This is a genomic window from Bacillus sp. NPDC057893, from assembly GCF_042796455.1.
In the GTDB taxonomy this organism is placed as follows: Bacteria; Bacillota; Bacilli; order Bacillales; family Bacillaceae_G; genus Bacillus_A.
Genome location: NZ_JBHVNG010000003.1, coordinates 146,951 through 262,293 on the forward strand (window position 1 = coordinate 146,951; position 115,343 = coordinate 262,293).

The window sequence follows — 115,343 nt, forward strand, 5'->3', positions numbered from 1 at the left end:
TGCCGCCGGAGCTGGATACATTTAAAGCGGAAGCGGCTCGTTCAGAATCGCAGGGCGCCTAAGCCCCTGATTCCGAGGCGCTTTTTGCCTCGAATGAAGGGGTGAAACGACCGGAGATTCTAGCCGCTAGAGCTAGATATACTTAAAAGCGGAAGCGCCCTGTCAACAGGGCGCTTTTTTTATTATGTACAAGGGCAGCGCATACCCCACTTAGTATCCAATCAAATATATCGGCGATTTTTTAAATTTATCGCGTTTCAACAAGCGTGAACCAGCTACATACTCCACCTATCATTCGTTACCCCACACCAACCATGCTGCCCACAAACAGAAAAACAAAAAAACTATCGCACATTCGCGATAGCCTTTTATTGTACATATGCAGCTAATGCTTCCAAAGCCTCTTCTGCATCTGAACCTTCTGTTGTGATTGTAATCATGCTACCAGTTCCGATTGCTAAGCTCATAATCCCCATTATGCTCTTTGCATTAACTGTCTTTCCATCTTTCTCAATGAAAATATCAGAATGAAAGCGATTTGCCTCTTGTACAAACAACGCAGCCGGACGTGCTTGTAAGCCGTTTTTTAATGCAACTTTAACCACTTTTTGAACCACAGCTCCATTTCCCCTTTAACCTCTTATTTTTTTGCTACTGTTTCCCCCGCGCGTAATTTCTCTGCAATTTCATCGATTTTACGCAAACGATGATTAATACCCGATTTACTAATTTTCCCCCCGGATACCATCTCACCTAACTCTTTCAATGTTACATCTTGATAATCTCTTCGTAACTGTGCAATTTCTCTTAATTTATCTGGCAAAATATCAAGCCCAACCGTCTCATCAATATAGCGGATGTTCTCAATTTGCCTTAGCGCTGCACCAATTGTTTTATTTAAATTAGCTGTTTCGCAGTTAACTAAACGATTTACTGAATTACGCATATCGCGAACAATTCGAATATCTTCAAATCTTAAAAGTGCATTATGAGCACCTATAATATTTAAAAACTCTGTAATTTTCTCAGCTTCTTTCAAATACGTAATGTACCCTTTTCTTCTTTCCAACGTCTTACTATTTAAATCAAATCCGTTCATCAGTTCACATATAGAATCATTATGTTCCTTATATAACGAAAAGATTTCTAAATGATAAGATGATGTTTCTGGGTTATTTACCGAACCACCTGCTAAAAATGCACCGCGTAAATACGATCGTTTACAACATTTCTTCTCGATTAATTCCTGCGATATATTTCGAATCAATGAGAAATCATCTCGAATAATATGAAGATCTGCTAATATATCGCGAGACTTCTCAACAAGCCGCACTATATATACATTATTTTTCTTCAATCGCATTTTTTTACGAACAAGTAATTCTACCGTCACATCATATCCTTTTTTCAAAAGCGTATAAATCCTTCTTGCAATTGCTGCATTTTCCGTTTGAATATCGATAGATAGGCGACGGTTTGAAAAAGAAAGCGATCCGTTCATTCGAAGCAACGCCGATAATTCTGATTTCTCACAGCATTCCTTCATTTCAAGGTTGGTCAACTCTTTCTTTGTTTCTGATGCAAATGACACAGTCAACACCTCCTTATACTATTACTTTGGAACAAAAATCTTGTCCTATATGAATGAGGAGCGTTACCTCAAACGAGGCAACGCACATTTATAACAATGAATATAAAATAGAAGCTAACTTTAATGTATCATGTCTTACAACACGATCATCATATTTCGCTAATCGATCTTGAATGATTTCGATATTATGTTCAGCAAAACGATCTGTATCCAGTGCAACTGGTTCCGACATTTCTTCCTCATATAACTTACGTAATTCACGAGGAATATCACGATTATTTACAATCGCAGTGTCGATAAACGGTTTACCTAAATGATCATGTAACGCCTGCACATGGTCAAACGCAGTATAGCCCATCGTTTCACCCGCTTGTGTCATAACATTACATACATATACCTTCTTCGCTTTTGCAGCAAGAACAGCGTCCCCAATTTTGTTAACAACTAAATTCGGTAATATACTCGTGTACAGACTTCCTGGACCGAAAACAAGCAAATCAGCTCGTTTAATTTCCATCAACGTTTCATATAACGGCTCTACATCTTCTGGAGTTAAAAAGACACGATTAATCTTCTTCCCGAAATAAGGGATCTTTGATTCACCTGTTACAATTTCTCCATCTTCTAGTTCTGCATGAAGTACCGCACTTTGATTCGCTGCTGGCAATACACGTCCTCTAACATTTAATACTTTACTCGTTTCCGTAATCGCGTGGTAAAAGTCGCCTGTAATCGAGGTCATACCTGCCAATAGTAAATTTCCTAACGCATGACCTTTCAGTCCGTCTCCTGTTGTGAAACGATGTTGAAATAAAGCTTCCACCAGTGGTTCTACATCCGATAACGCAACAAGTACGTTACGAATGTCACCTGGGGGTGGAATTTCTAGTTCATCACGTAATCTACCTGAACTGCCACCATCATCAGCGATTGTAACAACTGCTGTAATATCAACAGGATATTGCTTTAATCCTCGTAATAAAACAGAGAGTCCAGTACCGCCTCCCATGATGACAATTTTTGGTTTTCTCTCTTTTTTCATCCCTTAATGGCCCTTTCTCTTCTCCACATCACGATGAGATACATGAACGCTATACTCTGGTTTCAAATGTTTCCCAAGGTATTCTGTAAGCGTAACAGAACGATGTTGTCCACCTGTACATCCAATTGCAATTACAAGTTGACTCTTGCCTTCTCTTTTATAATGAGGCAGCATGAAAGTGATAAGGTCCGTCAATTTCTCTAAAAACTTATGTGTTTCATTAAATTTCAACACATAAGACGAAACTTCTTCATCTAGTCCTGTTAACGGCTTCATATGTGGAATATAATATGGATTTGGTAAAAAACGAACATCAAATACTAAATCAGCATCAATTGGAATTCCGTACTTAAATCCAAACGACATAACATTTACACGGAATGCTTGCTCAGTTTCTGTTGAGAATAAGTGAACAATTTTCTCTCGTAATTCTTTCGGTTTCAAATCAGATGTATCAAGCACAATATTCGCTCGCGCCTTCATATCAGTTAATAGACCACGCTCAGCTTCAATTCCCTTTAACGGCAAGCCAGTTGGCGCAAGTGGATGCGAACGTCTCGTTTCTTTATAACGAGTTACAAGTGTGCTATCTTTCGCATCTAAAAATAAAATATGAGGAATAATCCATGTACGTTCTGATAAATCATCAAGTGCTCCCCATAAATATTCAAAAAACTCTCGGCCACGTAAATCAATACCGAGCGCTACTTTATTCATTTTACCTTTTGAATCTGCCATAAGTTCAATAAATTTCGGCAATAACATCGGTGGTAAATTATCTACACAAAAATATCCTAAATCTTCAAAACTTTGTAACGCTACCGTTTTTCCAGCTCCAGACATCCCTGTAATAATTACCATTTTTATATCATTATTCTCTGTCATCGTATCCTCTCCTTGAAGGTTTAACTCGGATCTAATCGATATGAAAGCAACTCAAAATCTGGGGTATATACAAATGTACCGTAGATTATACCATTCCCTTTAATTAAATAATCAATAATGTGATAATCTCCTGGTGCCATTGCTAAATCATCAATTTTATCAAATGTATGCCAACCAATGATGCCTTCTTCGCTCTCTAATTTGTTTTCTCCTGCAAAATCTGTTGCTAAGAAGGAGAACATCATCCATTCAGAAACAACTTTATCACCTTCTTGGATGACAAAGGTGAAGACCCCTTTTAACGCTGGGTTCTTTAAATAAATACCTGTTTCTTCACGATACTCGCGAACAACGGAATCTCTTACCGTCTCACCACGTTCCATTTTCCCGCCCGGTGCAACCCACCAATTCCGGCGAGGTTTTTGGAGTAAGAGTACTTCATTATCTCTAATTAACACACAGTTTGTCACTCTTTGCATGTTTCTTCACCTCAGCTACTTGCAGCAAAATTTCTCACTGCATACTCATTTCATTATACTATCAAAAACAGTTTGCTACAACGAAGGTGCCAGTCCCCTTTCGCTAAGCAATTGTAAAAAATCTTTCTATAACAAGCAATCCAAATACCTTACTTCCCATGAACAGTACATAAAAATCCCCTTAACGATAAAAATCGTTAAGGGGATTAAAACACTTATTTCTTACCGAAATAAGTAACAACCGCAAATCCTAAAATAAAAGTAATAATTGAACTTACAATTGAAATGCCACCGGTCGGAATGCCAGGGAACACAATGACAATCGACCCGATAACGAGCCCAATAATTGCCGCAAATGTCATACTTTTATAACGATCTAACAAATAACTAATTCCTTTACTACTTACAACAAATCCGGCCATCACGCCGGCACCGATAACCAGGATTAACGGTAAATTGAGTGTAGTTAAAGCGTTAATTGCTGTTGGATACACACCAATAATTAATAAAATAAACGATCCACTAATTCCAGGAAGAAGCATAGCCATACTAGCCATCCATCCTGCGAAAAATAAACCAATTGCATTTAAAATTGTTAACGTCGTAATCGGATCAGCTGCCTTATCTGGTTTAAAGAATGCTGTTATTGCAACAAGAATTGCTGCAATTATTAACAGGACGATATGGCTGCCTTTAAACGTTGCCTTTGCATCAGCTTCTCTCATTAACATCGGTAATATACTAATAATTAAACCGAGGAAGAAGAATTGAGTCGGTTCGTAATGATTTGCTAATAAATATTTAATAACGTGACTTAACGTTAGAAAAGCTGCCGCTACACCAGCTGCAAGTGGGATTAAAAACGCTAAATGTTTTTTCCATTCGCGACTAAAGAATCCGCTAATTGCTGCGAGCAATTGTTCATAAATCCCTAACACAACAGCGATTGTTCCGCCGCTCACACCAGGAATTAAATCACTAACGCCCATACAAAATCCACGATATATATTACGCCATTCCATACTGAATAAATTCCTCATTTCTTATAGTGATTTTTTCCGTAAAGTCCAGTATATCAATAAGAAATCTTATAATCCTAATTGTTTTTTACAAAACTTTGACATTTTCACAAAAAAAGAAAGCTCCTATCGGTAGCTTTCTTCTCAAAAGGTATATTACCCCTTATTTTTCTGTTACAGTTTTTAATTCTTCTAATAACTCTTCTACGTAGTGCTGTGCACTCTGCGCTGCAATACTACCATCGCCTGTTGCAGTTACAATTTGACGAAGCATTTTTTCACGAACATCACCAGCTGCGAAAATACCAGGAACTTTCGTTTCCATACGCTCGTTCGTTTCAACATAACCATTTTCATTTGTAATACCTAGCTCAACAAACGGTTTTGATAGTGGTAGCATACCGATGTATATGAAAACGCCGTCAGTTTTAACTTCTTGTTCTTCTCCGCTGTTTACATCTACAAGTGTTACGCTTCCTACTTTACCATTTGCATCGTTAATTTCTTTTATAGTGTGATTCCAAATGAAATCTACTTTCTCATTTTGGAAAGCACGATCTTGTAAAATTTTCTGCGCACGAAGAGTGTCACGACGGTGAACGATTGTTACTTTTGATGCGAAGCGTGTTAAGAACACACCCTCTTCAACAGCAGAATCTCCGCCGCCAATAACAACAAGTTCTTTCCCTTTAAAGAATGCACCATCACATACTGCACAATACGATACACCGCGGCCGCCAAGTTCTGTTTCACCTGGCACACCAATTTTTTTATACTCTGCACCGCTTGCAACGATAATTGCACGTGCTTTATATTCTTTTTTACCAGCAATAATTGTTTTGTACTCTTTACCATCGATGATTGCTTTCACATCACCGTATGCATATTCAGCACCAAATTTCTTCGCATGCTCAAACATTTTATTTGATAAGTCTGGTCCTAAAATAGACTCATAACCTGGATAGTTCTCTACATCTTCTGTATTTGCCATTTGTCCACCTGGAATACCACGCTCAAGCATCAGTGTGCTTAAATTCGCACGAGATGTATATACCGCAGCTGTCATACCAGCTGGTCCTGCACCAATAATAATGACATCATAAATTTTTTCTTCTGACACACTATTCACTCCCATTCATTCATACACATTAAGTTACCCTCATTATACTGTTAGCATCATTTTTTTCCCAATGATTTGCCTATCCTAAGTGTGCGTGCGCTTAACAGCCTGCACATACTTTCGTACAGTCGCTACAGATACATTATATACATCACCAAGCTCTGCCTGTGTCATCTTATTTCTTTGTTCGCCGCGCACAATATATTCAATTGCCGCTGACCAACCGTACACATTTGTAAAAGTCGCTCCAGATGTATATAAACGTATGAACGTACAAAACCAAAAATTTAAACTCTCTTCGATTAATTCATCGTCTTTTTTCGTATAATTGTATAATGCATCCGCGATTCGTACGCACTGTTCAAATTGCTGTAAATCAGCTGGGATGCTTTTATGACTATTAAGTAAAAAGAAATATTTTGCAAGTTGCGATACGATTGGAACACCATTTTTCGCTTGCGTTACATCAAAGAAGAATCCAACCTTCTCTGGTGTTGACAATTCATTCATTAAATATAAAGCTAGCATTTTCTCTTCTAGCGTCGTACTTTTCTGAAATGATTTTCGTAACTCTTCAAATAAAAGATTTTGTCCTTCATCTGCTAAATTCAGTGCATTCCACGGTTCTTTTCCTTTTTTATCAGGATGCAATTCTACAACATGTTGCCACATTTTTTCAGCTACTTGCTGTTCCTTCACCATATACGCAGAGTATGCAAACCAGTAATAAAAACTAACGTCTCCTTCGTACCCTTGACGCTTTAATACTTTGAACCATTTATATGCAGGTTCAAAATGACCAATTGTTGCAAGCGTTGTTCCAAGTTTCAAACGATGCTCAAATGAAATTGGATATACCGAAACTAACTGCCCTGCTAATGACTCTACTTGCTTATGCTCTCCAATTGAATATAGAAAAATAAGCGTATTACAAAGCGCATGCATATTACCAGGACTTTTCTCTAAAATCATTTCTGTTAACTTAAGCGCTTGATCTACATTACCTGATTGAAAATGTGCAATCGCTAAATTATTATGGCCCGACCAAAATTCTGGATATTCTTTCGTAACAACTTCTAGTGTAGCAATCGCCTCTTCTAATTGTCCGTTACGAATGTATCGGTTCGCTTCTTCTTGCATAACAATTAGCTCATCTTCATCCTCAATCTCTTCCGCACCCATTGCTTCTTCTTCCATAATCTCAAGCAATTCTAATGTATCTTCTACGAATTCTTTCTCTTCCGCAACTTCTAAATATCGCTCTGCATACTTCTTCGCCTGTTGAAACAAGCCCATATATGCATAATTATTTGAAATAAAATAATAGCATTGCTCAAGTTCCGGATTGGATCTAACAAGCTTTAGAAATATCTGATTCGACTCTTGATATTCACCAGATTCAGATAATGCTATTGCTAGTTGGCATAAAATAAACGGCTCCTTCTCGCTTTGTGACGCTCTTCGAAAATATTTAATTGCATCTTGCAATTTTTGCCCTTTATAAGCCCTCATCCCTTTTTTATAAAAGAAGTCCGCTAACTGATTAAAAGAGATAACTTGTCCGTTCTCCTTATATATTCTTTGATTTTTCCCCATATATCCTCCAGTTTTTTGTTTTCTTCGTTCACACATTCTTCTATCTATAAGTATAAACGATTCCGTAAAAAACAAAACAGTATATTATAATCAATTATTTCCTTTTTATTCATAAAAAGAGAAGAGAAATGTTACATTTTTAACATCAACCTTCTCTAGTGGCCATTTCCTCTTTCGTATAAATAATACGCATCGGATTTCCGCCTACGAAAGCGCCGCCTGGTACATCTTTATGGACAAGTGTGCCTGCAGAAACGATAGCACCATCTCCAATTGTCACACCAGGTAAAATTGTCGTATTCGCTCCAATCATAACTTCATTCCCTATGACGATTTCTCCGAGTCGATACTCACGAATTAAATATTCATGCGCTAAAAGCGTTGTATTATAGCCGATAATTGAATTGTCTCCCACAGTAATCTTTTCTGGAAACATAATATCTGGCATTACCATAAGTGCAAACGACGTTTTCTTTCCTACTTCCATCCGTAAAAACGTGCGATATAACCAATTCTTCACGGATAAAAATGGCGTGTAACGTGCGATTTGGATGATAATAAAGTTTTTCATTACCTTCCAAAAAGAAACTGTTTTATACACATTCCACAATGAATTTTCTCCTGAAACAGGATAGCGCGTTGTCCGTCGCACTGAACTCTCTCCTCTACTTATATAAAGTGACACTTTAACCGATAGGAACCCTTTTCCCCTCTGATTACTAACTCTCATCAATCAAGCATTTACAGGCAGGAATCTTACTACCCGTTAATACGGGACAAAATCGGTAGTAAATCACTCATTTTATCTAGCACATAATCTGGTTTATACGCTTCTAAATATGCTCTACCTTTCAATGTCCATGAAACCGCTACTGTTTTCGTACCTGCATTTTGTCCACCGACGATATCATGATGATTATCACCAACCATCAATGTTTCTTCTGGCTTTGCATCTAATAATTCGAGTGCTTTTTGAAGTGGTTCTGGATGTGGTTTCACATGTTCCACATCATCAATCGTCACGACAACATCAAAAAACTGATCAAGTTTTGAAAGCTTTAATCCCATTTCAACCGTCTGTCTCGCTTTCGTTGTAACGATGCCGATTTTATAACCTTGCTTCTTCAATTCTTGAACCGTTTCATATACAGTTTCATATTCTTCCACTAATTCATCATGATGCTCATGATTAAATTGGCGATAACATGTAATCATCTCTTCAACCTTGCTTGCATCAATCTTACTAAAAGTGTCATGCAAAGATGGACCGATAAATGGCAATACATCTTCACGCTTATACTGATTAGAATAATAGTGATTTAACGTATGTAAAAAAGAAGAGATAATAAGTTCATTTGTATTAATTAACGTTCCATCTAAATCAAATAACACTGTATTTATTTTCATCGTCCTTAATCCTTTCATTACCTGAATATGAAAGAAGCAGCATCTTATATAAGATGCTACTTTTCTCTAATTTTCTAAATATCTTTTATCAGCTTGCCCCATTTTTCGTCTCACAATAATGAAAATGATAGAAATAACAACAATTCCAATAGACATTACTTGTGCAATACGAAGTGGTCCTAACATTAAACTATCTGTACGCAAACCTTCTACGAAGAAGCGTCCCACTGAATACCAAATTAAATATGTGAAGAATAATTCACCACGGCGTAAATTCACTTTTCGTAACGCGAGTAGTAAAATAACACCTGCAAAGTTCCATAATGATTCATATAAAAACGTTGGGTGATAATACACACCATCAATGTACATTTGATTAATAATGAAATCTGGTAAATGAAGACCTTCTAAAAACTGTCTCGTTACTTCATCACCATGCGCCTCTTGGTTCATAAAGTTTCCCCATCGGCCAATTGCTTGTCCTAATAAAATACTCGGCGCAGCAATATCCGCTAACTTCCAGAATGAAAGCCCGCGTCGTTTCGCAAAAAGGATTCCTGTAATAACAGCCCCGATTAAACCACCATGAATCGCCAAACCACCTTGACGAATATTAATAATTTGACTCGGATTTTGCGAATAATATTCCCATTCAAAAATGACATAATACATTCTCGCAAAAAGAATCGCAATTGGTACTGCAATTAATACAAGATCAATAAATGTATCTTTGTGAATACCAAGCCTTTCTCCCTCGCGAGTTGCTAGCCAAAGACCTAATAGCACACCTGTACCGATAATAACCCCATACCAATAAACAGGGAACGGTCCAAGTTGGACTGCTACACGGTCAAGCTGTGGTACAGAACCTAACAGCATATATATGACCTCCCTCTCCAGAGTCTACTCTTGATTTCCTAACTCAATCGCACTCATTAATCGTTCAGAGAACTGCTGTGCCGCATTGACTCCCATACGTTTTAATCTGAAGTTCATCGCTGCTACTTCAATAATAACAGCCAAGTTTCGACCAGGACGAACTGGAAGTGTAATCTTCGTAAGTTCTGTATCAATAATCTTCATCTTCTCTTCATCAAGACCTAAGCGATCATAATTTTTCTTTTGATCCCAAATTTCAAGATTAATAACAAGCGTAATACGTTTATAATTTCGTACTGCCCCTGCACCGAATAACGTCATTACGTTAATGATACCTAGACCACGAATTTCTAATAAATGCTCAATTAAATCAGGTGAGCTTCCTACTAATGTGTCTTCATCTTCTTGACGAATTTCTACGCTATCATCCGCAACAAGGCGGTGACCACGCTTTACAAGTTCAAGTGCTGTCTCACTTTTCCCGACACCACTTTGACCTGTAATTAAAACACCAACGCCATAAATATCTACTAACACACCATGAACAGCTGTTGTTGGCGCTAACTTACCTTCTAAGTAGTTTGTTAAACGACTTGATAATCTCGTCGTCGTTTGAGCAGAACGTAATAAAGGCACGCCTGATTTACGTGATGCTTGTAATAACTCATCCGGTACATCTTGATTACGAGTTACAATAATACAAGGCGTCTCTTCAGTACAAAGCGCTTTCATTCTCTCTTGCTTTTGCTCTGTCGTTAACGTATCAAAGAACGTAAGCTCCGTTTTTCCAAGAAGCTGCACACGATCAGCTGGATAATATGTAAAAAATCCTGCCATTTCAATTCCAGGTCGTGATAAATCACTCGTATCAATCGGACGATGGATCCCTTCTTCACCACTTACTAACTCCAATTGAAATTGTTCAATTAAATCTTTTGTCCTTACTTTCGGCATATGTATAAACCTCCACTCCGCTGCGGGTTCAGTCTCATTTGATGTAAAATTCCATTCTATCGGATATTGTACCATTTTTTTCTGGGAACAAGAAACATGGTTTCTAATAAATAGAAAAAAACATTTCATATGAATCATGAAATGTTTTTCTTTTTGTCATTTTCTCTTTTTTTCATGTAATGGTTCAACAATTACTTTTTCAATTATCATATTAAAAATCGAAATACAAATTGCCGCAACAATCGCTACACCAAATCCAGATATATTAAAGGCGTCCCCTAATAATGAATCCGTCATCTTTAACGTAATCGCATTAATAACAATTAAGAAGAAACCGAAAGTTACAAGAGTAATTGGTAGCGTAATTAAAATTAAAAGCGGCTTTACAAATACGTTTAAAATCGCCAATATAATACTCGCAATAATTGCAGTTTGTATATTTGCTATGTAAAATGCGTCTGGTGCAACCCCTTTTAAAAGTCCGGACACAGCAATTAACACAACGCTATTTACAAGAAGTGATACAATCCATCTCATTTCGTTACACATCCTTTTAACATATATATTTCATCATACGCTAATAGATAATAAACGCAAGTATCATACAAATACTTATACCAACTTATTCTATTCTTTACGCTTGTATACCTACTAACATTTCCTAGTAAAATAAGGACCGCACCATCTATGTTCGTGCGTTTTCACAAAGGTCCAAGTAAAGTCTTTGTCTACAATATAGATATCACCTTTATACGCATCGTCTGTCTCTCGTAATATATCCTCCATATGTAATAAACTTGCATCCTTTATTAGCAGTACATCATCACAATGTTGATAAAGTGAAACTTTAATCAGCGGGGTTTTGTTCATCCCCCGCTGATTACTAGTTGAACCAATCGGGCTTTTACGGACAGTTGATCTCCCACCTTACTTCTTTGCATCAGCCAAGTTTTGAGGTGGGAATCTTACTGTCCGTTAATGCGGGTTAGAATATGTAACAATCCTTTTTCACTTCATTATGAAACGCTCTCTCTGCTGCTTCACCTTCTAAACATTTCTTCTTTTCATAACTAAATATGTGCCACAAATAACCACAGCTATATTTATCCCCGTACAAATGAATCTCTTCTTTCTCTTCATAACTCAAATGATTCGCAAAGTTATCCTCCCAGCGTTTTCTAAAGTATATTCCCCACTTTTGAAACTCTCTCACCTTCATATTTTTCTTTCTCAAAACATCTAAAAACTCCATTTTATCCCCCTATGAAATAAAAACCGAGTGTACTTCCCACTCGGTTTTCATAAATAAACTTATTGCGATAACTCTACTTCTTTTATTTTCTCTTTCATTCTTGCTTTATCACGATCTAAAATCTCTTTTAAATACTTACCTGTATACGAGCGTTCTTCTTTCACTACTTGTTCTGGCGTTCCGGAAGCAACGATTTGTCCGCCTTTGTCTCCGCCTTCTGGTCCAAGGTCAATAATATAATCAGCTGTTTTAATAACATCTAAATTATGCTCAATTACAAGTACCGTCTCACCACTCTCAACAAGACGTTGCAACACTTCTAGAAGACGTGCAATATCATGTGCATGTAAGCCAGTCGTTGGCTCATCTAAAATGTATAACGTACGCCCTGTAGAACGACGATGTAATTCAGAAGCTAATTTCACACGCTGCGCCTCACCACCTGATAACGTCGTAGCTGGTTGTCCTAATTTCATATAACCAAGCCCTACATCTACAAGCGTTTGAAGTTTACGCTTAATTTTCGGGATATTAGCAAAGAACTCTACCCCATCTTCAATTGTCATCCCTAACACTTCAGAAATATTCTTATCTTTATATTTCACTTCTAACGTTTCACGATTATAACGTTTACCGTGACAAACTTCACACGGAACATACACGTCTGGTAAGAAATGCATTTCAATTTTAATAATTCCATCACCGCGGCACGCTTCACAACGGCCACCCTTTACGTTAAAGCTGAAACGTCCTTTTTGATATCCACGTACTTTCGCTTCATTCGTTTGCGCAAATACATCACGAATATCATCAAATACACCCGTATATGTTGCTGGATTGGAACGCGGTGTACGCCCGATTGGTGATTGATCAATATCAATAACTTTATCTAACTGCTCAAGACCTTTAATTTCTTTATGAGCCCCTGGCTTCGCTTTCGCCTTATATAGCTTTTGAGCTAACGATTTGTATAGCACTTCATTAATTATCGTACTTTTTCCAGAGCCAGATACGCCTGTTACTGCTACAAATGTTCCTAGAGGGAATGACATCTTCGCATTCTTTAAGTTATTTTCTTTCGCACCGATAATCTCCACTTTACGTCCGTCACCTTTACGTCTCTCAAGTGGTACCGGAATAAACTCTTTACCGCTTAAATATTTCCCTGTTAATGAATTCTCGTCTTGCATAACTTCAGCTGGTGTACCCGCTGATACAACTTGACCACCATGAATACCTGCACCAGGTCCGATATCAAGTAAATAATCAGCAGCCATCATCGTATCTTCATCATGCTCAACAACGATTAACGTATTTCCTAAGTCACGCATTTCCTGCAATGTACGAATAAGACGATCATTATCACGCTGATGCAAACCGATAGAAGGCTCATCAAGAATGTAAAGTACACCAGTAAGGCGCGAACCAATTTGTGTCGCTAAACGAATACGCTGCGCCTCACCACCTGATAAAGTTCCTGCGGCACGACTTAACGTTAAATAATCTAAACCGACGTTCACTAAGAACCCAACGCGCTCCTGAATTTCTCTTAAAATTAAATGAGCAATTTTCTGTTGTTTCTCAGTTAGCTCAACAGTTGAGAAGAATTCCTGTACTTCTTGAACAGAATATTTCGTTACATCGGCAATCGTTTTATCACCAACGAAAACAGCTAAACTCTCAGGCTTTAAGCGTCCGCCTTTACACTTCGGACAAGCTTGCTCTGCCATATATTTCTCCATTTGCTCACGAACATAATCCGAGCTCGTCTCACGATAACGACGCTCGATATTCGGAATAACACCTTCAAATAAAATCTCATTTTCTTTCACTTGACCAAATTCATTCACATAGCGGAAATAAACCTTCTCTTCCCCGCTTCCGTACAACACTTTATCGAATAAATCTTTCGGTATATCTTTCACCGGCATATCCATATCAACGCCATAGTGATTACATACGGATTGTAAAAGTTGTGGGTAATATTGTGAACTTGTCGGTTCCCACGGAGCAATCGCATGTTCATTTAATGATAAATCCCAGTTCGGAATAACAAGCTCTAAATCTACCTCTAACTTTGAGCCAAGTCCATCACAAGAAGGACATGCGCCGAACGGACTATTAAACGAGAACATACGCGGCTCTAATTCCCCGATTGAAAAACCACAATGCGGACAAGCATGATGTTCACTAAATAGAAGCTCTTCTTCTCCCATTACATCGATTAACACTCGGCCACCGCCAAGCTTTAAAGCACTTTCGAGTGAATCAGCTAGACGGCTTGCAATTCCTTCTTTCACAACAATACGGTCAATAACAACTTCAATTGAATGCTTCTTATTTTTTTCTAAAGTAATCTCTTCAGATACATCCAGCATCTCTCCATTAACGCGCACACGAACATAACCTTGCTTCTTAATATCTTCTAATACTTTCACATGCGTACCTTTACGCCCTGACACGATAGGCGCTAGCACTTGCAACTTCGTACGTTCAGGATATTCAAGAACACGGTCTACCATCTGTTCCACTGTTTGTGATGTAATTTCAATTCCATGATTCGGACAAATCGGCGTACCAATTCGCGCGAATAATAAACGTAAATAATCATAAATCTCTGTTACCGTTCCAACCGTTGAACGAGGATTACGACTCGTCGTTTTTTGATCAATTGAAATCGCTGGAGATAAACCTTCAATCGTATCAACATCCGGCTTATCCATTTGCCCTAAAAACTGGCGTGCATACGCGGATAAAGATTCCACGTATCTACGCTGCCCTTCTGCATAAATCGTATCGAATGCTAACGATGATTTCCCTGAACCAGACAATCCCGTCACAACAACAAGTTGATTTCTCGGAATGGTTACGTCAATATTTTTTAAATTATGCGCTCTAGCACCTTTTACAACAATAAAATCTTTACTCACTCTTTTCACCCTTCCGCTTTTAATTCTAGTAGTAAATCTCTTAATTCAGCTGCACGCTCGAAATCTAACGCTTTTGCTGCTTCCTTCATCTCTGCTTCCATCTTCGCAATTGTATTTTCACGTTCTTTTTTCGTCATCTTCTTAGCTGGTGATGCTTCATATGTTTCCGTATCCTCAGCTGCTGTTGTCGCACGAATAGCGTCACGTACTCCTTTTTGAATCGTCTTCGGCGTAATACCATGCTCTTTATTGTAAGCTTCTTGCAACTGGCGACGACGCTGCGTTTCTTCAATCGCAATTCCCATTGATCTCGTTATGCGATCTGCGTACATAATAACGCGTCCGTTTTCATTACGTGCCGCACGACCAATTGTTTGAATTAATGAACGCTCTGAACGTAGGAATCCTTCCTTATCAGCATCTAAAATAGCTACAAGTGATACTTCCGGAATATCTAATCCTTCTCGTAATAAGTTAATACCGACAAGTACATCAAACTTACCAAGGCGAAGGTCACGAATAATTTCAATACGTTCTAACGTTTTAATTTCAGAGTGAAGATAGTTCACTTTAATTCCTACATCTTTTAAGTAATCTGTTAAATCCTCTGACATTTTTTTCGTTAAAGTTGTAATTAATACACGTTCATTTTTCGCAATCCGGTCATGGATTTCCCCTAATAAATCATCTATTTGTCCTTCAATTGGTCGTATATCAATTGGTGGATCTAAAAGCCCTGTTGGACGAATAATTTGTTCTACTACTTCCGGTGACTGCTCTAACTCGTACGGTCCTGGCGTTGCCGAAACGTAAATAACTTGATTCGTTTTCTCTTCAAACTCATCAAACGTGAGCGGTCTATTATCTAAAGCTGATGGCAGACGGAATCCATGCTCCACAAGCACTTGCTTACGTGCTTGGTCCCCGTTATACATCGCTCTTACTTGCGGAACCGATACGTGCGACTCATCCATAACAATTAAGAAATCCTCTGGAAAATAGTCCAAAAGTGTATATGGTGTTGAACCTGCTGGACGAAGTGTTAAATGACGGGAATAGTTTTCAATCCCTGAACAAAAACCCATCTCACGCATCATTTCTAAATCATAACGTGTTCGCTGTTCTATACGCTGCGCTTCTAACAATTTACCATTATCATTTAATTCTTTTAAACGCGCTTCTAATTCTTTTTCTATATTTTCAACAGCGACCTTCAGCTTTTCTTCACGTGTAACGAAGTGAGATGCCGGGAAGATTGCTACATGATCACGTTCTGCTAATACTTCACCCGTTAATGCATTTACTTCTCGAATACGATCTATTTCATCCCCGAAAAATTCAATTCGAATACAATGCTCATCAAGTGATGCGGGGAAGATTTCAACTACATCTCCGCGCACACGGAATGTACCACGCTTGAAATCAATATCATTACGTCCATACTGTACATCAACAAGTTCACGAAGCAATTGATTGCGGTCCTTTTCCATACCAACTCGAAGTGAAACAACTAACTCGCGGTATTCTTCCGGAGAACCTAAACCGTATATGCACGACACACTCGCAACGATAATAACATCATCTCGTTCAAATAAGGAAGACGTTGCCGAGTGGCGTAATTTATCAATTTCATCGTTAATTTGCGCATCTTTTTCAATAAACGTATCCGTATGTGGTACGTACGCTTCCGGCTGATAATAATCGTAATAACTAACAAAATACTCAACAGAATTGTTAGGAAAGAAATCTTTCAGCTCACTATATAACTGTCCTGCTAACGTTTTATTATGAGCCATTACAAGTGTTGGCTTCTGCACCTCTTTAATGACATTTGAAATCGTAAATGTCTTACCCGTTCCTGTCGCTCCAAGCAACACTTGCTTTTTCTTTCCACTATTAATTCCCTCTACAAGCTTCTCTATCGCTCCCGGCTGATCACCTTGCGGGGAATACTCTGAGATAATTTCAAATTGATGTTCCAAGTGAAATCCGACCTCCTCATAAAAAATCTGTATTATTATTTTACCACGAATGCTCATAAAAAACCTAAAAAAAACGAACAGATATTCGGTAAAATTTTCGACAATATATACATAGAAAAAGGAAGGAGTACATACTTCCTTCCTCTACTAACCCTATTTTTTAGGTACATATAATAAGTCATGTCCATTGCGCCCATTTTCATTCGTAAAATCTATTAATCTGTAAGTAGTTTCTAATTCACGCTGCTCTTTAACAATCCTTTTACAACTATCTTCATGTAACCCTTTATAGTCACCAGCAAATTGATCTTTCCTATTATCTAACACATGAAGTATATCTGTCCCACTATGCTCTAACGTTTGAAAAATCGGGTCACCTTCATGTGTAAACTGTACAATTCTTATTTTATCAACTTTCCCTTGTTCCACATTCCAAACGAACTTCTCGAATTTATCTAGATTAGAAATTTCTGCCCCCTTTGCAACGACATCATTCTTCTTATCAATTGCACTGTTAGGTTGTGCACATGCTACTAAACTAAAGAGAAATAGACATATAAAACCTGTTCTTTTTCCTATTGTTATCCTCTCCTATACAAACTATTGGTATACCAAAAAAAGCTACTTTCCTCTATGAAAGTAGCTTCTTATTTCCTTTCTCCTTCTTCGGAAAAATAACATATGAAAATGAAATTGCAGTATCCGCTAAAAGAATAATAGCCCACACTTGGCTCACGCGACTTGCAGCTTTATTTAAAACGATTCCTGACTCTAACCAATTGCCCCATTGTTCAAATGGAATAAATCCATACGCGAAGAAAAAGAATATATGAACACCAACGAATAAAACAAGATGTAATACCCAATTTTTCATTTCCTGCTTTGCATAGGCCATACCTGTTAATTCTACCTGTTCTTCAATAATAGGCGCTGGTTCATTCCTCCATTTCGCAACTAATTTTTGTACAAATATATCAAGCTTCTTCAAATCCTTTTTCCCGTAGAAGACCGCATATAATAAAATAATGACAGTAATGATCTGAAAATTAGAGAACTTCCCTGTTTGGTAATAATCCACTACTCCTAAAGTTAAAATAAACACTTCATTTACGAGTAGCACAATCCCCATAATAAAACTCGCCTTTTTCAAGCGAAATCCATACCTTAGTAAAAAGAATCCGATAGCTGATAACCAAAATACAATCTCTGCCCCAATTAAAAAATACCAACGATATTCTGCGAGTATACTCATTTATCCCTCTCCCTTTCGTCATATATACGAAAAGCCTCATCCATATATACTAGAAGCTCTTCCTCAATTGGATACATACTCATTTTCTGTGAATCTTCTTTTGACTTTCTTACTTCCCACAATTTATCTAAAAATGCTTCATCACCATTAGCCATCTCTAAACACTTCTGCATTAATTTCTTTGTTGCGCCTTGTACCTCATCACATGATGCTTCCTTACCGTCTTTCATAAAGTTACGTAATTGCTTTAATAAATCTACCCAATCTAATACATTCGGATCTTCTTCACTCATATTTGGTAAATTACGAAGTAAATCTTGCTCTTCCTTTGAAAACAATTCATTTTGGAATATTTCACGTATACGAGGAGACTGTTTCGAAAGCTGAATGAGTTCAAACATAACTTTCCAATCCAGTTCTCCCTCCACATCTACCGAATACACAACGGCTTGTAAAACACGTTCCATTCGATTGAATTTCTTTTGTTCTTCCTGTACAAACCTAAGTTGTTTTTCAAGCGAGTCTTTTGAATTAAGTTCACCTTTTACTAACATATTCGTAATCTCTTTTAATGAAAAACCCATTTCTTTTAAAAATAAAATTTGCTGCAAACGAACAACATCTCTCTCACTATATAACCGATGTCCTCCATCAGTTTTCCCACTCGGCTTTAATAGATCGATTTGATCATAATAACGTAACGTCCTTACTGTAACCCCTGTTTCCCTCGTTAGTTCTTGAATTGAAATCAACTCCATCACCTCTTCTCCTTCATTATAAAAGGTGACGTAACGTAACTTTCAAGTAGTTTGTAAAAAAAATACAAAAAGCTGTTTATACCTTTTGTATAAACAGCCTTTATGGAAGAAGACCCTTTTGTATAGCACGTCCACAAGATAAAATAATTGCCCCAACAACAACACTTGTTACTGTTTTATGGTAATGCGCTGATAGTAATAAATAATATGATAAACCTACAGTACCAATCATAATACAAATACTCGGCACTGGATTACGAGAAAAGTTTTGCATTCCCCAAAGAAGCGCAAATATAGCTGTAGCGACACATAACACTGGTAATCCCATCCCAGTTCCCCTTTTTCTATCTATTATTTCTTGTTGCTAACACACTCGTCGATGCCATACTCATACACGATCAGCTTCTTTACTATTTCTATATTTCCACTTCGGCCAATAGTTCACAAGAAAATACACCCACTGCCCTATTACAAATAAAACAAACGGCATACCAGTATTTCCGTCAACAATTAAATTATATAAACTCCATATCGCTAAACCAATTACTAAAAATACTCCTACATATTTAAACGCTTTATCTGACTGAAATCTCTCAAATTCATCTTGCATTTTTCATTCCTCCTATCGCTATGCTCGTTTCCCCGCCATAACTCCTATGACGAGACTACCAGCAAATAAGAAACTACATACAGTGAATATTTCTGGCGTAGGTATGACATCTCTGCCTACGACTTTGCTCGCACCAATGTAAACAATGAGAAGGACAAATGCGAATATAAGCGAGACATTCACATGCCTTTTTATATTTTCATTTACTCGCTCATCTATATCTGGAACTTCCTCTTTTTTGTACTTACGCTTTTTATAATACGTATACACTGTTAAAAGTAGAATTGCTAAAATGTTACTAACTATTAACGATAACATCGGTATGGATGGATCCATAATACGAACTAAAACGTCCCCTCCACATAATCCTAAGACAGTAGCGATATACAACTTTTTAGTATCGTTCATTTTCTCTCCCCTTACTCCAGCGTAAATATTTCTTCTACCTTCATTCCAAAATATTTGGCGATTTTTAGGGATAACTCTAGACTTGGGTTATAGTGGTGGTTCTCAATCGCCACGATTGTCTGCCGCGTCACTTGCATTGCCTTTGCCATTTCAATTTGCGTTATATGATGTTGTTTTCGTAATTCCTTAATTTTATTTTTCACACCCATAGGCTCCACCTTCGAAAGTAAAGATATCTTTACTTTAATTATAAATATTTTCCAGTTACAAGTAAAGATATCTTTACAAAAAAAGGTAAAAAAAGAGACATCTATAAGATGCCTCTTTGCTACTACATAAATCCTAATGCCCATACAAGAATATATCCAAGAACCGATAGACAAACCGAGCCAATCAGCCCTGCGACGAATGCCCTACTTCCTAATTTGCGGAACGTTTTAAACTCTACATTTAAACCTAGCCCTGCCATCGCCATTGCAATAAGCATGTACGCAATGACTACAATATATCCAGCAACAACTTCTGGTATAACCCCAAGCGAATGTACCGCACTCATTGCTAAAAATCCAAAGATAAACCAAGGAATCGGAAGGTCTCGCCAAGATCGTTTTTCTTCACTTCCCTCACTCTTGCCAAACCATAATCCGATTAAAATCGCTACTGGTACGAGCATCGCAACGCGCGTTAATTTTACGATAACCGCGATGTCTACAGCCGTGCTACCTCCTGGCGCCGCAGCAGCGATAACATGCGCGATTTCGTGCAGCGTCGCGCCTGAGAACACTCCGTATCCATATGGAGATAAGCCAAGCACTGGGTATAATAGCGTATAAATAAGTGTAAATATTGTACCTAAAATTGCAATAATCGCTGCCCCAACTGCCGTTTCTTCATCCTTTGCTTTCACTTGCGGTGCAATTGCGACGACCGCAGCGGCACCACAAATCGCCGTTCCGCATGCCGTTAAAATTCCTAGTTTCTTTTCTACTTTAAATACTTTCGTTAGTCCATATACAACGAAAATTGTAAATGTAATAACAACCGCTGCGATGACCAATACTTTCGGCCCCGCCTTCGCAATATCAACAAGATTTAACCGCATTCCAAGTAAGATAATCCCAAAGCGAAGCAATTTCTTACTCGCAAAGTTCGTTCCCGCTATCGCTTCTTGAGGAATCCCGATTGCCGCGCGCCAAACCATCCCGATTAGAATAGCGATTACTAATTGTCCCATAATATTTAAAAATGGAAGCTCTGCTAAATATTTCGCGGCAATTGCGATTAATAACGTAATCCCAATACCTTGTGAAAATCCAAAGCCCTTCTTCTTTTGTATAACAAGTGTTTGTTCCACTTTGTACCACCCCAATAATCGTATTGGAACATGCATGTTCTTTCTAGTTACATTATAAGAGAGTTTTAATAATAAGTTTAATATCAATATTTAATCCCTATCATCAGAAATACTTATGATAAAATGAAAACAAAAATAAAGGGGCCTAACAAATGAACGTCGACATTTTAAAAATCTTTGTTACTGTCGTTGAACAAAAACATTTTTCGCGTGCTGCGGAACTATTAAACCTTTCACAACCCGGCGTTAGTATGCACATTCGCAACTTGGAAAATGAATTTGGGACTACACTTATTCAGAGATCCCCCAAGCACGTCCAAGTTACAGAAGCTGGAAACATATTATACATACATGCAAAGCAAATGCTTTCACTTTATGAAGATGCAAAACAAGAAATTAACGAGCTGCATAACGTCGTAACAGGAACGCTTCGCATCGGTGCTAGTTTTACAATTGGTGAATATTTGCTTCCAAAAATACTCGCTAACTATGCGAATGAAAATCCACACGTCGAAGTTCATACATTTATCTCAAATACAGAAGAAGTTTTGCAAAGCCTTCGCTCTAATCAAATTGATATCGGCTTAGTGGAAGGCCAAGTCGTATACGCTGACGTAGATGTTGAAACTTTTATGCAAGATGAAATGAAGCTCGTCGTCCCGCCAAACCATCCATTGCTCCATATCAAGGGGATTAACGAAAATACATTGCAAGACCAAGTCTGGGTATTAAGGGAGAGCGGCTCTGGCACACGTGCCTATAGCGATCGCTTTATACACCAACATCATTTAAAAATGAAACGCTTCTTTACATTTAGCAGTATTCAAAGCGTGAAGGAAGCCGTTGCAGCCGGTCTTGGCATCGCTATCCTGTCAGATTGGACTGTTCGAAAAGAACTGTTGGCACAAGAAATATTCCACATCCCTGTTCCCAACGAAGAGCTAATCCGTCCATTCTCCATCGTGCGCGGCAAATATTTTATCCCGTCTAAAGCTATTCAAGTCTTTTTAAAACACGTAGATTCTTTTGCGAAAAAACAAAGTTGACCTTCACATTAGTGTGAAGGTTTACAATACATGTAAAAGGAGTGAAACGCATTGCGAATTGGAGAGTTATCAAAAGAAACTGGGGTTAGCGAAAGGGCACTAAGACATTATGAAGAAAAGGGATTACTCCCTTCAAATCGCCTCACAAACGGCTATCGTGATTTCGATAAAAGTGCCATTGAAAAAGTAGAGCTTATCCAAATGTATTTACAGCTCGGCTTAAATTTAGAAGAGACCGCAAGAATGCTACGCTGCCTCGAAATCGAGCCACATCTATACGAAAATCCATGCAGCAGTATCCTTGCGCTTTACGAGGATAAACTCAATGAAGTAACAAAGCAAATCACATTACTTTCCAACATTCAAACGAATTTACAAAAACACGTTTCACTCCTAAAACAAGCAAAAGAAAAGGGATGATTACATGTTTGTTATACATGGCAGTTCAAGACAAAACGGAAATACGGAAGCTTTAACACATATGGTGATTGATGGGATTGAAACAGAACAAATTTACTTGCGTGATCATATTGTCCATCCAATCATAGATCAGCGACATGATGTAGAAGGATTTCAACCTGTAAATGATGACTATCAACAATTAATTGAGCGCATGCTAGAGCACGACACGATTATCTTCGCTACACCGCTATACTGGTACGGAATGAGCGGCCACATGAAGAACTTCGTTGATCGCTGGTCACAAAGCTTGCGTGATAAATCTCTTCATTTCAAAGAAAAAATGAAAGGCAAAAAAATGTACGTTGTCATCGTTGGCGGAGACAGTCCAAAACTGAAAGCATTGCCGCTTATCGCCCAGTTTCAATATATCTTTGATTTTGTTGGTTCATCATTTGGAGGGTATATTATTGGGGATGCGAATGGACTAGATGAAATCAAGAACGATGCTGAGGCGCTGGCAAAAGCACAATTGTATAATAATAAATTCAAAAATAGCACACAGAAATAAGTTTGACAAATCCATTTGTATGCGCATACAATAAAAATAATATTATGAAAGGAAGGTACTTTGACCAATGAAGTTCTAATTCTCTTATTTATTTCATCCATCACAAATAGTGAACAAAAATGATGAAAACTAGCAGAGGATTAGTCTGTCCATTTGTCGATACTTTCTTTCGAGACGATCATGTAAAAAATCGTTTATTTATGTACGATTTTTACATTGAAGGGCGACGTTTATCCTCTCTAGTGAAACTAGGGAGGTTTTTTTATGACTATTTTAATCGCACGTAATATCGAAAAGAGCTTTGGTGATCGCACCATATTTACGTTACCATCACTAGAAATTCAAGCAAACGATCGTATAGGAATTGTCGGAGCCAACGGAGCTGGAAAATCTACGTTATTACAAATATTAAGTAAAGAAATAGAAGCTGACAAAGGCACAGTAACTCATCATAGTTCTATCGCCATCATCCCACAGCTTAGCGAGGGGATACCGGAAACCGCTTCTTCCCTCGCTAAAGGCAAATGGAATATTTCAAACGTCGCAAATTCAATGAGCGGCGGTGAACGAATGCGCCTAAAGATCGCCCATGCCCTCGAACAAGATGCAGGCATTCTATTTGCTGATGAGCCAACAAGTCACTTAGATATGTTTGGTACAGAGCAATTAGAAAAGGCACTTTTATCTTATAACGGTGCACTTGTTTTAATATCGCATGATCGTGATTTTTTAGATGCCATATGTACAAAAATCATTGAAGTTAAAGACGGTACTATTCAAGAATATAAAGGTAATTATTCAAACTATCGAAAGCAAAAAGAACGTGAGCGAATACAAAAGCAAGCAGAATATGATCAATATATACAAGAAAAAAATCGGTTAGAACAGTCAATTTCACAAAGAAAGCAACGTGCTTCTAGCATGACAAAAATCCCAACACGGTTCAGTTCATCTGAATCTAAACTTTATAAGTGCAGCGGGGCTCATGGGCAAGAAAATGTTAGCAAAGTAGCGAAAGCACTAGAAACACGCCTTGAAAAGTTGGAACAGAAAGAAAAACCGAAGGACTTTTCTCAAGCTCAGTTTGACGTACAATACCACACACCAATTCATAGTAAAGCAGTTGTTCAGTTTAATAAAACAACGAAGAAAATAGGGGATCGCACACTATTTAAAAATATGAATGGAACAATTGTCCCTGGGGCAAAGCTTGCTATTTTAGGGGCAAACGGAAGCGGGAAAACAACTTTGTTCAAAATGCTTCTCGCGAACGAGCGTGGCATTCAGCTTTCGAAAAGTTGTAAAATTGGATACTTTGAACAAACATTATCTATTTTAAAAACAGATAAAACAATTTTAGAAAACGTTCTAGAAGAAACAAACTATACAGAATCGTTCGTTCGAACAATACTTGCAAGGCTCCTATTCCGCCGTGAAGATGTTCATAAACCTGTGCACGTCTTAAGTGGTGGAGAACGCATGAAGGTTGCACTCGCAAAAGTATTTTTAGGAAACTATAATATGCTTCTGCTCGACGAACCGACAAACTATTTAGACTTGGCAACGCAAGAAGAATTAGAAAGCATGTTACAAGAGTATCCTGGCACTATACTTTTCATTAGCCATGACCGTGCCTTTATTCGTTCTGTTGCAGACCATATTCTACAAGTAGATGAGAGCGAACCACGAATATTCCATGGCAATTACGAGCAATACATCAAAAGAACCACCCAAGCTTCCATAAACGTTACTGAACAAGAATTATTGCGATTACAAACAAAATTAACAGAAGTCATCAGCCGGATTTCTATACCCAATCATCACGATGACATCACATTTCTTGAACAAGAATATGAAAAATTATTAGTTCAAATTCAGCGGTGTAAAGAAGCGCTCTAATGTCTTCCCTATATATCGACGGGACCTTCCACATTTCCCAAGAAATATCGCGGCTTCGACATAAAGATAATATTAGACACCACAATAACAAAAAGCCGTGCACCAGCACGGCTTTTCACTTTATCTTGCTATTTGTGGGCAGTAAATGCTCGATTGGTGAAGGCTAATAATCAGTGGGTATGCCCCCCACTGATTAAAGTTTCACTTTATATACGGACAGCAGTCCCGCTCACCGCAACCATTAGCATCCCTTCGCGAACGACTTCGTAATCCACGTCGATACCAACGATGGCATTCGCATTTTTTTGTCTTGCGAGAGTTTTCATCTCTTCCATTGCAATGTCGCGCGCTTCTTTTAATTTGCTTTCATAAGCACCTGCACGACCGCCGACAACGTCACGGACAGAGGCAAAAAGGTCACGAACGATATTCGCACCCATAATCGCTTCTCCATTCACGATATCGATATACTCAATAATTTCTCTTCCTTGAATTGTAGACGTTGTTGTTACAATCATACTTTAGAGCCTCCCATATGAGATTTCTACCCACTTATGGTGCACTAATTCAGCAGAAATTATATTTAGGAACTAAACTGCGCTTCATATAACCTGCTATATCCTCCGCCTTGCTCAATTAGTTCCTCATGTGAACCTTGTTCTGCAATACCTTCTTTATTTACAACGACGATACGATCTGCATTTTTAATAGTTGCAAGCCTGTGAGCGATAACTAATGTTGTACGGCCGACAGATAGTTCAGCAAGTGATTTTTGGATAGCAAGTTCTGTCTCTGTGTCTAGCGCAGAAGTTGCTTCATCTAAAATTAAAATTGGCGGGTTCTTCAAGAACATACGGGCAATTGCTAAACGCTGCTTTTGTCCTCCTGAAAGTTTCACACCACGCTCACCAATAACTGTCTCTAAACCGTCTGGTTGCGAGTAAATTAAGTCCTCCAACTGGGCACGTTTTACCGCCTGCCAAATTTCAGCTTCTGAAGCTTTTAAGTTTCCGTAAGCGATATTTTCACGAATTGTTCCTGAGAATAAGAAAACATCTTGCTGCACAATTCCGATTTGCTTACGAAGTGACGATAACGTCATCTCTTTCGTGTCAATGCCATCAATTTGAATCGATCCGGATGAGTGTTCATAAAAACGCGGTAATAAACTACATAGTGTTGTTTTCCCTGCCCCTGATGGCCCAACGAAAGCAACTGTTTCACCTGCATGTATTTTCAAATTAATATCTTTTAAAATCGGCTCTTTATTTTCATATCCGAACGTGATGTTATTGTATTGAATATCGCCGTGTACATGTTTAACTTCGATTGCATCTTTAGAATCTACAATATCCGGCTCTGTTTCCAAAAGTTCTACATATCTTTTAAAACCAGCGATTCCTTTCGGATAACTTTCAATAACTGCATTAATTTTTTCAATTGGGCGGAAGAAAATATTCGTTAATAAAACGAATCCAATAAATCCACCGTACGTTAATTCACCTTGCAGTACGAACCATGTACCACATATTAATACAAAGAGTGTTACAAGGCGCATGAGCATATAACTAATCGATGAATTTAACGCCATAATTTTATACGCCATTAATTTTGTTGTACGGAAACGAGCATTGTTTACAGCAAATTGCTCTTTCTCAAACTTTTCATTTCCGAATGCTTGTACAACGCGGATACCACCAACATTGTTCTCGATACATGCATTGAAATCAGCAACGTCTGAGAATAAACGTCTAAACGTACCTGTCATTTTTTTATTGAAGTAAAGTGCCAACCATAATAAGAATGGAATTACGAAGAATGTTAGAAGTGCTAACTTCCAGTTAATCATCATCATAAATGAAAATGCTCCGACTAAAGTCATAATGGCAATGAATAAATCTTCTGGTCCATGGTGAGCAATTTCCCCAATTTCCATTAAATCGTTTGTAAGACGTGAAATTAAATGACCTGTTTTATTATTATCAAAAAATCTGAATGATAGCTTTTGAATGTGATCAAATAATTTCTGTCTCATATCAGTTTCAATGTTAATACCAAGCATATGTCCCCAATATGTAACAACGTATTGCAAACCTGCATTTAACACATAAACTACGAACAAACCGAAACAAGCCCATAAAATAAGCGTCCAGTTTTGCCCTGGCAATAACTTATCAATAAATTGATTTACGATAAGCGGGAAGCCAAGTTCCAGTAATCCTGCGATAACCGCGCAAGAAAAGTCGAGTATAAATAAACCTTTGTACGGTTTATAGTAAGAAAAAAATTTACGTAGCATATTTTTCCTCCCTTTTCCAAATTAAAAGACTCCCTAAATGATAACCATTATCAAATAATTATTCAAGTTATCCGTCTATGAAACTAAAAAAACCTTCATCTGTGTTTGATGAAGGTTTCCATTTTATTTTACATCGCTTCCGAATCCCACTCATGCTCTTGCTGGACAAACACAACGCCTAATTCATGATGTCCTCCGGCGTATAATGCTGTTTGAGCAAGACGAAGCTCACCATTTGTATCTACTACTTCTAATTTACAAAATGCTCCTGTCGTCTTCGTTTGAAGCGCGTCATAAAACTCTTCGGTACTTCTTGGAATGATTCCATTTACTTTCGTAATAACTTCTCCAGGCTTTAAATTCATTTCCGCCCCAATTGTATTCGGAATTGTATCTAACACAACAAGTCCATCATTACGTGCGGCAAAGTATGCTGGTCTTTTCTCGTCTGCAATTTTCTCTTGCATCGAGATTGTAAAGCGCCCAAGCATTGCGACTCCCATCGCGATAATTGCGAGTACGTGCCACCAGTAACTTGCGACACCTAAAACGAGTACGAGTCCTGCTAATCCATAAACACGTCTTCCTGTAAATAATAAAGCTTCCGTCGGCTCATAACTTCTAATCTTTCTCATAAATCCAATTAAAAATGGAACAAGGAATAAAGAATATGTAGTCGAACCTATTGAAACGACAGGCCACCAAGAAATAAATCCTGTCACCGCGTCTCCTGGTATAAGAATAAATACTGGCACAAGCCATAAACGATTTGATTCATGTAGTCCAATTCTCAAACCACGCTTACCCTTTTTAATTTTCGGCGTAGAATATCGCACTGCATTTTTAGAGATTAATAACCCCTCTACAACGAGCATAACGCCTAGTAAAATAGCAAGGGATACAATCGTATCCTCTTCACCTTCTCCAAGCTGTAAGAAGGAAACTGGCATCTTAGACGATAACAACACGAGTGCAATAGCGATTCCGAAAGTATAAGCTACAGATAAATATCGATACATAGCAGTTAATCCAAATAATAACGTCCAAAGTAAAATTGCCCATAAACTCGCTTTTGAAACAACAAGCCCGAGTCCAATCGTAATAATAGATACGATTAATCCGTACCCAATACCTGCAAATAGAGTTGTTCGTAGTTCAAACCAAATATCATATACTTTAAAAGAAAAATCTTTTCGTTCTCGTAATATACGTAAGTATCCAACGAAGATACTACTAATTAAAAATACATAGACAGCAGGGTGTAAGAAAAAACGTCCAACTGCTCGTAGTATTTCAAAAAGCCATGCCTCCACGAATTCATTCACCACCATTTATATCATTTTTTCTTTTTATCTTATCATAACTAAAGAAATGTTTGTTTAACACATAAAAAATACAGGCATCAAAGTGCCTGTATTCTTTCTTATTTCGCTATTAATTTCAATGCCGTCTGTAATTGTAAATCATTTTCTCCAGAACGGATTTTTTCAATAATTTTAGTTTGAAGCGCTTCAGCTGTCTTTTTATCGAGTTGTCCTGTTGCTTCCATCTCATTCGCATTTTGGAATGCTTTTAGTGCTGATTCTGTCTCTTTGCTAAAGTATCCATCTTCACGTCCTGGTACATATCCTAAGCTCTTAAGCATTTCTTGCGCATGTTTTACTTGTACATCATTTGAATTGTATGAAAGTGTCTTTTCAATTTGAATTGGTGTCGCATGATAATAAGCTGGTTGCTTCACTTCTACAGTTGGCGCGATTCCTTTTTTATGAATCCAATTGCCATCTGGTGTTAACCATTTAAACATTGTTAATTTAATATTGCTACCATCTTTAAATGGAACAGCTTGTTGGACAGTACCTTTACCAAACGTTTTTTCACCAATTAAATCGTATCCTTCTCCCTCTTTTAGCGCACCCGCTAAAATCTCTGAAGCAGAAGCACTTCCATTATCAATTAATACTGAAATTGGATATGACTTTCTTTCTTTCAGTTCCGTAGAGAATTTCTTCTTCTCACCATTTCGCTGTTCTACTTGTAGCATTGGCTTTTTATCTGTCATGATGTCTCCTAGTATGTCTTCTACACTATTTAAATAGCCACCAGGATTGCCACGTACGTCAATAACTAAGCCTGCTATATGTTTCTTCTCTAACTCTTTTAACTGATCCTTAAATTCTTTCGCAGTATTTTCAGCGAAAGAAGTAATTTGCATATAACCGATGTCTTTTCCGCTCTCTTGCTTTACTGAACTAAATACAGTGAAAATCGGAATCTTTTCACGCTTAATTTTAAATTCTATCGGATCAGCCACTCCTGCGCGCTTAATTTCAATTGCAACAGTCGTTCCTTTTTTACCACGAATTTTTAATACTGCTTCTTCACGTGATAAATCTTTCACACTATTTCCATCTACAGATAAAATTTGGTCATTCGGTTTAATTCCTATTTTTTCTGCTGGTGAACCTTTAATTGGCGATACGATAATAAGCTTACCGTCCGTCTTGTTTACTTCAGCTCCAATCCCTTCAAGTTCAGGATCTAGTGACTGACTAAACTGTTTTGCCGTTTCTTTATCCATATACGTGGAATAAGGGTCCTTCAGCGTAGACAACATTCCTTGTATCGCACCTTCGACTAACTTGTCGTCTTTCACGTCTTCCACATAACGTGAATCAATTAGTGCATACGCCTCATTAATCTTTGCCAAATTCCCTTGCGCTATGCCAGCATTACCATTCGATACTGTTTGCGTTACATACGCTGGGTTTATCCCAAACCAGTACATACCACCAAACATCCCGCCAGCACCAATTAAAAATGCAACAGCCATTCCAATAATTGCAACTCTACGTTTCAATGCGGAATTCCCCTTTCCAGAACACACAGGTGGTGTAGCAAAAGGCATCACACGATGTGTGATGCCTTTACCTATTTCTACTATATGATAAGCTTGTACGAATTATGTTTGCAACTTTTTATACTTTTAAGAAGCGACGAATTGACATTACACTTCCCCACATACCGATTAATGCACCGATTAACACTAATAAACCAGCTAATTGGAATACGAATGGGTTGTATGGTAGAAGCTCGAAAATTGTTCCGCCAAGTTTTTCATTAAACACACCTTGCAATGAATTATATATAACTAAAATTAGGCCAATTGGAATAATTGATCCTAATACTCCTAGGAATAATCCCTCTAACAAGAACGGCCAACGAATAAACCAGTTTGTTGCACCAACAAGTTTCATAATTTCAATCTCAGTACTACGAGCATAAATTGTAATTTTAATTGTGTTAGAGATTAAGAACATCGCTGTGAATAGAAGACCAGCAATTAACGCAATCCCGATGTTACGACCAGTTTTTACAGTATCAAATAATTTTTCAACTTGACCTTTACCGTATTGAACATTACTTACAAACTGCATTTTCTCAATCTTTTTCGCAATCGCCGCTGTATCTGTTGGTTCTTTCGCCTTTACAACAAATACATCTTTCAGTGGATTATCTTGCTCAAATAACTCGAACGTTTTTCCACTATCGCCTAAGCTTTTAATTAAACGTTTCAACTCTTCTTCTTTAGAAGAATATTTAATAGAATCTACTTTCGCAATTTTACTCATATCTTCTTCTAATTTCTTTTGATCAGCTTCTTTTGCTGCCGGATCAATATGCACACGAATTTCTACATCTTGCTCTACTTTCGTCGCAAAATGGTTCATATTCATAATCGCTGCCAAAAAGACACCTACAAGTAATAACGTAACTGTTACTGCACTTACAGAAGCAAATGTCATCCATCCGTTACGGGATAGATTTTTCACACCTTCTCGCAAATGTCGACTAAGGGTTTTAGCCTTCATATCCGTATCCTCCCTCAATCTCGTCTCGAACAATTCTTCCGCCTTCAATTGCAATTACACGATGACGAATTGTATTTACGATATCTGCGTTATGTGTCGCCATAACAATCGTTGTACCACGCTCATTAATACGTTTAAAAATGCTCATAATATCAAGCGCTGTTTCAATATCTAAGTTACCTGTTGGCTCATCAGCAATTACAACCTTTGGTCTATTTACAATCGCTCTTGCAATCGCCACACGTTGTTGCTCTCCGCCTGAAAGTTCGCTTGGAAGTGCATCTGCACGATCATCTAGACCTACAAGACCTAACACTTCTGTAACACGTTCACGAATCGCATCTGGTTCTTCTTCAATTACTTCTAAAGCAAACGCTACATTCTCATATACCGTTAATTTAGGTAGCAATTTAAAATCTTGGAAAATTACGCCTAATTGACGACGGAAATATGGAACATCTCTTTCTGCTAATGTTTCAATTACAAGTCCATTTACATTAATTGATCCTGTAGATGGCTTCTCTTCACGATACATCATTTTAATAAATGTAGATTTTCCGGCTCCACTCGGTCCAACTACGTATACGAATTCACCTTGTTTAATGTTAACTGTGAGACCAGCAATGGCTTTCATACCATTTGGGTACTCCTTATAAACATTCGTCATTTTTATCATTATTTATCACCCAATACTTAATGATTTTTTTCGAAATACTTTTCTGTACATTTGAAAATAAAAGAAAAACCTCTATTTTCGCTCGACCATTCTTGTTGAAGGTAGCTTCCATACATGCTTTTTATTAGCAACGCTACTCTATGTAATATATTTCATCAAAATTCTACAAACCCCATTGTAACATCAATCGGTTTCCAATTCGGATACAGTTTTGTTACAGTTATGTTACATCCTAAAAAAAGATAAACGAGCTCATGTAATTACTTAACTCGAAGCACTTTTCGGTCAAGTTATACAATCAGCTCGTTTATTAATTACGTTTCTTATTTATGCTCCGCTAACCATTCAGCTACTTTTTTTGCGTCTTCACCTTGAATAAGTCCAGGTGACATTGAGCCGCGACCTTTTTTAATAATTTCTTCGATATCTGCAGCGTCATACTTACTGCCTACTTTTCTTAAATCAGGTCCAGTTGCTCCTGCTAAATCTTTCGCGTGACAACCAGCACAACTTCTTTGGAAAATTTGTTCTGCACTATCTGTACTTGCAGACTGATTCGAAGACTTACTCTCTTCTTTATTTCCACATGCTCCTAAAGCAAAAATGACTGATGTCCCCAGCGCAATAGCCAACAATTTCTTTTTCACTTCTATCGCTCCCCATTGTTGATATTCTTTTCATTCATAACTAGACAATAATCTTCACAACACATTCAATATTCATTATAAGCATTATCTTTATATAGAAAAACCAAGGTATATTTCATAACTTTCACAAATATAGTGAAAAGCCTAATGAAATAAAGCTTTCACAAATTGTTTCAATTCTGTGAACACCTTAGAAAGTTCTATAAAGAACCTCTTTTTCCAAACAAAATCAGAAAAATCCCATATAAAGTTCTGCTCCATTACCGCTCTGTTTTACTATTTTCTACTTTTTACAAAACAATATACGGCATTATATGCTACATATAATCTCATCAAAAAGAGAAGTTGTCGCCTCCAACTTCTCTTCCTCTTTATTTCATCAATATAAATAAGATAAGCCTCTTTATATCCTCTTGGACCTCAACATGTGCCAACAATTCTGTTGGCTTTTTCTCTTATTAAATACGAGAACGTAAATATGCATCAATAAACGGATTAATTTCTCCATCCATAACTGCTTGTACGTTACCAACTTCTGTATTTGTACGATGGTCTTTCACAAGAGAATACGGGTGGAATACGTAAGAACGGATTTGGCTTCCCCACCCAATTTCTTTTTGCTCTCCGCGAATCTCATCTAATTGTGCTTGTTGTTCTTCTAATTTCTTTTGATATAATTTCGCTTTTAGCATTTTCATCGCATGCTCACGGTTTTTAATTTGAGAACGCTCTGACTGACATGTTACAACCGTGTTTGTTGGTAGATGAGTTATACGAACTGCTGAATCTGTCGTATTAACGTGCTGTCCGCCTGCACCACTTGCACGATACGTATCTATTTTCAAATCTTCTGTACGCACTTCAATTTCAACTTCATCATTGAATTCAGGTACAACTTCACAAGATACGAACGATGTATGACGACGACCTGAAGAATCGAACGGTGAAATACGTACAAGACGATGTACACCTTTCTCCGCTTTCAAGTAACCATAAGCGTTATGACCTTTAATTAATAATGTAACACTCTTAATACCAGCTTCATCGCCCGGTAAGTAGTCAACCGTTTCTACTTTAAACCTACGTTTTTCAGCCCAGCGCGTGTACATACGTAATAACATAGAACCCCAGTCTTGTGACTCTGTTCCACCTGCACCTGGGTGTAATTCTAAAATAGCGTTATTTTTATCATAAGGATCGCTTAATAGTAACTGCAACTCGTACTCATTCATTTCTTGAATTAAAGTTTTCACTTCAGATTCTAGTTCCTCATGTAAATCTTCATCATACTCTTCTTTAAGTAAGTCATGCGTCATTTCTAAGTTTTCGAACGTCTCATCTAACTGACGGAACCTTCCAACCATATCTTTCAGCGCATTCGCTTCATTAATTACAGTTTGTGCGCCTTGTTGGTCATCCCAAAATCCTGCGCCCATCATCGTTTCTTCTAATTCTGCAATTTGTTTTTCCTTAGTAGGAAGGTCAAAGAGACCCCCTAAAAGCCGCTAATCTCTTAGCCATTTTTTCTAATTCTTGCCTAATTTCTACTAATTCCATTTCCTTCACCTCTATGTAATTGCTGTTACTTTCATATGAAAACAAGGGAAACTCTCTCCGCTTATTACGGAGAGAGTTTAAACCTTTTCATTATACATTTTTGATGTAAAAGTTTGCAAAGCAGCCTGAACTACAGTTCCCTATTACTGCCCAATGCCACAACAGTTTTTATATTTCTTGCCACTACCGCATTTACATAAATCGTTGCGTCCCATTTGGTCACCTTTTACAACCGGTTTTTTCTTCGCGTCCTCGCCATCGCTTGATGGATGAACAGCTTCACCTTGAACAACTTCTTGACGCTCTAAGTTTTGCTCAATTTCAGCTTTCATAATGTAACGAGAGATTTCCTCTTCAATAGAAGCGATCATCGACTCGAACATTGCGAATCCTTCCATTTGGTATTCACGAAGTGGATCGATTTGTCCGTAAGCACGTAAATGAATACCTTCACGAAGATGATCCATTGCATCGATATGATCTGTCCATTTCGTATCTACAACACGGAATACAACAACCTTTTCGAATTCACGCGTCTGCTCTTCAGGTAGAAGTTTCTCTCTTTCGTTATAACGCTCTACTAATTTCGCGATAATTGATTCGCTCATTTCTTCTGGAGCAAGGCGACGTAACTCTTCTTCTTTTACATCTCCTTCTTCAAGAAGGTTTGTATTTAAGTAATCGACAAGACCTTTAATGTTCCAATCTTCTTCGATTTCTTCTTGCGTATGAAGTGCAACAGCACGTTCTATCGTAGATTTCATCATACCTTCAATAATACTGCGTAAGTTCTCTGAATCCATTACTTCTTGACGCTGTTTATAAATTACTTCACGTTGTTGACGAAGTACATCGTCGTATTGCAATAGCTGCTTACGTGCATCATAGTTATTTCCTTCCACACGTTTTTGTGCAGATTCTACCGCACGAGAAACCATTTTACTTTCGATTGGTTGTGAATCATCCATACCAAGGCGATCCATCATCGCTTTCATATTGTCAGAACCGAAGCGGCGCATTAGTTCATCTTCCATTGATAAGTAGAACTGTGTTACACCAGGGTCCCCTTGACGACCAGAACGACCACGTAACTGATTATCAATACGACGACTTTCGTGACGCTCTGTACCGATAACTGCTAGGCCAACGTTTCTAATATCGTCGCCTAACTTAATATCCGTACCACGACCAGCCATATTCGTCGCAATTGTTACAGCGCCTTTCATACCAGCTTCTGCAATGATATCTGCTTCACGCGCATGGTTTTTTGCGTTTAAGATATTATGACGTACACCTTTACGTGTTAACATTTTTGAAATAAGCTCTGATGTTTCAATTGCAACTGTACCAACAAGAATAGGTTGCCCTTGTTTATGACGAGTTACAATATCCTCAACAACTGCATTGAATTTACCTTCCATTGATTTGAAGATTAAATCAGCACGGTCATCACGAATAATATCTTTATTCGTTGGAATTACGATAACATTCATATTGTAAATACTACGGAATTCTTCTTCTTCCGTTTTCGCTGTACCAGTCATACCAGATAATTTTTCGTACATACGGAAGTAGTTCTGGAACGTAATTGTTGCAAGCGTCATACTTTCATTTTGAATTTCTACGCCTTCTTTTGCTTCAATAGCTTGGTGTAAACCTTCGCTATAACGACGACCTTTCATAAGACGACCAGTGAATTGGTCTACGATTACGATTTCGCCTTCTTGTACGACATAATCTGTATCAAGGTGCATAACAACGTGTGCACGAAGCCCCTGATTAATATGGTGAAGAAGTGCTACATGTTTTAAATCAAATAAGTTTTCAATATGGAAAGCTTTCTCTGCTTTCGTGATACCATCTTCAGTTAACATTACATTTTTCGTTTTCACATCAAATGAATATTCTTTTTCATTTTCTAATGTACGAACGAATGCATTTGCAAACATGTATAGCTCTGTTGATTTTTGAGCTTGTCCAGAAATAATAAGCGGCGTACGTGCTTCATCGACTAAAATGGAATCGACTTCATCGATGATAGCAAAATTAAGTGGACGCTGAACGCACTGCTCTCTATATAACACCATGTTGTCACGTAAGTAATCGAATCCAAGCTCGTTATTTGTGCTATACGTAATATCAGCAGCATAAGCAGCTTGTTTCTCTTCACGTGACATACTATTTAAGTTAATCCCTACAGTTAGGCCAAGGAACTCATGAAGTTGTCCCATTTCACTTGCATCACGTTGTGCTAAGTATTCATTGACTGTAACAACGTGAACACCTTTTCCTGTTAATGCGTTTAAATATACAGGTAAAGTAGATGTTAACGTTTTACCTTCACCTGTTTTCATCTCAGAGATATTTCCTTCATGTAAGGCGATACCACCCATTAGCTGTACGCCATATGGACGCATTCCAAGAACACGATTTGCTGCTTCACGAACAACAGCAAAAGCTTCAGGAAGTAGATCATCTACTGTCTCACCTTTTGTCAGACGTTCTTTAAATTCAATCGTCTTTCCTTTTAATTGTTCATCAGTTAGCGGCTTAATAGATGATTCTAATGCATCAATTTGCTCCACTGTCTTCTGCATACGTTTAATTTGGCGTTGGTTGACATCAAATACCTTTTTTAAAATACCGATCATAGGAAATACGCTCCTCTTTTATTAAAATAAAACTTCCGATTGCTTTCTTTTTCTCTTTACAATCAGTCGTTATAAAAATCAAATTTATGTTATGCCAATTTTTCTCCTAATTAAAAAAACTAAAATGTATAAACCTAATGATAATTGTAACACTTGTCTTATAACTATGACAACAATCGTCCAAATCTCGAGCCGTAGATTCAGAAAAATTTTTCATTTAATTTGTTCCAACAAACTAATATTTCAAATTCACATTACAAATTTTGTATTAAATCTAAGTAGTGTTCTTTCAAGTTCTCTTTTAAAGAAGATGGCTCAATTATTTTTATAGTTTTACCAAAACTAGCTAAATACGAGATGATAAAGTTGATTTCAGCAGGCTCATAAGTTCCTATTAAGTATGTATCTTCGTGTTCTTCCCATAATTTCATCGAAGGATATTGTTGTTGCTTGAATATCTCTATCCCCCTCGCAGTAATTGAGCATTTAAATTGAATAGCTTGTTCAGTTGCCTTCCAAAGACTATGTGCGTTATGTATATTTATGTTTTCCAAATCCAGACTATCCTGAGCACCTACCATTTCTAACGACCTAATACGATCACAGCGAAACACTCGATAAGCCGATTTATCTAAATCGTAAGCCTGGCAATACCAATAACCTTTCATTGCATAAATCGAAATCGGCTGAATACGGCGCATTGTCGTTTGTTTCGGCGTTACATAGTTTATAGTTAAAGCCCTATTTTGAACAGCAGCTAACAAAATCTCTTCTAGATAACCACATTCATGTGCTTGTTCCAAATGAAAAAAGGACACTCTTTTTTGCAAGTTTTCAATTTGCTCACGTTGTTTTGACGAAACACTATCTAAAAATTTCTTATTAATGGAACGAAACGAGATTTGAAAGGGAATACTTACAAAACTACTTAGTGCTTGCATTGCAAAATAAAGTGCAAAAACTTCATGATTTGTAAATGAAATCGGTGGTAATGTCATCGTTTTGATTAAACGATAACCTCCATACCGACCATACTCTGCAAAAAGAGGGACACCCATTTCCTCTAATGATGTAATATCACGTAAAGCTGTCCTTTTTGAAATTTGAAATTCATCCATTAAATCTTTCAATGTGAATATTTGTTTTTGATTAATAAAACGTAGCATCTGATTTAAACGTTCAACTTTTTTCATAAATTCTCCCTATAGGTGCCATATGCTGGCACCTTATATTTGTATAATAATAAGTGTAAACATATATGAAGGAGGCAATACAATGAACTTTGAAGTAATCCCTTTTTTATCATTAAATGGGCAAGGTGCTAAAGCAATTGCATTTTACGAACAGTATTTAGGCGCAAAAGTTTTATTTAAAAAGAATTATAAAGAAATGAAAGAAATAGATCCGAATTTCACGTATAAAGAAAGCCAAGAACATTATATTACCCATTCTGTTTTACAAATTGGCGCTAATAAAATTATGATTGCAGAACAGGCAGTGGATTCCACACGTCCTTGGCAATTAAGTAATAGCTCATCATTATGCATTCAATCTAAAGATTTCCAAACCATTGAAGCACTCTATCACAATCTAATTCAACATGATGAGGTTTATATTTTAACACCTTTTGAAAAAAACTCCTTCAGCCCGGGTTATGCCATTGTGCGAGATCCTTTTGGAATAGTAATACAATTGACCGTTACAAAACATGACTTCTAAATTCCATTGCGAATAAGCCATTTAAATTTATATCAATATTACAAGATAGGAAGGCAAAAATATATAAAGTGAAACTTTAATCAGTGGGGGTTTTGTTCATCCCCCACTGATTATTAGCCCTCACCAATCGGGCGTTTACGGGCAGTAGGGGCCCCACCTAACTTCTTTGCTCCGGCCGAATTTTGAGGTGGGAGTTTTACTGCCCACAAATAGCGGGATAAAAAAAGCGCAGCCTCTTCCGGCTGCGCTTTCGAATTATTATTTTGTTTCGATTAAACCATATTTCCCGTCTTTACGGCCATATACAACATTAGTTTCATTTGTATCAGCATTTGTGAAGACGAAGAAACTATGTCCTAGCATATCCATTTGTAAGATCGCTTCTTCAACGTCCATCGGTTTTAAATCGAATCGTTTTGTACGTACAAGTTCTAATTCATCCTCTTCTACCGCATCCAGAACAGCTACTGCTTCTGGAAGGATAAAGTTAGTTTTCACAGAACCCTTTTCACGTAATTTACGGTTTACTTTTGTTTTATGTTTACGAATTTGTCGCTCAATTTTATCAACTACTAAATCAATCGCAGCGTACATATCGCTATTTGTTTCTTCTGCACGAAGTAATAAATCTGTAAATGGAATTGTCACCTCGATACGTTGCTTGTCAGAGTATACCTTTAAATTAACTTTAATCTCTGGGAATGTATCAAAATAACGCTCTAATTTACTTAGTTTTTTCTCTACATATTCCTTTAATGCTGGAGTTACTTCAATATTTTCACCACGAATGTTGAATTTCATAGATGAATTCCTCCTTTCAAGCCTATGTACTATAATTTCGACATTGGCTTAAAAACTCCTTCTAACTTTTTTAAAAAAATTAGTGGAATTGCGATTTTTTTATCGTTTTTTGTTGAAATGAAAAGATGCATCGTTTCTATCTTTATTTTATCCTATTAACATCGTGAATAACGAATGTAACTGTGGACAATTGGTTACAGAAAAGAAACAACTTTTTGACAACTTCTCCGCAACAAAAAAGCCCTTGGTACGAGCAAGAGCTTTCACCATCTATATAATGCTGCTAAAAATACAGCTCTATCTTTTCCAAAAACTTAATTTTTACAGTTTCACAACATTAGCCGCTTGTGATCCACGTGCTCCATCAACAATATCAAACTCCACTTGTTGACCTTCTTCTAACGACTTATACCCATCTTGTTGAATAGCAGAAAAATGAACAAACACATCATCACCATCTTCACGCTCAATAAACCCAAATCCCTTTTCTGCATTGAACCATTTTACTCGTCCTTGCATGTTCATTCCATTCCCTTCACTCTTAAAATCAGGGCATTCGCCCCATATTTTGACTATAACGAATGACAAGACTGTTAGTCAAAGGAGATCTGTCGTCTTTTTATTATTCCTTTCGACATTCACATATTAACCTCTACAAAGCGTCAAACAAGAAACCTCTCTCGCTCCTCGATCATACAAAAGGCTTCCGATTTGCCTAACAGTAATTCCTGTCGTATACACATCATCCACGATTAAAACATGTTGCTCATGAAACATCTCTTCTCCCTGAAAATAAAAAGGATTAACCCCCGATATCCTTTCTTTACGTTTCTTCTTACTTTGTTTTTCTGTTTCTATTCTTCTTAATGATGTACAAAACATTTTGATAGGCAAACAAGAAGCTAGTAACTCCGCTTGATTAAAACCACGCTCGTATTCTCGCTCTTCACTAAGAGGGACCGGAATGGCAACTGAAACATTCGCAAAATATTTTTGAAAAAGACTTCGAAAAGGCTGATGAAAAATATGCACTAATTCAGCATCTCCTCGAAATTTAAACTGTGCTAATATTTCTTTCATCCCTTCATCATACACATACAGCGAACGATTTATGAGAGACGGAAACCTCTGCTCGTTCGTCCACCTTATGCAGTCCATGCAAATATCCCCAGTTTTATATTCAGCTGGTACAAGTTCTAAAGGCCGACCACACTCCTTGCAAATATCGCCTATAATATAGGAAAGTTTTTGTTCACATCTATCACATATATACTTTTTATGAAGCTTAACAAAAAAAGTGTACCAACTAATCGCATATGAAATATACTCATCACAAAGTAGACAATGCATCAATCTATCAATCCTTGTTCTTTAGCATTCTTATTCATACTTTGAATATGTTTTTTCGCACGCACCATCGCCTCTGTCTTTCCATAATGAAAATAGATGACATCTCCATGCGGTTCATCAGAGCTTCTGCCAGCACGCCCTGCAATTTGGACGAGAGCACTTTCTGAAAATATTTCTTCTTCAGCTCCTAAAACTGCTACTTGTAAATTTTTCACAGTTACTCCTCGTTCCAAAATCGTCGTTGTAACTAATAAAGGGATTTCTCCTTTTCTGAAAGCTGCTACCTTCTCTTTTCTCGCCATATCTTCTGCATGCACACCGTCAATTTGATTGTTTAATGATTTTAATAACTGGCTAATTTCTTCTACATATCGCACATGAGGAACAAATAGAAAAATGGGGTATCGTTTCGATAAGTACAGATTTAACCATTGTAATAAAGCACGAGGAATTTTTTTACGTATAAGACCCTTTTTCCAATTTCCGCACCACCGAAATATCGGAACTGGCAATGGATGACGATGGTATCGCCCTGAAATAATAACCCCTTTTTGCTTACCACTTCGCAACTTACGCTTCCACTTTTCATCTGGAGTTGCAGTTAAATAAATACGTGCTGCCTTCTCTTTCATCGCTTCGTTTACTGCATACTGCAACATCTTATCTGCATGATACGGAAAAGCATCTATCTCATCTACAATCATGACATGGAACGCCCTATAATAACGTAACAATTGATGTGTAGTTGCAACGATTAACGCCGCATCTTTTTCTCGGTCTAAACTCCCTCCGTATAAAGCAGCTACATTTATATTTGGAAACACTTCTTGTAATCTTGGTGCTAATTCAAGTACAACGTCCGTTCTCGGCGTTGCAATACAAACTCTCTCTCCCTTTTGTAGTGCCTCTGCAATTCCGCGAAACAACATTTCTGTTTTTCCAGCCCCGCACACCGCCCAAATAAAAAATGATTCTTTCTGCTTAACAGCATCAACGACACTTTGCGCAGCTAACTCCTGACCAGCAGACAAAACGCCTTCCCACTGTAACGGATTCCAATAATTTTCTCCGCTTATTTCAGCAATCCCGCGAACAAGTACAGCACATTCACTTACCCTGCCCATCGTTATACATTTCCGGCAATACGTACATACTTTATTGCACCTTTTGCATAGAAATGATGCAAATAGTCGCTGCTCTATATTTCCGCAGCGCTGGCACATATATTTTGAAGCTTTCTTACTTATCCCTTGTACACAAATGACGTCTCGATTCTTTTTCAAATGATCCAAATTATCCTGCAAATCTGAAGAAAGTTCTTCTAACAGTAACTGTCTACCAGCTAACATCATCAATAGCCACCTCCAGCACTACTATAAATCCTTCTCTTTATCTCGTAAAAACTCAAAAAAGCCGATAACCTACTTATAAAATAGTAAGCTATCGACTTTATACACATTTTTTATTCAATTATAAATCCTAGAATCTACCGTATCCTAAGAAATGTTTTTGGTTGTACGAACTGTTAATATCACCGTACGCAATCCCTTTATCACTCGCATGAATCATTTGTCCATTCCCAACATAAATACCGATGTGAGACGGACCTGCTTTATAAGTACCTTGGAAGAATACTAAATCTCCAGGCTGTGGGCTACTTACTTTAGAAACTGAATTCCAATATCCATTAACATCTTGACGTCCTACACCAAAGATGTAAGAAATGAATCCACTACAGTCAAAACCACCGTTTGATGGAGATGCACTTGCCCAAACATAAGGCATACCTAAGTATTGTTTTGCTTTACCAATTACGCCAATATCCGGAGTTGGAGCTGGTGCTGGTACTGGCTTTTCTTTTTTAGGTTCTTCTTTTTTAGGCTCTTCTTTTTGAGCTTGTCCAGCATTGTTTGCTGGAGCAGCTTGCTCTGCAGGCGCTTGCGCTGGTGCAGCTTGTTGTGCCTGTACTTCTTTAGCAGCTTGTTCTGCTTGTTTTTGAGCAGCAGCTTCTTGTGCTGCTTTTGCTTGCGCCTCTTCTTCCGCAATACGTTGTAATTGCAGTGCTTGTTTCTCAAGATCCTTCAATTGACCTTCCGTACTTGTCATTGTAGTTACAACTGTATCCATTTTACCGCTTAAATCGTTTACTGCTGTTGCTTTTTTCTCTTTTTCAACGTCAAGTTCTTTCTTAGCAGTTTCAATTTGAGATTGTGCTTCTTTTAATTCTTTTTGTTTTTCTTTTACTGTCTCAACATCTTTTTTCACGTTCGTTTGATCTTCTTGTTGAGTTTTCATGATATCTTCGTCAGATTCCATAATTTTAGACACAGAAGCTAAACGATCAACTAAATCTGCAACGTTTTTAGAGTTTACAAGAACTTCTGTTACAATGTTCGTGTTCGGTTGTTCTTGTAGTGCAACTAAACGTTTTCTTAATAACTCTTCACGTTTTGCAATCTTTGTTTGTAGTTCTGCAATATCTTTATTTTTATTTTCGATTAATTGCTCAGTATCAGAAACCTTTTTTGTTGTTTCATCAAGTTTTGAAGCGTTCTCTTGCACAGACTTATCCAAACCTTGGATTGTTTTGTTTAAGTCATTCATTTGTTTTTGTAATTCATCACGTTCTTGTTGTTGTTTATGTAAAGTATCATTTTGTGTGTTAATTTGTGATTTCACGTCAGAAATTTTATCTTCTGCAAATACATTTGGTGTTAGCCCTGAAAACATTAACCCTGCAACTAATGCGCAAGATGCCATTTTTAGCTTTTTCATTTTATTTTTTACACCGCTTTCTTTTTTCATTTTCCGTATATAACCTATTAAAATTTATACCATAATTCGGGAGTTTTTTTGCTAATGTTACGGTTTTGTAAAATAAATGTAATATTACATTTATCTCTATAGCAAAGTATATCTAAATTTGTATATATATGTAGAATTTCAAGAGCCTTATGCCGTTTTTTATAGAATTGAAAAAAACGTAAGGGAATCCCTTACGTTTTGAAAATACTCTAATATGAATGAGATAGAAACGTTACTTCATCCATTTCTCAGCCCAATTTTGGACCTCATCCATAACACTTTCCAACGCTTTCCCTTTATCAGTTACACCGTACTCGATTCTAACTGGTACTTCTGGGTAAACATTACGAACTACAATACCTTCACCTTCTAATTCCTTTAAACGTTCTGACAACATACGATCGCTCATATTCGGTATAATATCTGCGATTTCTCTGAAACGTTTCGGCTCTTCGAGCAAAGATTTAATAATTAAGCCAGTCCATTTCTTACTAAGCATTGTAAAAGCTGACTCAAACTTTGGACATAAACAAGAATTATGCTCCATATGTTTCACCTCTCTTCTATTATAAAATAGTTTCTTATAAAAAGTAAGTAATAAAACTTTCCTCATTATTTAATTTTACGTACATTTTACCATTTCCAAATATTAACTTGTCAAATCCACGTAAAATATCCGTGAAAAAACCCTCTTCAAGTAAGAGAGCTTTTATATCTTTATCACTTCGTATACCAGCCTAAACCAAGCGCACCTTCACCTAAATGCGTCCCAATTACAGCTCCGAAATAACTCGTGCGAATTGTAACATGAGGGTATATCTCTTCTAATTCTTGTTTCCATTCATTAGCTTCCTCTTCACGATTCGCATGAATAATAACAGCTTCCATAGGCACACCTTTATTTGCCTGCTCATCAAAGATTTCAACGATACGCTTTAACGCTTTTTTACGCGTACGAATTTTTTCGAATGGAATAATTACCTTATCTCTAAAGTATAATACTGGTTTGACTTGTAACAAACTACCGATGAAAGCTTGCGCGCTATTTAATCTTCCACCACGTTGTAAATGATGTAAATCATCCACTACAAAATAAGCATCCATCGTTTGCTTCATTTCATCAAAGCGAGCGATAATCTCTTCTGGGGCTTTCCCTTCACTTACTAATTTCGCCCCTTCACGCACGTAAAATCCTTGTACTTCACAACTAATTTCAGAGTCGTACGTATATACATCAATACCATCTACCATCTGTCCAGCTGTCGTCGCTGTTTGGTATGTACCACTAATTCCACTGGAAAGGTGAATGCTAATAACTGCATCATATTCTTTAGATAACTCTTCATATAGCTCTAAAAACTTTCCAATTGCTGGTTGTGAAGTTTTCGGAAGATCTTCTTGTTCACGTACTTTTACATAAAAATCATTTGCTGAAACTTCAGCCTCTTCTTGATAAGATTCCGTTCCAAACACAACGTTTAATGGAATCATATATATATTGAGTTCATCACGAATATGCTTCGGTATATATGCTGTACTATCGGTAACAATAGCTGTTTTCATTTTCGTACCTGCCTTATAAAAAATTTTTATCCCCTAATTTTACACGAAAACTAGAAAAGGTGCATCCATACATAAAAATGCCGGTTAGAAACTACAATCACCCGCTCGACAAATTACAACAAAAAGATCAAATACTCACCAAAAATTTCAACATATTTGTAAAAAATGTTTGAATATAAAAACGCTCGCTTTTAAAATGTAAAGTACTAGTCATTTTGAAAGATAGGGGCGTATACCATTGTTATTACAATATTTAACAATTAAAGGCTACGGCGAGCACGAAATTGTCATTCAAAAATCAAGATTCATTTGCTATGTGAGTCGCGCCACAACGGAAGAGGAAGCTCAAGCATTTATACAAAAAATAAAAAAACAGCATTGGAATGCAACACATAATTGTTCCGCATATTTAATCGGCGAACAAGATCAAATTCAAAAAGCAAACGATGACGGTGAACCAAGCGGCACAGCTGGTGTACCTATGTTAGAGGTATTAAAAAAACGAGGTCTAAAAGATACTGTCGTTGTCGTTACGCGCTATTTTGGCGGCATTAAACTTGGTGCTGGCGGATTAATTCGTGCATATGGAAAATGTACAAGTGAAGGTCTTAACCATGTAGGCGTTGTTGAACGAAAACTAATGCGCGTTATGCAAACAGAAATTGATTACACTTTACTTGGCAAAGTTGAAAATGAATTACGTAATTCAGAATATGTCATTAAAGATATACATTATTTAGAAAATGTCACATTTGATACGTATGTAGAAGAGGACAAAAAACAACCATTCATAAATTGGATGATTGAATTAACAAACGGGAAATGTACAATTAAAGAAGGGGATATGTTGTACTTAGAACAAGACGTTATCTAAGAATAGCTAACTTATCGCCTTTAAAGATTAATGTAGTGAATTAATTCCCTACAAATGAATAAGGAGATTATATATGGAAGAACGTTATTATCATCTCCAAAATAGCAGAATTAAAAAGAAACGTAGAAGAAAGTTTTTCTTCTTTCTTATTTTCGCATTTTTATTTGGTAGCGTAGGACTTTATATGTTAAATTCCTACACTTCTCTCATGGGGATGTACAGTGGATTTAGCCGTGAAAAATCTAAATTACGAGCAGAAGATGTGGAAATCACAAAAAAACCTTTCACAATACTCATTATGGGTATTGAAGATTATGCAACTGACGGTCAAAACGGTCGAACAGATTCACTTATGTTCGCGACAGTTAATCCAAACTCAAAAAAGGTTTCACTTATGAGTATCCCGCGCGATTCTCGTGTTAAGATTGTTGGCAAAAATAAAGAAGACAAAATTAACGCTGCTCATGCTTACGGTGGAGAAAAAATGACAATCGACACCGTCGAAGAGTTTTTAAAAGTTCCTGTTGATCATTATATTAAAATTGATTTCCAAGGCTTTAAAGGTATCGTTGATGCTGTTGACGGTATTACCGTTGATGTCCCCTTCGATTTCTGGGAACGCTCTGACGTGGATTACTATAAAAAAATCCAATTTAAACAAGGTCAACAGAAATTAAATGGTGAAGAAGCACTCGCATACGTCCGTATGCGAAAGCAAGATCCTAACGGTGATTATGGTAGAGCTGCTAGACAAAGACAAGTACTGGCTGCTGTTGCCCAAAAGCTAAACTCTGCTTCTACCGTATTTAAAATTAAAGATTTAACAAAGGTAGTTGGAAAATATATAAAAACCGATATTCCTATTTCAGACGGACTTGCTCTTTACAATAAAATCTCTGGATTCGATCCTTCTACAATACAAACGTTAAAACTTGAAGGAGAAGACAGAAAAATTGGTGGTATTTATTACTTCCTTCCAGATCCAATCAGTGTAGAGACTGTACGTAACGAAATTGAAAAGGAAATAGGAGAAAAAGCAAAAGTTCCAACAGAGACTACGAAAAATGAGAATACAAATTCCGATTCAAATTCTAACTCCAGCGCAAAAGCAAAGAAGGAACCGAGTGAGAACAAAACACCACCGCCTCCTCCCCCTTCTACAAATGCTCATGCAGAGTGGATTATGAGGAATCATGAATAAAAAAAGAGCCAAATCGTATACGATTTGGCTCTTTTTATTTCCCGCAATTGTTGTGGACCAATAATAAACAGAAGATGAAAACCCCATTTATTAAAGTTTCACTCTACTTGTTGAAGTGTTGTAAAATCGCTTCTACAATACGCTCTGATGCACGACCATCGCCGTAAGGGTTAGATGCTTTCGTCATCTTATCATGAGCTTCTTTATCAGATAACAACTCATCAGCAAGACCAAAGATTGTCTCTTCATCTGTTCCTGCTAATTTCAACGTACCTGCTTCGATACCTTCTGGGCGTTCTGTCGTATCACGAAGGACAAGAACTGGCACACCTAGTGATGGTGCTTCCTCTTGTACACCACCAGAATCAGTTAACATTAAGTATGAACGAGCTGCAACGTTATGGAAATCGATTACATCTAGCGGCTCAATTAAATGAATGCGGCTATGCTCGCCTAAAATATCATTCGCTATTTCGCGAACAACAGGATTCATATGAACAGGGTATACAACTTGTACATCTTCGTGTTTATCAACAAGACGCTTAATTGCACGGAACATATTGCGCATTGGTTCTCCTAAATTTTCACGACGGTGTGCTGTCATAAGTACAAGACGATCATTTCCAAGTTTCTCTAACACCGAATGGCTATAAGTTTCTTTCACAGTTGTCTTCAGTGCATCGATCGCTGTATTTCCTGTTACGAAAATGCGTGACTCATCTTTATTTTCTTTTTGTAAGTTCGTTGCTGATTTTGTTGTAGGTGAGAAATGAAGATCCGCCATTACACCTGTTAGTTGGCGATTCATCTCTTCTGGATATGGAGAATACTTATCCCATGTACGAAGTCCTGCTTCCACATGTCCTACTGGAATTTGATTATAGAAAGCAGCTAAGCTTGCAATAAATGTCGTCGTTGTATCACCATGCACAAGTACGATATCAGGCTTAGCTTCTTTCATTACTTTATCTAAACCTTCTAAACCACGTGTTGTAATATCAATTAAAGTTTGACGATCTTTCATGATATTCAAATCGAAATCTGGCGTAATTCCAAAGATATTTAATACTTGATCTAACATTTGACGGTGTTGTGCTGTTACAGTCACTATTGATTCAATCTTTTCTGGGTGCTTTTGCAACTCTAATACAAGAGGTGCCATTTTAATTGCTTCTGGTCGTGTCCCGAAAATTGTCATTACTTTTAAACGTTCAGTCATTTCATTGCCTCTTTTCTTTCACTAGTTAAAACTTCTATTATCGCATATAAAAATATGCATGCAGACATACACTTTTTTAACGCACCTGAGAAACATTACTATTACAGACGCCTTTTCGCCCAACTGAGTAATAATTTAATCCATGCTTCTCGGCATCCTCATTAGTATAACAATTTCTCCCATCAAATAGAATAGGTTCCCTCATAAGCTGTGCATACTTTTCTAGCGGATAATTTCGAATTGATTCCCATTCTGTTACGATAAAAACTGCATGCGCCTCTCTAATCGATTCATCTATACACTCAGCGTATCGTATCGTATTCCCAAATAAACTTCTTACATTTTGAATAGCTTGCGGGTCATATAAAACCACATCCGCACCTACATTAATTAATTCTTCTATTATAATAAGAGATGGTGCTTCCCTAATATCGTCAGTATTCGGTTTGAATGCTGCACCAAGAACCGCAATTCGCTTCTTCTTCATATCTATAATTTTCTTCGCTTTTTCAACTAACAACAACTGTTGTTTATTATTCACTTCAATGACTGCTTTCAACAAGCGAAAATCATGAGAAACATTCCCTGCAATTTGCACAAGTGCTTTCGTATCTTTTGGAAAACAAGATCCTCCATATCCGATGCCTGCATTTAAAAAAGATGCACCAATTCTCTTATCCATCCCCATCCCTGTAGCTACATCTACTATATCTGCACCCACTTGCTCACATATATTAGAAATTTCATTAATAAAACTAATCTTCGTGGCTAAAAAAGCATTAGATGCATATTTAATCATCTCAGCACTTCGAATATCTGTAATATACGTTTCTAAGCTTAATTTGCTGTACAAATTCTCTACTTTCCTTGCCGCTTCTTCACTACATGATCCAATTACGATACGATCACCCTGAAAAAAATCATAAATACCAGAACCTTCCCTTAAAAATTCTGGATTCGATACAATATATAATTCATGTCTACCTTGTAGTTTCTCCTCAATCCATTTTCTCATTACATCATTTGTCCCTACAGGAACCGTACTTTTCGTAACAATAATAATATCGTTATTCACATATGTTCCAATATCATCACAAGCACTACGAATATACGTTAAATCTGCCGTTCCATCTAATAAAGATGGCGTTCCAACTGCAATAAATATAAACTCTACATCATTAAATGCCGCTAATTTACTTGCTGTAAAAGTTAAATGATTATTTTCGTATGCTTCATTTATTAATTCATTTAATCCACATTCATAAATAGGTAACTCGCCTTGTTTAATCCGTTCAATTTTGCCACTATTTATATCGAAACATGTAACTGAATGTCCCAATCTCGCCAATCCTACTCCTGTAATCAATCCAACATATCCGGTACCTATTATCGTAATTTTCATTTCCCTTTCGCACAGGAATGTACATAAGAAAATATACGAATACATAGAATTCTCCCTGTGCTTCCCCCTCTCACACTAAGAATGAGAAAACTCTTTCACTTCTTTATTATATGAATTGTTTTTTTATTATTTTTTAAGATTTTGTAAAGTTAAATGATGCAATATATACAAAACGTAAATTCCCACAATTTAACACGGAACTTACTCATTTTACGTGCAACACTTATAATACTGAAACAAAAGTCATCGCTATATGAGAGGGAAGTACAATGTCATATTACAAGCCACAATATGAGAGCAACCTTCTCAAAGGACACAACATTCCATATCCAATTGTCATATATTCTATTCACTCCCCTTTACAGCCAAAAGAAAAAAAGATTGAATTCTAATCTTTTTGTGATACCATATGTTATGAGCCTGTAAATAAACATCATAATTTTCAGATAAATACAATTGAAAAAATTACGTTAAACTATAAAGGGTGGGGTATTAATGGACTCACAAGTGATTTATGCCATCTTGGCATCTTTCATCACTGTACTCGTCGTTACTCCTTTAGTTATTAAATTAGCTTTCAAAATAGGAGCAACAGATAAGCCAAACGCGCGTAAAGTACACCAAAAAATTATGCCTCGTCTTGGCGGGTTAGCAATTTTCATTGGTGTAGCTGTAGGATTTGTTGTCGGTGGATTATACGAACAAAGAATGCTATCGATAACTTTAGGTGCTATCATCATTGTTATCATCGGGATTTTAGATGATATGTACGAACTATCTGCGAGGGTAAAATTCGGTGGACAACTATTAGTTGCCATCATGATTGTCAAAAGTGGATTATTAGTGCAAGTATTATATATTCCAATCCTTGGAGATACTGAACTCGGGTGGCTTGCTTATCCAATTACAGTATTTTGGATTGTCGGTATTACAAATGCCATCAACTTAATTGATGGATTAGATGGATTATCCGCAGGGATTTCATCTATCGTACTTGCAACGCTAGCATATATGGCCTTCACTAGCCCATGGGGTACTGGAGCAGCTATTATATTACCTCTAGCACTGATTACATTAGCAAGTACAATTGGATTTTTATTCTACAACTTCCATCCAGCAAAAATTTTCATGGGAGATACAGGAGCACTATTTTTAGGATACTGTATTTCTGTTATATCGTTACTTGGATTATACAAAAGCGTAACGCTATTCAGTTTTATCGTTCCAGTTATCATTTTAGGTGTACCTGTATTTGATACGACATTTGCAATCATCCGCCGTATCGTCAATAAAAAACCTATTTCAGCACCAGATAAATCGCATTTACATCACCGCTTACTTGCAATGGGATTCTCTCATCGTAAAACGGTACTAATTATTTACGCATTGGGTATTTTCTTTAGTGTAAATGCAATTATTTTCAGTAGTGCAACATTATGGTTATCCATTATTCTTCTTTTCGTTTTAATCTTCTTTACAGAAATCATTGCTGAAGTAATCGGACTTGTACACGAACGTTACAAACCAATTATTTCCTTCTATAAAAAAGTGAAAAAACGCGAAGACTAATTGTAGTATAGCCTTTACTATTATGAAATATTCAAATAGCATCCTCTTTTCATAAGAGGATGCTATTTTTTTTGTTTTTTATTCCTTATTTCCTATTTCCAAAATATAGATTGTTTGAGAGTGCCTCTATTGGAGAAAGATATACGTATATCGAAGGTAACGAAAAAAGTATCAAATTTTCATTTTTACATCTTGATTGTCAAACTGAGGGTGAATGTTATGATCAAGCGATTACTTCAATGTATAATTTTATTTTTAACTATTACTATGTACGCATCATCTAATACAAAAGCAACTACAGACATTCAAGCAGAAGATTACCAAAGCACTCAAACTACCTCTTCTACAACAAAAATTGCGTACTTAACATTTGATGACGGACCAAATAAATACACACCACAAATTTTAAATATTTTAAAAGAGAAGAATGGAAAAGCAACTTTCTTCGTTATTGGTGGAAAAGTGCCACATTATAAAAAAACGATGGAGCGATTGATTAAAGATGGACATTATATCGGTCTCCATAGTATGTCACATGATGTAAAACGTCTTTATACTGGCGATCCATCTGTTTTAATCGCAGAAATGGAGCAAACCCAAAACATCGTCCAGCAAGTTACACATTTAAATACACATCTCGTTCGTGTCCCATACGGTAGCATGCCTTACTTAAAAAAGAATTACCGTGACGCACTCGTATCCGCCCAGTATAAAATGTGGGATTGGACAATTGATACATATGACTGGAAAAGCTATGATAATCCTTCCGCAATACTAGAAAGAGTACGAAATCAAAGCGATGAACAAGTAGAGGTTATTTTAATGCATGATTCTAGTGTCACAGTGCAAATACTACCAAAAGTAATTGATTATTTGCACTCACAAGGATATAAACTACTTCCCTACAATCCATCTTCCCATCTCGAAGTGAATTTTTGGAAAGACACAAGATTGTAACAGCTTTAGTACCTATGTACTAAAGCTGTTTTATTTTTCTCTTCCCACACTTCTCATTTTTGTGTAAAATTTTAAATAGTGATGAAGTTTCGAGGTGAATAGAAATGAAACGAATAGATCTCATTTTTAACGCAATACAAAAAGGGAATTATACAGAAGGTGTAACAGCATCAGAACTCGCTACACTTCTACAGTTAGACCGTGCGAATGTTAGTAGCGATTTAAACAAGCTTGTGAAAGATAATCGTTTATTAAAAACGAGTACACGCCCTGTCCGTTTTTATATAGAAACGAACACTTCATTGGAAACGCATTCAACAAAGGGCACTTCATTAGATACATTTGCTATTGAAAATACAAGCCTAAAAATTGCAATTGAAAAAGCCAAAGCTTCTATTCTCTATCCTCCAAACGGTATGCATACTTTACTACTTGGAGAAACAGGTGTCGGAAAATCGATGTTCGCTTCTTTAATGCACGAATACGCAATTGAAGTGGAACAACTTCCAAAAGATGCACCTTTTATCGTCTTTAACTGTGCTGATTATGCAAACAATCCACAACTACTACTTGGACAGTTATTTGGGATAAAAAAAGGAGCTTACACAGGTGCCAGTGATCAAAAAGGGTTAATTGAAAAAGCACATGAAGGAATCCTTTTCTTAGATGAAGTACATCGCCTTCCTCCAGAAGGACAAGAGATGCTCTTCACATTTATTGATCGCGGAGTATACCGCCGCCTTGGAGAAACAGAAAATGAACGTAAGGCACGAGTGTTGATTATTACTGCAACAACCGAAGAACCAAATTCATTTTTATTAAAAACATTTACAAGACGTATTCCGATGACCGTTACGCTTCCACCACTTCGTGAGCGAACACATAAAGAACGGTTTGCCTTACTACAGCTATTTTTCACAAATGAAGCAATTCGTCTAAGGAAAGAGATTCATGTTAGTCCAAATGCAATGCGTGCTTTCGTCTTTTACAATTGTCCAAATAACATCGGCCAATTGAAAACGGACGTACAAATTGCCTGTGCGAAAGCTTATTCTGATCTCGTAACAAAAAAACGTGATTCTGTCTGTGTTTCAAGTACAGATTTACCTTGGTATATGAAAGAGGGATTATTTATTGAAAGAAAGAGCCGTCATCTATATCAAATACCAAATGAAACATTTGTATTTACAGGTGATGAAGGTTGGAGTAAACATACAATAAAACCCGAAGGAAGTCGCTCTTCTATTTACGATTATATTGATTATAAATATGAAGAACTTCAAGCACGCGGCATTGAAGAGGAAGAATTAGAATTACTAATAGAAAATGATGTTCAAAGCTTTTTCGTCCAATACTTTAACCAAATATCTAAAAAAACAAGTCATGAAAATGTTTTTAAAATTGTGGATCGTAATATCGTTTCCGTATGTGAAAAAATTGCGGAACTAGCTGAAAAATATTTATCTAAAACTTTCGATGAAAAAGTGTTTCTCGCTTTAAGTTTACATGTACAGACAACTCTACAACGTTTACAGGGCGGGAAACAAATTCACCACCCACAATTAAATCAAATTCGTACGAAATATAAAGAAGCTTTTTCCGTAGCTATGCAATGTATTCAGCTATTAGAAGAAGAATTGCAACTAACAATGCCTATTGATGAAGCTGGCTTTTTAACAATGTTCTTCGTTGTTGATCCAATTCCTGCCTCACAAACAGAAGTAAAGGTATTAATATTAGCACACGGTAATGGCATCGCAACAGAAATGGCAAACGTTGCAAACGAACTTCTCGGTATTGATGAAGTAACTGGTATCGATATGCCCTTGCATGAATCACCGAAAGACTTCTTAGAGCGTGTTAAAGTGTATATGAAAACACTTCAAAATGTAAACGGGCTTCTCTTACTTGTTGATATGGGATCTCTCGCTTATATTGGTGATATATTAGAAACTGAATTCAAAATCCCTGTCCGTGTTCTTTCAATGACGAGTACACCACACGCACTAGAAGCAGCTCGAAAAGCTCAGCTTGGCTACTCATTAGATGCACTATACGAAACAGTGAAGAACTTAACGCCGTTCTATTTAAATGTACAGGAAGAAAAGAAAAAGCCGCTATCGCCAATGAAATCCGTGATTTTAACAGCTTGTTTAACTGGCGAAGGAAGTGCTTTAGCAATTCAAAAAATGTTAGAGAATTATTTACGCTTTGATAAAGACTTAATTGAAATTATTCCGATTAGCATCGTTCATGAAAAAGATTTAACGAAAATGATCGAGAACATAAAAAAAGAGCGTAATATCATTTGTATCGTCACGAATTTCGATATGCAAATACCTTGCTTAACATATCATTTCCAAGACATTGTGAACTACACAGCTATTCAACCAATTCAAGAATTGATTACGTATGAAGAAACATATGCGAAAATGGCTGATATTCTCGAACAACAAATGCAGCGTAACGATGGGGCATTACTTATTAAAACAATTCGCTATGCATTAAATACAATTCAGGAATTGATTTCTTTACAGCTAACTCCCGACAGTTTAATGGGTGTGATTTTGCATATGAGCTGCATGGTTGACCGTCTTCAAAAAGGCGAAAGTCTCCTCCCTCATCCTGATAAAGAGAAACGAAGACAAGATGAGTACTGGATGTATATGAAAGTGAAAAAAGCACTGCAACCTATCGAAAATACATTTGAAATACAAATACCAGATGACGAAGTATTTTATGTAATGGACTTCTTCATCAAAAATCAACCTGTAAAAAGTTAAACTAGGCAATATTTTAGAGTAGTACCTAATACGTAGTAAGTGAAATTATATCGGCGATTCGACATAGGATATCCACTTACCGACAATAATTGATAAACATGGCACCCATTATAATTAGAAAAGGCTGTTCCAAAATGTTTTTTTGGACAGCCTTTTCGCTTACTTCTTTACTTCCCTTATTCTCCCTCTTATTTCTCCCTTTTTATTAGATTTCGTATTAACATTTACATATACATTTGCTTGCATTATCTCTTGAAACAAGCTGTCAAATGCTCTCCCCTGTAAAGGCCCTTCAAAATCCTCCACTTTAGCTACACCAGTAACGACTCCTTCATTCACACTAATTCCTTGCTCTAACGGACCAAACAAACTTAAAATAACTGGACCAATTTGATTCGCTTTTCCTAAATGAATTTGGCATGACGTGATTTTTTTTATGTTTTTTAATATGACCCGATATTGCAACTTTTTTAAATCTTCACTAAAAATGAGCTCTGTTACACCGTAAGCTTCTGTATTTACAGGAGGTACTTCCCTCTTCCCTGTTAACCTAGCAAAGAAATGTGTTGTCATACGGGCATTCTCCTCATATAAATTTCCCAGCACTACTTCTACTACTTTATGGTTTAGACATAATCATTTATGACTTTTTCAAATTTTAATTACAACTAAAAGATTCACAAAATCTTTACATAGAAATCATTTCATTCACTTTACTGCCTCTTGTATAATGCACTTAGAAAAACATTCTGGGGGGTATCTTGAAAAATCCTAACTATTCTATTCAATCATTAATGGAGATTTTTCTCGTCTCATTTAAATTAGGACTTACTTCATTTGGTGGTCCTGTCGCCCATCTCGGCTATTTCCACCATGAATACGTGCAAAAAAGAAAATGGATGGATGAACGAAGTTACGGAGACTTAGTAGCACTATGTCAATTCCTTCCTGGCCCTGCTAGCAGCCAAGTCGGGATGGGAGTTGGATTATTACGAGGTGGACTATTAGGAGCAATTATTTCATGGATTGGATTCACTCTCCCGTCTGTTCTCGTTTTAGTTTTCTTCGCTTCATTCCTTAACCAATTCGAGCTTGGAAGTACAGGCTGGATTCATGGACTGAAACTTGTAGCGGTCGCAATTGTCGCTCATGCAATATGGGGAATGGCTCAAAAATTAACACCGGACCGAAACCGTGCAACAATCGCAATTGCAACTGCCGCAATCGCCCTATTATGGCCAAGTAGCTGGACACAAGTAATTCTCATTATAGTATCTGGCTTTATCGGCTGGTTTTTATATCGCGACCAACCCGTTAGCCAAGCAAATAAAATAAACGTACCTATTTCAAAAATGGTAGCCATGTCTTGTCTCATTTTATTCTTCGGACTATTAATACTGCTACCAATGTTACGACCGTACTCTTATTTCATCTCTTTATTTGACAGCTTCTATCGCTCTGGTGCACTTGTATTCGGAGGAGGGCACGTCGTACTTCCTCTTCTTGAAAGTGAGTTTGTACAAAACGGAATGATGACAAAAGAACAATTTCTTGCTGGATACGGATTAACACAAGCAGTGCCAGGGCCACTATTTACATTCGCTTCTTATATAGGAGCAGTGCTAAATGGAACCGCCGGAGCAGTTGTTGCAACGATCGCTATCTTTCTTCCTGCCTTCCTGCTCGTTGTTGGCGTTTTACCATTTTGGGACAGTGTAAGGAGAGTATCTTACATACAAGGTGCACTACTTGGAGTAAACGCAGCCGTTGTCGGTATTTTACTTGCAGCTTTTTATGATCCAATTTGGACGAGTACAATTATGAATTCTGTAGATTTCGTTTTTGCTTCTCTTCTATTTTGCTTACTCGCCTTTTGGAAAACACCCCCTTGGGTTATCGTTATACTCGGAGCCTTTGGCGGATATGTTCTATCCATTCTGTAAGCACAAAAAACGACGGCCCCATTTAGCCGTCGTTTTCCTATCAAAACTTCACAAGCTCCATTCCCTCAGGCAGCTCACTCTCCGTTAAAATGCGCAACTCTTTCACGCGATCCATTACGTAAGAAGAACGTTTCACAAGCTCTGGGTCAATATAAGCTGGATGCACCATAATTTCTACCGTTTGCTCGTCCTGCACTCTTTCCTTTAACTTCACAAAATAATCTTCCGTTACACCCTCAGCGTAAAAATCACTGTAAAACACATCTGAAAATGGGCGCACCGCTCGCTCTTCCTCACAACGACGAATTGGAACATTATATTTACTTGCTAATCTCTCAAGAACGTCGTGTAAAAGCGGTAACCCATGCACGTGATGATGACTATCTAAATGAGTTAGTATTAAACCGTAAGATAAAAACTTCTCAATTTGAGCCGTCCACTCTCTTTCTACCTCTTCTGGATTTATATTTCCTTCCCATACAACTACTTGTTTATGAAACAAGCCATCGCTACTTACAAGTGATGGAACGTCTTTAAGAAGCGGTTCTCCTGCCGTTAATACGAGATGCACTCCTACCCCTAACGTTTTATACTCTTTCGCTAAGCTTACAGCATGCTCTGTCCCTGGCATATTCATCATCATCGTCGTTGAATTTACAAGCCCATTTATATGTCCATCAATAATGCCATAATTTGTACCTTCTGTAAGACCGAAATCATCTGCATTTACAATTAACTTAATCATCGTAATACCTCCTAATAGAATAAAAAAAGCGGGCTAAATAGCGCCGCTTTTTATTTCTCTATCTTCTTAAAGAATTGTGGAAGATGTTCTTTATGTGCTTCCAACATTTCATCTAAAATTTGTTTTGCAATTTTATCTGATGGTACAAGTGGGTTAATTGTCATAGCAAGCAGCGCCTTATGATAATCCCCTGTAATAGCAGCTTCAATTGTTGTGCGCTCAAATGATTTAATTTGCTGCACTAAACCGCGAACTGGTACCGGTAAGTCTCCAATCGCAATTGGTTTTGGACCTTCTTTCGTAATAATACAGTTCACTTCAACAGCCGAATCATTTGGCAAGCTTGCAATTGTTCCGTTGTTTCGTGTATTAACAGGCTGGATATCACCTTTATTATTGTAAATAGACGTAATTAAGCTACATGCTGCGTCACTATAATAAGCTCCGCCGCGCTTTTCTAATTGTGGTGGCTTAATATCTAAACTCGGGTCTTTATATAACTCGAATAAATCATCTTCTAATTGTTTTACTACTTCTGCACGTGTACCTTTTTCAATCGAAGCTTCTTTCTCTTCTTCTAACATTTCACGTGTTTTATAGTAGTAACGATGGTATGGACATGGAATTGCACGAAGACCGCGAATAAAGTCTGGCTCCCAGTTAAGTGCAGCAATGTTTTCCATCGTAATTTGCTTTTCTGGATCTGTTACAAGTTCTAGTACACGGTCCATTACGCTTACTCCATCTAAGTATACATCTAATCCGTATACCATATGATTTAAACCAGCGAAATCAACGTGGACACGGCTTGCATCTACTTCAAGTAATCTTGCAAGACCCATACGAATTCCGATTGGAACGTTACATAGACCAACTACTCTTTGAATATTTGTATAACGAAGGACAGCTTCTGTTACCATACCAGCTGGATTCGCAAAGTTAATTAACCATGCATTTGGACAAAGTTCCTCCATGTCCTTACAAATATCTAAAATAACAGGAATCGTTCTCAGTGCTTTGAATAAACCACCAGGACCATTCGTTTCCTGACCAATTACATCATATTTTAACGGGATCGCTTCATCTTTTGCACGTGCTTCTAATAAACCTACGCGAAGCTGTGTTGTTACGAAGTCAGCATCCTTTAATGCCTCACGGCGATCAAGTGTTAAATGAATATCAATTGGTAAACCTGATTTTTTCACCATACGTTTCGCTAAGTTACCAACGATTTCTAACTTCTCTTTTCCTGCCTCAATATCTACTAACCAAATTTCACGAACAGGAAGCTCATCATAACGTTTAATAAATCCTTCAATTAACTCTGGTGTATAACTAGATCCACCGCCGATTGTAGCAATTTTAATTCCAGTCATGCTTTATTCCCCTTTCGCTTCTAGCTTTTTATAAAGGTCAATAAATTCTGCTGCTAATTCTTTTACTGTAATAGAATTCATTAAATGATCTTGTGCATGAATTAAAAGAACACTAATCTCTGTTTTTTCCCCTCTTGCTTCTGATTGTATGAGCTCTGTTTGGAAATGATGCGCTTCATTAATCGCTTCTTTCGCCTTTACCATCGCTTCTTCTGCTTCCGCCATTTTCCCCTGTTTTGCAAATTGAAGCGCCTCCATTGCAAAGCTTCGTGCATTACCACTATTTAAAATCAATTGGAATGGAATTTGTTCTGCTGTAGTCATCATAATTACCGCCCTCTCTATAAGGTTCAACCGATTTCAATACCCCTTCAGTTTGAACATGTCTATTAAATTATTTTTTTATTATTGATAGTTTGGTGTTCTTGTAGATGTATTCCATCTTTTTGAACATGATATAAAGGTGATTGTTCTCACAGACAATATTGTCTGTGAGAACAATCTTTATGTTACATAGGTACAGAGTTGTTATTTCCTTGCACTGCTGCTTTTTCAGTACGAACAACTGAACGGTCACATAACACAACGAATGGATAATAGATTACCATTGCAATTACAAAGTTAAATAACTGTAGAATCGTACCAGAAATATGTCCACCTGTTACAAGATAACCACTAATAATTGGTGGTGTTGCCCATGGAATCATCACAACTGTTTTTGGTACCCAACCAATAGATATAGCTGTATAAGAAGTAATTACTAATACAATTGGTGTTAGGATAAACGGTAAGAATAAAATTGGATTTAAAATAATTGGTGTACCAAAGATTACTGGTTCGTTAATGTTGAATGCACCTGGACCAATTGATAGACGCGATACACCACGTAGTTGTGCACTTTTTGCTACAAGTAATACCACTACCAAGAATGCTAATGTTGCACCAGAACCACCAAGATATACAAAAGTATCAAAGAATGGTTTTGTAATAATGTTTGGAACATCAAATGCAGATGTACCACCTTGGAATAACTTCATGTTTTTCTCTAATGCCGGTAAGTATAATGGCTCAATGATACCACCAACGATATTTGGACCATGTAAACCGAAGAACCAAAGAAGATGAACAAGGAGTACAATGACAATTGCACTTGGTAATGTCCCTGCTAAACTTTGCAGTGGTGATTGAATCGTATTAAAGATAAATTCATGAACACTTGTACCAGCCAATTTCACTGCTAATTGAATACCTGCAACCACTGTTAAGATAACAAATGCTGGAACTATAGCTGCGAAAGATCTTAAAACTGCTGGTGGTACTCCATCAGGCATTTTAAAAGTAATGTTTCTTTGTACAAAGAAACGGAATACTTCAGTAACAAGGAGTGCCACAATAATTGCTACAAATAACCCTTGTGCACCTGTCCAAGCTAAGTTCAATCCGCCTTCTTTCGGTGTTGTTGGCGTAAGAATAATTAACGCACCAAATGAAATAATACCTGCTGACAAACCATCAACGCCGTAAGATTTTGCTAAATTATAACTTGTTGTAAATGCTATGATTAGTGCTAGAATTGCGAAAGAACCGGTCCACATTCCACCGCCAACTTGTTTCCACGTTTCACCAAACAAACCTTTCATGAACTCTTGGAAAGCTTCAGACGGAAAACCATTAATTAGTGATGCCAGTGCACCAACTAAAATAAGTGGCATAACTGCGATAAATCCGTCACGAATCGCAGCTAAGTGACGTTGCGATCCGATTTTACCAGCGACAGGAACAATATATTTCTCCATAAATGCAATAAATTTTTGCATTTCGCTTCCCCCCTAATTATTTTTTAAGTGTTAACGCGTGATCTAAAACTGCTTCTCCATTCATCATGCCGTAGTGCATTGGATTAATAACATCGACTCCAACGTTTTTCTCATCGGCAAGCGTTTTCATTGTAGAAAGCATGTAACGAACTTGTGGTCCTAATAATAGTACATCTGCTTGATCGATATTGTTTTTTACTGCATCCCCAGATACAGCCCAAATCTTACCTTCTAGACCGCGAGCTTTTGCAGCCGCTTCCATTTTTGTAACTAGTAAACTTGTAGACATCCCTGCTGAGCAACATAATAAAATATTCATTTGAAAATCCCCCTTGTGTAGTATAAAAAATTTATGTTTATTTATTTTTCTTTACGCTATTTATTAATGCAATTAGCGTGCCAATTTTTCAAAACGCCTAAAATCAGTGTTTTTTCGAGCTTTTTCTTTGTGTGTTAACGCTTTCAATTAGTGTGTCACCCAAAAACCACACAGTGTGTTATAAAACAACACGCTTTTAACACATAACTGTATGAAAATAGATTAGTGTTTGGTTGTCTAGTTGTGTTTAAAACAAAAAACATTGAAAAAACTTTTTTCAGTAAAAAATAATTTATTATTTTAACCCACTATTATTTAATAAAATAAAAAAACCTTGCATACGCAAGGTTCATTCAGTCACTGACATCTTCCTATATAATTCTACAAACTCACTCGCTAATTCCTTTACCGTAATTGCATTCATTAAATGATCTTGCGCGTGCACCATCAGAAGGGTAACCTCGGTCTTTTCACCACCGGCTTCTTTCTGGATGAGCTCCGTTTGTACACGGTGCGCCTCTTTTAACTCCTCTAATGCTTCTTGCAATTTAGCCTCTGCTTCTGTAAACTCCCCGCGCTTTGCGCAATCAATTGCTTCCATTGAACAACTTCTCGCATTTCCTCCATGCAAGATTAAATGAAAAGCTTTCGTTTCTATCGTATCCATTTTAGTTCTTTACTCCCCCTTTTCTTCTGCCAACTTTTGTTTATCCCATATTTTTAAGAACGGTAAGTAAATAAAGAATGCTAATGCAAAGTTAACAAGTTGCAAAATAACACCTGAAATTTTACCACCCGATCCTAAATATCCACTAAATAGAATTGGTGTAGTCCATGTTACAGCAGCACCACTTGGTCGAGCCACCCATCCCCATTCCATTGCGAAATAAGAAACAATTGTTAACACAACTGGAACCAATATAAATGGAATAAGTAAAAGCGGATTCATTACAATCGGCATACCGAAAGTCACCATTTCATTAATATTAAAAATACCAGGTGCAATCGACAACCGTCCTAAACTTTTTAATTGCTGGCTTCGTGCAAATAGTAGCATTCCTACAACTAAAGCTAGAGTCGCACCTGAACCGCCCATATAAATCCATAGATCAAAAAACTGTGTGGTAATCGTATTCGGTACGTCTTGCCCAGCCTGAAAAGCAATTCGGTTCTGATCCATTAATGATAACCATATTGGACTCATAACACCGCCTACAATTGTAGCTCCATGAATTCCGCACGCCCAAAGGACATGAACGAGAATAACGGCTATAACTGCTCCCCAAAGACTAGCACCAAGTACACTAAGTGGTTCTTGCAACAGCTTCCCTACAACATTATGAATACTTCCGAAAGTTGTTTGTTCAAAAATCAATCTAATGATCCAAACAACTGTCACAACAATAAATCCTGGAATAAGTGCTGCAAATGAACGCGTTACTGCTGGTGGAACTGTCTCAGGCATCTTTATAATCATCTTTTTCTGCACAAGAAATCGGTATATTTCAGTAGATATAATTGCAATAATCATCGCTACAAATAAACCTTGGCTTCCCATTAATGCCGCTGGAATTACTCCATCTACCAGTATACTTTCTTTCGTACCTGGAACAATATATGCAACTTGAAATGGAGTTGCGAGTAAAAAGGTTACAAGCGATAATGCACCAGATGCTAAAGCATCCACTTTATAATACTCACCCAACCTGTAAGCGATTCCAAAAACAGCTATTAAAGCCATTATATTAAAAGTTGCACTAACTGGATACCCTAATGCTATGTTCCAATTTTTCCCGAACAAACTCGCCATAAATTCATGATACCCTGGAATTGGTAATGTACCAATAATAAGAAAAATTGATCCGATAATTAAGAACGGCATCGTCAAGACAAGTCCATCACGGATTGCTAGCAAATGTCTCTGCTCTGCAACCTTCCCTGCCACTGGCATCACATATTTCTCTAAAAACTTTATCATCTATCCCACTCTCCTCATGGTTTCATTGACAAAGCTGCTTGTAAGATAGCTTCTCCATTACAAAGCCCGTAATGGACGGATTGAATTACATCAACAGGTATTCCTTTCTCCTTACATAATTCTTTCATTTTCGGTAATAAATAACGTACTTGTGGGCCAAGTAAAAGTACATCTGCATTATCAATATGATTTCGCACTTCTGAACCTGATACAGCCCAAATTTTCACCTCTATCCCCATTCCCTGTGCCGCTTTCTCCATTTTCGTAACAATCAAACTGGAAGACATTCCCGCTGCACAGCAAAGCAAAATATTCATCCTGTTTCCCTCCCCTTTTTCTAAACCTAAGTTATGGCCCATCCCTTACCACCACTAGGTTACAAATATATATGTCTAGATTTCTTGCTGTATGCCGAGCTTAAACACAAAAATTTCTCGGTTTTCACGCTATTCCATCTATCCGTATTTTCCTAGTAAAGAAGTCTCTAACTCGCTATAATGATTCAGTATGATTTTTTATAATCGATAGGAGGGTATATTTATGAAGGCATATCGCTTTCCGCTTATTTTATTATCTTCTATCCTAATTGGTGGTTTCATTGGTTATTTCATGGGTGCCGATGCAGTTGCTTTAAAGCCGCTTGGTGACATTTTCTTAAACTTAATGTTTACGATTGTTGTACCGTTAGTGTTCTTTAGCATCGCATCATCTATTGCTAATATGGATGGATTAAAACGTTTCGGTAAAATTATGTCTAGTATGGCTGGAACTTTCTTATTTACAAGTATTTTAGCTGCTATTTTTATGATTATTATCGTGAAAGTATTCCCGCCAGCACAAGGTGTTGTATTAGAACTAACGCAGCCTGATAAAGCTGAAAAAGCAGTTAGCGTTGCTGATCAAATTGTTGGTATCATAACAGTATCAGACTTTTCAAAGTTACTATCTCGTGAGAACATGTTAGCTCTTATTTTCTTCTCTATCTTAATGGGGGTTGCAACTTCAGCAGTTGGTGAAAAAGGAAAATCATTCGCTACATTCCTACAAGCTGGTGCAGAAATTTCAATGAAAGTTGTATCTTTCATTATGTACTACGCTCCAATCGGACTAGCTGCCTACTTCGCAGCATTAGTTGGTGAATTCGGACCACAACTTCTTGGAACTTACTTCCGAGCAGCAATGGTATACTATCCAGCTTCTCTTATTTACTTCTTTGTATTCTTTACATTCTATGCGTACCTTGCAGGTCGCAAACAAGGTGTACAAGTATTTTGGAAGAACATGGTCTCTCCTACAGTTACATCACTTGCAACTTGTAGTAGTGCCGCAAGTATTCCAGCGAACTTAGAAGCAACGAAGAAAATGGGTATTTCTTCTGACGTTCGTGAAACAGTTGTCCTTCTTGGATCTACACTTCATAAAGACGGATCTGTTTTAGGCGGGGTATTAAAAATTGCTTTCTTATTCGGTATTTTCAACATGGAATTCGAAGGACCGAAAACATTAGCAATTGCACTTGTTGTTTCTCTATTAGTAGGAACAGTAATGGGTGCTATTCCGGGCGGAGGTATGATTGGTGAAATGTTAATCGTTTCTCTATATGGATTCCCACCAGAAGCATTGCCAATTATCGCAGCAATTAGTACAATCATCGATCCTCCTGCAACAGTGTTAAACGTAACAGGAGATAACGCTTGTGCCGTAATGACAGCTCGTTTTGTAGAAGGTAAAAACTGGATCAAAAATAAATTTGCTTAATAAATAGAAAGAGGATGCTCGTTTAGAGCATCCTCTTTCTATTTATATCAATCACTACTGCCACAAATTTGTTAAAATCTTCACAAACATTCCACACCTCTTATCCTTACTCCGTACTATAATCATGTATGGAGAAGGGGATGGACACGATGACACAAAGCGCACCAGAATTTAAAGTTTTGCAAAGCATTGCATTTCTTGCTGTCGTTTTGCAAAGTTCCTTATTATATACAATGAATCAAGGAAATGTCTTACTTGAGCAATCCCTCATTATGGGCATGCTATTTAATCTTGCAAAATTTTCAGCACCTGCATTCATATTTATCGTTGGATTTCACTTAATTCGTCACTATACAAAGCAATTGGTATATAAAGAATATATTTCTGAAAAAGCGACACACTTACTCATTCCTTATTTCTTTTGGTCTATTCTTTACTTATTAACAACAAACGATCTTATTACATTACAAAGCGGAATAAAAAGCTTATTACTCGGAACAGCTGCTCCTCACCTTTGGTATGTTATTATGATGTTCCAAATTCACTTATTGTTCCCTTTACTATGCACACTTTTTTATTGGTTTCAAAAACGTACAGAAAATAAAAAAGACATATATAAATATATGACCTTTTTCACCTGCCTATATTTCCTATTAATGTGGTTCTCTTCTCACTATATTTTTAATGGAGAAAAATTAACAAGTTCAACAATTTTACATTATACAGATCGATCATTTCTATTCTACTCATTCTATTTCGTTATGGGCGGTATTGCCGCTGTAGCACTAAAAACTTGGCGTCTATTCGTCATGAAACATATCCCACTTATAACAATATTATTTTTTATCTTATTTTTATTCATCAATTATGAGTTATTTAGTTTTTACGGAGCAAGCTCTATTCATTTAACTGTTTCTACCTATTTAAAACCATCTATGTTTTTATATATCGTATGCGAAATTATCATACTATATGTGTTATCTATTACAATTGTCCAGCGTCGGGGTTTCTTATATAAAACATTACGTTTCATTGGAAATTACACGTATGGTGCTTATTTAGCTCATTTATTCTTCTTGCAACTATGCACAAAACTTCTTTCCTTATTCACGCTGCAAGAAAATACTATACTATATAGCCTATTACTATTTGTATTAACAGCTATTCTATCTATTTCAACAATGGTCATTTGTAGCACACTACCATTTCATACTTGGATTACAGGTCCTTCTCCTACAACAAATATGAAATGGGCCAAGATTGCCATTCGAAAGAATCATGAAAAAGTATTTAAACCATATCTTTGATATAATAGTATTTCATACAAGAAAAGAAAGTGAGCGTAACCTATGATTAATCAAGTTGGACAAATTATGCTATATGTAAATAACCAAGATGAATCAGTACAGTTTTGGACAGAAACAGTAGGATTCCAAATCATTGCGGAAGAAAATAACGGCCAAGGATTTCGCTGGATTGAAATTGCGCCGGCAAAAGATGCTGGAACAAGCATTGTCCTTCACGATAAAGCGTTAATCGCGAAGATGCAACCTGAACTAAATCTTAATACACCTTCACTTATGTTCTTCTCAAATGACTTAGACCGTCTATATAAAGACCTTTCTGAGAAAAATGTTACAGTTGGACAAGTTGTAGATTTACCTACTGGTAGAGCATTTAATTTTGCTGATAATGAAAACAATTACTTTGCGGTAATGGAAAAGAAATAAGCAAAAAGTGCCACCCCTAGGGTGGCACTCTATTTTTTACTCTTCTCCAATTCCTTTTCAGCCAAAAGCGGTAATACGTTATCGAAAATATGTGTATTATTATTCTCACCTGTTACATATCCACCATAATATCTACTAAATACATTATCATTGCGGAATGTAGTCATCCGCTCATACAATTCTTTCGCAAACTTTGTATCACCTGTTTGTAGTACGTACAAAATTGTTAATCCGTAAGATGCTGGTGATTCATAGTTCACAGCTTGTTTTCCCGTTTCTAAGTTATAACGACCGTATAACTTTCCGTCTTCGCGAAATTTCTTCTTTATAAATTCCAAATAAGCATCTGATGAAAGACCACCTAAACTACGATGATAAGCAACGTATGATTGATCAATAAGATTCACTTCTTTATCATACGTGAATGTCCCATCATCTTTATACTCTTTCGGGAATGCCCAGCCCTGCCTTGGATAATTAGCTAAAAACTGAACCACTTCCTGATATTGCTCAGCAGACACTTTCCCGTATTTTTTCATATAAGAGAATGCATGAGGATTTATGTAAGATGTTGTTGTAAACTTATTTTGTTTACCTGCATCTGCATCATAATAATCCACGTAATAATTATCTTTTTTATTATAACGAAGTACAGCATTGCTCAATTGATCAGCAAGGTTTTTATAGCGCTCTTCCTTATATATTTCATAAGCACGATATAATTGTTCAATAATACGAAGATCATCTATAAGTGCATTTGTGGCTGACTGCATTTCTCCCTTTTCAGAGATTTTCCATATAACGATGTGATCCTTATGTACAAAATTATTTTGAATAACCTTCACTTGTTCATCAAATAAAGCTTGATCATCTTTATCAAGCGTATATTGTAGCCATAACCCTGCAGATTCTGATAAAGCTTCACGGCCCTTCGCTTCACCCGTTCCTGCCTTTGTATCTGCTAAACGGTACGTTGCAAGTGTTCCATTTTCATTCACCATATGTCGTAAAATAAAATGCTCGGTACGATTTCCTTGTAAAGCTGACCAAAATACAACTCCACCTAAAGCAAGTAAGACAATAACTCCAATCCCTATATATAAACGTTTTCGCAACCTTTTCACCTCCCTATTAAGGCTAACCCTAATTTTAACAGAACATACGAAAATTTAAAAAAGACAATCCGTTAGATTGTCTCTCTCACCTTATCCTTCGCAAACCTCTTTAGAAGGTCTATATAGCGATTCCACAAGTCGATCATATTCACGACGCGTAATTTCTTTATTATATAACTTTAATAATAAATCTCTATGCTCTCTTGAAAATGCCATCTTTTTAATGACTTCAGGATACATAAAACACCCTCTCCATTTCACATAAACTTCTTCATCCCGGAAACAGAACTTACGTTCGCATAAAAGATTATAAAAGATTCAGCCATAAAAAACAAACAAAATATTATCAAATTTTAATTTCTTTCTTTTCGGAATATTCAAACATTATATTACCATACTCATTTTTTAAATACATATATATTTTTGGCAGTTTTTTGAATAAATCTTCCAATTCAATCAGAAAATAATGGCAAAAAAGAAGAGGAGTATACATATGGATACCGTAACATTAGCAAGGGCATTTTTTGGTTCTTCATTAGCATTCCACATTATCTTTGCAACGCTTGGAGTCGGGCTTTCTTTAATGATTTTTATAAGTGAAATACTCTATCACTGGAAGAAAGATTCCGACTATGCCATTATGGCAAAAAGATGGACAAAGGCTTTTGCTATCCTTCTCGGCGTAGCAATTCCAACTGGAACAATTGTTGGTGTACAAATTTCACTTCTTTGGCCTGGTTTCGCCAAAATTGTTGGTCAAGTTATTTCCGTTCCATTTCAAATTGAGATTTTCGCCTTCTTTTTAGAGGCTTTATTCATGTCTATTTATGTATATGCAGCTGATAAATTACCTCCAGTTATGAGATTAATCTCGCTATTTTTCGTTATGATTGGTGCCACTGCATCCGCCGTGCTTATTACATCAGCAAATACATGGATGAATACACCTGCGGGCTTTTCAATGGGTCCAGATGGCTCAGTTTTTAACGTTGATCCGTGGAAAGCTTTCTTTAATCCGAGCTTTGGCACAAGTGCATTCCACGTCGTTATTACAGCCTATACAACTGGAGCAGCTGTTATCGCTTCTATCGCTGGATTTAAATTATTAAAGAAAAATTTAAGTGCGCGTGAAATTGCTTACCATAAAAAAGGATTACTGTTAGGGCTTGTCGTTACATTTATCACTGGTGCTACGATGTGGCTTTCAGGACACGAATCTGCTATTGCCTTACATAAACATTCACCTGAAAAACTAGCATCTGCTGAAGCTTTGTTTGAAACGACATCCCACGCTCCGTTATCGCTTGGCGGGGTTGTGGATCCTAACACACTTGAACTAAACTATGCCCTTGAAATTCCGAACATGCTTAGCTTATTAGTGGGACTAGACCCTAGCACCGTTGTAAAAGGTCTAAAGGAATTCCCGCAAGAAACGTGGCCACCATTTTACACGCATACACTGTTCAACTTAATGGTCGGCACTGCTGCCTTTACCTTTGCAGTTGCAGCTATTGCCCTCTTATATTGGCACTTTGTTTACCGAAAAAAAGGAGTAGAGTTACCGAAGTGGCTTCTTTGGGGAGCTGCCGCATGTGGACCCGTTATGTTGCTCGGTATTGAATTCGGATGGATTTTTAGTTGTAGTGGTCGTCAGCCATGGACAATTTATGGCATGCAACGCACGGTCGATGCTTCTACACGCGCTGATTTCGTCGGTCCTTTATTTGTTTTATTCATCATTTTATATATTGGACTCGGTATTTTAACAGTCTTTGTACTACGGACATTCTTTAAGAAACATCCGTTAAAGAATGATTTACATCACGAAGGAGGCGATTCACGTGCATGAGGAAAGCATTGCAATCATCATCTTATGGGCTCTTATTTTCGTATATAGCATACTAGGGTCTATTGATTTTGGGGCTGGTTTTTGGGGCATGGTATACGCTAAACACCCGACGCTTGCTGCCAAGCTTGCTAATCGGTACTTATCACCAACTTGGGAAGTAACAAATACGTTTCTTGTCTTTGTCGTTGTCGCTTTTCTCGGTTTCTTTCCAAAAGCAGCCTTTACCCTGGCAACGGTTATGTTTGTACCAGTTATGTTAATTTTAGTACTCGTTGCGATTCGCAGTACATTTATGGTATTCGCTTACTCCCTACCAAAGTACCAACACCTTCTTCGGATTATTTCAGGTATTACAGGGCTCTTAATCCCAGCTCTATTAATTACCGTTCTACCCGTTACAGAAGGTGCCTATATTACGATGTCTGAAGGAAAAGAAGTGCTCCTTTACGGAAAACTTCTTTCTAGTCCCGTTATTTATTGTTATATGCTCTTCGGACTAACTTCGGAACTATTTCTATCATCTCTCTTTCTTGCTGATTTTGCTAGGGAACAAGGTTCTGAAGATACGTACCGAATTTATAGGAGAAATGCCATCATACTTGGTCCTGCAACGCTCGTGACTGCTATTATCGCTCTCGTTGTAATGGACCCTGAAACACACTGGCTTATGCAAGGACTAATAAAGCAATTCCCATGGTTTACAGTCTCTATCATTTTATTTGTTATCGGATATTCCTCCCTTTGGTGGACAAATAAGAAGTACAGCACACTAGGCTTTCCTCGCATTGCAGTTTTAGCTGTCGTCGCTCAATATGCATTTGCAAGCTACGCTTACGGCGTTGCCCATTTACCGTATATCATTTACCCGGACGTAACTGTATTTACAAGCTTTACGACGGTCGAAACATTCTATGCACTTCTTATTCTTTACGCAATCGGGATTGCAATTTTACTACCAGGATTCATTTTCTTCTGGAATTTATTCTTGAAGGATCGAACTTTTTTGAAGGGAAAATAATAAAGTGAAACTTTAATCAGTGGGGGGGTTGTTCATCCCCCACTGATTATTAGCCTTCACCAATCGGGCGTTTACGGGCAGTTGATCTCCCACCTAACTTCTTTGCTCCAGCCGAATTTTGAGGTGGGAGTTTTACTGCCCACAAATAGCGGGATAGACAACAGAAGCCCCCTTTGCTACCGTCTTAGCAAAGGGGGCTTCTTCTATATTTAAGTTAGGTACAGTGTGATCAATCAAGTAAAGAGGTGTAACGTGTTATTGATATAAGTGACTACCAGTTTCTTTGAATTCTACCGCTTTCTCTTTCATTCCTTTTTCAATTGCTTCTGTCGTTTCTAAATCATTTTCTTTCGCATATTCACGAATATCATGCGAAATTCTCATACTACAAAACTTCGGTCCACACATTGAACAGAAATGAGCTGTTTTCGCCCCTTCTGCTGGCAACGTTTCATCATGATACTCCATCGCACGTTCAGGATCTAAAGATAAATTAAATTGATCGCGCCAACGGAATTCAAATCGTGCTTTTGAAAGTGCATCATCACGCTGATGAGCCGTTTTATGCCCTTTCGCAAGATCGGCTGCATGCGCAGCGATTTTGTACGTAATAACACCCGCACGTACATCATCTTTATTTGGTAAACCTAAATGTTCTTTCGGTGTTACATAACAAAGCATCGCCGTTCCAAACCAGCCAATCATCGCAGCACCAATCGCTGATGTAATATGGTCATAACCTGGTGCAATATCTGTCGTTAACGGCCCAAGTGTATAGAACGGCGCACCCTGACAAATATCAAGTTCTTTCTCCATATTTTCTTTAATTAAATGCATCGGTACATGCCCAGGTCCTTCAATCATAACTTGCACATCATGTTTCCAAGCGATTTTTGTTAATTCACCAAGTGTTTCAAGCTCAGAAAACTGCGCTTCGTCATTTGCATCTGCAATAGAACCTGGACGTAATCCATCTCCAAGAGAGAAAGAAACATCGTACTGCTTCATAATTTCACAAATCTCTTCAAAGTGAGTATATAGGAAGTTTTCTTTATGATGGAATAAACACCACTGCGCCATAATCGAACCACCGCGCGAAACAATACCTGTCATACGCTTTGCAGTAATTGGAATGTAACGAAGTAATACACCCGCGTGAATCGTGAAGTAATCAACGCCTTGCTCCGCCTGCTCAATTAACGTATCGCGGTACACTTCCCACGTTAAATCCTCTGCAATTCCGTTTACTTTTTCAAGCGCTTGATAAATTGGCACAGTTCCAACTGGTACCGGGGCATTACGAATAATCCACTCACGTGTTGTATGAATGTTTTTACCTGTAGATAAATCCATAATCGTATCTGCACCCCAGCGAGTCGCCCACGTCATCTTCTCTACTTCTTCTGCAATAGAAGACGATACAGCAGAGTTTCCGATATTTGCATTTACCTTTACGTGAAAATTACGTCCAATTATCATCGGTTCCGCTTCAGGATGGTTAATGTTCGCCGGCAAAATCGCACGACCTTCTGCAATCTCCTTACGAACAAATTCAGGCTCTACCCCTTCACGAATCGCAACATATTCCATCTCAGACGTAATAATGCCATTACGCGCATAATGCATTTGCGAAACATTTGCACCCTGCTTCGCTCTAAGCGGCTTACGGTCCATTTGCGGGAAAACAGGTGTATGTTTTGAAGCCACTTTCACACCGTCATCCTCTGGTTTTACTTCGCGCCCTTCGTATCCTTCTACATCACCACGCCCCAGGGTCCAAGAGTGGCGCGGCGTTGGAATCCCCTTTTCCAGCTCAACTTTATACTCTGGATCTGTATAAGGTCCACTCGTATCATACACACGGATTGGCAGATTTTGAACACCATTCGTATCGCTTTGTTCAATCTCGCGCATCGGCACTTTCATACCCGCGCGAGGCCCATCCACATACACTTTCTTACTTCCTGGTAAACTCGATTTCAATTCAATTTGCTCTGCAGAAACAGACTGTTTCATAACCTTTATTGCCCCCCTGTTCGTGACAAGGACGAGATATGGCCAGCGTATGCCAAAATAAAAAGAGCCAGGTCCATAAAAAAATAAGGACCTGGCTCATAAAGACATAATTATGTAAAGCCGTTAACTTCCCTACGCTGGTACGAGCCAGATCAGGTCCAAAGGGTTAAGAAGTTCACACGCTTCTCTCTCAGCCTACGCATACGTTAGGCACCCCTAGTTTATCACTGATTTAATTTTCAATACTTTCCCATCATACCCTATAATCTGAAAAATGCAAAGGTTATTTATTTTTCGTTTACGGGATCATCCACGTTAAATAATAAGCCTGCACATACGTCATAATCCCAACAATAGTAACGAAAAATAAACTATGCTTCAATGTAAAGCGGAACAAATCTGACTCTTTCCCAGCAAGTCCAACTGCCGCACAAGCAATCGCAATTGATTGTGGAGAAATCATTTTACCTGTTACACCGCCCGTTGTATTTGCTGCAACGAGAAGCACTTCAGATACACCGACTTGCTGCGCTGTAATTGCTTGCAAATTCGAGAACAGTGCGTTCGCTGACGTATCTGATCCTGTTAAGAATACCCCAATCCAGCCTAAGAATGGTGAGAAGAACGGGAATAATCCGCCAGTTCCTGCAAGTGCTAACGCTAATGTAGAAGATAAACCAGAATAGTTTGCGATAAATGCGAATCCTAATACGAATCCAATAGATAGAATTGGCATTTTTAGTTCGTTTAACGTTTCTTTAAATGTTGCTACTGCATCTTTTGCACTCATTTTCAAAATAAAGATAGAAATGATACAAGCAATTAAAATTGCTGTTCCAGTCGCTGATAAAACATCTAATTTCAAGATTGCTTCATAAGGTGTTGGTTTATTTACAATTGGCTCTGCTTTCATTACTAAATTGTGCAAGCCTGGAACTTCAAATTTAAATACGAGACTTTCTAAAGCACCACCTGGAGCGAATAATGCTTTAAAGAAACTTTGGCTCCAAATGACTACCATCACAGTTAAAATAATGAACGGAGACCATGCTTTTACTACTTTTCCTACTGTTAGTTTCGGCATAGATGTCGTCGTTGCTGCTACTTCACTATTTGCTTCTTTAGACTGATAAATTTCTTTCGGCTGCCAAACTTTTAAGAATAGCGATAAACTTACTAAACTTACAAGCGCTGACGTAATATCAGGAAGTTCTGGCCCTAAAAACGTCGCTGTAATAAACTGTGTAATTGCAAATGAACTACCAGCTACAAATAAAGCAGGCCACGTTTGTCTTACTCCTTTAAAACCATCCATTAAAAATACGATAAAGAACGGAACAAATAAAGATAAGAACGGTAATTGATGCCCAGCCATTTGTCCAATTTTATGTGGATCAATGCCTGTTACTTGTCCAGCAACTGTAATCGGAATCCCCATCGCTCCGAACGCTACTGGTGCAGTATTTGCGATTAAACAAAGACCTGCTGCATATAAAGGATTTAGCCCAAGACCTGCAAGAAGCGCTGCCGTAATCGCTACTGGTGCACCAAATCCTGCTGCCCCTTCCAAAAATGCTCCAAATGAAAACCCGATTAAAATAACGAGTAAACGATGGTCATTCGTAATGGATAATACAGATGCACGAATGACATCAAATTGACCTGTTTTCACAGAAATTTTATATAAAAATACTGACATAATGATAATCCACGCAATTGGCCATAATCCGTATAAGAAACCGTATCCAGTCGCTGCCATTGCCATTGTGAATGGCATTTTATACGCAAATAACGCCACCAAAATCGTTAATACAACTGTAATAAATCCTGCCACATACCCCTTCATGCGGAAAACTGCTAAAGCTAAGAAAAAAAAGATGATTGGAATAAGTGCGACTGCTGCCGAAATCCAAATGTTACCGAACGGATCGTAAACTTGTGTCCATGTGTTCATTGTTCTCTCCCCCTAAAGAATCCCCTTTTAAATAGATATAACCTTATCAATAGACTATCAGGTCATCATACCTTTAAGTCTAAAAAATATAAACGCCTACGAAAACGTTTTCATTAATTTTATCACACCAATTTTCATTTAAAAAGATTTTTTTGAAAATTTTATCATTTAAACGGAAAATCTTACAAAAACGTCACGTTCTTGTAATGTTAATCGATAGGAAGCTTACCAAATTTACTGCATACTAAAGGTATAACAACGGACATTACTTATGAGGTGATATATATGAACGGAAACAAAATATTAGCAGCTTTATCATACTTTAGTGTACTATTCGCGCCTATCTTATTCCCTATTATCGTGTGGATTGTGGGCGATTCTGAAACGAAACCACATGCAAAACGTGCTCTATGGACACATATCATTCCAAGCATCGCTTCATTTATTGGATTAGTTATTTTAGGAATTATGGGCATCGGATCTGATCAACCAGACGTAACACTTGGAATTGGAGCAATCATCGTCTTATGCATTTGCGGAATCATTAGCTTATACTACTTCGTTTGGAATATCGTGAAAGGTATTAAGGTACTGAAAGCTTAGTTTTAAACAAACGTTTGATTAAAACTAAACTGTCGCATGATCGTAAATGAAATTTTATCGGCGATTCGACAAGAGTAACCTACCTATTAATAAGAAAAAAACCGTCCCAAAATACCTTTTGGGACGGTTTTTTTATCTTCTGCGTTTCTTCTTTTTTCTCATCATTTTCTTTCGGCGCGTATTCGCTTTATCCGCTATAATGTGGAGCGTACTCGCCACAACAATTCCCATTACAAACGTTACAATTTCAACCTCGTGTTCCTTCGCAATTTCTATTAAATTCCCGTCGAATGCTATTATATTTAATAGGAATAAAAACGGAGAAAATACGATTAACATGTATGCAATACGAATAATATCACCAATTATAATCGTATGTGTGAAGAAGGAACGATGGGGCATTACGCTCCTATATGGATACCAAAAAATGCGGAGGAATCCCCATTTATTATACGCATTACTGTACGTATCTAAATCCGGTGTTAAAAATGAAGTACCTACTAAAAAGCCAATTGCAAAAGTTAATAAAAAATCAAAATTTGTTAATCCATACGAAAAGAGCATAAACAAAACAACCGGAAGGGATATTAAGTTTATTTTCGTATGCGTTCTTCCTGATGGCATAATGCACTTCCTCGCTTACGTTCGCCCTGTCATCCGACAGGTCTCACCTATTGATCTAATTTTTGATCGATAAATGATGTGTCTATATCCGAAACAAACCACTCTGCCAACTTCACTCGTGCCTTATCTTTCACTTCTTCATTTACGTATATCGATGCTTGTAATAGTGCGGCCATTAACGCACCTAAATCATCCGTATAACCAACTCCAGCAATGAAATCTGGGATTGCATCAATCGGTGCAATGAAATAAGCAAGTGCTCCGATGACAATAATTTTCACTCGTTTTGGAACATCCGGTCTTTGCAAAACGTAAAACAACAATAAACTCGCATAGATTACCGACTGCCCTGCCTGCTTCGCAACATGTTTTATTTTCTTCCAAAACGCTTCAACTGAAAATTTTTGTTTCATTCAAAAGCCTCCCTATTTTCAAAAGAAATAAGCTACAATATGTTATGTTATCAGTAAAAGTTCATCAAAATTACACATAATCTATCAATGAAATTTCATTGTAACAAACAAAACCGAAAAGAACAAGTGTTCGTTAATTTTTCGTATTTTCCTTCATATAATAGTTTTCTAGACAACCACTTAAAGATTTCTATTCCATATTTCTCAACCAAAAAACTTTCAATTCCCCTTAACATTCTTTTCTATTTTTGTTATATTTTCTAGTTGACGAGCATATAAACGAATGTTAAAGTTTTCTCTGGTAGTGACAAATCACATACAAAAAATGTAAAATGTTATAGTGTTTCTCAGAAATGAATTTTGTTGTATAATACAGAAATGACGTTATGCTTATGAGCAGCACAAGAAACCAAAAAGGGTATGCATAGTTAAAGTCGTATATGGGTGAATATAGAAACTCTAATTATGGACAAGAAAACTATGTATTTTTTATTTTAGCATTTTTCGCTCCAAAATCGACCAAGCCTGATAGAGAAAGGGTGGAAATGAATGAAAGAAACCATGAAATCACAATTTCAAAATGTGCGTTTCACTTTATTCGTAGCTTTGGCCGTATGGCTAAAAACCTACATCATTACACGCACTAGCTTCGATTTAAAACTTGAATCTTTCATGCAAGAATTCATTTTATTCATTAGTCCATTAGCAGCATCATTACTGTTTGTGGGTCTTGCATTATTTGCAAAAGGGAAAAAACGTAACTATATAGCACTAGGAATTAACTTTATCTTAACGTTCATTCTTGTTGGTAACGTAATGTTCTACGGATTCTACAATGACTTCGTTACTTTACCAGTACTAGGACAAACATCTAATTTTGGGAGCTTAGGTTCTAGTGTGAAAGAATTATTTAACTTCAAAATCATCCTTGCATTTGCGGATATTATCGTATTCTTCGTTCTATTGAAAAAGAAGAAAGATTTTGCACCGACAGAGCGTGTAGCACGTCCGATGCGTTCCCTATACTTCGTGTCAACAGTTGCTATTTTCTGCGTAAACCTAGGATTTGCAGAAGCTGAGCGTCCAGAACTATTAACACGTTCATTTGACCGCGTTATGCTTGTTAAAAACTTAGGATTATATGTACACCAAGCATACGATCTTGGCCTACAAGCAAAATCAAGTTCACAAAAAGCGTTTGCTGATAGTAGTAAATTACAAGAAGCAGAAAACTATGTGAAAACAACACAAAGTAAACCAGATCCAAATATGTATGGTACTGCAAAAGGGAAAAACGTAATTGTTGTCTCTCTTGAATCATTACAAACATTCTTAATTGGTGCGCAAGTTAACGGACAAGAAGTTACACCATTCCTAAACCAATTTGCGAAAGAAAGTTATTACTTCGATAACTTCTTCCATCAAACTGGGCAAGGTAAAACATCTGATGCTGAATTCTTAGTAGATACTTCGTTATATCCACTAGACCGTGGTGCTGTATTCTTCACACACGGTAACAACGAATATACAGCAACTCCAGAAATTTTGCGTGAGCAAGGGTATCACACATCAGTATTCCATGCAAACAACGCAACATTCTGGAACCGTAATATTATGTATCCGGCACTTGGTTATGATCGTTACTACAACGAACTTGACTACAAGATTACGCCAGAAACAAAATTAAACTGGGGACTAAAAGATATCGAATACTTCGATCAGTCTATCGATATGTTAAAACAAGTGAAGCAACCGTTCTATACTCGCTTCCTTACTTTAACAAACCATTACCCCTTCACTTATGATGACAGTACGAAATTAATCGACGAGTACAATTCTGGTGATGGAGTATTTGACCGCTATATGGTAACAGCTCGCTACTTAGACGAAGCAATGAAGCACTTTATTGAGCGTCTAAAAGCTGAAGGTATTTACGACAACTCTGTTATCGTATTCTACGGTGACCATTATGGTATTTCTGAAAACCATAACCGTGCAATGGCACAGTTCTTAGGAAAAGAAGAAATTACTACATTTGACCATATGAACTTACAAAAAACACCGATGTTTATTCATGTTCCAGGTCAAAAAGAGGGTAAAACAATTTCAAAACCAACTGGTGAAATTGACATTAAACCAACAATTCTAAACCTACTTGGTGTAGATTCTTCGAATCAAATCCAATTCGGTCATGATGTATTCTCACCAGACAATAAAGGATTCGTTGTTCTTCGTGACGGTAGCTTCATTACAGATAAGTACATGTACACAAACAGTACATTCTACGACCGTAACACAGGTGAAGTTGTACAATTACCGAAAGAGGAAGCTCAACCACTTATTGATCGTGCACAAAATGAATTGCACATGTCAGACAAAATCATTGAAGGCGACTTACTTCGCTTCTCTGAAAGCAATAAGACCAAAACTGGTGAAGTAAAAACGGCTATTAAAGAAGAAAAGAAGAGCGCTGAGTAATCTCAGCCTCTTTTTTATTTTCCTCTCTACAAATTCTTCTATACATTAACTTTAAAATTACATAACCTTCACCTAATATTTACACCACATTAACGAAACATCTTTATAATAAAATATGTAAACAAGGTTCCACATATTTCTTATCTCTCATCTTCAATAAGATCCCTTAGAGAAATATGCGCATCATTTGTTTTCAACTTTCTTATAATTGTCTTTCCAAGTGTTTTGTTTGCATAAATGAAACCTTTAAAGACGATGTCCCTATGAAAGATAGCTACCCTCCTTTTGCAGCATTCCATAAGAATGTTGCTTTTTTTTTTTCAAAAAGCAGGATTCTTATTTCTCATTTTCGAATTTGTATATACAAAATGCTATAAATCACCACTACTTCTCTATGATTTACAAATACATATACGTCATATGCGGAGAATTACTTACATAAAAATAACTAGAGTGCTTTTTATTCATGTACTAACGAAAGGATGGGACGAAAATTGGCATACGAAAGATTTGTACTATGGAATGATGCAGTTATTGATACAACGAAACATCGCGCGTACATAGAACTTGAAGAAAGAGGTTTACAATTTGGCGATGGCGTCTATGAAGTTATTCGCCTTTATAACGGAAACTTTCACTTATTAGACCCACATTTAACAAGATTATATCGATCCATGGAAGAAATAGAATTATCACTCCCTTTCTCAAAAGCCGAACTCATCATCTTACTCTACAAATTAATTGAAAACAATAATTTCCACGAAGACGGAACAATTTACTTACAAGTATCTCGTGGTGTACAAGCTCGAGCACATGCATTCTCATATGACACATCTCCGACAATCTATGCTTATATTTCAAAAAAAGAAAGACCATCTTTATGGATTGAATACGGTGTACGTGCTATATCAGAACCTGATACACGCTGGCTCCGCTGTGATATTAAATCGTTAAATTTATTACCAAATGTATTAGCTTATACGAAAGCTGAACGCAAAGGTTGTAAAGAAGCACTTCTCGTACGGAATGGTATTGTAACTGAAGGTAGCCACTCTAACTTTTTTCTCATAAAAAACGGAACACTGTATACGCATCCAGCCAATCACCTTATTTTAAACGGCATTATTCGTCAGTACGTCCTTTCTTTAGCTAACACTCTTCAACTTCCTGTACAAGAAGAGCTTTTCAGCGTTCGCGATGTTTATCAAGCAGATGAATGCTTCTTTACGGGAACGACTATTGAAATTTTGCCGATGACACATCTCGATGGAACTGCGATTCAAGATGGTCAAGTTGGCCCTATCACCAAATTACTACAAAGGTCATTTTCTCAAAGCCTTTTAAAATCCAACAGCACATCTTCCTAAATACGAATAATCTCCTCTCTTTCTACAACAAATATATGTATTTAAATGGAAATCAAGGTATGAATTTATGCCTTGATTTTTTCTTGTAATCTTTTTGTCATATTCAGATTACCGCATAAGTCTTGACAGTAATCGACATGCTCTTTAGAATTTTTAACAGTTGGTAAATATTTCTTCACTACATTACAGACAGAAAGGAATCGACAAATTATGAAAAAATACCTTGCCGGTCTTGCGGCAGTGTCTGTAGCAGGAGGAGCAGCACCTACACTTGATAGTGTTCAAGCTGCCCCTGAACAAAATACACAAAAAGCTGCTACACAAGCTGTCCAAGCTTCCGCATCAAACAGTTCATCTTATACGGTGAATACTAGCGTATTACATGTTCGTGCAGGATCAAGTACTTCTCACGACATCATCTCTCGCGTTTATAATGGTCAGTCATTAAACGTAATTGGAGAAGAAAATGGTTGGTTCAAAATTAACCAGAATGGTCAAACAGGCTATGTTAGTGGCGAATTTGTATCAAAAAATGGTGCAAAAACAAATAACAATGTAAGTACAGGTGGAAACAATAAAGTTACTGCTGATGTATTACGTGTACGTACAGCTCCTAACACTTCTAGTTCTGTTTCAGGACGTGTATATGAAGGACAAACTTTAAACGTAATTGGAGAAGAAAATGGTTGGGTGAAAATCAACCATAACGGACAAACTGGTTATGTTAGTAGCCAATTTGTATCAGGTGCTTCTTCAAATACTGGCTCTACAAACAGTAACAACAATAGTAACAATGAAGCAACTGTTCAACCAGCAAGCGGAAACTATACAGTAAATGTATCTTCCCTTCGCGTTCGTACAGGTCCTAGCACTTCTCATCCAACTGTAGGTTCTGTTAAACAAGGACAAGTAGTACAAGTTGTAGGCGAAGTTCAAGATTGGTTCAAAATCAATTACGCAGGACAAACAGCTTACTTAAGCAAAGACTACGTAACAAAAGGCGGCTCTAACGAAAACGTTACTCAAGGTAACAACCAAGAGCAAAATAATAATGGAACTGTTCAAACTGGTGGTACTTACGTCGTTAACGCAACATCTCTACGTGTTCGTACAGGCCCTGCTGCTTACCATAGTGTAATTGGCGGCGTGTTAAATGGTACAACATTAAACGTAGTTGGATCTGAAAACGGATGGTTTAAAGTAAACTACCAAGGAAAAACAGGCTATGTTAGTAGCGAATTTGTAAAATTCGTTAAAGGTGGCACTGCTACTCCTGAACAACCGAAACAACCTGATCAGCCAAAACAACCTGATCAAGGTGCAATTGGCGACTACTACATTAATGCTTCTGCACTAAATGTACGTAGCGGCGAAGGTACAAATTATAGAATCATAGGCGCACTTCCACAAGGACAGAAGGTTCAAGTAATCTCTGAAAACTCTGGATGGAGCAAAATTAACTACAACGGTCAAACTGGTTACATCGGAACACGTTTCCTATCTAAAACACCAGTTGGCGGCGCAGTAGATAATAAGCCTAACGAAAACCAAAATAACAATCAAAATAATAACAACAATAACAATAATACTAATAATAGCGGTGACAGTTCTTCTCTACTTGCATACGCGAAATCTATGCAAGGCGTACCATACGTTTGGGGCGGTACTTCTGCTAACGGTGTTGACTGCAGTGGTTACATCTACCACGTATTTAAGAAATTTGGTCATAACATTAGCCGTCAAAGTGTTGCTGGATATTGGAGCAGCTTACCACAAACTTCAAGTCCACAACCTGGAGACTTAATTTATTTCAAAGACACTTATAAAGCAGGTCCTTCTCACATGGGTATCTACCTTGGCGGGGGATCATTTATCCAATCTGGAGATAAAGGTGTAGCAATCGCTTCATTAAGCAACTCTTATTGGAAAAGCCATTTCTTAGGGTATACGAAAGCACCTTAAGTTATAGTTTCAGAGCCTTCTAGTTTACTAGAAGGCTCTTTTTTAAATAACTATATATATGAATACCCTTTTATTCTCTCCACGAAAAAATTATGCGTTCATTCTCCTATTTCATACACTATATTCTACAAAAATTGCCCAAAACGTTATCATAATGAATATATTCCCATAAAAAACATAACCTATTTCATGTCAATTCATTTTATATGTGTTTTTTCAAAGAATTTTCTTTTTATTTAAACTTTTCGACAGACGTTTGACCTCTGATGTCCATTATGATAAGTTACTTAAGATGTTATATTTGCAGAAGTATAGACAACTGTGTTATACACTTTTTTACTATGAGGAAGGAGCATACACTGCATGAATCTTTTATGGGGAATTGGCGGCGTGATTGGAGTATTAGCAATTGCTTTCTTACTATCTTCCAACCGCAAAGCTATTAATTGGCGCACAATTTTAATCGCGCTAGCATTACAAATGTCATTTTCATTTATTGTATTACGATGGGATGCTGGAAAAGCAGGCTTAAAAGTTGCTGCTGACGGCGTTCAAGGATTAATTAATTTTTCTTACGAGGGAATTAGGTTCGTTGCTGGGGATTTAGTCAACGCAAAAGGCCCTTGGGGATTTGTTTTCGTTATTCAAGCACTACTTCCAATCGTATTTATTAGTTCATTAGTAGCAATCTTATATTACTTAGGTATTATGCAGAAATTTGTTAGTATCATTGGTGGTGCATTAAGCAAACTTCTTGGAACTTCTAAAGCAGAAAGCTTAAATGCAGTAACGACTGTATTTTTAGGACAAACAGAAGCACCAATTTTAATTAAACCATACTTAGCACGTTTAACTAACAGTGAGTTCTTCACTATTATGGTAAGTGGTATGACAGCTGTTGCCGGATCAGTTCTTGTCGGCTATGCAGCGATGGGCATTCCATTAGAACATTTATTAGCAGCAGCAATTATGGCAGCTCCATCAAGTTTATTAATTGCAAAACTAATTATGCCAGAAACAGAAAAAGTAGATAATAACGTTGAACTTTCTACAGAACGTGAAGACGCAAACGTTATCGATGCAGCTGCACGCGGTGCATCTGAAGGTATACAACTTGTTATTAACGTAGCAGCAATGTTAATGGCTTTCATCGCATTAATCGCTTTATTAAATGGCCTATTAGGATGGGTTGGTTCTTGGTTCGATATTAAACTTAGCCTTGATTTAATCTTCGGTTACTTACTATCACCATTTGCAATCTTAATCGGTGTTTCACCGGGCGAAGCCGTGCAAGCAGCTAGTTTCATCGGTCAAAAACTTGCAATCAACGAATTCGTTGCATATGCAAACTTAGGACCACACATGGCAGATTTCTCTGAAAAAACAAATCTAATTTTAACATTCGCAATCTGTGGTTTCGCAAACTTCTCTTCTATCGCAATTCAATTAGGTGTAACAGGAACGTTAGCTCCTACTCGCCGTAAACAAATTGCACAATTAGGGATCAAAGCAGTTATCGCTGGTACACTAGCGAACTTCTTAAACGCAGCAGTTGCAGGTATGATGTTCCTATAAATTCATGAAAGCCTCCTTTTTAAAAAGGAGGCTTTTTTATATAGTATAAACATAATTTTTATATATATTAAATCCTTTATGTCTAGATATATAGACAATATGTTACAATAATTAGTATGTCTGTTTATTTTTTCTTGTACAAGAAGGATACTACTTGATGTATCTCGCCCCAAAAAACTTCCAGCTACATGATCCATTTCTTAATAATTGTGCATACTACAAATATCCAGCACGAATTATCTGTAAGGAGGAAAGTTTCGTGAAAGATAAGTCTTATAAAGTCCTCTCTATGTGGATTTTACAAATTTTATTTTATTTTACTACTATACATGTGACGAAATATGAGCACGCGCTCATTTTTACAATTATATATGTCATCATAAATGTACTATTCCTATTTTTAGCTGATAAAACAGCATTTATTTTCTTCATACTGGGAACAATCATTTCAGTATTCTATTTATTTTATCAAGCATGGCTTCACTTATGGAGTACATCAGATCAATGGGAATATATTATTACCCACTTCCTGATGGCAGCTAACTTCTTCATTGTTTATATTTCAACCCATTTATTAAAAAAGGTTATCCTTAAAAATAAAGAGTTAACTGAACGAGTGAGAGTGCTTGAGCAATACATTGGAGAATCAAAATTATTAACAAGACAAGAATTCGAAAGACGACAAGCTTTATTAACAACTGCGATGAATCGTCGTAATGAAACAGGCATTATCATTTTCTTTGATTTCACTTCCTTTAGTAAATATACGAAGGAAAGTGTCATGGATCGTGTAGCTTCATTATTAGTTGAAACGGTAAGGAATGACTTTGACCTTGCTGCTGAATACGACAGCAATACACTGGTTATTTTACTACAAAACACAAATGAAGCCGGTGCTGATATTGTAATGAACCGCCTAAAGCCAAAAATGGAGCAATGGCTTGCTAATGAGGCAATCCAAGACATGAAAATTTCACGAGAGCAAATTGGAAACAAAGGACCGACATTATTATGATGACACTCGTTATACTCCTTTTATTCCTTCTGTTCTGCGTACTCGTTTTCTGGATCAGCATCACATTTTCAATTAAATATGTATTGATTTTTACCGCCTTTCTATTCTCTGCTTTACTCGTTTATTACTCTTTCTTAACAATTGCGGGCTTAATTCATCGAAATAGTAAACGAAAAGATCGTACGCTGGAACATTATCCAAGTGTAGATATTTTAATACCCGCTCATAATGAAGGGGTTGTTATTAAAGATACATTAGAAGCAATGGCAAAGATTGAATACCCAGGCAAACTAAACGTTTATTTATTAAACGATAACTCTCAAGATGAAACACCTGAAATTGGCGATGATTTCGACAAAGCTTATGCTCATATTCATCACATTCGTGTACCACCTGGCGAGCCGAAAGGAAAATCGCGTGTATTAAACTACGGCCTTAGCATTTCGGACGGTGAATATTTCTGTGTTTATGATGCAGATAATCAACCTGAACCACATGCACTGCGAATGCTCGTAGAACATGCTGAAACAACCCAGGATGCCGTTGGGGCAGTTGGACACGTTCGTACAGTAAATGAAAAAAGAAATTGGCTTACACGAATGATTTCATTAGAATTTCAAATTTTTCAGCTCCTTATGCAATCTGGACGCTGGCTATTATTCCAAACAGGTTCACTAACCGGAACAAACATGCTTCTTCGTCGTTCTGCATTAGAAGAACTTGGCGGCTATGACCCTTATGCAATCGCAGAGGATGCCGAATTAACATTAAGAATTACCCAAAAGGGCTATCTCTTACCAATCGTCCCAGAATCGATTACATGGGAACAAGAACCTGAGCATTTAAAAATTCTTATTAAACAGCGTACACGTTGGCTTCAAGGAAACTTATACATTTTAGAAAAAATGTTTTCTTCGTTAAGCTTCTTTAAAGGAAAACTTCTCGTCCATTCCTTACAACAAGTTTTAGTGTATGTCATATTTTGGCTATTCCTAATCATTTCAAACGTTTGGTTTGTAATTGGACTGCTCGGCATATTCCAAATTCAATATAGCATTCCATTACTATTTATGTGGTATGTCGCATATATTACATATGTTTCTCAATTATTTAGTGCCCAGAGCGTCGAACGAACCTTTACACCGACCAACATTTTCATAAGCGTCATTATGTACTTTACGTACGCACAGCTCTTTACGTATTTGTTTATTCGCAGTCTCATTCTTTACTTACGCGCAAAGAGCAAAAAACAAGTAATTGGTTGGGATAAAACAGTACGATTTAAAAAAGAAAAATAGATTTCATTAAAAAATAAGCACAGAGCGCCGTATGCTCTGTGCTTATTTTTTACCGTAATACTATATATCAGACAATACCCCTTAGCAGAAAGTTATTTCACGTCCATCCCCCAACGAACGATCGACCTTCATTTATATACGAAAAAGTGATTGCTATTTTTGTAGAACCAATTGCTTCTCTTGATGCTCTTTACGAGTTTCAGTCTTCGGTTCCGTGCTTTCTTGGGCATTTCGATGTGCCACACGTTTCAAGCAAATATGCTTCCACTTTCTTTCGTAACGTTTCATTATTCTAGTTGTCCCCCTTGAATGCGATTTAAAACTATTTGAAATCGCTTACAGGAAATAATATAGCACATATACATAAAAGTGACAACACATTTCCGACATATTTTTGTCAAAAATATGAATATAATGTGTAAAATATCGGATATTGTCGAACCATATCGATTTTTCTTTTTAAACTACAGCTATCCACACTTTTCCTAATATTTGCATTTAAAAAGGAGCTGACATAAAATCAGCCCCTTTCCTTCTATTATTTATGTTGTTTCATACGCCCTTCTTTTTGCAACTCTTTAAATAGTGCTGCAATCATAAAGAAAATAACAAATACAAATGGGAATGCCGCAATAATCGACGCTGTTTGTAGCGCCTCTAATCCACCGACATACAATAAGATCGAAGCTAACGCTGCTAGGACAATACCCCAAACCATTTTAATACGATTTGGTGGGTTTAAGCTACCATGTGTCGTTAACATCGCTAGAACAAACGTAGCGGAGTCTGCCGATGTAATAAAGAATGTTGAAATAAGTAAAATAGCTAACACACATAAAGTCGGTCCCATACTACCCATCTGGTCTAACATAGCAAACAATCCTATTTCTGTGCCCGTTTCTTTAATTTGGCCATATATATTCGCCCCGTCGAACAATTCCATATGAATACCTGTCCCTCCGAAAACAGAGAACCAAAGCGCACCAATTACTGTTGGTACGAGTAACACACCAATAACAAATTCACGAATTGTACGCCCGCGTGACACACGGGCAATAAACGTACCTACGAATGGTGACCATGCAATCCACCATGCCCAGTAGAAAATTGTCCATGACTGAATCCATTGATTTCCGCCTTCATTTAATGGACTTAAACGGAAACTCATACTTGGTAATTCTTGAATGTATGATCCGATTGTTGAAGTGAAATAATTCATAATAAAGTTTGTTGGACCTGCAAATAATACAATTATCATAAGTGCAAACGCTAAAATAATATTCGCATTACTTAAATATTTAATTCCTTTATCGAGTCCTGTTTGCGCAGATAACATATAAAGAACAGTTACAATTCCGATGATTACTAACTGTGTCGATAATGAGTTGGGAATGGATGTTAAATAACTAACACCACCCGCAATTTGCTTTGCCCCAAGTCCTAATGATGTCGCCACACCAAATACTGTCGCAAATACAGCTAGAACATCAAACATATGGGCAATACGGCCATGTTCACCGCCCTTAAATAGTGGACCCACTGCCGCACTAATTGTACTTGCTCTTCCTTTTCTAAATGTAAAATACGCAATACATAATGCTACAAGTGCATATAATCCCCATGGATGTAATCCCCAATGGAAAAATGAGAAACGAAGTGCAAGACGTGCACTCTCTTCAGTCGCACCCTCTCCAAACGGAGGTGTGTATAAATGATTCAACGGTTCTGCAACGCCCCAGAAAACCAAACCGATTCCCATACCGGCACTAAATAACATAGCAAACCATGTCATATAACTATAATCAGGTTCATCATCATCTTTACCTAAACGAATCGAACCGTACTTAGAAACAATTAAGAAAATAGCAATTCCTAAGAAAATAGAAACGGAAATAATATAGAACCATCCAAACTTACTAACTAACGCAGCTTGAATTGCAGTCGTTACATTTCCTAAGCTACCTTTTCCAATAATAGATTCGGGAATAATCCCCCAAAGTGTAAATGCAATGCATAATGTTAATGAGACAATAAATGTTTTCGTCAGTTTCCTCATCAAATCCCCCTTCGTATGTTTCATTTCTTGTAAATATCATAAATTCCGATATGTTAAATCGGATAGAAAACCATAGTTTTTGTGGTGATTTTCTTTCGGCTCTCTCAAGTTTGCCTTCACCAATTAGAGTTCTTATGGACAGCCTTACCTTCCGTACAACCTTTTCACTCTGCAAGAGCTACAAGATTGGAATACTACTGTCAAATTGTGTGAGAAAAATGCGGATGGGAAGAGATTTTCCCAAAAAAGGATGTGTTACAGTTTTAAAAAAGGGCAGATTTATTCTTTACAACCCTTTCTTCTTGTAACAATTATGCGGTTTTTTTGCTAGTATATAGCGCGTGTTTATAACTTCACAAACGAGATGTTTATGTTTATATAACTATATTACCCATAAAACGGTAAAATACTCAAGGAATGTAACTGTATAGTAATCATTACGTAATACTCTTGTAACATTCTTATTTACACCGAAAAAATTATGTTGTATTAAATATTTTGAATATAACTAGAAACCTACTAATTATATGGAATGAAAAACGCTTTCCTCTAATTCTAGCTATATTACAAATTGTTAACGACTTATTACGAATGGTTTGTAATTGTGTGTTTTCCCAAAATCCGAAAAAATCTGTTGCTATAATGAGGACACGAAAACAAACGCAATGGAGGCTATCATGAAAAAATTAATTGGAATAGCAACAGCAGCAGTTTTTGGTCTTGGGATTTTCACCGCATCTGCTAACGCAGAAACTGTTGTAAAAACAGACGTACTAAACGTACGAGAAAACCCTACTACTGAATCAAAAGTTGTCGGTAAATTACAGAATGGTCATAAATTAGATGTTCTAAATACAGAAAACGGATGGTCACAAATCAAATTAGATGGTAAAGACGCATTCGTAAGTACAGAGTTTACAAAGAACTCTTACTATGTAACAGCTAACGTATTAAATGTACGTGCTGAAGCGAACACAAACTCAGAAATTCTTGGAACGCTTAAGAAAGACGATATGATCGAAACAACGAACCAAGTACAAAATGAGTGGTTACAATTTGAATATAACGGGAAAACGGCTTATGTTCATGTTCCTTTCTTAACAGGTACAGCACCTGTTATTGAGAAACAAGAAACGCCTGCTCCTGCTAAAGCTGCAGCACCAGCTAAGGCTCAAGTACCTGCACCAGTAAAAACAGCTGCTAAGCCTGCTGTGAAAGCTGCTGAAACTAGCGAACCTTCTAATGGTCGTGAGTTAACTGTTGTAGCTACAGCATATACAGCTCATCCGAGCGAAAACGGTGGCACATACGGCGGCCGTGTATTAACTGCAATGGGTCATGACCTAACAGCGAACCCAAACATGAAAATGATCGCTGTTGACCCGAAAGTAATCCCGTTAGGATCTAAAGTATGGGTAGAAGGTTATGGAGAAGCAATCGCTGGTGATACTGGCGGTGCAATTAAAGGTAACCGTATCGACATTCTACTTGGATCAGATAGCGCTGCTAACAAATGGGGACGCAAAACTGTTAAAGTGAAAATTTTAAAATAACCAATGACTGCTAAAGCCGGTTCTCTTTGTTGAGAGCTGGCTTTTATTTTTTTATAATACATATAAGGAGGTTATACCAATGAATATACAAGCAAAAGTAGACTGGGTCGGTACACCAAAACCGTACATATATAAAGATGATGTAACATATGATGCAATCGCAGTTGACTTCTCACTAGCAAACGATGACAATCGCTATAAATTAATTGTGCTTGGCCATGAAGAAAATACACATTACAAACTCGTACAATACGGAATAAAACTAGGCTCTCAAAAGCCATTCCCTATTGATATTCCATTCGAGCAAGGAATGCTACCGCTCATAGAACAAATATTAAACGATCCATATGTACAAGAGGTATTAAAGGAAGCGCGCTTCTAATCAAAAAAGGATGTCACCTAGCAAAAAAGTTCAACTAGGTGACATCCTTTTCTAGTTTTCCTTGTTGGACATTAGTAAAGGAAATTATATCTATCATAACTTACAATATATCAACGGTTCGACATGAAATATCGACTTACCGACAAAGATTGACAATATCGGCGCTACAAAAAAGAGACTGTTCAAAATTGAACAGCCTCTCTTTTTTGTTAACGAGTCGGACCCGATATTCCCTCTGATTTCAGCGTATTATTTGCTCCAAGAGAATGGTACAACAGCTTTCCATTTCCATTAACAGTAACGATATGATCATTATTAAAACTCTTGAATTTCACAGAGCCATCACCATAACGAATATGATATTCTTCATATGTCGTTACTTTATATTTCGTCGCACTTTGACGTTCTACATTGCGAATATTCATTGTCAATAAATCTTCTGTAATTCCTTTTTTCTGTAGATATTGTAAGTAATCACGGTCTTCCTTATACGATTTCCCGCTCTTATCATAATCATTTTCAATTAAACTAAAATCGTTTAATGCAATTGCACGTACGTTATTATAAATATGATTTTGTACAAAATCTCCAACCGCTGAACTAGAAGCTTCTTTTGGGAACTTTAAGTAATATGTACTTTGATCTCCAACTTTAATACTTTCAGATTTCATCACACCAAATTCAGCGTTTTTCTCTAAATGTACTTCTACCGTTTCATCCGTCGGTACAGGACCAAGTTTATAACTTCCGTAATTTAACTTCCCGCGTTTCTTGCCATTAACAAATACAGTTGCATCATTTTCATCAGATGAAATGGTTACATAATTTCCTTCAAGTGATAAATTCACTTCTACTGTCCCATTCTTTTCATCTGCTAAATCCACTTCTTTTTCTGTCTCTAATTCAGCAAGTTCTGTCTTCGCCTTTGCCTTTACAACATAAGTACCCGGGAAGTATGGACCTAATTCTTTCGAAGTTTTATCACTGGAAAGCTCTGTTTCTTTTTTATCATTCACATATATTTCAGCATTCTTTGCAGTTGTGCTAACATTCATGTAATACGATTTCATGCTGAACTTATACTTCGGATATAAGAACCACTCTTTCCCGTCTTCTATAATTTTCCCATCTTTAAAAGATGCTTTATCACTTGCTAACTTTTGATCTACTGTCTCTCTTTGCAAATATGATAACAGTTCTTTATTATAAGAAGGATTTTCTTTTAAATAACGGATATACGCCTTAATATCTTCTGTCTTAACCTTTAAGGTTGGATCGTCTACTTTCAAAATCTCATCGATTGCATTAACATCTTTATTTTGGAATGCTTCGATCATTGCATTTACTTGCTTTTCCTTCGAAAACTTGCTTGCACCGAATTTATATGCGCCAAACAAAATAGCAAAAACAATGACAAAACCTATAAGTAAAAACATGTTTTTCTTACTTTTCACTGGCTTTGTTTCACTCCGCATTTCTGAATGAGAAGAAGCTGTTTGATCAGCGATTTCTTCTACTTTACTTCCGCAATCAGGACAAAAGTTCAATTGATCTGCGACTTGTTTATTGCATGTTCCACAAAACTTCAATATACTCTCCCCCTACTTTTTCGCTAATTTCATTCCGGCCAATGCCGCTACATATGTCACAATAAAACTAAACAAAGTTAAATATACAAATGAATTTTGCATAGATAATACAGTACCACTCGCTCCAAATACATTCATTACCTTTCCAGACACATCAATTTGGAACTTAGAAATTATGTTCATTACAATCATCATAATTGTATAAGAACCGCTACATACCGCTAGTGTAATGTATATATTAGTGGTCGGTAATCCTGCTAATTTCCTACCTGCTCTAAACATAAAGAAGAACGGGATCACAAGTAATAATAAACCATAATGGAAGCTGCTATTTACTTCATCAACCTCAGCAATATCTTCCTGCGTTCCTCTTTGTGCAATCACTATATCTTTCATCCCAATCCCATTTACAGAAATGCCTGATACGAATGAAAAGGCCATTTTGTTATCAGATGATTTCTTACTAATTCCTTTAAATTCACGATCAAATGCTGGACTTGATACTTCTAACGGAGAAAAATGAGCCATACTCCATAATTGAGGTGTTAATTCTAGTGCTAATAATACACCTTGCGTTTTTGAAGCTTTCATTTCTTTTAACGGTTCAATACGTTCTTCGTTACTTACTAACGCCATAGCTAAAATACACGTTACTACCGCTGTCACTAAAAGTCCTTTTAACATAGCTGAAATCCCATAATAAATAGATGCCCCATATGGCATTAACTCTTGAAATGCTGCTGCCATATTGTTTTTGCTTGTATGAACAATAAATCCTACTAAAGTGAATAACGTTCCACATACAAAACCACTTAGGAAGCTCTTTACAGCTGAATAACCAACTGTTATCTTACCTGCATCTGAGAATGGAATTACAAAAGATTGTGATGCTACAAAGCTTATAATAAGTAAAAAGATTCCATATATAATACCGACTGTTGCTGCTACAAAAATTTGATCCTTAATCGTCTTCGCAACACGTTGTTTTCCTAACCATATTCCCGTACCAGCTAAAATAATGAATGGAACAATTAATAATAAAACAAATGGAGTATGCCAAGATAAAGATAACATCAATCCACTATCATCACCGGCTGTAAAACCAAGCAAATGATAATTTAATAGCGTAGAAGTTGCGCTTGCATAGAAGCTTGGTAGCATTTCCAGTTCTTTCATAAGATTGCTAAACATCTCACTTAATATAGAAGCAAATAATAAACTTCCAATCCAGCCAGCAACTAACATGAGAACACTTGCAATAGCCCCACCAATTAAACCTGTTTTGAAAGTTGCTTTATCTGCTGTAAATGCAACTTTAGGAGCACTATCCATCGTAGGTAATTTTACGATTTGTTCTTTTTGCTTAACAACAAATAAAGAATGCCCACATTTTTGACAATATACATTTTGCTGAGCATTTTCATTACCGCAACCTCTACAATATTTAGCAGTATCTTGCTCTAACATTACCGTATCTACTGCCCCTGAAATCTCCATACTTCCTTCATTAGGACAATAATTCACTTCTTCACCATGTTGTTTTCCGCACGTGCGACAATACATCTTATTCACTCCCCACTTTGCTTAATTCCACAAACCGGGCAGTAAGTAGAGTTTTTATCAATATACTCATTACATGTAATACAATTTTCCTTCTCACTATTACTTTCTACCGCTAACATCGGGTTAGGATTTCCACATGAACCACAGAACTTATCATTTATTGATAAAGACCCACCACATTCACAAGTAGCTTTCTCGCCTTGTTGTTTTTGCAATTCAACTATTCGTTTTCTCGCTTGATAAATAGCAACATCAAACTCTTGAATTGGAGCAATCACTTCTTTTAAACTCGCTTCATTTACTCCGTTTCCTCTTAGTTGGACATATACCTGTTGTCCAAGCTCTAATAAAACTTCTGCTTTTTTCTGCATTTGCACTTGCATTCCTTTTTTCAACTGAGCAATTTCTTGTGCAATTTGCAACTTCTGCTTTCCTTGTTCTATTCCCTCTTGTAACTTATTCATTCCACTACCTAATTTCGTCTGTAAATCTGACAAATGTTTTCTCCCCCTATAAATATATAGTAATATACAAAATTAACATTATATATATTACCATGATTTTCTAATTGTGTAATTATAATTTCATTTTTTCTGTTTTGAGCATTTTTTGTTTATAATGGTAAAGGAAAGAAATCTGTGTACGGAGGAATATTATGCTGCAAGACTCAATTACGAAAGATGAAATTATGATGATTGCGAATGAGTTCGTTCAAGGGCTTGATCCACAGCAAGTTGCTGATCAGGAGCATGTCGCTACAGCTCGGCACCTATATCGTAGTGGTGTTGTCTATAACGTTGACTTTGATGGCTATACGCTATCCGGAACTGTAAATGCTGAAGGCAGTGTATATAGCGTTCACATCCCGATTCGTAATGTCACTGAAAGCTATTGCGATTGCTTCGCGCCAACGCAATGTCAGCATATGCTTGCTGTGTTACTATCTGCAGCTTCTAGTTTTGGGCAGGTAGGAGATGTATTAACTTTATTCAAAAATAATACAAAACCTTCTCTTCCTCCTATTCGAACTGCACGACAAGTATTGCAATCATCAGCTTTTGAAGAAATGGATTATAAAAGTTGGCAAACATACTTTGAAAATGAATATGAATCATTTAAAAAAGAACAAGCGCGGCTCACTTATAAACAAATGTATTTTCTTATGAGTCTTTTTACAGACTTCTATACAAAATTAGAACGGAAAGCTCCGCGCATCGTTGCTATTCATGAATTATTTAAGTTGCACGCGGCACTTTATTGCTTTCAAAAATTATTAGAAGAAATTCAAGAATTTGAAGCAAACAAACTATATTCTTATCACCAACCAGTTAACGTCGTTCGCCTATTCGTTGATAAAGTTGAATCTACCGTTAGGGACCTAAAAACAGAGGAGATTCCAGAAGAATCCAAACCGATTTTACAAGAAACAGCGCGGCTCATACATGAAGCATTCTTCTCTACCGATGCCTATACACAAGAGCGATTCTTCATTTATCGTCACGTATGGGGTGAACTGTTAAGAACAGAAGAGCAGCTACAAGAAGAAGAAAAACGAATCGATACTAAAATCAATCCACTTTCCAAAGCATTAGCATCTTCTCATCTGCTCTTTTTAAATAATGAAGACTTATCGGCAATGGAATTACTCAAAAAACAGCCTGCTTCTGTTGTGAGCCTTTACTTCTATTGGTTAGAAGAGTTATTAAGTGCGATGCAGTGGGACCGTGCTAAAAGCTGGCTTTCCTTTACTTATAAACAAGTAAAAGAAACGATAACGGAACAAGAGAATACCGTCTTCATACAAGATATCGTTCGATTATTTGTGATGATGTATGAGACATATGCAACGCATACGAATGAACAAGCGGGATTAGAAATGATTTTACAAGAACTATTACCGTATAGTTTCACAAATTATGAACAATATGTACTTGCGAAGAAACAATACCATGCATGGACGGAGCTTCAGCTCTTATATGGCTTCGAAGTAATCGAACTTTTGAAAGAACCATTGAAAGATATTGAAAAAGAGGCGCCCGAAGCAGCACTTCCTCTTTATCACCATGCCGCAATTGAAGCAATTGAAGAGCGAAATCGCAAATCATATAAACGTGCCGTTCGTTACTTAAAGAAATTACGTATGCTTTATAAACGACTGAAACGAACTGATGAATGGGATGCTTTCATTATTCATATCGCTAACTTACATTCACGTCTGCGTGCACTACAAGAGGAATTACGGAGAGGAAAATTAATCGATGATCATACAAACTGAAGTAACAATTAGGCTCCAGCACGTTAGTCAAGGTTGGTTCCTTTGGGGAGAAGATGATAGCGGTACGCTCTTATCCGTAGCAACTTGGAAAAAAAATGCATTCGCATGGCACTCTACTTCCTTCTACGGAACGTTTTTAAAAGAAGCAACGTATGAGGGAAAACAAGGCGTTATGTTAACGAATGCACAGGCATTTGAATACATCGCAAATAAACCGATGAATTCATTTGCAAATATGCAAATGAACGGTCCTATTACGGCACTTACAAAGGACGCAAGTGAATTATGGGACGCTTTCGTCAGTGGCAGCTTCGCACCTGACATGAAGCATTGGTCTCAGCAGCCATCTTGGAAAGTTCAGAATACCTCAATTGAAGATGGCATGTTAGCATCGCTTTTCTCTGCCGCTGTGAACGAAAGTATTTTGCAAGATGCTCGCTCAAATGACGGATGGGAAGATGCAAAGAGACTATATGAACATTACGACTTTACAAAAAGGCAATTGGAAGCAGCACTACATGAAGAAGATTGGCTTCGGAAAATTGGCTACATTGAAGATGACCTTCCATTTACAGTCGGCTTAAGACTACAAGAACCGCAAGAAGAACTTGAAATGTGGAAGCTTGAAACAATCGTTACACCAAAACGTGGTGCGCATCGCATATATGTATATGAAAGTATCGATTCCTTGCCAAAACGATGGCACGATTACGAAGAACGGATTCTTGAAACACAAGAAGGATTCAGTAAGCTCGTACCGTGGCTAAAAGAGGACGACAAGTTCCGAGAAGAACTCTTTGAAACGGAAGCTTGGAACTTCTTAACCGAAGCAAGTAATGAATTACTCGCAGCAGGTATTACAATTCTACTACCATCATGGTGGCAAAATTTAAAAGCAACAAAACCAAGGTTACGTGTACAGCTGAAGCAAAGTACAGCACAAACACAGTCTTTCTTCGGCATGAATACGCTCGTTAATTTCGACTGGCGCATTTCAACGGACGGAATTGATTTATCAGAAAGCGAATTTTTCGAACTCGTTGAGCAGAACAAACGTCTTTTCAATTTAAATGGTCAATGGATGAGACTTGATCCTGCCTTTATTGAAGAAGTAAGAAAACTAATGCACCGTGCCGATAAATATGGACTAGAAATGAAAGACGTGTTGCAGCAACATTTATCTAGCACGGCGGAAACAGAAATTGTAGAAGACGATAGTCCGTTTAGCGATATTGAAATCGAACTAGACGGATATTATGAAGAACTTTTCCAAAAGCTTCTGCACATTGGAGATATTCCAAAAGTAGATACACCATCTTCGCTACAAGCAACACTCCGCCCGTATCAACAACACGGGATTGAATGGTTGCTATACTTACGAAAGCTTGGATTTGGAGCATTATTAGCCGATGATATGGGACTCGGAAAAAGTATTCAAACGATAACTTACTTACTATACGCTAAAGAAAACAATCTCCAAACAGGTCCTGCATTAATTGTGGCACCGACATCAGTCCTTGGAAATTGGCAAAAAGAATTTGAGCGTTTCGCACCAAGTTTACGTGTTCAGTTACATTATGGTAGTAACCGAGCTAAGGATGAGTCATTTAAAGATTTTCTTCAATCAGCAGATGTTATATTAACTTCTTATGCATTAGCTCAGCTTGATGAAGAAGAGCTTAGTACGTTATGCTGGGACGCTGTTATTTTAGACGAAGCACAAAATATAAAAAACCCACATACGAAACAGTCGAAAGCAGTAAGAAACTTACAAGCAAATCATAAAATTGCTTTGACCGGTACACCGATGGAAAACCGACTTGCTGAACTTTGGTCTATTTTCGACTTTATCAATCATGGGTATCTCGGAAGTTTAGGACAATTCCAGCGCCGCTTCGTCACACCGATTGAAAAGGACCGCGATGAAGGAAAAATCCAGCAAGTACAGCGGTTTATCTCGCCGTTTTTACTGCGTCGTACGAAGAAAGATCAAACAGTCGCATTAAACTTACCAGATAAACAAGAGCAGAAAGCTTATTGTCCACTAACTGGTGAACAGGCTTCCTTATACGAACAACTTGTTCAAGATACATTGCAAAATGTAGAAGGATTAAGCGGAATTGAAAGACGCGGATTTATATTACTTATGCTGAACAAGCTAAAACAAATTTGTAACCATCCAGCCCTTTATTTGAAAGAAGAAGAACCACAAAATATCGTCGAACGCTCTATGAAAACAAAAACGGTAATGGAGCTCATCGAAAATATAAAAGACCAAAATGAAAGTTGCTTAATCTTCACTCAGTACATTGGCATGGGGAACATGCTAAAAAGTATGTTAGAAGAAACATTTGGTCAGCGCGTCCTCTTCTTAAACGGGAGCGTACCAAAGAAAGAGCGTGACAAGATGATTGAGCAGTTCCAAAACGGAACGTATGACATCTTCATCTTATCGTTAAAGGCCGGCGGAACAGGATTAAACTTAACTGCTGCCAACCATGTCATTCACTATGACCGTTGGTGGAATCCAGCTGTAGAAAACCAAGCAACAGACCGTGCTTATCGCATCGGTCAAAAACGCTTCGTTCACGTTCATAAACTTATTACAACAGGAACACTTGAAGAGAAAATTGATGAAATGTTAGAACGAAAACAATCATTAAACAACGCCGTCATTACAAGCGATAGTTGGATGACCGAACTATCAACAGACGAACTAAAAGAATTACTTGGCGTATAAAGTGGATAAATGAAAAAGGAGCAAATCTCTAACTGAGATTAGCTCCTTTTTCTATGCCAAAACCAATTGCTTATTATAATTCCTGTTAACCCGCCGCACGTATCAAGCAATGAATCTTGCCACATCGGTGTACGGTCTCCCGTAAACCATTGATGAATTTCATCAAATGTTGCATACCCCGCAACGAAAAGGAGGGCGTATGCAAAGCACCTTTTTCTCGAATAACCCGATCGATGAAAAGCATAATACGTCAATGAACCGAGCATAAAGAACACCATAAAATGAGCACCTTTACGAAGGAAAAACTCAGCAAATCCACCTACACCTTTATTTGCGATACTAACAGGTGTACCTCCGCCATAATCGATAGATACCCATGAAAAATGCTCTTTCACAAATTCAACATTTATATATTGCTCAATATCCGAGCGCATATCCTGTTTTTTATATGGCTGTGCTGAAGAATAGAAAATAATCCCCATCCATAGTAATACAGGAATCCAAAATAACCATTTACGATTCATTCTCCCGAAACTCCTCTCTTATTCTTTTAAGAGTACCAAAAAAAAGAAAAAATTTCACGCCAAAACATGACATTTACCACCTATTTATAAAGTGAAAGGGGGTGATAAACATGGCAGTTGAAACAATCGTAATGGATTTAACTTTACGCCTTGTATTAAACGGGGGATTAGACAAAAACGGTAAAACAGTTTTTAAGAACAAGCAATTCAAACGTGTGAAAACAAACGCAGATTTAGGAAAAGTACATGAAGTAGCACGTGCTCTTGCTTCACTACAACAATCATCACTTCACGCTGTACAACTTGTAAGCACGTCAGATCTTTCTAATCTATAATTAAAAAGGAGGGAATAAAGCATGCAAGTACTCGAAATGATTTTCGTGAAAGAAGATGGAAAAACAGTTGTTTTTTCTATCGATAATCCCATTACACCAGTAAATGAACTAGTCGTAAATCAAGTAATGGATACCATTCTTTCTTCATCTGTATTTTCATCAATTGGTGAAAATACTCGTAAAAAAGGGGCTCGCCTCATAGAAAAAAACGTATCTGAAGTTCAGATCACTCCGTAAATCAAAAAGACGAATCTGCATTATTTTGCAGATTCGTCTTTTTTCTTCGGCATTTCGATTGGAATAAAGATGTTTGAAAAACCAACACAAATATACTTATAATTCTCTCCGCCTAAATCAAACTCTGTCGTATATGTTGAGAAGAAAATATAATCATTTCGCTTTGTATAATGCTCAATTAATAATCCAACTTGTGGTTCAACATACTTATTTGCCAATTTTTTTCCCGCCGATGCTAAGTCGCCAAGTATACCCTCTTTGTTTTCTTTCTCAACCTCTTCTAGCTTCTTACTCACATCATTACGCTTCATAAATTGTTTTGCTGCCCAATCCGTATATTCTCCCTTACCCGGATTACTGTTTGCTAAATAAACTAAGAGAACAACAGCTAGAGCCATAATAATATACTTTTTCTTCATGCTATATCACCGCCTACTCTTTTCTATTTTCATATATATGTACAAGCGATGCAAATTAGAAAGACTATCATCTATTGATTGTAAACGAACCGTAAAAATTTACAATACGAAACAAAAGATTAATAATAATTTTACATAATTCGTATATAATTATATTCAGAATAACAATTTTTATAAGGGAGGATTTTAGAATCATGAATAATGAAAATGATATTTTTATTTCTAGTTCTACAATGATGCTCGAACCTTGCAAACACCCTTATTACCGGACAAAAATGATCGACAGTAGCGGAAACCCTCTGTACTCTTGCCAAACAGCTATCCAACTCATAAAGAAATCTTGTCTAACACATGTTCATTCTACTTATCAAGGTAGACGTCATGCAGTCCAAATAAACTTTAAGCTCAAACAAAATGTTCCAATTCCGATTAATCATAGAGAATATATTTGTGTTTTCCCAACAGAATCTCCTTCTTCTCCAAACTGTATTTGGTTGTTCTATAACCATATAGAGGAGATAGAGTTTTCCAAAAAAACTAACAAGGCTAACATTCATTTTTTTAACGGAACTACCATAACAATACAAATAGGTTCTCATAAGTTACAGCAACAATTTTTCAAAGCTGGACATATATTACCCCGAATGAACATAAAAGATTCACTACACTCAAAAAACCTCTTGCCACATTTACTGCCTTAAAGCAAATAGAATGGAACGCAATATTTCCTTGCCTTCCATTCTACTTATTATTCTTATCCCCTTACACTATCTCGCATTTTCTCAAGCGCTTGTCGATATACCCATCTCACTTGATAGTACGTCATACCCATTTCAGAAGCTATCTCCCCCATATTTTTCCCTGTAAAAAATCGCTCTGAAATAATGTGTCTCTCCCTCTCATCTAACACACTCATAAAGTCCTTCGCTCTCGTTCCCGTATCTTCACACTCAAATCGTTCCTCATACTCATCGGTGCATACATACCGCTCTTGCACTACGCATTCTTTCTTCAACCTCTCCAATATATAACCACGTACTGTTACGACAGCATAAGCAGGAAAACTCCCTTTCTCCTCCTCATACCTTTCATAAGCATGCCAAAGACCAATTAAACCACATTGATAATACTCTTCATAATCTTGGTAAATATTTAACCTCTTTATTTGATTTACAATCATACCTTCATACAAAACAACCGTATCTGCAAAAGTCGCTGGCTTCACACAGTGCCCGTTTCTAAAAGGTATACCTCTTCAGTATTCCGCGGTACCTCTACAATATAAAATGAGAAAGGAAATTTCATTGTGGGTAATTTCAAATAATACTGCCGGAATTTGAAATTACACTAGGCAGTATTTGAAATTCTGTTTGGGGTATTTCAAATAGGGGTGAAAATAAAAAAAGTTCCTCCTATACATTAGAAGGAACCTTTTGTTTATATTGGCAAACTATATTACTCTTTAGCTATGCTTTTGAAAAATCTATCGATCGCATATAAACCAGTAGCTAAAATACAGCTTGTAACACCAACAAATATATATGGATTCTTATTCGGCATATATTCTACAGCTAACAATGTTACGACTAACATAAACAAAACATTTGCTAAAAATTTCTTAAGCTTATGTATCCTCTCCTTATAACAAAAATGCAGCAATTACTTTTATAATTGCTGCATTTTTTCTAGTGACGTAAAACATCACTATTATTGGAACATGCCTTTTACTGCGCCAAATCCAATAGTTAAGATAAAGAAGACAACCATAAGGATTGTTGCTTTCTTTTTACTTAAGTCAGCCGTAATTTGAAGACCTAGCCATGTAATAACAAATCCCCAAATTGTGAACACTTCAATGCTATTTGCAATACCTTTTACAGCACCACCACTTGAAGTGAAAATCGGCCCTAAACCAGTGTACATTTCTTTGCCTGATCCGCCTAAAACAAGTGCTAAAACTGTATTTATTAATAAACCAAGTAATGAAATAATGCTTGAGTACACACTAATTGTTAATAATTTCTTATAAGAAGTATCATTGCTCATAAACATCATTAATACTTTATACACCGCTGCACTAATGAAGAAACTAATCGCCATAACAATAGCACCAAATACTGCACCCGTAACAAACGACATTATAGGTGTAACGCTAACACCCAAATCCTTATTCATCTTAATCGCCTCAGGTGTTAGGGAGTACACATAAGCAGCAAGGCCTGCAACAAGTCCACCTAATAAAACTAGTAACCAAAATGCACCCCATACCGCATTACTAGTCTTCATTCTCTCAAACTGCACACCTGGAGATGTAATCATCCCAAATAAAGAGGGCTTCTCTCCGCCAACTTTTTGCGTATTTAAATTCGCTTCCATTATAACGCCTCCTTCTATTTATATAACCCGTTCTAGCGGGCGGTTCACATCCTCATGCAAGAGGCTACGAACCGCCCACTAGAACGGTGACGTGTAGTAGATAACTTCTCTACTACACTAATAATCTACTCATAACGAAGTGCTTCAATTGGATCTAATTTCGCAGCTTTGTTCGCTGGAATTAATCCGAAGATAATACCTAGTGTCATAGAGAACAATACGCCTCCAACGACAACTTCCCATGAAACGAGTGGTGGCCACTTCGCAAATGTGGAAACGATATATGCCCCGCCATACCCAAGACCAATTCCGATTAAACCACCTAGAAGCGTTAACATAACTGCTTCAATTAAAAATTGTAATAAAATTTTACTACGTGTTGCCCCAAGCGCTTTACGCACCCCAATTTCACGTGTACGCTCCGTTACAGATACAAGCATGATATTCATAACCCCGATACCACCAACGACTAATGAAATACCAGCGATACCGCCGATGATCATCGTCATAATATTAGTCATTTTTGAAATACCTTCTTGAAGTTCTTTTAAATTCATAACCTCGTATTTACCAGTTGCATCACTCGGTTTACGACTATTTAAGACATCTGCAGCTTTTTTACCTGCTTTTTCTAGATTATCTACATTTTTTGCTTGAACAGAAATATTTTGAATTTCATCTTTTCCATACAGTGTCGGCCATAATGAAATTGGAACTAGTGCTTCTGACGGTCCCATTCCCATAAACTCGTTATCTGATTTGTAGACACCAATAATTTGCATCGGTTGACCTTTCATTTCAATAATTTTACCGACTGGATTGGCATCCTTAAACACCTTTTCTTCCATTTGTTTACTAATCATGACAACGTTATTACCTTGATCCACATCTGATTCTTGTAAAGAACGTCCCTTTAACAACTTTACTTTATTTACTGCAAAGTACTCACTGTCTAATCCAGTAATACTCACCATTTCTATTTTATCTTCAATATCAAGTGGTTCCATACTTGAATTTGTTGTTACAACATGTGCGATATCTGGAATTTTTTTAATTTCAAAAATATCTTCTTCAGTTATCTTCGGTGCTTCTACCATCCCCATACCAAAAGGATCATTCATATCGGCACTATAATGAATCGGAACCGTTTGATTACCTGACCCAACAAATTGCGATTTCAGTGCCGCCTCGCCGCCCTGCCCGATCGCAACGACAGTAATAATAGAACCAACACCGATAATAATACCGAGCATCGTAAGAGCAGAACGCAGTTTATGAGCTAGAATAGAAGATAAGGCAATTTTCATGCTATCTAGTAAGCTCATACTGCACACCTTCTATCTTCTGTAATTTTCCCATCTCGCAGTACAATACGACGAGATGAATACGCTGCTACTTCCTCTTCATGTGTAACCATAACAATCGTCGTACCTTCTGCATTGAGCTTCGTGAAAATATCCATAACTTGTGCACCAGACTTCGTATCGAGCGCACCTGTCGGCTCATCGGCCATAATAAACGTTGGGTTATTCGCAATCGACCTTGCAATCGCGACACGCTGCTTCTGTCCACCCGATAACTCACTAGGTAAATGGTGTACTCTATCTGCTAATCCAACTTTCCCAAGCGCTTCAAGAGCTCTTTGACGACGCTCTGCTTTCTTCACCCCACCGTAGATGAGCGGAAGTTCAACGTTTTCCACTGCGGAAAGACGCGGTAGTAAATTAAAATGCTGGAACACAAAGCCGATATATTCATTACGAATTAAAGCAAGCTTTGACTCGTCTGCTGTTAAGATATTCACATCATTCAACATATATTCACCTTCTGTTGGACGATCCAAACAACCGATAATATTCATAAGCGTTGATTTACCAGAACCAGACGGTCCCATAATAGAAACGAACTCACCGCTTTGAATTGTTAAACTAATACCATGTAAAATCGGCACTGCCAATTTACCTTGATAATACGTTTTAGAAATATTATTTAACGTAATCATTTCTCTTTCACTTCCATTCCGTCATACACGTTGTCGGAAGGATTTTTAACCACCTTTTGCCCCACTGTTGTGCCTTCTACAATCTCTGTCCAGTCTCCATCAGTAGCACCTTTTTTCACATTTTGTTTACGAAGCTTTCCTTTCTCTTCGATATAAACAAATGCATCTTCGCCTTTTTCTACAATGCTCTTAGTTGGAACAGCAATCATCGTTTTGTTCTCTAAGCTTACTTGCAGCGAAACGTGATAACCTGGAGATAAACCATCTTGGCTATCAAGACTTGCTTTATATGTATACTGAGACATATTTTGAGTTCCCTCACCAGCAGCTTGAGCCATCTCTGCACTCGTTGGGAATTCACTTACTTCCGTAATCTTACCTGTCCACTTCTTCTTATTATTTGCTTTCGCAGTTACAGTGAACGTTTGATCTTTTTGAATTTGTGACTTTTGAAGCTCTGTTAAAGTCCCTTGAACTTGGAACGGATCTTTAGAAGCAACTTGCAAGAATGCTTTCCCTTGACCACCTAACGCTTGAGATGAACTTTGTGCTGCATCTTTGTCTAACTTTTGTACAACACCAGTGAAATTACTATAAATCGTAAGTTCTTTCTGTTTTTTATTTAACTCTTCTTTTTGCAACTTCCCTTTTTCTTTCTCCAGGTCAGTTGTCTTTTGTGCCATTTCTAACTCGCTTACTTGCTCTTCCATTGGGTCTGTTACTTCTTTACCAGCCCCACTATCTTTTACCTTCTTAATCTCTTTCTTCAATGAATCAATCTTCTTTTTCCCTTGATCATAACGCATATCAGCCATCTTCTGATCAAGATCAGCTTGCTTCATTTGAAGATTAATTTCTTCATTATCATAAGAGAATAATTTCGTTCCTTTTTCTACTTCTTGTCCTTCTTTCACTGCAATATCTTTCACTTTTCCTTTAGTCGGATCCGCATAGAAGCTTTCAATATTTCCTGGCTTCACTTGACCAGAAATTAATTTCGTATTATTAAGCTTACGCTCTGTCACTTTCTCAAAACTTACAGCATCTGTCTTCGCCGTACCTTTCTTCTTACCTTGCATAACAAAAATATTAACTGCTGCAACAATAACAATTAGTGCAATAACTCCGATGATAATCCATTTCTTCTTCTTGTTTGGAGTACGAACCGTATTTGGTAACATAGTCTCTCTCCTTTTATATCTTATAGTTTAATAGATATTTAACTATATAAAACTTTCTGAAAACAAGAGTTCCACTTACATTGTTACACTCATTTTACAAAGTTTTACACAATCATTTATATTGTAACAAAAATACCAATGATTAGAAATATGACATTCTATCTTTTAAGATAGTTTTAAGGAAAGGTTACCTTATATAAAAAAAGCGATCCAAAATAATGATTGGATCGCTTTTCTGAATAAACTATTACGCCACTTTAGGACCTTTTCTCTCATGTCCACGTTGAACGATAAATAAGAATACTGTTGATAAAATACCGCCTGCTAATAGTAAGATGAAGCAGCCATCCCAGCCAGAACGATCAACAATAACACCAATTGCTGCGTTTGCTACAAGACTTCCGCCTACATAACCGAACAGACCACACATACCAACTGTTGTACCTACTGCAAATTTCGGTACTAATTCCATCGCACTTAAACCGATTAAGAACTGTGGTACGTAAATTAAACAACCGATAATAGAAACTGCAATACTTACAACAAGTACGCTAGATGCTTGCCAATATACAACCGTACCAACAACAACTCCGGCCATACTCATAATACATAATGGCATACGTTTTCCTTTAAATAACTTATCACTTAAAAGGCCAACGATTAATGAACTTGGAATTGCCATCCCTTCAAAAATCGCGTATGCAGCATGCGCTTCTGTTTTTGAAAAACCTTTAACTGTTGTTAAATAAAGCGGAACCCAGTTAATAACACCGAAACGAATTAAGTAAACAAATGCATTCGCAATACATAAATACCAAACGAACTTATTTGTCACTACATATTTCATTAAAATTTCTTTTGGTGACATCTTATTAGCATTATCTGCTTTTTCAAGATTTTCATAGTCATTACGATACTCATCAATTGGAGGAAGACCTTCCGATTCTGGTGTATCCTTCGCATTAATCCAAACAAGAACTGCAATTACCATTGCGATAATCGCTGGGAAAATAAATACTCCGCCCTGCCAATTATTTTCACCGAAAATACCTACACCAATCCCGACAAGGGGCGGCACTAGCATTCCACCAACGTTATGTGAAATATTCCAAATACCTGTTTTCGTACCACGTTCTTTCTTCGAGAACCATTTCGTCATAACGATACTACAAGGTGGTGCTCCCATACCTTGTACAATACCATTTAGAACAAGTAATGTAACAATCATCCCAAATGAAGATGCAAAACCGAAACAAATATTCACAAGCCCTGATAAGAATAAACCGACTGCGATAAAGCGCTGGGCGAAAGCTTTATCTGATAAATTCCCCATAAAGAACTTACTAAATCCATAAACAATTGCCATTACTGAACCTAGTAATCCAATTTCAGCTGTACTAAAACCATATTCTTGTACTAAATACGTACTTGATAACGTAAAGTTACTACGCACTAAATAATAAGCAGCATACCCAACTGAAATTCCAATTAGTACACGAATACGCAGTAATGTATATACTTTAGCGATCATATCCGCTGGTAATCTCTCAATTGCAGGTGCTGGCTTAAGCCATTTAAACATATACTCTCGTCTCCTTTTCTCACTTTTGAGAGAGACGCTGTCTATTCCATATCTCGATTATTCCACTATTTGATATATTTTTGTTCGTCCTTCTAACTGGCTGTCCTTCTATTTCTTTCTCATTCTTCGCGAACATCGTTGGTACGCCAAACGAAACTTTTTCTAAAATGTGCCCCGCTTCTTCTGATAAACAATAATCAATAAATAAGTCCGCAATAAAACCACTCGGTGCACGCTTTAGTTTCGAAATCGCATTAACAGACAACCCTGTTTGCTCAGGTTCGTTACTTAAAATAGGAAAGCCTTGTTTTTGAAGCATTCTCTGATCTCCCGCAAAATTGATGCCTATCATATATTCACCGCTCGCCACAAGTTCCACTGGCATATAACCATTCACCGTTACTTCACCAACTTGCCCCGCAAGATTCTTAACATACTCTTTCGCTTCTTCTTCACCTAAAGTATCAATGAGTGATTGAAACAGCGTATATGCTGTGCCGGAAACATTTGGATCAGGCATTGCAACCTTACCCGTATATACCGGATCTAATAAATCTTGCCACCTTGATGGATATGGAAGACCGAGCGGCGCTATTTCTTCATTCCACCGCTCTTTATTAATCGCGATTGCCAGTTTTTCCACTTCATAACCGTACCAATAACCATCTTTATCTTTAACAGTTTTTGAAATACGATTCGCATGCTGGCTCATCACAGGAATAGAAAGATTCTTTTGCTTCATCATTTGATGTGCATCTACTGTACCACCAATAATAATATCCGCTTTCGGATTTCCAGCTTCTTCTTCCACTCTCCGAAGAAGTTCTTCTGTCGAAAGACGAATAAATTCATACGTACATCCTCGCTGTTTACAAAATGATGAAAGCAAAGCCTCACCAACTTCCTCGCGAGCTGCTACATATGCAACAAGATGACGATCATTCAAAATAGGGAGACCACTTTTATTATATTTAATAGAGGTTGTATCTCGAGAGCAACTAGACATCGCTCCTCCGATTATTAGCAAAAAGAAGAAAAAGGCTATCTTTCTCATGACACACTCTCCTTTACAAATAACTCTGCTAGGGAGCCCTTCATATACATGACATTCCCGTTATTATCACCGAGATATTGCACAACAAAGTAAGATGGATACACAGAAATAGTTAGAATATCTTCACGCTCATTCTTTATACGCTTACCTGTTTTATAAGCAGTAACATAAGCAATAGGATCCTTCTGTGATTGTAATAATTTCTGAATTTCTCCGTAATCTGTAATTTGCTTTGCGTATCGAATAGAATCAAATATGTGCGTAAGATCTATAGTACGTATTACATCCCCTTGCCTCACTACAACTTCCTTTGCCTCCGCAAAGAAATTACTAATGCGCTCTGGTGTATAATACAGACTTAACAAATACGTTTGAAATGCTGAGATCATCGGATCCGTACCATTCTTTCCGTATACATTAGCCTCATACTGGAACAAGTCACCTACTGCAAAAGTACGCTTATGTCCATTCAAGTACGTTACTTCTCCAGTAAATACTTGTTCTTGATTCTTAGCTTCTCTCGGCTCTATTCGAATTCGGTCAAAGAATGAAACAATCGTATGCAACCGAACTTCATCCGTTACAACAATTTCTCCCCACTTCTCATGCCTTACTTTCACTTCAGTAGGAAGGGATTCATTCACTCTTTGTAAAACGGCTTGTTTGTCATCCACAATTGTAATTCGGTTGTATATTTGCTTCTCAATAACATAAAACAAAATAAGAGAAACGATCATACAAAAGACAAACATAAGAATTTGAAATGATAGCCTTTTCATTTCTGCCTACCTCCAAGATAAAAAAACGTTGTTTCGAAAATACCGCATAATTGTTTCATAAATGTATCATTTAACCGCTTTCAAGTTTTTTATGTCTTCCATTCGTCTCGGAAGTAAAAATATCATACATATTGTAGTTCCCATTTCTTCACTACTCTCAATTCGCATACTTCCGCCTTGCTTCTTCATAATCTCCTGACAAATGTATAAGCCATAGCCATTCCCGTAACTAGAAGGAAGCACCTTACCTTCCGGAGACTCATTCCATTCTGCAAGCACACCTTCATCCATACCAATACCATCATCATGAACAAAAACTTTCGCTTCCTGCTCATTTATAATTACATTCATACGAACTTGCGTAGCATCACTATATTTAATCGCATTATCAAGCACATTCAAGAAAATTTGCTTCGTCTTATCAAAATCCGCAACAACATGTACTTCCGTTAACTCATTCATCACTTCAATTTCAAACTGCTGCAACCTGAGTTTCACAATCGAAATTGCTTCTTCTGCCAATTTTTTAATATTCACGACTGTAGGTGACACTTCAAACGTACTCGTCCCGTATTTTGAAGACTTAAGTAATTCCTCTACAAGTGATAATAGACGCTCACTTTCTACAGACACATAACGAAGACTCTCCTGCACATCCTCATTCGATTGTAACTTCGGAATTAAATCCACATAACCGATAATTGCCGTAAGCGGTGTTTTCAGCTCATGCGTAATGCGGTCCAAGAAATCTTTCTGTTTCTCTTTCTCTTCCTTCAACTGCTTAATATGCAGCTCAATCCCATCAGCCATCGCATTAAAGGACGCTGAAAGCTGCGCAATTTCCACATACTCATTCAGCTCAATCTTACTTTCATAATCTCCATTTGCAAGCCGATGTGCCATTTGCCTTAACTGATCAATTGGTTTATGAAGAGACTTCGCCAAACGAATCGCAAAGAAAATACCAGCAGCTACTAAACAAAGAGACGTCATTAAAAATGTCCAACTCACATTTGTTAAAACTTCCTTCTCATCCGTTAACTCATTTATAAAACGAATACTACCAATGACATCGTTTCCATAATAAACCGGACTTGAAAACAAAAGAATTGGAGCTGGGTCTCCCTCCTCGAAAACATAAGATTTCTTTCCCTTCAAAGAACTCTCAATGTCAATATTCCGATGAAGTAACGCTCCCTTTTGTGTATCTGCAACAACATCTCCATTCTTCCCAATCATCTGCACCCGGACATCCATTCGCTTCGCTAAATACGAAGCAATTAAAAGCGAATTAGGACCTAGCGTCTCCACTTCTGCTTCCTTCTCTAAATAATTCATCGTATAAATTTGCGCTTCCACACTTAACTTTTCTAAGGAATCTGCCGCATTATGATACACATTCTTCTCCAGTGCAATATAAACAACCGCATACAAAAGAACAAGAATTGGAATCAACAAGCCAACTATTCCAAACACCATATTTCGTTTTAAAGACATATCATCACCACTTAACAATCTATCTTATAGCCAACGCCATAAATTGTCTTAATATACTCCCCGTTCGAACCAAGTTTCTTTCGAAGCCTCTGCACCATAATATCAACCGCTCTCGTATTCCCTATATACTCAAAACCCCACACTTTCTCGAGTAACTCATCCCTCATGAATACACGCTGCGGATTCGAAACAAACAACTGACATAAATTAAACTCTCGGTACGTTAACTGAATCTCCTGTCCACTCACATGAACCTTTCGTTCCTTAGGACAAATCACTAACTCACCTGCGCGAATTACTTCATGACTTACAGTTGCCTCCTCCTTCTTCACACGCCGGCTCATATTCTTCACCCGAAGAATAAGCTCCGCATAATTAAAAGGCTTCGTCACATAATCATCAGCTCCAAGCTGAAGACCAAGTAACTTATCATTCATCTGACTCTTCGCTGTCAACATAAGCACCGGAATATCACGATCCTTCTCCCGGAATAAACGTAACAACTCATACCCATCCGTATCAGGAAGCATCACATCTAAAATAAGTACATCCGGCTGCTCATTCCATCTCTCTAAAGCTTCTCTCCCATCAGCCGCCGTCAATACTTCATACCCTTCCATCTCTAACTGCATCCGTATCAAATTACGAATACTCGATTCATCATCTACTACAAGTATTTTCATCATTCTCCTCCTTTCACCTTGTATTATAGTACAGTTTAGTATAGCAAAAATCATATAAAAAAAGAGAGAGTATTGTCGAACATATTTTGTCGACGATACTCTCTCTTTTTTTATATTTATTTAACATATCCATTCGGTTGTTTTTGATGCCAATTCCATGCGTGCTCGATATAGAAATATGCTGTTAATAAATATCCCTCACTACCTTTACAAATAGTAAGGGATATTTAAAATTACCGATTTAATTCAAGATGTGCTTTTAACTTATTCGTTAAATCTTGTTTTGCTGCATCTGGAACATAGTAGTACCAAATACCATCAGCGGCTTTGTGACCGTCACCCGGGATTTGAATATCCTCACTGTTGTTCAAGCAGTTTTTATAATTCTTTTGCATATCAAACATTTGATCTTGCGTTAAGTTTGTTTTTACATTCTTTTGAATCGCTGTTAACACATCTCCATAACTTGATAATGAAGAGAAACTTGCGCCTTTCTTAATAACAGCCTGCATCACTTGACGTTGACGCATTTGGCGGCCGAAATCGCCTCTTGGGTCTTCTTTACGCATGCGTGTGAATGCTAGTGCTTGGTCACCTGTTAAATGAATATTCCCTTTTTGGAAGTGCTTCCCTTCTAGAGAGAATTCTAAATCATTATTAACATCTACACCGCCTACTGCATCAACGATATCTTTAAATCCTTCCATGTTCACTTCAATATAATAATTAATAGGAACATTCAAGAATTTTTCTACTGTCGCTACAGACATATCTACTCCGCCAAATGCATAGGCATGGTTGATTTTATCACTTTTCCCTTTTCCAACGATCTCCGTATACGTATCACGAGGGATACTTACTGTTTTCATTGAATTATTTTTAGGATTTAACGTGATAACCATTAAAGAATCTGAACGTCCTTTATCCTCACCACGTTCATCTGCTCCTAATAATAAAATTGAAACCGGTTCAGCGTTACTAATTTTTTCGCCAACTTTATTGTTGTTTTGATCACGCTTTAGAGGTTTATGAACTTCCTCTAATGTCTTAGATACAGAAGAATATACATTATAAGCATAAACTCCTCCACCTATAATTAGTACTCCAATAATACCGAGTACCCAAAATAAAATTTTCTTTTTCATTATTTAAACCTTCCTTCTTAAACCTATCGTCAACCTAACTTACAATACATGTAAACCCTATTATACAGAGCACAAAACAATTTAATAAAACTAAATTATATATCAATCCACAAAAAATAGACAAATAACAATTGTATGTCGTTATTTGTCTACCATATATCTTAATATATTTATTCTTTCTTGTCACCAAGAGCAAATGTAATCTCTGTCTCACAAGCGATTTCACCGTCTACAGTGGCAATTGCTTTCCCTTTGCCAATTGCTCCACGTACACGCGTCATTTCAACTTCTAAACGAAGCTGATCACCTGGACGTACTTGTCTTTTAAAACGACAATTATCGATACCAGCAAAAAATGCCAAACGACCACGATTTTCTTCTTTTTTTAACATCGCCACAGCACCAACTTGCGCTAAAGCTTCTACAATTAAAACACCTGGCATTACCGGATAGTCCGGAAAATGTCCATTGAAAAATTCTTCATTAGCTGTAACATTCTTTATTCCAATAGCACGCTTTCCTTCTTCTACTTCTAAAACTTTATCCACAAGTAGAAATGGATAGCGGTGAGGAATAATTTCTTTAATTTGTTGAATATCTAGCATACACTTCTCTCCTTAAACAAAATTGGTCATACCACCAGAAGTTATACTATCATTATCCCATTTTAGCCCTTATTTGTCATTAGAAAAAATATCTTCAAAATTCTGCCTCCAAATAAAAAAATGTATACACTCTTTTCAATATATATTATTACTGACACGGAGGTTGAAAAGAGTGTATACCCAAGTTAGGGAAAGGCAAATTATATCAAATATATTAAGCCTTAATGTCGTATTCATGATTTATTATATATGACAAAAATCAGAAATAAAAACCTAATTTTCGACCTTTTTCGTATTAATTCCCTAATTTTTCTTAGGATTTCTCTATTTTCCTTACATTCTCTTAAATGTGATATTTAGAAATATGAATTTTAATAAAAAATTTCAAAATGAAAATGAAAATATCTCATAATATAAATATCATCTTTATATTATGATAAAATGAATACAATGTTTTGACCTAATTATTCAACTTCAAATACCTTTATTTTTAGAAAGGAACTGACAAATGGCAAAAGGTATACATACTATAGAATTAAAGGCTTCCCCAGATCAAATTTGGAGCTTTGTTAGTAATATAAACAATTGGGCTCCACTAGTTACAGGCTATGTTAAACATAAGATTATTGATGATAAACATTCAACTTGGCGTTTGCACGGCGATTTGGGATTTATTAAACGAGACGTTAGTCTAAACGTCGAAATTAGTGAATGGCAAATGCCAGATAAAATTAGCTTTACAATGACTTCGCCAACCAAGAAGTTGATTGGCAGCGGCTTTTTTCATGCTGAATCAACCTCTCCATCTACTACAAAGGTAACAAGTCAGTTGGAAATACAAACAACTGGTAAAGGGGCCTTTATTTTTAACGGAGCAATAAAACCATTTGTTCCTAAAATGACAAAGCAACTTGCTAAAAAAATGGCGGATGAATTAATAAAACAATTATAAAAAAACATCCCTGGAATTTATTTGCGAATAAATCCCAGGGATGTTTCATATGAAAGTTAATTATGAACCATTTCTTTTTTTAATAAATTCTCCATATAACCTAATAATTCATTCTTTAACTCATCATGTTGTAAAGCCATTTCAATCGTTGTCTGAATAAATCCAAGCTTCTCTCCAACGTCATAGCGCTTTCCTTCCTAATTATGCATTTTGTATTCCAAAATTTTTATCCCTATTCTAAATTAAAAAGACATACTAAAGTTAATTTTAAAAGTACTTTTCAAACAAACGCATTGTGCACTAACTAAAAACGAGAGTACACGTTCAGGGTTTCCTTATATTTAATAACGCAATAATTTTTTTATCTAGAATGATAAAAAAACTGATAAAAATATACAATAGCTTTAAACGATATAAATTACAGCACTCCTATTACGTATCGTAAGATTCCCACTATTATTAATAACTAATTTTATCTTCTAATACTATTTCATTTAACTTATTCATAAATTCTTTATAATAACCCGATTCATAGTGAGCATAAGTATTTCCAAAAGGATGTTTATAATAACCTGTATACTTAGTTTTTTGCATGTCAATTACCTTAACATTTGGCATCTTATAAAGAAAATAATTATCCATTTTATCCCACAAATCATTATTTCTTTTAATTATACCTTTCTCTGAATACTCTTTGATTTTATTATCTACATCTCTATATTTTTGCGTTAAGCGACCCCTATTTAAAATGATTTTATTTTCTGGAATTATTGATAATAACTCATCAGCAAATTTATCCAAGCTAGATTTCCAAAGAGAAAAGTACTCCTTATTATTAGGATGAGATACTACTTTACACCCTTGAAGATTTTTATAAAACTTTGTCCCTGGAATTAAATAATTTAAAGTTATAAATTGATTATCTCCAAGTTGAATTACTTCCCTACAAGCATCTACGTAAAAGTCTATAATTAAGTATTCTGGTTTATAATTTTTCAAGTTCTCAAAAAAACTTTTCGTAAAATCCGATTGAATATAATTAATATCCGACTGTTTCAATCCCTCTGCTTTCCAATCCTCTATATTAAAATCTACGGGGTTAGATACAAGACTAATTACAGATGAATGAAACTGTGTATATACACATTTATATAATTTTTTATACTGAGGATTAAAATAATCTGAAGAATTAAAAGCATTTCTACTAAAACAAGTTCCTAATATTGCTACATTAGTCGCGCTATTATTAAATTGCTTATTTAAATTAACCCATAAAGAATATGTCCCAAAACTGTTTACAAATAATGTAGCTATTCTACTACTAGCAATGTATTTTTGATCTCTAATATTATTATTTGGTGATAATGGTAAATCTATTTCTATTCCTTCCTCATCTACTATCCTAATAAATAAATCCCATATATCCTTTTCCCTTGGATTAGTTAATAGTTCCTCATAACTTATATTAATATTGAATTTAAAA

The 115,343-nt window shown here is 36.9% G+C and carries 109 protein-coding genes, 3 pseudogenes and 1 riboswitch (1 of these 113 cut by a window edge); of the genes and pseudogenes, 31 read left to right on the forward strand and 81 right to left on the reverse strand.

The window, feature by feature from the left end; translation table 11 throughout:
* Positions 1-368: 368 nt before the first annotated feature.
* The 25 genes and pseudogenes from ACFVQC_RS16650 to ACFVQC_RS16770 all read right to left on the reverse strand — a co-directional run bounded on the left by ACFVQC_RS16650 (position 369) and on the right by ACFVQC_RS16770 (position 21,518).
* Complete coding sequence (locus ACFVQC_RS16650; RefSeq protein ID WP_002144903.1) at positions 369-617, reverse strand: HPr family phosphocarrier protein; 249 nt, start codon at positions 615-617, stop codon at positions 369-371.
* A 23-nt stretch (positions 618-640) separates the two neighbouring features.
* Complete coding sequence (gene whiA / locus ACFVQC_RS16655; RefSeq protein ID WP_377898722.1) at positions 641-1,591, reverse strand: DNA-binding protein WhiA; 951 nt, start codon at positions 1,589-1,591, stop codon at positions 641-643.
* Between the two features lie 88 nt (positions 1,592-1,679).
* Positions 1,680-2,633 (reverse strand): gluconeogenesis factor YvcK family protein, encoded by a 954-nt coding sequence (locus ACFVQC_RS16660; protein WP_377898723.1) that lies wholly within the window; start codon positions 2,631-2,633, stop codon positions 1,680-1,682.
* 3 nt (positions 2,634-2,636) lie between these two features.
* Entirely contained in the window at positions 2,637-3,518 is an 882-nt protein-coding gene (gene rapZ / locus ACFVQC_RS16665) for an RNase adapter RapZ (protein WP_002016084.1), read from the reverse strand.
* 20 nt (positions 3,519-3,538) lie between these two features.
* The gene (locus ACFVQC_RS16670) at positions 3,539-3,997 is read right to left on the reverse strand and encodes an NUDIX hydrolase (protein ID WP_001190080.1); all 459 of its coding nucleotides are present in this window, start codon (positions 3,995-3,997) and stop codon (positions 3,539-3,541) included.
* Between the two features lie 215 nt (positions 3,998-4,212).
* The gene (locus ACFVQC_RS16675) at positions 4,213-5,019 is read right to left on the reverse strand and encodes a DUF368 domain-containing protein (RefSeq protein WP_002144898.1); all 807 of its coding nucleotides are present in this window, start codon (positions 5,017-5,019) and stop codon (positions 4,213-4,215) included.
* Positions 5,020-5,179: 160 nt separating this feature from the next.
* Positions 5,180-6,136 carry a thioredoxin-disulfide reductase gene (gene trxB / locus ACFVQC_RS16680; protein ID WP_219920830.1) on the reverse strand — a complete coding sequence of 319 codons (957 nt, stop codon included), beginning with the start codon at positions 6,134-6,136 and terminating at the stop codon, positions 5,180-5,182.
* 84 nt (positions 6,137-6,220) lie between these two features.
* Positions 6,221-7,732, reverse strand: a complete 1,512-nt coding sequence (locus tag ACFVQC_RS16685; RefSeq protein ID WP_377898724.1) for a tetratricopeptide repeat protein — start codon at positions 7,730-7,732, stop codon at positions 6,221-6,223.
* Between the two features lie 145 nt (positions 7,733-7,877).
* Positions 7,878-8,384 carry an acyltransferase gene (locus ACFVQC_RS16690; protein WP_002139159.1) on the reverse strand — a complete coding sequence of 169 codons (507 nt, stop codon included), beginning with the start codon at positions 8,382-8,384 and terminating at the stop codon, positions 7,878-7,880.
* 107 nt (positions 8,385-8,491) lie between these two features.
* Entirely contained in the window at positions 8,492-9,139 is a 648-nt protein-coding gene (gene ppaX / locus ACFVQC_RS16695) for a pyrophosphatase PpaX (RefSeq protein WP_002112826.1), read from the reverse strand.
* A gap of 66 nt (positions 9,140-9,205) precedes the next feature.
* A complete protein-coding gene (gene lgt / locus ACFVQC_RS16700; RefSeq protein ID WP_002144893.1) occupies positions 9,206-10,018 on the reverse strand; it encodes a prolipoprotein diacylglyceryl transferase in 813 nt (270 codons plus the stop codon).
* A 24-nt stretch (positions 10,019-10,042) separates the two neighbouring features.
* The gene (hprK, locus tag ACFVQC_RS16705) at positions 10,043-10,972 is read right to left on the reverse strand and encodes an HPr(Ser) kinase/phosphatase (protein WP_219920833.1); all 930 of its coding nucleotides are present in this window, start codon (positions 10,970-10,972) and stop codon (positions 10,043-10,045) included.
* Positions 10,973-11,128: 156 nt separating this feature from the next.
* Positions 11,129-11,509 (reverse strand): phage holin family protein, encoded by a 381-nt coding sequence (locus ACFVQC_RS16710; protein WP_002089574.1) that lies wholly within the window; start codon positions 11,507-11,509, stop codon positions 11,129-11,131.
* 114 nt (positions 11,510-11,623) lie between these two features.
* Positions 11,624-11,809, reverse strand: a pseudogene (locus tag ACFVQC_RS16715) (DUF4275 family protein); the annotation flags it as partial.
* Between the two features lie 151 nt (positions 11,810-11,960).
* A pseudogene (locus ACFVQC_RS16720) lies at positions 11,961-12,224 on the reverse strand (DUF4275 family protein); the annotation flags it as partial.
* A 59-nt stretch (positions 12,225-12,283) separates the two neighbouring features.
* A complete protein-coding gene (gene uvrA, locus ACFVQC_RS16725) occupies positions 12,284-15,154 on the reverse strand; it encodes an excinuclease ABC subunit UvrA (protein WP_377898725.1) in 2,871 nt (956 codons plus the stop codon).
* A gap of 5 nt (positions 15,155-15,159) precedes the next feature.
* Positions 15,160-17,136: an excinuclease ABC subunit B gene (gene uvrB, locus ACFVQC_RS16730; RefSeq protein WP_002144888.1), complete on the reverse strand. Its 1,977-nt coding sequence runs from the start codon at positions 17,134-17,136 to the stop codon at positions 15,160-15,162.
* 153 nt (positions 17,137-17,289) lie between these two features.
* Positions 17,290-17,721, reverse strand: coding sequence for a DUF4362 domain-containing protein (locus ACFVQC_RS16735; protein WP_377898863.1), 432 nt, complete (start codon positions 17,719-17,721; stop codon positions 17,290-17,292).
* 46 nt (positions 17,722-17,767) lie between these two features.
* Positions 17,768-18,388, reverse strand: a complete 621-nt coding sequence (locus ACFVQC_RS16740) for a hypothetical protein (protein ID WP_377898726.1) — start codon at positions 18,386-18,388, stop codon at positions 17,768-17,770.
* Positions 18,385-19,146 carry a MerR family transcriptional regulator gene (locus ACFVQC_RS16745; protein WP_377898727.1) on the reverse strand — a complete coding sequence of 254 codons (762 nt, stop codon included), beginning with the start codon at positions 19,144-19,146 and terminating at the stop codon, positions 18,385-18,387. Before ACFVQC_RS16745 ends, ACFVQC_RS16740 begins: the two co-directional genes overlap by 4 nt.
* 100 nt (positions 19,147-19,246) lie before the next feature.
* Complete coding sequence (locus ACFVQC_RS16750) at positions 19,247-19,474, reverse strand: hypothetical protein (protein ID WP_377898728.1); 228 nt, start codon at positions 19,472-19,474, stop codon at positions 19,247-19,249.
* Between the two features lie 60 nt (positions 19,475-19,534).
* On the reverse strand, positions 19,535-19,756 hold the full coding sequence (locus ACFVQC_RS16755) for a hypothetical protein (RefSeq protein ID WP_377898729.1): 222 nt from the start codon (positions 19,754-19,756) through the stop codon (positions 19,535-19,537).
* 18 nt (positions 19,757-19,774) lie between these two features.
* The gene (locus ACFVQC_RS16760; RefSeq protein WP_377898730.1) at positions 19,775-20,164 is read right to left on the reverse strand and encodes a hypothetical protein; all 390 of its coding nucleotides are present in this window, start codon (positions 20,162-20,164) and stop codon (positions 19,775-19,777) included.
* An 11-nt stretch (positions 20,165-20,175) separates the two neighbouring features.
* Positions 20,176-20,373, reverse strand: a complete 198-nt coding sequence (locus tag ACFVQC_RS16765) for a helix-turn-helix transcriptional regulator (protein WP_002016109.1) — start codon at positions 20,371-20,373, stop codon at positions 20,176-20,178.
* 122 nt (positions 20,374-20,495) lie between these two features.
* The gene (locus tag ACFVQC_RS16770; RefSeq protein ID WP_377898731.1) at positions 20,496-21,518 is read right to left on the reverse strand and encodes a YeiH family protein; all 1,023 of its coding nucleotides are present in this window, start codon (positions 21,516-21,518) and stop codon (positions 20,496-20,498) included.
* Between the two features lie 152 nt (positions 21,519-21,670).
* Here ACFVQC_RS16770 and ACFVQC_RS16775 point away from each other — a divergent pair, with 152 nt between their 5' ends.
* The 4 genes from ACFVQC_RS16775 (at position 21,671) to abc-f (ending at position 25,433) form a co-directional block, all read left to right on the forward strand.
* The gene (locus tag ACFVQC_RS16775) at positions 21,671-22,564 is read left to right on the forward strand and encodes a LysR family transcriptional regulator (RefSeq protein ID WP_044738082.1); all 894 of its coding nucleotides are present in this window, start codon (positions 21,671-21,673) and stop codon (positions 22,562-22,564) included.
* Positions 22,565-22,615: 51 nt separating this feature from the next.
* Positions 22,616-22,984 (forward strand): MerR family transcriptional regulator, encoded by a 369-nt coding sequence (locus ACFVQC_RS16780; protein ID WP_377898732.1) that lies wholly within the window; start codon positions 22,616-22,618, stop codon positions 22,982-22,984.
* A 4-nt stretch (positions 22,985-22,988) separates the two neighbouring features.
* Positions 22,989-23,534 (forward strand): flavodoxin family protein, encoded by a 546-nt coding sequence (locus tag ACFVQC_RS16785; RefSeq protein WP_377889890.1) that lies wholly within the window; start codon positions 22,989-22,991, stop codon positions 23,532-23,534.
* A 264-nt stretch (positions 23,535-23,798) separates the two neighbouring features.
* Positions 23,799-25,433, forward strand: a complete 1,635-nt coding sequence (gene abc-f, locus ACFVQC_RS16790; protein ID WP_377898733.1) for a ribosomal protection-like ABC-F family protein — start codon at positions 23,799-23,801, stop codon at positions 25,431-25,433.
* Between the two features lie 206 nt (positions 25,434-25,639).
* Here abc-f and ACFVQC_RS16795 read toward each other — a convergent pair whose 3' ends face one another.
* The 10 genes from ACFVQC_RS16795 to ACFVQC_RS16840 form a co-directional block, all read right to left on the reverse strand.
* On the reverse strand, positions 25,640-25,951 hold the full coding sequence (locus tag ACFVQC_RS16795; RefSeq protein WP_219920847.1) for a heavy metal-binding domain-containing protein: 312 nt from the start codon (positions 25,949-25,951) through the stop codon (positions 25,640-25,642).
* A 65-nt stretch (positions 25,952-26,016) separates the two neighbouring features.
* Positions 26,017-27,732: an ABC transporter ATP-binding protein gene (locus ACFVQC_RS16800; protein ID WP_002144871.1), complete on the reverse strand. Its 1,716-nt coding sequence runs from the start codon at positions 27,730-27,732 to the stop codon at positions 26,017-26,019.
* A gap of 128 nt (positions 27,733-27,860) precedes the next feature.
* On the reverse strand, positions 27,861-29,045 hold the full coding sequence (locus tag ACFVQC_RS16805; RefSeq protein ID WP_377898734.1) for a PDZ domain-containing protein: 1,185 nt from the start codon (positions 29,043-29,045) through the stop codon (positions 27,861-27,863).
* A gap of 110 nt (positions 29,046-29,155) precedes the next feature.
* The gene (locus ACFVQC_RS16810) at positions 29,156-30,592 is read right to left on the reverse strand and encodes a S41 family peptidase (RefSeq protein WP_483861779.1); all 1,437 of its coding nucleotides are present in this window, start codon (positions 30,590-30,592) and stop codon (positions 29,156-29,158) included.
* Between the two features lie 118 nt (positions 30,593-30,710).
* Positions 30,711-31,604 carry a permease-like cell division protein FtsX gene (gene ftsX / locus ACFVQC_RS16815; RefSeq protein WP_002112857.1) on the reverse strand — a complete coding sequence of 298 codons (894 nt, stop codon included), beginning with the start codon at positions 31,602-31,604 and terminating at the stop codon, positions 30,711-30,713.
* Positions 31,594-32,280 (reverse strand): cell division ATP-binding protein FtsE, encoded by a 687-nt coding sequence (gene ftsE / locus ACFVQC_RS16820; RefSeq protein WP_377889899.1) that lies wholly within the window; start codon positions 32,278-32,280, stop codon positions 31,594-31,596. The genes ftsX and ftsE overlap by 11 nt, the downstream gene beginning before the upstream one ends.
* Positions 32,281-32,603: 323 nt before the next feature.
* Entirely contained in the window at positions 32,604-32,927 is a 324-nt protein-coding gene (gene cccB / locus ACFVQC_RS16825; protein ID WP_377898735.1) for a cytochrome c551, read from the reverse strand.
* 458 nt (positions 32,928-33,385) lie between these two features.
* Positions 33,386-34,484 (reverse strand): peptide chain release factor 2 gene (gene prfB / locus ACFVQC_RS16830; RefSeq protein ID WP_098635151.1). Its coding sequence is split into 2 segments (ribosomal slippage): positions 33,386-34,411 and positions 34,413-34,484, totalling 1,098 coding nucleotides; the frame shifts between segments, so codons are not numbered across the junction.
* 143 nt (positions 34,485-34,627) lie between these two features.
* Positions 34,628-37,135, reverse strand: a complete 2,508-nt coding sequence (gene secA, locus ACFVQC_RS16835; RefSeq protein WP_377889902.1) for a preprotein translocase subunit SecA — start codon at positions 37,133-37,135, stop codon at positions 34,628-34,630.
* A gap of 254 nt (positions 37,136-37,389) precedes the next feature.
* The gene (locus tag ACFVQC_RS16840; RefSeq protein ID WP_377889904.1) at positions 37,390-38,328 is read right to left on the reverse strand and encodes a helix-turn-helix transcriptional regulator; all 939 of its coding nucleotides are present in this window, start codon (positions 38,326-38,328) and stop codon (positions 37,390-37,392) included.
* Between the two features lie 82 nt (positions 38,329-38,410).
* On the opposite strand from ACFVQC_RS16840, the gene ACFVQC_RS16845 reads away from it, so the two are divergent.
* Positions 38,411-38,854 carry a VOC family protein gene (locus ACFVQC_RS16845; protein ID WP_377898736.1) on the forward strand — a complete coding sequence of 148 codons (444 nt, stop codon included), beginning with the start codon at positions 38,411-38,413 and terminating at the stop codon, positions 38,852-38,854.
* A gap of 258 nt (positions 38,855-39,112) precedes the next feature.
* On the opposite strand, the gene hpf is transcribed toward ACFVQC_RS16845, so the two are convergent.
* The 7 genes from hpf to ACFVQC_RS16880 all read right to left on the reverse strand — a co-directional run bounded on the left by hpf (position 39,113) and on the right by ACFVQC_RS16880 (position 45,373).
* Positions 39,113-39,655 carry a ribosome hibernation-promoting factor, HPF/YfiA family gene (gene hpf / locus ACFVQC_RS16850; RefSeq protein ID WP_002034758.1) on the reverse strand — a complete coding sequence of 181 codons (543 nt, stop codon included), beginning with the start codon at positions 39,653-39,655 and terminating at the stop codon, positions 39,113-39,115.
* A gap of 321 nt (positions 39,656-39,976) precedes the next feature.
* Complete coding sequence (gene cspC / locus ACFVQC_RS16855; RefSeq protein WP_033718063.1) at positions 39,977-40,174, reverse strand: cold shock protein CspC; 198 nt, start codon at positions 40,172-40,174, stop codon at positions 39,977-39,979.
* A 126-nt stretch (positions 40,175-40,300) separates the two neighbouring features.
* Positions 40,301-41,005 (reverse strand): ComFC family protein, encoded by a 705-nt coding sequence (locus ACFVQC_RS16860; protein ID WP_377898737.1) that lies wholly within the window; start codon positions 41,003-41,005, stop codon positions 40,301-40,303.
* Entirely contained in the window at positions 41,005-42,354 is a 1,350-nt protein-coding gene (gene comFA / locus ACFVQC_RS16865; protein WP_377898738.1) for an ATP-dependent helicase ComFA, read from the reverse strand. Before comFA ends, ACFVQC_RS16860 begins: the two co-directional genes overlap by 1 nt.
* A 130-nt stretch (positions 42,355-42,484) precedes the next feature.
* Positions 42,485-43,810, reverse strand: coding sequence for a C40 family peptidase (locus tag ACFVQC_RS16870; RefSeq protein WP_377898739.1), 1,326 nt, complete (start codon positions 43,808-43,810; stop codon positions 42,485-42,487).
* Between the two features lie 232 nt (positions 43,811-44,042).
* Positions 44,043-44,357: a winged helix-turn-helix transcriptional regulator gene (locus tag ACFVQC_RS16875; RefSeq protein WP_002089608.1), complete on the reverse strand. Its 315-nt coding sequence runs from the start codon at positions 44,355-44,357 to the stop codon at positions 44,043-44,045.
* 173 nt (positions 44,358-44,530) lie between these two features.
* Positions 44,531-45,373 carry a DegV family protein gene (locus ACFVQC_RS16880; protein WP_002112883.1) on the reverse strand — a complete coding sequence of 281 codons (843 nt, stop codon included), beginning with the start codon at positions 45,371-45,373 and terminating at the stop codon, positions 44,531-44,533.
* 238 nt (positions 45,374-45,611) lie between these two features.
* Here ACFVQC_RS16880 and ACFVQC_RS16885 point away from each other — a divergent pair, with 238 nt between their 5' ends.
* On the forward strand, positions 45,612-46,247 hold the full coding sequence (locus tag ACFVQC_RS16885; RefSeq protein ID WP_377898740.1) for a YigZ family protein: 636 nt from the start codon (positions 45,612-45,614) through the stop codon (positions 46,245-46,247).
* A gap of 73 nt (positions 46,248-46,320) precedes the next feature.
* A complete protein-coding gene (locus tag ACFVQC_RS16890) occupies positions 46,321-47,448 on the forward strand; it encodes an LCP family protein (RefSeq protein ID WP_377898741.1) in 1,128 nt (375 codons plus the stop codon).
* Positions 47,449-47,551: 103 nt separating this feature from the next.
* Here ACFVQC_RS16890 and wecB read toward each other — a convergent pair whose 3' ends face one another.
* Together wecB and ACFVQC_RS16900 are read right to left on the reverse strand one after the other, a co-directional pair.
* The gene (wecB, locus tag ACFVQC_RS16895; RefSeq protein ID WP_002112886.1) at positions 47,552-48,667 is read right to left on the reverse strand and encodes a non-hydrolyzing UDP-N-acetylglucosamine 2-epimerase; all 1,116 of its coding nucleotides are present in this window, start codon (positions 48,665-48,667) and stop codon (positions 47,552-47,554) included.
* A gap of 76 nt (positions 48,668-48,743) precedes the next feature.
* A complete protein-coding gene (locus ACFVQC_RS16900; protein ID WP_002144849.1) occupies positions 48,744-50,114 on the reverse strand; it encodes a UDP-glucose dehydrogenase family protein in 1,371 nt (456 codons plus the stop codon).
* Positions 50,115-50,564: 450 nt separating this feature from the next.
* On the opposite strand from ACFVQC_RS16900, the gene ACFVQC_RS16905 reads away from it, so the two are divergent.
* The 3 genes from ACFVQC_RS16905 (at position 50,565) to ACFVQC_RS16915 (ending at position 55,378) form a co-directional block, all read left to right on the forward strand.
* Entirely contained in the window at positions 50,565-51,638 is a 1,074-nt protein-coding gene (locus ACFVQC_RS16905) for a glycosyltransferase family 4 protein (protein ID WP_002144848.1), read from the forward strand.
* A gap of 219 nt (positions 51,639-51,857) precedes the next feature.
* A complete protein-coding gene (locus tag ACFVQC_RS16910) occupies positions 51,858-52,595 on the forward strand; it encodes a polysaccharide deacetylase family protein (RefSeq protein WP_002144847.1) in 738 nt (245 codons plus the stop codon).
* A 104-nt stretch (positions 52,596-52,699) separates the two neighbouring features.
* Entirely contained in the window at positions 52,700-55,378 is a 2,679-nt protein-coding gene (locus ACFVQC_RS16915; protein ID WP_377898742.1) for a sigma-54-dependent transcriptional regulator, read from the forward strand.
* Positions 55,379-55,537: 159 nt separating this feature from the next.
* On the opposite strand, the gene exsM is transcribed toward ACFVQC_RS16915, so the two are convergent.
* Positions 55,538-55,951: an exosporium regulatory protein ExsM gene (gene exsM / locus ACFVQC_RS16920; RefSeq protein WP_377898743.1), complete on the reverse strand. Its 414-nt coding sequence runs from the start codon at positions 55,949-55,951 to the stop codon at positions 55,538-55,540.
* 188 nt (positions 55,952-56,139) lie between these two features.
* Between exsM and ACFVQC_RS16925 the strand changes: the two genes are divergently transcribed.
* A complete protein-coding gene (locus tag ACFVQC_RS16925; protein ID WP_377898744.1) occupies positions 56,140-57,321 on the forward strand; it encodes a chromate transporter in 1,182 nt (393 codons plus the stop codon).
* Between the two features lie 40 nt (positions 57,322-57,361).
* Here the strand turns inward: ACFVQC_RS16925 and chbG are convergent, their stop codons facing one another.
* The 8 genes from chbG to ACFVQC_RS16965 form a co-directional block, all read right to left on the reverse strand.
* The gene (chbG, locus tag ACFVQC_RS16930) at positions 57,362-58,066 is read right to left on the reverse strand and encodes a chitin disaccharide deacetylase (protein ID WP_377898745.1); all 705 of its coding nucleotides are present in this window, start codon (positions 58,064-58,066) and stop codon (positions 57,362-57,364) included.
* Between the two features lie 50 nt (positions 58,067-58,116).
* A complete protein-coding gene (gene celF, locus ACFVQC_RS16935; protein WP_377898746.1) occupies positions 58,117-59,442 on the reverse strand; it encodes a 6-phospho-beta-glucosidase in 1,326 nt (441 codons plus the stop codon).
* A gap of 3 nt (positions 59,443-59,445) precedes the next feature.
* Positions 59,446-59,769: a PTS lactose/cellobiose transporter subunit IIA gene (locus ACFVQC_RS16940; protein WP_377898747.1), complete on the reverse strand. Its 324-nt coding sequence runs from the start codon at positions 59,767-59,769 to the stop codon at positions 59,446-59,448.
* Positions 59,770-59,951: 182 nt separating this feature from the next.
* Entirely contained in the window at positions 59,952-61,259 is a 1,308-nt protein-coding gene (gene celB / locus ACFVQC_RS16945) for a PTS cellobiose transporter subunit IIC (RefSeq protein WP_377898748.1), read from the reverse strand.
* Positions 61,260-61,275: 16 nt separating this feature from the next.
* The gene (locus ACFVQC_RS16950) at positions 61,276-61,578 is read right to left on the reverse strand and encodes a PTS sugar transporter subunit IIB (protein ID WP_001023565.1); all 303 of its coding nucleotides are present in this window, start codon (positions 61,576-61,578) and stop codon (positions 61,276-61,278) included.
* Between the two features lie 349 nt (positions 61,579-61,927).
* Positions 61,928-62,245 carry a PTS sugar transporter subunit IIA gene (locus ACFVQC_RS16955; protein WP_000379647.1) on the reverse strand — a complete coding sequence of 106 codons (318 nt, stop codon included), beginning with the start codon at positions 62,243-62,245 and terminating at the stop codon, positions 61,928-61,930.
* A gap of 9 nt (positions 62,246-62,254) precedes the next feature.
* Positions 62,255-63,556 (reverse strand): PTS cellobiose transporter subunit IIC, encoded by a 1,302-nt coding sequence (celB, locus tag ACFVQC_RS16960; RefSeq protein WP_377898749.1) that lies wholly within the window; start codon positions 63,554-63,556, stop codon positions 62,255-62,257.
* A 14-nt stretch (positions 63,557-63,570) separates the two neighbouring features.
* Positions 63,571-63,873, reverse strand: a complete 303-nt coding sequence (locus tag ACFVQC_RS16965) for a PTS sugar transporter subunit IIB (protein ID WP_033707682.1) — start codon at positions 63,871-63,873, stop codon at positions 63,571-63,573.
* A 223-nt stretch (positions 63,874-64,096) separates the two neighbouring features.
* Between ACFVQC_RS16965 and ACFVQC_RS16970 the strand changes: the two genes are divergently transcribed.
* The 3 genes from ACFVQC_RS16970 (at position 64,097) to ACFVQC_RS16980 (ending at position 67,044) form a co-directional block, all read left to right on the forward strand.
* Positions 64,097-65,314, forward strand: coding sequence for a dicarboxylate/amino acid:cation symporter (locus ACFVQC_RS16970; protein ID WP_377898750.1), 1,218 nt, complete (start codon positions 64,097-64,099; stop codon positions 65,312-65,314).
* A gap of 149 nt (positions 65,315-65,463) precedes the next feature.
* On the forward strand, positions 65,464-66,621 hold the full coding sequence (locus tag ACFVQC_RS16975) for an acyltransferase (protein ID WP_377898751.1): 1,158 nt from the start codon (positions 65,464-65,466) through the stop codon (positions 66,619-66,621).
* Between the two features lie 42 nt (positions 66,622-66,663).
* Positions 66,664-67,044, forward strand: coding sequence for a VOC family protein (locus ACFVQC_RS16980; protein ID WP_002144833.1), 381 nt, complete (start codon positions 66,664-66,666; stop codon positions 67,042-67,044).
* Positions 67,045-67,073: 29 nt separating this feature from the next.
* Here ACFVQC_RS16980 and ACFVQC_RS16985 read toward each other — a convergent pair whose 3' ends face one another.
* A complete protein-coding gene (locus ACFVQC_RS16985; RefSeq protein ID WP_377898752.1) occupies positions 67,074-68,159 on the reverse strand; it encodes a transcriptional regulator in 1,086 nt (361 codons plus the stop codon).
* A 90-nt stretch (positions 68,160-68,249) separates the two neighbouring features.
* Positions 68,250-68,399 carry a hypothetical protein gene (locus ACFVQC_RS16990; protein WP_002144831.1) on the reverse strand — a complete coding sequence of 50 codons (150 nt, stop codon included), beginning with the start codon at positions 68,397-68,399 and terminating at the stop codon, positions 68,250-68,252.
* A 253-nt stretch (positions 68,400-68,652) separates the two neighbouring features.
* On the opposite strand from ACFVQC_RS16990, the gene cydA reads away from it, so the two are divergent.
* Together cydA and ACFVQC_RS17000 are read left to right on the forward strand one after the other, a co-directional pair.
* Entirely contained in the window at positions 68,653-70,008 is a 1,356-nt protein-coding gene (gene cydA / locus ACFVQC_RS16995; RefSeq protein WP_002144830.1) for a cytochrome ubiquinol oxidase subunit I, read from the forward strand.
* Positions 70,001-71,026: a cytochrome d ubiquinol oxidase subunit II gene (locus tag ACFVQC_RS17000; RefSeq protein WP_377889945.1), complete on the forward strand. Its 1,026-nt coding sequence runs from the start codon at positions 70,001-70,003 to the stop codon at positions 71,024-71,026. The genes cydA and ACFVQC_RS17000 overlap by 8 nt, the downstream gene beginning before the upstream one ends.
* 255 nt (positions 71,027-71,281) lie before the next feature.
* Here ACFVQC_RS17000 and thiC read toward each other — a convergent pair whose 3' ends face one another.
* Together thiC and lldP are read right to left on the reverse strand one after the other, a co-directional pair.
* Positions 71,282-73,042 carry a phosphomethylpyrimidine synthase ThiC gene (thiC, locus tag ACFVQC_RS17005; protein ID WP_377889947.1) on the reverse strand — a complete coding sequence of 587 codons (1,761 nt, stop codon included), beginning with the start codon at positions 73,040-73,042 and terminating at the stop codon, positions 71,282-71,284.
* A gap of 112 nt (positions 73,043-73,154) precedes the next feature.
* Positions 73,155-73,270: riboswitch (TPP riboswitch) on the reverse strand.
* Positions 73,271-73,340: 70 nt separating this feature from the next.
* The gene (lldP, locus tag ACFVQC_RS17010) at positions 73,341-74,996 is read right to left on the reverse strand and encodes an L-lactate permease (protein WP_088060539.1); all 1,656 of its coding nucleotides are present in this window, start codon (positions 74,994-74,996) and stop codon (positions 73,341-73,343) included.
* Positions 74,997-75,281: 285 nt separating this feature from the next.
* On the opposite strand from lldP, the gene ACFVQC_RS17015 reads away from it, so the two are divergent.
* Positions 75,282-75,599, forward strand: a complete 318-nt coding sequence (locus tag ACFVQC_RS17015) for a magnetosome magnetite crystal formation protein family (protein WP_002112931.1) — start codon at positions 75,282-75,284, stop codon at positions 75,597-75,599.
* A 132-nt stretch (positions 75,600-75,731) separates the two neighbouring features.
* Here the strand turns inward: ACFVQC_RS17015 and ACFVQC_RS17020 are convergent, their stop codons facing one another.
* Together ACFVQC_RS17020 and ACFVQC_RS17025 are read right to left on the reverse strand one after the other, a co-directional pair.
* Positions 75,732-76,223, reverse strand: coding sequence for a metal-binding protein (locus tag ACFVQC_RS17020; protein WP_070145518.1), 492 nt, complete (start codon positions 76,221-76,223; stop codon positions 75,732-75,734).
* 47 nt (positions 76,224-76,270) lie between these two features.
* Positions 76,271-76,636, reverse strand: a complete 366-nt coding sequence (locus ACFVQC_RS17025; RefSeq protein ID WP_377889952.1) for a YkvA family protein — start codon at positions 76,634-76,636, stop codon at positions 76,271-76,273.
* 549 nt (positions 76,637-77,185) lie between these two features.
* Between ACFVQC_RS17025 and ACFVQC_RS17030 the strand changes: the two genes are divergently transcribed.
* The 6 genes from ACFVQC_RS17030 to ACFVQC_RS17055 all read left to right on the forward strand — a co-directional run bounded on the left by ACFVQC_RS17030 (position 77,186) and on the right by ACFVQC_RS17055 (position 86,331).
* Positions 77,186-79,114 carry an LTA synthase family protein gene (locus ACFVQC_RS17030; RefSeq protein ID WP_002144821.1) on the forward strand — a complete coding sequence of 643 codons (1,929 nt, stop codon included), beginning with the start codon at positions 77,186-77,188 and terminating at the stop codon, positions 79,112-79,114.
* Between the two features lie 482 nt (positions 79,115-79,596).
* On the forward strand, positions 79,597-80,481 hold the full coding sequence (locus ACFVQC_RS17035; protein ID WP_080019097.1) for a D-amino-acid transaminase: 885 nt from the start codon (positions 79,597-79,599) through the stop codon (positions 80,479-80,481).
* 210 nt (positions 80,482-80,691) lie between these two features.
* Positions 80,692-82,443, forward strand: coding sequence for a C40 family peptidase (locus ACFVQC_RS17040; RefSeq protein ID WP_377889955.1), 1,752 nt, complete (start codon positions 80,692-80,694; stop codon positions 82,441-82,443).
* A 363-nt stretch (positions 82,444-82,806) separates the two neighbouring features.
* Positions 82,807-84,018, forward strand: a complete 1,212-nt coding sequence (locus tag ACFVQC_RS17045; RefSeq protein WP_377889957.1) for a NupC/NupG family nucleoside CNT transporter — start codon at positions 82,807-82,809, stop codon at positions 84,016-84,018.
* 259 nt (positions 84,019-84,277) lie between these two features.
* Entirely contained in the window at positions 84,278-85,033 is a 756-nt protein-coding gene (locus ACFVQC_RS17050) for a diguanylate cyclase domain-containing protein (protein WP_377889496.1), read from the forward strand.
* The gene (locus ACFVQC_RS17055; protein ID WP_377889498.1) at positions 85,030-86,331 is read left to right on the forward strand and encodes a glycosyltransferase family 2 protein; all 1,302 of its coding nucleotides are present in this window, start codon (positions 85,030-85,032) and stop codon (positions 86,329-86,331) included. Before ACFVQC_RS17050 ends, ACFVQC_RS17055 begins: the two co-directional genes overlap by 4 nt.
* Before the next feature lie 153 nt (positions 86,332-86,484).
* On the opposite strand, the gene ACFVQC_RS17060 is transcribed toward ACFVQC_RS17055, so the two are convergent.
* Together ACFVQC_RS17060 and opuD are read right to left on the reverse strand one after the other, a co-directional pair.
* Positions 86,485-86,619: a hypothetical protein gene (locus ACFVQC_RS17060; RefSeq protein WP_002068447.1), complete on the reverse strand. Its 135-nt coding sequence runs from the start codon at positions 86,617-86,619 to the stop codon at positions 86,485-86,487.
* 250 nt (positions 86,620-86,869) lie between these two features.
* Positions 86,870-88,387 (reverse strand): glycine betaine transporter OpuD, encoded by a 1,518-nt coding sequence (gene opuD, locus ACFVQC_RS17065; protein WP_377889501.1) that lies wholly within the window; start codon positions 88,385-88,387, stop codon positions 86,870-86,872.
* Between the two features lie 677 nt (positions 88,388-89,064).
* Between opuD and ACFVQC_RS17070 the strand changes: the two genes are divergently transcribed.
* Together ACFVQC_RS17070 and ACFVQC_RS17075 are read left to right on the forward strand one after the other, a co-directional pair.
* Complete coding sequence (locus ACFVQC_RS17070; protein WP_377889505.1) at positions 89,065-89,940, forward strand: cell wall-binding protein EntA; 876 nt, start codon at positions 89,065-89,067, stop codon at positions 89,938-89,940.
* Between the two features lie 79 nt (positions 89,941-90,019).
* On the forward strand, positions 90,020-90,322 hold the full coding sequence (locus tag ACFVQC_RS17075; protein ID WP_002144812.1) for a DUF3910 family protein: 303 nt from the start codon (positions 90,020-90,022) through the stop codon (positions 90,320-90,322).
* 209 nt (positions 90,323-90,531) lie between these two features.
* Here the strand turns inward: ACFVQC_RS17075 and ACFVQC_RS17080 are convergent, their stop codons facing one another.
* From ACFVQC_RS17080 to ACFVQC_RS17090, 3 genes are read right to left on the reverse strand one after another with little or no spacing between them, the layout of a single operon-like run.
* The gene (locus tag ACFVQC_RS17080; RefSeq protein ID WP_377898753.1) at positions 90,532-91,911 is read right to left on the reverse strand and encodes a zinc ribbon domain-containing protein; all 1,380 of its coding nucleotides are present in this window, start codon (positions 91,909-91,911) and stop codon (positions 90,532-90,534) included.
* Between the two features lie 12 nt (positions 91,912-91,923).
* Positions 91,924-93,474 (reverse strand): zinc ribbon domain-containing protein, encoded by a 1,551-nt coding sequence (locus ACFVQC_RS17085; protein WP_377898754.1) that lies wholly within the window; start codon positions 93,472-93,474, stop codon positions 91,924-91,926.
* Between the two features lie 5 nt (positions 93,475-93,479).
* Positions 93,480-93,971: a zinc ribbon domain-containing protein gene (locus tag ACFVQC_RS17090; RefSeq protein ID WP_144505107.1), complete on the reverse strand. Its 492-nt coding sequence runs from the start codon at positions 93,969-93,971 to the stop codon at positions 93,480-93,482.
* A gap of 158 nt (positions 93,972-94,129) precedes the next feature.
* Here ACFVQC_RS17090 and ACFVQC_RS17095 point away from each other — a divergent pair, with 158 nt between their 5' ends.
* Positions 94,130-95,749 (forward strand): SWIM zinc finger family protein, encoded by a 1,620-nt coding sequence (locus tag ACFVQC_RS17095; protein WP_070147003.1) that lies wholly within the window; start codon positions 94,130-94,132, stop codon positions 95,747-95,749.
* A complete protein-coding gene (locus ACFVQC_RS17100; protein WP_377889515.1) occupies positions 95,733-98,489 on the forward strand; it encodes a DEAD/DEAH box helicase in 2,757 nt (918 codons plus the stop codon). The genes ACFVQC_RS17095 and ACFVQC_RS17100 overlap by 17 nt, the downstream gene beginning before the upstream one ends.
* A gap of 38 nt (positions 98,490-98,527) precedes the next feature.
* On the opposite strand, the gene ACFVQC_RS17105 is transcribed toward ACFVQC_RS17100, so the two are convergent.
* Positions 98,528-99,013 (reverse strand): VanZ family protein, encoded by a 486-nt coding sequence (locus ACFVQC_RS17105; RefSeq protein ID WP_377898755.1) that lies wholly within the window; start codon positions 99,011-99,013, stop codon positions 98,528-98,530.
* 110 nt (positions 99,014-99,123) lie between these two features.
* On the opposite strand from ACFVQC_RS17105, the gene ACFVQC_RS17110 reads away from it, so the two are divergent.
* On the forward strand, positions 99,124-99,348 hold the full coding sequence (locus ACFVQC_RS17110; RefSeq protein ID WP_002016256.1) for a DUF1659 domain-containing protein: 225 nt from the start codon (positions 99,124-99,126) through the stop codon (positions 99,346-99,348).
* Positions 99,349-99,369: 21 nt separating this feature from the next.
* Complete coding sequence (locus ACFVQC_RS17115) at positions 99,370-99,585, forward strand: DUF2922 domain-containing protein (protein ID WP_002144802.1); 216 nt, start codon at positions 99,370-99,372, stop codon at positions 99,583-99,585.
* 20 nt (positions 99,586-99,605) lie between these two features.
* Here the strand turns inward: ACFVQC_RS17115 and ACFVQC_RS17120 are convergent, their stop codons facing one another.
* A complete protein-coding gene (locus ACFVQC_RS17120; RefSeq protein ID WP_377898756.1) occupies positions 99,606-100,004 on the reverse strand; it encodes a DUF4359 domain-containing protein in 399 nt (132 codons plus the stop codon).
* A gap of 194 nt (positions 100,005-100,198) precedes the next feature.
* On the opposite strand from ACFVQC_RS17120, the gene ACFVQC_RS17125 reads away from it, so the two are divergent.
* Positions 100,199-100,705: a competence protein ComK gene (locus ACFVQC_RS17125; RefSeq protein WP_377898757.1), complete on the forward strand. Its 507-nt coding sequence runs from the start codon at positions 100,199-100,201 to the stop codon at positions 100,703-100,705.
* Between the two features lie 53 nt (positions 100,706-100,758).
* Here ACFVQC_RS17125 and ACFVQC_RS17130 read toward each other — a convergent pair whose 3' ends face one another.
* The 13 genes from ACFVQC_RS17130 to fabZ all read right to left on the reverse strand — a co-directional run bounded on the left by ACFVQC_RS17130 (position 100,759) and on the right by fabZ (position 112,908).
* On the reverse strand, positions 100,759-101,229 hold the full coding sequence (locus tag ACFVQC_RS17130; RefSeq protein WP_377889521.1) for a sigma-70 family RNA polymerase sigma factor: 471 nt from the start codon (positions 101,227-101,229) through the stop codon (positions 100,759-100,761).
* Between the two features lie 230 nt (positions 101,230-101,459).
* A complete protein-coding gene (locus ACFVQC_RS17135; RefSeq protein WP_377898758.1) occupies positions 101,460-101,597 on the reverse strand; it encodes a hypothetical protein in 138 nt (45 codons plus the stop codon).
* 114 nt (positions 101,598-101,711) lie between these two features.
* Positions 101,712-102,380, reverse strand: coding sequence for a YknW family membrane protein (yknW, locus tag ACFVQC_RS17140; RefSeq protein ID WP_377898759.1), 669 nt, complete (start codon positions 102,378-102,380; stop codon positions 101,712-101,714).
* A 125-nt stretch (positions 102,381-102,505) separates the two neighbouring features.
* Complete coding sequence (locus tag ACFVQC_RS17145) at positions 102,506-103,705, reverse strand: ABC transporter permease (protein ID WP_377898760.1); 1,200 nt, start codon at positions 103,703-103,705, stop codon at positions 102,506-102,508.
* Positions 103,702-104,382, reverse strand: a complete 681-nt coding sequence (locus tag ACFVQC_RS17150) for an ABC transporter ATP-binding protein (RefSeq protein ID WP_377889525.1) — start codon at positions 104,380-104,382, stop codon at positions 103,702-103,704. The genes ACFVQC_RS17145 and ACFVQC_RS17150 overlap by 4 nt, the downstream gene beginning before the upstream one ends.
* Positions 104,379-105,563 carry an efflux RND transporter periplasmic adaptor subunit gene (locus ACFVQC_RS17155; RefSeq protein ID WP_016093602.1) on the reverse strand — a complete coding sequence of 395 codons (1,185 nt, stop codon included), beginning with the start codon at positions 105,561-105,563 and terminating at the stop codon, positions 104,379-104,381. The genes ACFVQC_RS17150 and ACFVQC_RS17155 overlap by 4 nt, the downstream gene beginning before the upstream one ends.
* Positions 105,564-105,810: 247 nt before the next feature.
* A complete protein-coding gene (gene pgtP / locus ACFVQC_RS17160) occupies positions 105,811-107,145 on the reverse strand; it encodes an MFS transporter (RefSeq protein ID WP_002112963.1) in 1,335 nt (444 codons plus the stop codon).
* Positions 107,146-107,164: 19 nt separating this feature from the next.
* Positions 107,165-108,199 (reverse strand): ABC transporter substrate-binding protein, encoded by a 1,035-nt coding sequence (locus tag ACFVQC_RS17165; protein WP_377898761.1) that lies wholly within the window; start codon positions 108,197-108,199, stop codon positions 107,165-107,167.
* Positions 108,196-108,978 (reverse strand): DUF3919 family protein, encoded by a 783-nt coding sequence (locus ACFVQC_RS17170; protein ID WP_377898762.1) that lies wholly within the window; start codon positions 108,976-108,978, stop codon positions 108,196-108,198. Before ACFVQC_RS17170 ends, ACFVQC_RS17165 begins: the two co-directional genes overlap by 4 nt.
* Positions 108,979-109,044: 66 nt before the next feature.
* The gene (locus tag ACFVQC_RS17175; protein ID WP_377898763.1) at positions 109,045-110,475 is read right to left on the reverse strand and encodes a HAMP domain-containing sensor histidine kinase; all 1,431 of its coding nucleotides are present in this window, start codon (positions 110,473-110,475) and stop codon (positions 109,045-109,047) included.
* An 11-nt stretch (positions 110,476-110,486) separates the two neighbouring features.
* Positions 110,487-111,158, reverse strand: a complete 672-nt coding sequence (locus ACFVQC_RS17180) for a response regulator transcription factor (protein ID WP_002198808.1) — start codon at positions 111,156-111,158, stop codon at positions 110,487-110,489.
* Positions 111,159-111,391: 233 nt separating this feature from the next.
* Positions 111,392-112,303: a polyisoprenyl-teichoic acid--peptidoglycan teichoic acid transferase TagU gene (gene tagU / locus ACFVQC_RS17185; protein ID WP_215587089.1), complete on the reverse strand. Its 912-nt coding sequence runs from the start codon at positions 112,301-112,303 to the stop codon at positions 111,392-111,394.
* Positions 112,304-112,473: 170 nt separating this feature from the next.
* Entirely contained in the window at positions 112,474-112,908 is a 435-nt protein-coding gene (gene fabZ, locus ACFVQC_RS17190) for a 3-hydroxyacyl-ACP dehydratase FabZ (protein ID WP_000884318.1), read from the reverse strand.
* A 508-nt stretch (positions 112,909-113,416) separates the two neighbouring features.
* Here fabZ and ACFVQC_RS17195 point away from each other — a divergent pair.
* The gene (locus ACFVQC_RS17195) at positions 113,417-113,860 is read left to right on the forward strand and encodes an SRPBCC family protein (protein WP_377898764.1); all 444 of its coding nucleotides are present in this window, start codon (positions 113,417-113,419) and stop codon (positions 113,858-113,860) included.
* Positions 113,861-113,916: 56 nt separating this feature from the next.
* On the opposite strand, the pseudogene ACFVQC_RS17200 reads toward ACFVQC_RS17195, so the two are convergent.
* Both ACFVQC_RS17200 and ACFVQC_RS17205 read right to left on the reverse strand, forming a co-directional pair.
* A pseudogene (locus ACFVQC_RS17200) lies at positions 113,917-114,057 on the reverse strand (UTP--glucose-1-phosphate uridylyltransferase); the annotation flags it as partial.
* A 262-nt stretch (positions 114,058-114,319) separates the two neighbouring features.
* A protein-coding gene (locus tag ACFVQC_RS17205) for a DUF6270 domain-containing protein (RefSeq protein WP_377898765.1) crosses the window boundary here: on the reverse strand, positions 114,320-115,343 show its 3' portion. The gene runs 1,019 nt beyond the window's last position; 1,024 of the gene's 2,043 nt are visible here — the last part of the coding sequence; the start codon falls outside the window, past its right edge; the stop codon is at positions 114,320-114,322.

What these genes read in the sequence shown, in the direction of transcription:
- ACFVQC_RS16660 (WP_377898723.1), bottom strand. Translation starts at nt 2,633, where the DNA reads ATGAAAAAAGAGAGAAAACCAAAAATTGTCATCATGGGAGGCGGTACT.
- rapZ (WP_002016084.1), bottom strand. Translation starts at nt 3,518, where the DNA reads ATGACAGAGAATAATGATATAAAAATGGTAATTATTACAGGGATGTCT.
- ACFVQC_RS16670 (WP_001190080.1), bottom strand. Translation starts at nt 3,997, where the DNA reads ATGCAAAGAGTGACAAACTGTGTGTTAATTAGAGATAATGAAGTACTC.
- ACFVQC_RS16675 (WP_002144898.1), bottom strand. Translation starts at nt 5,019, where the DNA reads ATGGAATGGCGTAATATATATCGTGGATTTTGTATGGGCGTTAGTGAT.
- ACFVQC_RS16685 (WP_377898724.1), bottom strand. Translation starts at nt 7,732, where the DNA reads ATGGGGAAAAATCAAAGAATATATAAGGAGAACGGACAAGTTATCTCT.
- ppaX (WP_002112826.1), bottom strand. Translation starts at nt 9,139, where the DNA reads ATGAAAATAAATACAGTGTTATTTGATTTAGATGGAACGTTAATTAAT.
- lgt (WP_002144893.1), bottom strand. Translation starts at nt 10,018, where the DNA reads ATGCTGTTAGGTTCTGTACCACAGCTTGACCGTGTAGCAGTCCAACTT.
- hprK (WP_219920833.1), bottom strand. Translation starts at nt 10,972, where the DNA reads ATGCCGAAAGTAAGGACAAAAGATTTAATTGAACAATTTCAATTGGAG.
- ACFVQC_RS16710 (WP_002089574.1), bottom strand. Translation starts at nt 11,509, where the DNA reads ATGAGATGGATTGTATCACTTCTTGTAAATAGCGTTGTGTTAATTGCT.
- ACFVQC_RS16740 (WP_377898726.1), bottom strand. Translation starts at nt 18,388, where the DNA reads ATGAGTATACTCGCAGAATATCGTTGGTATTTTTTAATTGGGGCAGAG.
- ACFVQC_RS16745 (WP_377898727.1), bottom strand. Translation starts at nt 19,146, where the DNA reads ATGGAGTTGATTTCAATTCAAGAACTAACGAGGGAAACAGGGGTTACA.
- ACFVQC_RS16750 (WP_377898728.1), bottom strand. Translation starts at nt 19,474, where the DNA reads ATGGGATTACCAGTGTTATGTGTCGCTACAGCTATATTTGCGCTTCTT.
- ACFVQC_RS16755 (WP_377898729.1), bottom strand. Translation starts at nt 19,756, where the DNA reads ATGCAAGATGAATTTGAGAGATTTCAGTCAGATAAAGCGTTTAAATAT.
- ACFVQC_RS16760 (WP_377898730.1), bottom strand. Translation starts at nt 20,164, where the DNA reads ATGAACGATACTAAAAAGTTGTATATCGCTACTGTCTTAGGATTATGT.
- ACFVQC_RS16765 (WP_002016109.1), bottom strand. Translation starts at nt 20,373, where the DNA reads ATGGGTGTGAAAAATAAAATTAAGGAATTACGAAAACAACATCATATA.
- ACFVQC_RS16775 (WP_044738082.1), top strand. Translation starts at nt 21,671, where the DNA reads ATGAACGTCGACATTTTAAAAATCTTTGTTACTGTCGTTGAACAAAAA.
- ACFVQC_RS16785 (WP_377889890.1), top strand. Translation starts at nt 22,989, where the DNA reads ATGTTTGTTATACATGGCAGTTCAAGACAAAACGGAAATACGGAAGCT.
- abc-f (WP_377898733.1), top strand. Translation starts at nt 23,799, where the DNA reads ATGACTATTTTAATCGCACGTAATATCGAAAAGAGCTTTGGTGATCGC.
- ACFVQC_RS16795 (WP_219920847.1), bottom strand. Translation starts at nt 25,951, where the DNA reads ATGATTGTAACAACAACGTCTACAATTCAAGGAAGAGAAATTATTGAG.
- ACFVQC_RS16800 (WP_002144871.1), bottom strand. Translation starts at nt 27,732, where the DNA reads ATGCTACGTAAATTTTTTTCTTACTATAAACCGTACAAAGGTTTATTT.
- ftsX (WP_002112857.1), bottom strand. Translation starts at nt 31,604, where the DNA reads ATGAAGGCTAAAACCCTTAGTCGACATTTGCGAGAAGGTGTGAAAAAT.
- ftsE (WP_377889899.1), bottom strand. Translation starts at nt 32,280, where the DNA reads ATGATAAAAATGACGAATGTTTATAAGGAGTACCCAAATGGTATGAAA.
- secA (WP_377889902.1), bottom strand. Translation starts at nt 37,135, where the DNA reads ATGATCGGTATTTTAAAAAAGGTATTTGATGTCAACCAACGCCAAATT.
- ACFVQC_RS16840 (WP_377889904.1), bottom strand. Translation starts at nt 38,328, where the DNA reads ATGAAAAAAGTTGAACGTTTAAATCAGATGCTACGTTTTATTAATCAA.
- ACFVQC_RS16845 (WP_377898736.1), top strand. Translation starts at nt 38,411, where the DNA reads ATGAACTTTGAAGTAATCCCTTTTTTATCATTAAATGGGCAAGGTGCT.
- hpf (WP_002034758.1), bottom strand. Translation starts at nt 39,655, where the DNA reads ATGAAATTCAACATTCGTGGTGAAAATATTGAAGTAACTCCAGCATTA.
- cspC (WP_033718063.1), bottom strand. Translation starts at nt 40,174, where the DNA reads ATGCAAGGACGAGTAAAATGGTTCAATGCAGAAAAGGGATTTGGGTTT.
- ACFVQC_RS16860 (WP_377898737.1), bottom strand. Translation starts at nt 41,005, where the DNA reads ATGCATTGTCTACTTTGTGATGAGTATATTTCATATGCGATTAGTTGG.
- comFA (WP_377898738.1), bottom strand. Translation starts at nt 42,354, where the DNA reads ATGTTAGCTGGTAGACAGTTACTGTTAGAAGAACTTTCTTCAGATTTG.
- ACFVQC_RS16870 (WP_377898739.1), bottom strand. Translation starts at nt 43,810, where the DNA reads ATGAAAAAAGAAAGCGGTGTAAAAAATAAAATGAAAAAGCTAAAAATG.
- ACFVQC_RS16875 (WP_002089608.1), bottom strand. Translation starts at nt 44,357, where the DNA reads ATGGAGCATAATTCTTGTTTATGTCCAAAGTTTGAGTCAGCTTTTACA.
- ACFVQC_RS16880 (WP_002112883.1), bottom strand. Translation starts at nt 45,373, where the DNA reads ATGAAAACAGCTATTGTTACCGATAGTACAGCATATATACCGAAGCAT.
- ACFVQC_RS16890 (WP_377898741.1), top strand. Translation starts at nt 46,321, where the DNA reads ATGGAAGAACGTTATTATCATCTCCAAAATAGCAGAATTAAAAAGAAA.
- wecB (WP_002112886.1), bottom strand. Translation starts at nt 48,667, where the DNA reads ATGACTGAACGTTTAAAAGTAATGACAATTTTCGGGACACGACCAGAA.
- ACFVQC_RS16900 (WP_002144849.1), bottom strand. Translation starts at nt 50,114, where the DNA reads ATGTATTCGTATATTTTCTTATGTACATTCCTGTGCGAAAGGGAAATG.
- ACFVQC_RS16905 (WP_002144848.1), top strand. Translation starts at nt 50,565, where the DNA reads ATGGACTCACAAGTGATTTATGCCATCTTGGCATCTTTCATCACTGTA.
- ACFVQC_RS16910 (WP_002144847.1), top strand. Translation starts at nt 51,858, where the DNA reads ATGATCAAGCGATTACTTCAATGTATAATTTTATTTTTAACTATTACT.
- ACFVQC_RS16915 (WP_377898742.1), top strand. Translation starts at nt 52,700, where the DNA reads ATGAAACGAATAGATCTCATTTTTAACGCAATACAAAAAGGGAATTAT.
- exsM (WP_377898743.1), bottom strand. Translation starts at nt 55,951, where the DNA reads ATGACAACACATTTCTTTGCTAGGTTAACAGGGAAGAGGGAAGTACCT.
- chbG (WP_377898745.1), bottom strand. Translation starts at nt 58,066, where the DNA reads ATGATTAAGTTAATTGTAAATGCAGATGATTTCGGTCTTACAGAAGGT.
- celF (WP_377898746.1), bottom strand. Translation starts at nt 59,442, where the DNA reads ATGACTGGAATTAAAATTGCTACAATCGGCGGTGGATCTAGTTATACA.
- ACFVQC_RS16940 (WP_377898747.1), bottom strand. Translation starts at nt 59,769, where the DNA reads ATGATGACTACAGCAGAACAAATTCCATTCCAATTGATTTTAAATAGT.
- celB (WP_377898748.1), bottom strand. Translation starts at nt 61,259, where the DNA reads ATGCAAAAATTTATTGCATTTATGGAGAAATATATTGTTCCTGTCGCT.
- ACFVQC_RS16950 (WP_001023565.1), bottom strand. Translation starts at nt 61,578, where the DNA reads ATGAATATTTTATTATGTTGCTCAGCAGGGATGTCTACAAGTTTACTA.
- ACFVQC_RS16955 (WP_000379647.1), bottom strand. Translation starts at nt 62,245, where the DNA reads ATGGATACGATAGAAACGAAAGCTTTTCATTTAATCTTGCATGGAGGA.
- celB (WP_377898749.1), bottom strand. Translation starts at nt 63,556, where the DNA reads ATGATAAAGTTTTTAGAGAAATATGTGATGCCAGTGGCAGGGAAGGTT.
- ACFVQC_RS16965 (WP_033707682.1), bottom strand. Translation starts at nt 63,873, where the DNA reads ATGAATATTTTGCTTTGCTGTGCAGCGGGAATGTCTTCCAGTTTGATT.
- ACFVQC_RS16970 (WP_377898750.1), top strand. Translation starts at nt 64,097, where the DNA reads ATGAAGGCATATCGCTTTCCGCTTATTTTATTATCTTCTATCCTAATT.
- ACFVQC_RS16975 (WP_377898751.1), top strand. Translation starts at nt 65,464, where the DNA reads ATGACACAAAGCGCACCAGAATTTAAAGTTTTGCAAAGCATTGCATTT.
- ACFVQC_RS16980 (WP_002144833.1), top strand. Translation starts at nt 66,664, where the DNA reads ATGATTAATCAAGTTGGACAAATTATGCTATATGTAAATAACCAAGAT.
- ACFVQC_RS16990 (WP_002144831.1), bottom strand. Translation starts at nt 68,399, where the DNA reads ATGTATCCTGAAGTCATTAAAAAGATGGCATTTTCAAGAGAGCATAGA.
- cydA (WP_002144830.1), top strand. Translation starts at nt 68,653, where the DNA reads ATGGATACCGTAACATTAGCAAGGGCATTTTTTGGTTCTTCATTAGCA.
- thiC (WP_377889947.1), bottom strand. Translation starts at nt 73,042, where the DNA reads ATGAAACAGTCTGTTTCTGCAGAGCAAATTGAATTGAAATCGAGTTTA.
- lldP (WP_088060539.1), bottom strand. Translation starts at nt 74,996, where the DNA reads ATGAACACATGGACACAAGTTTACGATCCGTTCGGTAACATTTGGATT.
- ACFVQC_RS17015 (WP_002112931.1), top strand. Translation starts at nt 75,282, where the DNA reads ATGAACGGAAACAAAATATTAGCAGCTTTATCATACTTTAGTGTACTA.
- ACFVQC_RS17020 (WP_070145518.1), bottom strand. Translation starts at nt 76,223, where the DNA reads ATGCCATCAGGAAGAACGCATACGAAAATAAACTTAATATCCCTTCCG.
- ACFVQC_RS17025 (WP_377889952.1), bottom strand. Translation starts at nt 76,636, where the DNA reads ATGAAACAAAAATTTTCAGTTGAAGCGTTTTGGAAGAAAATAAAACAT.
- ACFVQC_RS17030 (WP_002144821.1), top strand. Translation starts at nt 77,186, where the DNA reads ATGAAAGAAACCATGAAATCACAATTTCAAAATGTGCGTTTCACTTTA.
- ACFVQC_RS17035 (WP_080019097.1), top strand. Translation starts at nt 79,597, where the DNA reads ATGGGACGAAAATTGGCATACGAAAGATTTGTACTATGGAATGATGCA.
- ACFVQC_RS17040 (WP_377889955.1), top strand. Translation starts at nt 80,692, where the DNA reads ATGAAAAAATACCTTGCCGGTCTTGCGGCAGTGTCTGTAGCAGGAGGA.
- ACFVQC_RS17045 (WP_377889957.1), top strand. Translation starts at nt 82,807, where the DNA reads ATGAATCTTTTATGGGGAATTGGCGGCGTGATTGGAGTATTAGCAATT.
- ACFVQC_RS17055 (WP_377889498.1), top strand. Translation starts at nt 85,030, where the DNA reads ATGATGACACTCGTTATACTCCTTTTATTCCTTCTGTTCTGCGTACTC.
- ACFVQC_RS17060 (WP_002068447.1), bottom strand. Translation starts at nt 86,619, where the DNA reads ATGAAACGTTACGAAAGAAAGTGGAAGCATATTTGCTTGAAACGTGTG.
- opuD (WP_377889501.1), bottom strand. Translation starts at nt 88,387, where the DNA reads ATGAGGAAACTGACGAAAACATTTATTGTCTCATTAACATTATGCATT.
- ACFVQC_RS17070 (WP_377889505.1), top strand. Translation starts at nt 89,065, where the DNA reads ATGAAAAAATTAATTGGAATAGCAACAGCAGCAGTTTTTGGTCTTGGG.
- ACFVQC_RS17075 (WP_002144812.1), top strand. Translation starts at nt 90,020, where the DNA reads ATGAATATACAAGCAAAAGTAGACTGGGTCGGTACACCAAAACCGTAC.
- ACFVQC_RS17085 (WP_377898754.1), bottom strand. Translation starts at nt 93,474, where the DNA reads ATGTATTGTCGCACGTGCGGAAAACAACATGGTGAAGAAGTGAATTAT.
- ACFVQC_RS17095 (WP_070147003.1), top strand. Translation starts at nt 94,130, where the DNA reads ATGCTGCAAGACTCAATTACGAAAGATGAAATTATGATGATTGCGAAT.
- ACFVQC_RS17100 (WP_377889515.1), top strand. Translation starts at nt 95,733, where the DNA reads ATGATCATACAAACTGAAGTAACAATTAGGCTCCAGCACGTTAGTCAA.
- ACFVQC_RS17105 (WP_377898755.1), bottom strand. Translation starts at nt 99,013, where the DNA reads ATGAATCGTAAATGGTTATTTTGGATTCCTGTATTACTATGGATGGGG.
- ACFVQC_RS17110 (WP_002016256.1), top strand. Translation starts at nt 99,124, where the DNA reads ATGGCAGTTGAAACAATCGTAATGGATTTAACTTTACGCCTTGTATTA.
- ACFVQC_RS17115 (WP_002144802.1), top strand. Translation starts at nt 99,370, where the DNA reads ATGCAAGTACTCGAAATGATTTTCGTGAAAGAAGATGGAAAAACAGTT.
- ACFVQC_RS17120 (WP_377898756.1), bottom strand. Translation starts at nt 100,004, where the DNA reads ATGAAGAAAAAGTATATTATTATGGCTCTAGCTGTTGTTCTCTTAGTT.
- ACFVQC_RS17125 (WP_377898757.1), top strand. Translation starts at nt 100,199, where the DNA reads ATGAATAATGAAAATGATATTTTTATTTCTAGTTCTACAATGATGCTC.
- ACFVQC_RS17135 (WP_377898758.1), bottom strand. Translation starts at nt 101,597, where the DNA reads ATGTTAGTCGTAACATTGTTAGCTGTAGAATATATGCCGAATAAGAAT.
- yknW (WP_377898759.1), bottom strand. Translation starts at nt 102,380, where the DNA reads ATGGAAGCGAATTTAAATACGCAAAAAGTTGGCGGAGAGAAGCCCTCT.
- ACFVQC_RS17145 (WP_377898760.1), bottom strand. Translation starts at nt 103,705, where the DNA reads ATGAGCTTACTAGATAGCATGAAAATTGCCTTATCTTCTATTCTAGCT.
- ACFVQC_RS17150 (WP_377889525.1), bottom strand. Translation starts at nt 104,382, where the DNA reads ATGATTACGTTAAATAATATTTCTAAAACGTATTATCAAGGTAAATTG.
- ACFVQC_RS17155 (WP_016093602.1), bottom strand. Translation starts at nt 105,563, where the DNA reads ATGTTACCAAATACGGTTCGTACTCCAAACAAGAAGAAGAAATGGATT.
- pgtP (WP_002112963.1), bottom strand. Translation starts at nt 107,145, where the DNA reads ATGTTTAAATGGCTTAAGCCAGCACCTGCAATTGAGAGATTACCAGCG.
- ACFVQC_RS17165 (WP_377898761.1), bottom strand. Translation starts at nt 108,199, where the DNA reads ATGAGAAAGATAGCCTTTTTCTTCTTTTTGCTAATAATCGGAGGAGCG.
- ACFVQC_RS17170 (WP_377898762.1), bottom strand. Translation starts at nt 108,978, where the DNA reads ATGAAAAGGCTATCATTTCAAATTCTTATGTTTGTCTTTTGTATGATC.
- ACFVQC_RS17175 (WP_377898763.1), bottom strand. Translation starts at nt 110,475, where the DNA reads ATGTCTTTAAAACGAAATATGGTGTTTGGAATAGTTGGCTTGTTGATT.
- ACFVQC_RS17180 (WP_002198808.1), bottom strand. Translation starts at nt 111,158, where the DNA reads ATGAAAATACTTGTAGTAGATGATGAATCGAGTATTCGTAATTTGATA.
- tagU (WP_215587089.1), bottom strand. Translation starts at nt 112,303, where the DNA reads ATGAAAAAGAAAATTTTATTTTGGGTACTCGGTATTATTGGAGTACTA.
- fabZ (WP_000884318.1), bottom strand. Translation starts at nt 112,908, where the DNA reads ATGCTAGATATTCAACAAATTAAAGAAATTATTCCTCACCGCTATCCA.
- ACFVQC_RS17195 (WP_377898764.1), top strand. Translation starts at nt 113,417, where the DNA reads ATGGCAAAAGGTATACATACTATAGAATTAAAGGCTTCCCCAGATCAA.